Source organism: Streptomyces sp. NPDC002018, assembly GCF_042890865.1.
GTDB lineage: Bacteria > Actinomycetota > Actinomycetes > Streptomycetales > Streptomycetaceae > Streptomyces.
This window is the reverse complement of record NZ_JBIASO010000005.1, coordinates 1-115,343: the sequence shown is the minus strand read 5'-3', so window position 1 is coordinate 115,343 and position 115,343 is coordinate 1. Positions and strand designations below refer to the sequence as shown.

Genomic DNA, 115,343 nt, shown 5'->3' with positions numbered 1-115,343 from the left:
CCCGCGAGTTCGGCCGCCACCTGCGCGTCCGTCCGGAACCCCTCGACCGGCGTCCCGTCGAGGAGCCGGTTGAGCGCCATCATGAGATGGCTGGTCAGCATGCCCGCCGTGTCCTCGGTGACGGTGTGGCCCTCGGCGGTCAGGGCCTCCAGCTCGTCCTTGACGAACGCGGCGACCTCGGGCCTGACCTGGCCGCTCTCGTGGAACAGCGTGATGCGCAGGGCGAGCCGCTCGTCCATGGTGCTCCTTTCCTCCGGTGAGACGGTCCCGTCGGTGAAACGATCAGACAATAAACAGGATTTTGTATTTTGAGCCGCGACCGAAGACCCGCCGCGCTCCTTCCGGGGGCCGGTCTCCGTCGCGGCGGTCAGTATCAGTAGGAGGGCGCGCGTTCACCGTTCAGTACCTCGGACTGGTGGGTGGTGACGACGGACAGATCGAGGGACTCGCGTACGGCACCGAGCGCCTTCGCCCCCTCGGTCCTGCCGATGATCGCCGCGCGGGAGTTGCGCAGGGCCAGATCCCGGGTCACCTCGTCGTCGAGCGGCAGCACATCCACCCCCGGGCCGAGCCGGCCCTGCGCCTCGTCCAGGTTCCAGACGGTCGCGTCGGCCAGATCGTGCTCGAACAGCTCGCGGAGCTGCATGTACGAGGCCTCGACCCAGGTGATGTCGGCCCGCCCGGCGAACGCCCGCTCGGCCAGCATGCGCTGGTCCTCGGAGGCGTGGTCGACGGCCACGCGCAGCCCCGGCGTCCGCGGTGTGCAGCCATGACGCAGCAGCAGCCCGTGCGCCCCCACATAGGTGGCGGGGCCGAGATCCGCGACCAGCTCGACCGGATGCTCCTCGATCAGCCGGTCGGCGGCGAAGCGCGAGAGGACCACGAGATCGACCTTGCCTTCGAGCAGGGCGGTGGTACGGGCGCCGGCGCCCCGCATGAAGGTGATCGCGAAGGGGGCGCCCGCCTTCTCGAAGGCGGAGCGCAGTCCGGTGGCCAGTCCCTCGTAGCGGCGGGAGTACGGCAGTGGCATCGCCGCGAGCAGGGTGCCGAGCCCGGAGAGCCGCCACAGTATCGAGCGGTCGGAGCGGACGAGGAAGGTGCCGAGATGGCCCCGGGCCGTCGTCTCGATGGCCTGGGCGTTCTCCAGGAGCTGGAGCGCGGCCTGGACGGTTCCGTTTCCGACGCCCAGTTCCACGGCGAAGTCCCGTACGCGCGGCAGCCGCGTGTCCGGCTCGTGGTTGAGCAGCAGAACGGCGAGCTGCCGGGCCGCGAGGCCGTTACGGGTCAGAAAACGTTCGTCGAAGCCTGTCACGGAAGAGACAGTAAACAGGATTCTGGATAGTGACAAGGGTCCGCGGGTTCCCTTTCCGGAACGCGGGCCGGCCGGTCGCTCGGGCCGGATCGCCCAGCTCAGGGCCTCCAGCTCAGGGCCTACGGGCGATCAGATAGCGGAAGACGTTCGGCATCCACACCGTGCCGTCGCGCCGCAGATGCGGATGGAGCGCCTCGCTGATCTCCTTCTCCACCCGCTGCCGGTCCGTCGCCCGGATCGCCCCGTCGAACACCCCGGTCGACAGCAGCCCGCGCACCGCGCTCCCGGTGTCCGCGTAGCCGAACGGACAGGCCACCCGCCCCGAGCCGGCCGGCCGCAGCCCGGCCCGCGCCGCGACCTCCTCCAGATCGTCCCGGCGCGCGGGGCGCCGTGAGCCCTCGCGCAGCCGGTCCGCCTGCCGCCCCGCGGCCCGCAGTACGGCGTCCGTGGCACAGCGCTCCGGCGGCCCCCACCCGGCCAGCACCACCGGGGCGCCCCGCTCCGCCAGCGGTATCGCCGAGTCCAGGGCGGGCGCCAGCTCCCGTTCGTCCCCCGCCACGGTGCCGATCGGCTGGAAGGCGGTGATCAGGTCGTACGAGGGCCGGCCGGGCTCCGCGGCGTCGGTGATCCGGTCGGCGGGCAGCACCGCCCCGGTGGCAGCCGGCAGGCCCGTCCCGATGGCGGCAGGTCCGTCCTCACGGTCCCGTTCCCGCTCGGCGAGCAGTCGCTCCCTGGCCAGCGCCAGCCGCTCACGGTCGGAGTCGACACCGGTCACCCGCGCGCCCCGCGCGGCGGCGAGCAGCAGCGCGAGCCCGGAGCCGCAGCCCAGGCCCAGCATCCGCGTCCCGGCGCGGACCTCCAGCCGCTCGTAGACCGCTTCGTACAGCGGCACCAGCATCCGTTCCTGGATCTCGGCCCAGTCGCGGGCGCGTGCGCTCACGGCCGGGTGCGGGTCCGTGCCGACGGGCCCGCCCGCGACGGCCGCGCCGGGCGGACCTACGGGCGGAGGGGGCCGGTGCCGGTCGAGCGTAGGTGTCATGGATAGCGCCCCAATCCGCCGAGGTCGTCGGAGCCCTGTGTGGCCCGCTCCCGATGCACGCGCGCAGAAAACCCCCCGAATGCCAGGGAACTCCCCATCCGTGCCGGCGTCCAGTGGGTGAGGGGCAAAGCATCAGTGCCCCGGGCGTGCGCCCCCGCGCATATGGCTGGACCCCGGCGTCCGGCAGCCGTCGCCGCACGATCCGGGCAGGGCGAAGGCGCCAGTTCCGGCGCCCCGGGCGACCGATTTCCCCCGCCGGCACCAGGATCTGATCACCATTCTGATCACCATGCGGAGCCGGCCGGCACCGGTCCGGTACGCGGCACGGCGGTGGCCGGACGGCCGCCATGGTGGCGGAGGCGACCGGGGCCGGGCGTGTGTCCCCCGGGCGGTGCCGGGCCCCGCCGGGAAGGCCGCGCCGGCCGGTGCGGGGCGTCCGTACGGTGCCTGGCCGCCAGGGACGGGGCGGTGCCGGAATCGGAGGGCGCCCCGGGTACTGTCGCCGTCGTGGCCCGCGCCCACTGACCGCAGGAGCCGCCCCGACCGGCACCCCCCGCCCGCCCGCACACCCGCCCGGCGACCAGGGGAACGACCGGCAGACGTAGATCGTCTACGCGTCCCTGCGTACGTGGCGCTACGTACCACCTTGGGGCGAGCTGTGAGGCTTCTCCGCAGATCGACGCACCCGCCCTCGTCAGGACGCATCAATGGCAACTGACGGGTACGTGCAAATTATTTGGGATGCCCCGTAATGGAACCCGTGAGGGCTCAGGCTCGTTGTTCACGACGTGAGCACGACACCACCTGTTCTCGCCGCAGAGCTGGCGCAGGCGTGGGCCGACATTCAGCGGTCCCACCCCGAGCTGCCCGATCTTGCCGCGCCAGAGTCCCTGATCGGAGAGTCCTCGTCCGCCTGCGGCGCCGAACTCTCCTTCGAACGACTGCTTCATGAAGCGGTCCACGGCATCGCCGCGGCCAGAGGTGTCCGAGACACCTCCCGCGCGGGCCGCTATCACAACCGCCGATTCCTGGCGATCGCCGAGGAGATGGGCCTCGACCATCCCGAGGAGCCGCATCCCAGCAGCGGCTTCTCCCTGGTCTCGCTCAGCCCCGAGGCCAAGCGCCGATATCGCCCCACCATCGAGCGGCTCCAGCGCGCGCTGAAGGCGCACACGGTCGCGACGGCCGCCGACACCAAACGCAGCTTCCGCGGTCCGGCCGCGCGGCACGGCTCGTCCGGCGGCGGGGTGCGCGTCAAGGCCGTCTGCGACTGCGGCAGGAACGTACGGGTCGTCCCCTCGGTCCTCGCCCAGGCGCCGATCGTCTGCGGCGGCTGCGGGAAGCCGTTCCGTATCCCGGAAGTGGTGGGAGCCGCGAGCTGATCGCCGGGGGGAGCCGCGAGCCGGTCACCCGGCACCGGGACGGGACGTCGGGCCGCTGACGGGGGGGGCACGTCCCGGTGCGGGGGTGTGGCAGAATGGCCAGCTGTACTCGACAGTCGCACAGGACCCCTCTCTCCTCCGGCTGACGCGTCCATCGGGCGGATCGGGTACCGCAACCCCACGCGGCATCCCGTTGTGCCCAACCACGTCAAGACCAGGAGACACCACTCCAGTGGCAGTCAAGATCAAGCTGAAGCGTCTGGGCAAGATCCGTTCGCCTCACTACCGCATCATCGTCGCCGACTCCCGCACCCGCCGTGACGGCCGGGCCATCGAGGAGATCGGTCTGTACCACCCGGTGCAGAACCCCTCGCGCATCGAGGTCGACTCGGAGCGCGCGCGGTACTGGCTCTCCGTCGGCGCCCAGCCGACCGAGCCCGTTCTCGCGATCCTCAAGCTCACCGGTGACTGGCAGGCGCACAAGGGCCTCCCGGCCCCCGCGCCGCTGCTCCAGCCGGAGCCGAAGGCCGACAAGCGCGCCCTCTTCGAGGCCGCCGCGAAGGACGCCGGCGACGAGCCCAAGGGCGAGGCCATCACCCAGAAGGCCAAGAAGTCCGACAAGAAGGCCGACGAAGCCGAGTCCTCGGCCACCGCCGAGTCGACCGAGGCCTGAGCATGCTCGAGGAGGCTCTCGAGCACCTCGTGAAGGGCATCGTCGACAACCCGGACGACGTGCAGGTCGCCTCGCGCAACCTGCGCCGTGGCCGTGTGCTGGAGGTCCGGGTCCACCCCGACGACCTCGGCAAGGTGATCGGCCGCAACGGCCGCACCGCACGTGCTCTGCGGACTGTCGTGGGCGCCATCGGCGGCCGTGGCATCCGCGTCGACCTCGTCGATGTGGACCAGGTTCGCTGATAGAGCTGGAACACCGGCACGGGCCGGGGAAGGCCACCGCCTTCTCCGGCCTTCGCTGCTTTCCGCCGTCGCCGAGCCCCGTCGTCCCCGGGCTCCGTTGTCGCCTGTCGATGTCGAAACACCGCCGCGCGCGTGAAGGTGACGGCCCGGCGCGGTGGCCGTTCCACTGACCGTTTGCCGTCCCGCCGGAAAAGAAGGTGCCTGTAGTGCAGTTGGTGGTCGGGCGGGTGGGCCGCGCCCATGGGATCAAGGGCGAGGTCACCGTAGAGGTGCGTACGGACGAGCCGGAACTGCGGCTCGGCCCCGGCGCCGTCCTCGCCACGGACCCGGCCCCGGCCGGACCGCTGACGATCGAGTCGGGCCGGGTGCACAGCGGCAGGCTGCTGCTGCGCTTCGAGGGCGTACGGGACCGTACGGGCGCCGAGGCGCTGCGCAATGTCCTGCTGATCGCCGAGATCGATCCGGAGGAACTCCCCGAGGACCCGGAGGAGTTCTACGACCATCAGCTCATGGACCTGGATGTCGTCCTGGCCGACGGCACGGAGATCGGCAGGATCACCGAGATCTCCCATCTGCCCTCGCAGGACCTGTTCATCGTGGAACGGCCCGACGGCAGCGAGGTGATGATCCCGTTCGTCGAGGAGATCGTCACGGAGATCGATCTGGAGGAGCAGCGGGCCGTCATCGACCCGCCCCCCGGCCTGATCGACGACCGGGCGGACGTCGTCGACGGGCGGAGCGCGTCCGGTGGGGACGACGGCTGATGCGCCTCGACGTCGTCACGATCTTCCCCGAGTACCTGGAGCCGCTGAACGTCTCGCTGGTCGGCAAGGCCCGCGCGCGCGGCCGGCTCGATGTCCAGGTGCACGACCTGCGGGAGTGGACGTACGACCGGCACAACACGGTCGACGACACCCCCTACGGCGGCGGGCCCGGCATGGTCATGAAGACCGGCCCCTGGGGCGAGGCGCTGGACGAGGTCCTGGCCGACGGCTACGAGGCGGGGGCGCACGGACCGGTCCTGGTCGTCCCGACCCCCAGCGGACGCCCCTTCACCCAGGAACTGGCCGTGGAACTCTCCGAGCGGCCCTGGCTGCTCTTCGCGCCCGCGCGGTACGAGGGCATCGACCGCCGGGTCGTCGACGAGTACGCGACCCGGATACCGGTCGTCGAGGTGTCCATCGGCGACTATGTGCTCGCTGGCGGCGAGGCGGCCGTCCTGGTCATCACCGAGGCCGTCGCCCGGCTGCTGCCCGGGGTCCTGGGCAACGCCGAGTCGCACCGCGACGACTCCTTCGCCCCCGGGGAGATGGCCAATCTGCTGGAGGGCCCCGTCTACACCAAGCCGCCGGAGTGGCGCGGGCGCGGGATTCCGGACGTTCTGCTCAGCGGCCACCACGGCAGGATCGCGCGCTGGCGCCGGGACGAGGCGTTCCGCCGTACGGCGCTCAACCGGCCCGATCTGATCGAGCGCTGCGACCCCGCGGCCTTCGACAAGAAGGACCGCGAGACCCTCTCGATCCTGGGCTGGTCGCCGGAGCCCGGTGGCCGATTTTGGCGCAGGCCGGATGACATGGAAGAATAGGCCGCTGCCGTACGTCCGGTGTGCGCCCCTGCCACAGGGGGAACGACGCCCGCCCGACGCGAACGGCACCCCCGAACTCTCCTCTCGACATCCGCTGATGACCTGTGGCATCAGCGAGGAAGCAGACCCACATGTCCAGCCTGCTCGACACAGTCGACTCCTCGTCGCTCCGCAGCGACCTCCCCGCCTTCCGTCCCGGTGACACGGTGAACGTGCACGTACGCGTCATCGAGGGCAACCGCTCCCGTATCCAGCAGTTCAAGGGCGTGGTCATCCGCCGCCAGGGCTCCGGCGTCCGCGAGACCTTCACGGTCCGCAAGGTCTCCTTCTCCGTCGGTGTCGAGCGCACCTTCCCGGTCCACAGCCCGATCTTCGAGAAGATCGAGCTGGTGAGCCGCGGTGACGTCCGTCGCGCCAAGCTCTACTACCTGCGTGAGCTGCGCGGCAAGGCCGCCAAGATCAAGGAGAAGCGCGACAACTGAGTCGTGCCGACCGGGCCGGCGTTCGTCACGTCGCGCCCGGGTCCACAGGAGCGCCGGATAAGCTCTGGGCCCGATGGACACCGAAGCGGAACACACGGAGCGCGACCGCTCCTCCGGATCCCCCACGGGGACGGAGGAGCGGTCGCGCTCCGCGCGTTCTCCCGGAGACCCCGCCGATTCTCCCGGAGACCCCGCCGAGGCGGCCCCCGCCCGGCGGCTCCCGGGGCTCTCCTGGCGCGGCGCGGGACTGCTCGGCCTCGGCTGCGCGGTCACCGTCCTGCTCGTCAGCGCCTTCGTGGTGCAGCCCTTCCTGATCCCCAGTGGCTCGATGGAGCCCACCCTCCGGGTGGGGGACCGGGTGCTCGTCAACAAGGTGGCGTACCGTTTCGATGCCGAGCCGGAGCGCGGTGATGTGGTCGTCTTCGACGGCACCGGGTCCTTCGTCCAGGAGCCGCCGCGGGAGAACCCCGTCACCGGGCTGCTGCACGGGGCCGCCGCGGCCCTGGGGCTGGCCGAGCCCGCCGAGACCGATTTCGTCAAGCGCGTGATCGGGGTGGGAGGCGACCGGGTGGTCTGCTGCGACAAGGGGGGCAGGGTCGAGGTGAACGGCCGGGCGGTGGACGAGCGGTATCTCCACCCCGGGGACGCGCCCTCCCGGGTCCCCTTCGACATCGTCGTCCCCCAGGGCACCCTGTGGGTCATGGGCGACCACCGGAGCGATTCGCGCGACTCCCGGGACCATCTCGGCGAACCGGGCGGCGGCATGGTGCCCGTCGACAGGGTCATCGGCCGCGCGGACTGGATCGGCTGGCCACCGGGCCGCTGGTCCGGAGCGGACCGGACCGGTGCCTTCCGGGACGTGCGGACCCCGGACGGGGCCCATGGGTAAGCGCGGACGGTCCGCGGCCCACGGCTCGGACACCAGGCTCCCGACCGGCACCCGCCCCACCACGGGCCGGGCACTGCCGGGCCGCGCCGAGCGGCGCAAGCTCGCCCGAAGGGTCAAACGGCGGCGCCGCAGGTCCGCCGTGGCCGAGATACCGATCCTCATCACCGTGGCGCTGCTGATCGCGCTCGTCCTCAAGACCTTCCTGGTGCAGGCCTTCGTGATCCCCTCGGGGTCCATGGAGCAGACGATCAAGATCAGCGACCGCGTGCTGGTGGACAAACTGACACCCTGGTTCGGCTCCCGGCCCGAGCGCGGCGATGTCGTGGTCTTCAAGGACCCCGGCGGCTGGCTGGAGGACGAGCAGCCACCGCCGGACGACTCCCCGGTCGTCGTCAAGCAGGTCAAGCAGGCGCTGACCTTCATCGGACTGCTGCCGTCCGCGGACGAGCAGGATCTGATCAAGCGGGTCGTGGCGGTCGGCGGCGACACCGTCAAGTGCTGCGACCGGGACGGCAGGGTCTCCGTCAACGGCGTGCCGCTGAACGAGCCGTATCTGCACCCGAAGAACGTTCCCTCGGAGCTCCGCTTCGACGTCCGGGTGCCGGCGGGCCGTATCTTCGTGATGGGCGACCACCGGTCCAACTCGGCCGACTCGCGCTTCCATCTCGACGAGGGGTTCCGCGGCACGGTCTCCGAGGAGGAGGTCGTGGGACGGGCGGTCGTCATCGCCTGGCCGTTCGACCACTGGCGGGGACTGGAGGAGCGGGAGACATACGCTTCGGTCCCTGACGCGCGAGCCGCGCCGACGACGGCACGGGGGGCGTCGAATAGTGTGTCGTCCCAGGATCGCAACGGATTGATCCGGCTCCCGAGCCCTGCGGAACTCCCGCTCGTTATGGGAGTGGTGGGCCTGTCCCTTATCGGCGGCAGGCGATCGCTCCGCGCAATCGCACGGAGCAGTCGCACGGAGTGAGGAGTGGATGTGGGGGACGTGGCGGTCGGCGCACGATCCGGACACGATGATCCCGAGGAGGGACACGAGCAGCTCGCCGAGTCGCCCGAAATTGTGACGGACGATACGACGGAACGCGGGAACGGCAATCATGACGGCGCCGGGTCCGGAGCCGGGGACGGCGGATCCACGGAGATGCGGAAGCAGCGCTCCTTCTGGAAGGAACTGCCCCTGCTGATCGGTATCGCGCTGCTGCTGGCGCTGCTGATCAAGACCTTCCTGGTGCAGGCGTTCTCGATTCCCTCGGACTCGATGCAGGACACCCTCCAGCGGGGCGACCGCGTCCTGGTGGACAAGCTCACCCCGTGGTTCGGCTCCGAGCCCGACCGCGGTGAGGTCGTGGTCTTCCATGACCCGGGCGGCTGGCTGGAGGGCACCCCCACGCCCGAGACGAATGTGGTGCAGAACTTCCTGAGCTTCATCGGGCTGATGCCCTCCGCCGAGGAGAAGGACCTGATCAAGCGGGTCATCGCGGTCGGCGGCGACACGGTGGAGTGCCAGAAGGGCGGCAAGGTCCAGGTCAACGGACACCCGCTGAACGAGGAGGGGTACATCTACCCCGGCAACACCCCTTGTGACGACGAGCCGTTCGGGCCGATCAAGGTTCCCGAGGGCCGGATCTGGGTGATGGGCGACCACCGGCAGAACTCGCTGGACTCCCGCTACCACCAGGAGCTGCCCGGTCGCGGCACGGTCTCCACGGACGAGGTGGTCGGACGGGCGTTCGTCGTCGCCTGGCCGGTCAACCGCTGGTCCTTCCTGTCGGTGCCCGACACCTTCGACCAGTCGGGGCTCGGCACCGCCGCGGCGGCGGCCTCCGCGGCGGCTCCCGGGGCGCTCGGTCTCGCCGGGGCGCTCCCCCTGGTGCTCTGGCGCAGAAGGAGGCTGACCGCCGGGGGTACCGCCCGGTAGGGTGCCGTCCCGGATCGTCGCTCCCCGGGGATCGTTCCCCGGGGTCGCCGAGCGGTCCTTTCTCCGGAACGGGGGGAGTGCTGGGATGAGCGGAACAGGACGTACGGAGGCAGGACGTGCGCAGTCGCCCACCGGGGCGGCCCGTACGGCGGCGGAACGTACGCGGGACGGCCACGGCCGCCTCGGCAGTGTGCTGTCGGGGGTGGCCGTGGCCGTCGGCTCTGTGCTCTTCCTCGGCGGATTCGTCTGGGGAGCGGTGGAGTACCGGCCGTACACCGTGCCGACGAACTCGATGAGTCCCGCCGTGAAGGCGGGGGACCGGGTACTGGCCCAGCGGATATCGGGGGACGACGTACGCCGCGGTGATGTGGTGGTCTTCACCGACGCGGACTGGGGCGACCTGCCGATGCTGAAGCGCGTGGTGGGTGTGGGCGGCGACACGGTCGCCTGCTGCGACAAGGACGGCCGGCTGACCGTGAACGGCACCCCGGTCAGGGAACCGTATGTACGCGGGATGATCGGCGGGCGGGCGTCCAGCACGGACTTCGACGCGACGGTGCCCGAGGGCCAGCTCTTCCTGCTCGGGGACGAGCGCGGCGGCTCGCTGGACTCCCGTGTCCACCTCCAGGACCCGGGGCAGGGCTCCGTACCGCTCTCGTCGGTGGACGCCCGGGTCGACGCCGTGGTCTGGCCGTTCGGCGGTCCGGTCGCCCGGCCGGAGGGGTTCGCGGCGCTCCCGGGCGGGGTGTCGCAGGCAGGGCCGGTGCGGCTGGTGGCCGCGGCGATCGTGGGCGGGGCGCTGCTGATCCTTGGCGGTGCGGCGTACGGACCTCTCGCACAGCTCGCCCGGCGGCGGCCGGGCCCGCGACGGGCCCCCGGGGCCGGGGACGGGGTGTCCGCCGGTGTCCGCTGAGGGAGCGCTCCGCAAAGTGGCCCGGGTGGTGCTGCTCGACCCCCAGGACCGGATTCTGCTGCTGCACGGCTTCGAGCCGGCGGCCCCGCGGACGGACTGGTGGTTCACGCCCGGCGGCGGCCTGGAGGGGGACGAGACCCGGGAGGAGGCCGCGCTGCGTGAGCTGGGGGAGGAGACGGGGATCACACAGGTGGAGCTGGGGCCGATGCTGTGGCGCCGGACATGCTCCTTTTCGTTCGACGGGCGACGCTGGGACCAGGACGAGTGGTACTTCCTGGCACGTACGGCACAGACCGAGACCTCGTCCGACGGGCTGACGGAGCTGGAGCGTCGCAGCGTCGCGGGGCTGAGGTGGTGGACCTCCGCCGAACTGTCGGCCACGCGTGAGACGGTGTACCCGACCAGGCTCGCCGAGCTGCTGCGCACGCTGCTCGGTGAGGGTCCTCCGGGTGCGCCGGTGGTCCTCGCCTCCGAAATCGAGTAGGGGCGCGGGGCTCCGGAGCACAATGGGGGGACGTACGGCTGAAGGGGAACATGCCATGAGCGCCGAGGACCTCGAGAAGTACGAGACCGAGATGGAGCTGAAGCTCTACCGGGAGTACCGCGATGTCGTCGGTCTGTTCAAATATGTGATCGAGACCGAGCGACGTTTCTATCTCACCAATGATTATGAGATGCAGGTGCACTCGGTACAGGGTGAGGTCTTCTTCGAGGTCACAATGGCCGACGCCTGGGTCTGGGACATGTACAGGCCTGCCAGGTTCGTCAAGCAGGTACGCGTTCTGACGTTCAAGGACGTGAATATCGAGGAGCTGAACAAGAACGACCTCGAACTGCCCGGCGGCTGAAGGGTATGAGCCGGGCCGCCGGGTCCACCCGCGAGGGTGACGGGGTTGTCCACAACCGGTGAGTTGTCCACCAAGATCCACTTGTGGCGGGCGGTCGCGTCAGAGTCGGTGCCGGAGGTGGTGCCGAAATGAACGCGACGGGGGCACTGGGGCGGTACGGCGAGGAGCTGGCGGCACGCCGGCTGGCCGAGACGGGGATGACCCTGCTGGCCCGCAACTGGCGGTGCGGCAGGACGGGTGAGATCGACATCGTGGCCCGGGACAGCGATGCCCGGGGAGAGGACGTCCTGGTCGTCTGCGAGGTGAAGACCCGCAGGGCCGGTTCGTTCGAACATCCGATGGCCGCCGTGACCCGGGAGAAGGCGGACCGGCTGAGACGGCTCGCCGCCTGCTGGCTGGAGCGGTGCGGCGGCCCGCCGCCCGGCGGAGTCCGGATCGACCTGGTCGGCGTGGTGCTGCCCCGCCGCGGGGCACCCGAGATCGAGCACGCGCGGGGGGTGGCCTGATGGGGTTCGCGCGCGCGTGCTCGGTGGCCCTGGTGGGGGTCGAGGGTGTGGTGGTCGAGGTCCAGGCGGACCTGGAGCCGGGCGTGGCCGCGTTCACCCTGGTGGGGCTGCCGGACAAGAGCCTGGTGGAGAGCCGGGACCGGGTCAGGGCGGCGGTGGTGAACTCCGGCGCCGAGTGGCCGCAGAAGAAACTCACGGTCGGGCTGAGTCCCGCCTCCGTGCCGAAGGGCGGCAGCGGGTTCGATCTCGCCGTCGCGGCGGCGGTGCTCGGCGCGGCCGAGCGCGTCGACGCCCGTGCCATCGCCGACCTCGTGCTGATCGGGGAGCTGGGCCTCGACGGGCGGGTCAGACCCGTGCGCGGGGTGCTGCCGGCGGTGCTCGCGGCGGCCGAGGCCGGCTACCGCCAGGTGGTCGTGCCCGAGCAGACGGCGGGCGAGGCGTCCCTGGTGCCCGGGGTGTCGGTCCTCGGGGTGCGGAGCCTGCGGCAGCTCATCGCCGTACTGACCGACGAGCCGGTGCCCGAGGAGCCGCCGGACACCGTGGCGGGACGCCCGGACGCGATGACGGCCGGGCTGATGGTGCCGGGCGCGGGGGTCGGCACCGGGCCGGCCACCGGCACCGGGGGCGGGGAGCACCAGCCCGACCTGGCCGATGTGGCCGGTCAGACCCCGGCGCGCACCGCACTGGAGGTGGCCGCGGCGGGCGGCCACCATCTGCTGCTCCAGGGCCCGCCGGGAGCGGGCAAGACCATGCTGGCCGAGCGGCTGCCCGGGGTGCTGCCACCCCTCACCAGACAGGAGTCGCTGGAGGTCACGGCGGTGCACTCGGTGGCGGGCATCCTGCCGCCCGGCGAGCCGCTGGTCCGCACGGCGCCCTACTGCGCGCCCCACCACTCGGCCACCATGCAGTCCCTGGTCGGCGGCGGCAACGGACTCCCCCGGCCGGGAGCGGTGTCGCTGGCGCACCGGGGCGTCCTCTTCCTGGACGAGGCCCCCGAGTTCTCCGGCCGGGCGCTGGACGCGCTGCGGCAGCCGCTGGAGTCGGGGCATGTGGTGGTGGCGCGCAGCGCGGGAGTGGTGCGGCTCCCGGCCCGCTTCCTGATGATCCTCGCGGCCAATCCCTGTCCGTGCGGACGGCACACCCTCCAGGGCGCGGGCTGCGAGTGCCCGCCCTCGGTGATCCGCCGCTACCAGTCGCGGCTGTCCGGGCCGCTGCTGGACCGGGTCGATCTGCGGGTCGCCGTCCAGCCCGTCCACCGCGAGGACCTGATGGGACAGGGCGGCAGGGGAGAGTCCACGGCCGTGGTCGCGGCGCGGGTGCGGGAGGCAAGGGCCCGGTCGGCGGCCAGGCTGGCGGGGAGCCCCTGGGCGGTCAACAGCGAGGTGCCCGGCCATGAGCTGCGCACCCGCTGGCCGGCCGCCCCCGGTGCGCTGGCGGCGGCCGAACGGGACCTGGAGCGGGGACTGCTCACCGCGCGCGGTCTCGACCGGGTGCTGCGGGTGGCCTGGACGGTCGCGGATCTCGCCGGGCACGCCCGGCCGGAGGCCCACGATGTCGCGCTCGCGCTGGAGCTGCGCACGGGCATCGCGCGGGGCGCCGCCGTCGCGGCGGGAGGGAGGTCATGAGCCCGGAGGCGATCCCCGGGGAGCGGCTGGCGCGGGCGGCGCTCACCCGGGTGCTGGAGCCGGGGGACGAGCACGGCGGACGGTGGCTGCGGCAGTTCGGCGCCGCCGGGGTGCTGGCGCTGCTCCGCGAGCCCGACGCCGGACGCGGCCGGCTCACCGGGGTCGGGGACCAGCGGCTCGACGGCTACCGGGCACGGGCCGCGGCGGCCGAGCCCGAGCGTGATCTCGCGGCGGTCACCGCGCTCGGCGGGCGGTTCGTCTGTCCCGGCGACACCGAGTGGCCCACCCAGCTCGACGACCTGGGGGAGGCCAGGCCCATCGGGCTCTGGGTGCGGGGCCACCCCGATCTGCGGATCTGGTCGCTGCGCTCCGTCGCCGTGGTGGGTGCTCGGGCGTGTACCTCGTATGGGGCACATATGGCGGCGAGCCTCGGCTCGGGTCTGGCGGAGCGCGGCTGGGTGGTGACGTCCGGTGCCGCGTTCGGGGTGGACGGCGCGGCCCACCGGGGTGCGCTGGCGGCCGGCGGGGCGACCGTGGCCGTGCTGGCCTGCGGGGTGGATGTGGTCTATCCGCGTGGTCACACCGAGCTGATCGGACGGATCGCCGAACAGGGACTGGTCGTCGCCGAACTGGCCCCCGGCGACCATCCCACCCGCAGCAGATTCGTCCTCCGCAACCGGGTGATCGCCGCGCTCACCCGGGGCACGGTGGTGGTGGAGGCGGAGTACCGCAGCGGCTCCCTGGTCACCGCGCGCGACGCGCGGCGGCTCGGCCGCTTCATGATGGGCGTGCCGGGACCGGTCACCAGCGGGCTCTCGGCGGGAGTGCACGAACTGCTGCGCGACGAGGGGGTACTGGTCACGGACGCCGCCGAGGTGGCCGAGCTGATCGGTGACATCGGCGAGCTGGCACCGCCGCGCCGCGGCCCCGTACTCCCCAGGGATCTGCTCCGCCCGGCCGTCGCCCGGGTTCTGGAGGCGCTGCCGGCGCGGGGCACCGCCGCGGGGCCGGAGATCGCGCGGAATGCCGGGACGACCCCGGACGAGGCACTCGGCAGGTTGTACGAACTCCACTCCCTGGGCTTCGTCGAACGGGAGGGGGACGGCTGGCGGCTGACACCCCGGCGGAGTCCGCCGGCCACCACGCGGCGAGGCGGTACTTGACCTGGAGCATTCGGGTGAAAAGGTGAGAGCGATGATCCCTGCGACTCCACCGGCGGCGCCCGGCGGGCCGGCCCGAGCGGTGCCGGCGCCGGATCGAAGGTGTGGTCGAAGGCGGCCACCGGGGCGGGCGCGGTCGCCTGTTTCACGCGTGGAGTGACGCCCCAGTCACGCTACGCTCACCTGCATTCCGGCCCCAGACAGACATCCCCCGCACTTCACAGCAGAACGGCTCAGGCAACGCATGCCCCAGCACACCTCCGGGTCTGACCGCGCGGCAGCGCCCCCGGCTGCCCGGAGCGCCGTACGGCCCCCCGCGCCCACGTCCCTCGAAGAGCTGTGGCGGTCGTACAAGACCACGGGCGACGAGCGGCTGCGGGAGCAGCTGATCCTGCACTACTCACCCCTGGTGAAGTACGTCGCGGGGCGGGTCAGCGTGGGACTGCCGTCCAATGTCGAGCAGGCCGACTTCGTCTCCTCAGGGGTCTTCGGACTGATCGACGCGATCGAGAAGTTCGACATCGAGCGCTCCATCAAGTTCGAGACGTACGCGATCACCCGGATCCGTGGCGCGATGATCGACGAGCTCAGGGCCCTGGACTGGATCCCGCGCTCCGTGCGGCAGAAGGCCAGGGCGGTCGAGCGCGCCTACGCCACCCTGGAGGCTCAGCTCCGGCGTACGCCCTCCGAATCCGAGGTCGCCGCGGAGATGGGGATCGCGCTGGAGGAACTGCACGCCGTTTTCAGCCAGTTGTCCCTGGCGAACGTCGTGGCGCTGGAGGAGCTGCTGCATGTCGGCGGCGAGGGCGGCGACCGGCTCAGTCTGATGGACACCCTGGAGGACACCGCCGCCGACGACCCGGTGGAGGTCGCCGAGGACCGGGAACTGCGGCGGCTGCTGGCCCGCGCGATCAACACGCTCCCCGACCGGGAGAAGACCGTGGTCACGCTCTACTACTACGAGGGCCTCACGCTCGCCGAGATCGGCCATGTCCTCGGTGTGACCGAGAGCCGGGTCAGCCAGATCCACACGAAGTCCGTGCTGCAACTGCGGGCCAAGCTGGCCGACGTCGGACGCTGACGCTGTGCCGGAGGCGCCCCATCCGTAGAGTGGAGGCGTGCCCAGGATTCGAGCGGCCTCCGTGGCCGAGCACCGGACCATGCAACGCGGCGCCCTGTTGGACGCCGCGCGCTCCCTCCTGTCGGAAGGCGGCACGGACGCGCTGACCTTCCCCGCCCTCGCTGAGCGAACAGGTCTCGCCCGGTCCTCCGTCTACGAGTACTTCCGCTCGCGTGCCGCCGTCGTCGAGGAGCTGTGCGCCGTCGACTTCCCGGTCTGGGCGGCCGAGGTCGAGGCGGCGATGGCCGGGGAGAGCACGCCCGAGGCCAGGATCGAGGCCTATGTGCGCCGGCAGCTCGCACTGGTCGGCGACCGCAGGCACCGCGCCGTCGTCGCGATCTCCGCGAGTGAACTCGACGCGGGCGCCCGGGAGAAGATCCGCGCCGCGCACGGCGGTCTGATCGCCATGATCGTCGAAGCCCTGGCCGAACTCGGTCATGAGCAGCCCCGGCTCGCCGCGATGCTGGTCCAGGGTGTCGTGGACGCGGCGGTCCGCCGTATCGAACTCGGCGCGGCCGAGGCGCCACCGGAGATCGCGGAGGCGGCGGTGTCCATGGTGCTGCGCGGCGTACGGGGCTGAGCGCGCCGGCGCCGCCGCCCCTCCGGCGTCCGGCCCGCGCACTGTGCGTCCCCACGCTTCCCGGCGTGCCCGGCGGCGCCGCGCGCGGTGTGCCCAGGCCACCGGTGCCGGCAGGACGAGCGCGTAGAGACCGATGCCGTGCGCCGGGGACACGGCCGAGCGGGCAGGCGGGGGCGGCGCGGCCGTGGAGGAGGAGGGCTCGGGGACGCCGAGGACCGGCAGGAGCCGGGACGGGCCCCGGCGGAGCAGCTCCGGCGGCAGCAGGGAGAGCGGGTCCAGATAGACGGCGCCCCTGCGCAGCCCCCAGTGCAGACAGCCCGCGGAGCAGTGCGACAGGCCGTCGGCCAGGGTGGCCACCGGCTCGCCGGCGCTCACCTCGTCCCCCTCGGAGACCAGCGGTCCCACCGGTTCGTAGGTGATCCGCAGCGGCGGGGCGCCCGAGCCCGGCAGAGTGATCGCCAGCACTCCGCGCCCCGCCACCCGGCCCGCGAAGGAGACCCGGCCCCCGGCCGCGGCCCGTACCACCGCTCCCGGGGCCGCGGCGAGATCCACCCCACGGTGGCCCGGACCGTACGCGGACGCGGGCGGCTCCCAGCCGCGCAGCACCTCAGGCCGTGGCCCGACCGGCCAGGCCCGGCCGCCGTCCCTCCTGCCCCCGTCGTCCCCCCTGCCCCCGTCGTCCCGGCCGGACACTCCGGTGGCGGGGTGGCAGAACAGCGAGAGCACCAGCACCAGGGCGAACACCGGGGCAAGGGTGAGAACGGGAACGGAGAAGGCGAAGGGGACGGGAACGGAGAAGGGGACGGGCGCGGGAGTTCCGTGGCGCCGTGACAGCGCGCGGCCCGGGGAAAGCACTCCGATACGGACAGTGATCATGCCGCCCAGCGTGGCCCGGAGCGACGCGATCGCGCTGATCATGGCCCGGTTCTGTGGACAACCGAGCGGTTGTGGACAGCGCCGTCACCCGGGGGTGCGAAGGTCCCGTACACTTCATGTGGCGATCCGGGTCACCGGGTCGACTTCGCACGCCCCGCCATCGGCCCTCTTCGCGCCGATGTCAGCGCTTCTCGGTCCTCCGTGGCACAGCGCACCGGGACGTCAGGCGCGACCGCCGTCCGGCGGACGCGACAACCGAGTATCTCAAGGAGTACGGCCATGGCCGTCGTCACGATGCGGGAGCTGCTGGAGAGCGGCGTCCACTTCGGTCACCAGACCCGCCGTTGGAACCCGAAGATGAAGCGCTTCATCTTCACCGAGCGCAACGGCATCTACATCATCGACCTGCTCCAGTCGCTCTCGTACATCGACCGCGCCTACGAGTTCGTCAAGGAGACCGTCGCCCACGGCGGCTCCATCATGTTCGTCGGTACGAAGAAGCAGGCCCAGGAGGCCATCGCCGAGCAGGCGACGCGCGTCGGCATGCCCTACGTCAACCAGCGCTGGCTGGGCGGCATGCTCACCAACTTCTCCACCGTCTACAAGCGCCTCCAGCGTCTGAAGGAGCTGGAGCAGATCGACTTCGAGGATGTGGCCGCCTCCGGCCTCACCAAGAAGGAGCTGCTGGTCCTCTCCCGCGAGAAGGCCAAGCTGGAGAAGACCCTCGGTGGTATCCGCGAGATGCAGAAGGTGCCCAGCGCCGTCTGGATCGTCGACACCAAGAAGGAGCACATCGCCGTCGGTGAGGCGCGCAAGCTCCACATCCCGGTCGTCGCGATCCTCGACACCAACTGCGACCCCGACGAGGTCGACTACAAGATCCCGGGCAACGACGACGCGATCCGCTCCGTCACCCTGCTCACCCGCGTGATCGCCGACGCCGTCGCCGAGGGCCTCATCGCCCGTTCCGGCGTGGCCACCGGTGACTCCAAGCCGGGCGAGAAGGCCGCCGGCGAGCCCCTCGCCGAGTGGGAGCGCGACCTGCTCGAGGGCGAGAAGAAGGACGACGGCGAGAAGGCCGCCGAGGCCGCCAAGCCCGAGAGCGACGTGCAGACGTCCGCCGAGACGGAGAAGGTCGCCGACGCGGAGGCCGAGGCCGAGGTCCCGGCCGCGGACACCGAGCAGGCCTGACCCTCATCGGTTCGGCAGTTGACGGCGGGGGCCCGACGGCCCCCGCCGTTCACCCGTAGATCTTTCAGACCTTCGAGAGAGAATTACAGATCATGGCGAACTACACCGCCGCCGACGTCAAGAAGCTCCGTGAGCTCACGGGCGCCGGCATGATGGACTGCAAGAAGGCGCTGGACGAGGCCGACGGCAACGTCGACAGCGCCGTCGAGTTCCTCCGCGTCAAGGGCCAGAAGGGCGTCGCCAAGCGCGAGGGCCGTTCGGCCGAGAACGGCGCTGTCGTCTCCCTCATCTCCGAGGACAAGACCTCCGGCGTTCTGCTCGAGCTGAAGTGCGAGACGGACTTCGTCGCCAAGGGCGAGAAGTTCCAGAGCGTGGCCAACACGCTCGCCGCGCATGTCGCCGCGACCTCCCCGGCCGACCTGGAGGCGCTCCTCGCCTCCGAGATCGAGGCCGGCAAGACGGTCCAGGCGTATGTGGACGAGGCGAACGCCAACCTCGGCGAGAAGATCGTCCTGGACCGCTTCGCGCAGTTCACCGGCGGTTACGTGGCCGCCTACATGCACCGCACCATGCCCGACCTCCCGCCGCAGGTCGGTGTGCTGGTCGAGCTGGACAAGGAAGACGCCCAGGTCGCCAAGGACGTCGCGCAGCACATCGCCGCCTTCGCCCCGAAGTACCTCAACCGCGACGAGGTCCCGGCCGAGACGGTCGAGAACGAGCGCCGCGTCGCCGAGGCGACCTCGCGTGAGGAGGGCAAGCCCGAGGCCGCCCTCCCGAAGATCGTCGAGGGTCGCGTCAACGGCTTCTTCAAGGAGGTCGTCGTCCTGGAGCAGGCGTTCGCCAAGGACAACAAGAAGTCCGTCCAGAAGATCCTGGACGAGGCCGGTGTCAGCCTGAAGCGCTTCGCGCGCATCAAGGTCGGCATCTGAGTCTGTACGCGATCAACCGAAGACCCCGATAGGGTCTGAGGCAGTCGCCCGCGTACGCGCCGGGCGGCCGCAGATCTGACGAGGAGGCCATTGCCGCACTGGGAACCCGCGAGGACCCCGGCAATGGCCTTCTTCGTATGTGCACGAGGAGATCTCCATGGAACAGGCCGACAAAGCCGACAAGAGCGACGACGGCACGAAGCACGGCCGCTTCATGCTGAAGCTGTCCGGTGAGGCGTTCGCCGGCCGGGGAGCGCTCGGCGTCGACCCCGACGTCGTACACGCCATCGCCCGCGAGATCGCCGCCGTCGTCCGGGACGGCGCCCAGATCGCGGTCGTCATCGGCGGCGGCAACTTCTTCCGCGGCGCCGAACTCCAGCAGCGCGGGATGGACCGGGCGCGCTCCGACTACATGGGCATGCTCGGTACGGTGATGAACTGCCTGGCCCTCCAGGACTTCCTGGAGAAGGAAGGCATCGACTCCCGCGTCCAGACCGCCATCACCATGGGCCAGGTCGCGGAGCCGTACATCCCGCTGCGCGCCGTGCGCCACATGGAGAAGGGCCGTGTGGTCATCTTCGGCGCCGGAATGGGCATGCCGTACTTCTCCACCGACACCACCGCCGCCCAGCGCGCCCTGGAGATCGACGCCCAGGCCCTGCTGATGGGCAAGAACGGGGTGGACGGGGTGTACGACTCGGACCCCAAGACCAACCCGGACGCGGTCAAGTTCGACGCGCTGGAGTACAGCGAGGTGATCGCGGGTGATCTGCGCGTCGCCGACATGACCGCGATCACGCTGTGCCAGGACAACAAGCTGCCGATCCTTGTCTTCGAATTGCTGAAGGAAGGCAATATCGCGCGCGCGGTCAAGGGTGAGAAGATCGGCACGCTCGTGAGCGACCAGGGCACCCGGACCTGATCCGGGCCCGCCCCGTACGGGATGGACAGAGCCCTGCCGGTCGGACACCGTGCAGGAGAAGACGCGACGCAGGTTCCGCCGGCCCACGCGCACGCCGGGCCCACTCAAGACACGCAGGAGCAAGTGGTGATCGAAGAGACCCTCCTCGAGGCCGAGGAGAAGATGGAGAAGGCCGTCCTGGTCGCCAAAGACGACTTCGCCGCGATCCGCACAGGGCGGGCACATCCGGCGATGTTCAACAAGATCGTGGCGGACTACTACGGTGCCCTGACCCCGATCAACCAGCTCGCCTCGTTCGCCGTGCCCGAGGCGCGGATGGCCGTGGTGACCCCGTTCGACAAGAGCGCCCTGCGCAATATCGAGCAGGCGATCCGTGACTCGGACCTCGGCGTCAATCCGAGCAACGACGGCAACATCATCCGGGTGGTGTTCCCGGAGCTGACCCAGGACCGCCGCAAGGAGTTCATCAAGGTCGCCAAGACCAAGGCCGAGGACTCGAAGATCTCCATCCGCGCGGTACGCCGCAAGGCCAAGGAGACCATCGACAAGCTGGTCAAGGACGGCGAGGTCGGCGAGGACGAGGGCCGCCGCGCCGAGAAGGAGCTCGACGACACCACCGCGAAGTATGTCGCGCAGGTGGACGAGCTGCTCAAGCACAAGGAAGCCGAGCTGCTCGAGGTCTGATGAACGACTCTTCCCCGGGGGCCCCGCCGGCGGCCGGTCACCCCGGTCACACCGGTTACTGGGGACCGACCGACCACGGGGCCGCCCCGGCGGGTCCCGCATACGATGCGCTGGACGCACAGCAGACTCGGCCCATGCCCATCGTGCCCGACGGACCCGCTCACGGCGGCGACCAGGACGACGACCGGGGGGCTGCTCGGCCGGGCGGCCCTCTGTTCCGCGACGAGACTCCACAGGAGCCCATGGGAGCCCCTCCGCCACCGCCGCCGAAGAAGCGCGCGGGCCGTGATCTGCGCGCGGCCATAGGAGTGGGCCTCGGACTCGGCGCCGTCGTCGTGGCGTCGCTCTTCATCGTCAAGGCCGTGTTCGTCGGTGTCGTCGCGGTCGCGGTGGTCGTCGGGCTGTGGGAGCTGACGTCGCGGCTCGACGAGAAGAAGGGCATCAAGGCCCCGCTGGTGCCACTGGCCGTCGGCGGCGCCGCGATGGTCGTCGCCGGCTACGCGCGCGGCGCCGAGGGCGCCTGGGTCGCGATGGCCCTCACGGCGCTCGCGGTGCTGGTCTGGCGGATGACGCAACGGCCCGAGGGCTATCTCAAGGACGTCACCGCAGGGGTCTTCGCGGCGTTCTACGTACCGTTCCTGGCCACCTTCGTGACGATGATGCTCACGGCGGACGACGGCCCCCGACGGGTCCTGATGTTCCTGGTGCTCACGGTCGTCAGCGACACCGGCGCGTACGCGGTCGGCTGGCGGTTCGGTACGCACAAGCTCGCACCGCGCATCAGCCCCGGCAAGACCAGGGAGGGACTGGCCGGAGCGATCGTCTTCGCGATGGTGGCGGGCGCGCTCTGCATGGAGTTCCTGATCCGGGACGGGATCTGGTGGCAGGGGCTGCTGCTGGGGCTGGCGGTCGCCGCCAGTGCCACGCTCGGCGATCTCGGTGAGTCCATGATCAAGCGGGATCTCGGGATCAAGGACATGGGCACCCTGCTGCCCGGTCACGGCGGCATCATGGACCGGCTCGACTCCCTGCTGCCCACGGCGCCGGTGGTCTGGCTGCTGCTGGTGATCTTCGTGGGGACCTGACCGGGCACCCGGTGGCCGTCGGCCGCCGGTTCGCTCCACTCGGCCGGAACGTCTCCGACCAGGCCGGATACCGTACGGGGGTCCGTTGTCCACAGGGCAGCGGGCCCCCTGCCGTTCGTCTGCGACACTGGATCCACCATGCCTGTACCTGGAGAACTGACTTTTGTCGCGCCCCGCGGAGCCACGAAGCCCCCGCGGCATCTCGCCGACCTCACCCCCGCCGAGCGCCGCGAGGCCGTCGCTGCGATCGGCGAGAAGGCGTTCCGTGCGAACCAGCTTTCGCAGCACTACTTCGCGCGGCTCACCCACGATCCCGAGCAGTGGACGGACATCCCGGCCGCCGCGCGTCAGAGGCTCGCGGCGGAGCTGCTGCCCGATCTGATGTCGGTGGTGCGGCACATCTCCTGCGACGACGACACCACGCGCAAGACGCTCTGGCGGCTGCACGACGGCACTCTGGTCGAGTCCGTGCTGATGCGCTATCCGGACCGGGTGACGATGTGCATCTCGTCGCAGGCGGGCTGCGGGATGAACTGCCCGTTCTGCGCCACCGGACAGGCCGGTCTCGACCGCAATCTGTCCACCGCCGAGATCGTGCACCAGATCGTGGACGGGATGCGCGCCCTGCGCGACGGCGATGTGCCCGGCGGGCCCTCCCGGCTGTCGAACATCGTCTTCATGGGCATGGGCGAGCCGCTCGCCAACTACAAGCGGGTGGTCGGCGCGATCCGCCGGCTGACCGATCCCGAGCCCGACGGGCTGGGGCTGTCGCAGCGCGGGATCACGGTCTCCACGGTCGGTCTGGTGCCCGCGATGCTGCGCTTCGCCGACGAGGGCTTCAAGTGCCGGCTCGCGGTCTCGCTGCACGCGCCCGACGACGAGCTGCGCGACACCCTCGTCCCGGTCAACACACGCTGGAAGGTGCGGGAAGTGCTGGACGCGGCGTGGGAGTACGCCGAGAAGTCCGGCCGCCGGGTCTCCATCGAGTACGCCCTGATCCGTGACATCAACGACCAGGCCTGGCGCGGTGACCGGCTGGGCCGGCTGCTCAAGGGCAAGCGGGTGCACGTCAATCTGATCCCGCTCAACCCGACCCCGGGCTCGAAGTGGACGGCGTCGCGCCCCGAGGACGAGAAGGCCTTCGTGGAGGCGATCGCTTCCCACGGGGTGCCCGTGACCGTACGGGACACCCGGGGCCAGGAGATCGACGGAGCGTGCGGGCAGTTGGCCGCGTCGGAGCGGTAGTCCCACGGGCGCCCCGGTGGGCGGGCCGCGCGGTGAGGGGTGCCGTGCGGGATGGTGACCGTGGGGGAGACGGTCGTACGGGAAGCCACCTACGGAAGGCGAAGCCGGACCGAGCCCGGACATGAGGTACATGTAGCCTGGGCGCGAACGCATTGCATATGTTCCGACAGGGGAGCGCCACAGCGCTGAGAGTGTGGCACATGTCCGTGAGAGCGGGCAGCGGCCGCAGACCCTCTGAACCTCGCCCAGGTCATTCTGGGTAGGAAGTTCGGTCACCACTCGAGCTGTTGCGCCCTGCCCGCGGTCCGGTCCGTCCGGACCGCGGGCAGGGCCGCGTCTTCTCCTGGACATCCAGGAGGAAAATCAGTGAGCACCATCAGCGTCAGAAGGATGGCGGTCGCCGCGGTCGCCGCCGCGCTCGGTGTCTCGTCGCTCGCCGCCTGCGGCGGGTCCGACGACTCCGCGTCGTCCGGCGGCGGCGGTCAGGGCGGCAGCGGTACGTCGAAGACCGTCACCCTCGTCAGCCACGACTCGTTCAACGCCTCTCCCGCCGTGCTCAAGGAGTTCACGAAGCGGACCGGCTACACGGTCAAGGTGCTGAAGAGCGGGGACGCGGGCGAGGCCCTCAACAAGGAGATCCTCACCAAGGGTTCGCCCCAGGGCGATGTCTTCTTCGGTGTCGACAACACCCTGCTCTCCCGCGCCCTCGACAACGGCCTGTTCACGCCGTACGAGGCGAAGGGCCTCGACCGGGTCGAGGCGGCCACCCGGCTCGACCGGGACAAGAACCGGGTCACCCCGGTCGACACCGGCGATATCTGTGTCAACTACGACAAGAAGTACTTCGCGGACAAGAAGCTCGCGCCGCCGCGGTCCTTCGACGATCTGATCAAGCCGCGGTACCGCGATCTGCTGGTCACCGAGAACGCCGCGACCTCCTCGCCCGGCCTCGGCTTCCTGCTCGGCACGGCCGCGCGCTACGGCGACGACGGCTGGCAGGACTACTGGAAGAAGCTCAAGGACAACGGCGTCCAGGTCGTGGACAGCTGGGAGCAGGCCTACAACGAGAACTTCTCGGGCTCGGCCGGCGGCAGGAAGGCCAAGGCCGACCGCCCGCTCGTCGTCTCGTACGCCTCCAGCCCGCCCGCCGAGGTGCTGTACGCCGAGCCGCGGCCGAAGGAGGCCCCGACGGGGGTCTCCACCGGCACCTGCTTCCGGCAGATCGAGTTCGCCGGGCTGCTCACGGGCGCGAAGAACGAGGCGGGCGGCAAGGCCCTGCTGGACTTCCTGATCAGCACGGAGTTCCAGGCGGACATGCCGCTCACCATGTTCGTCAACCCGGTCGTCCAGGACGTCCCGCTGCCCGAACTGTTCACGCGGTTCGGCGCGACGGTCGACAAGCCGGAGACAATGGCGCCCGACAGGATCGCCGCCGGCCGCGAGCAGTGGATCCAGTCGTGGTCCTCCCTCGTGGTGAAGTAGCCCCGCACACCGGGGCCCGGGGACGGGCCGGGCGCGCGAACGCCGTCCGGCTCGCCCTCATGGCGGTGCCCGTCGCGTTCTTCGCGGTGTTCTTCGCCTATCCCGTGGCCTCGATCGTCGGCCGGGGGCTCACGGCCGACGGCGTCTGGCGCCCCGGCCGCGTCGGTGACGTACTGAGCCGTCCCGACATCCTCGACGTCCTGTGGTTCACCACCTGGCAGGCGCTCGCCTCCACCGCGCTCACCCTGCTGATCGCGCTGCCCGGGGCGTATGTCTTCGCGCGCTTCGACTTCCCCGGCAGACATCTGCTGCGCGCGGTGGTCACCGTGCCGTTCGTCCTGCCGACCGTGGTCGTCGGTACGGCCTTCCTGGCGCTGCTCGGGCGCGGCGGACTGCTCGACGAGCTGTGGGGCGTACGGCTCGACACCACCGTCTGGGCGATCCTTCTCGCCCATGTCTTCTTCAACTACGCCGTGGTCGTGCGGACCGTGGGCGGTCTGTGGGCCCAGCTCGACCCGCGCCAGGAGGAGGCCGCGCGGGTGCTGGGCGCGGGCCGCCTCGCGGCCTGGTGGCGGGTCACGCTGCCGGCCCTCGCCCCCGCCGTGGCCGCCGCCGCGCTGATGGTCTTCCTCTTCACCTTCACCTCCTTCGGCGTCGTCCAGATCCTGGGCGGCCCCGCCTACTCCACCCTGGAGGTGGAGATCTACCGCCAGACCGCGCAACTGCTCGATCTGTCCACCGCCGCCGTGCTGACCCTCGTGCAGTTCGCGGCGGTCGGCGGGGTGCTGGCGGTGCACGCCTGGACCGTACGCAGACGGGAGGGCGCGCTGCGGCTGGTCGACCCGGCGGGGACCGCGCGCCGGCCGCGCGGAGCCGGGCAGTGGACCCTGCTCGGCGGGGTGCTCACCACCGTGCTGCTGCTGGTCCTGCTGCCGCTGGGGGTGCTGGTCGAACGCTCCCTCGACGGCCCCGGCGGATACGGTTTCGGCTACTACCGGGCGCTCGCCTCGGTGGAGGCGAGCGGCGGGACCTTTCTCGTACCACCACTGGAAGCGGTGGGGAACTCCCTGTGGTACGCGCTGGTCGCGACGGCCGTCGCGCTGGTGGTGGGCGCTCTCGCGGCCGCCGCGCTCACCCGGCGCGCGGGCCGGCTCGTCCGGGGTTTCGACGCGCTGCTGATGCTGCCGCTCGGGGTCTCCGCCGTGACCGTCGGCTTCGGCTTCCTGATCACGCTCGACGAACCGCCGCTCGATCTGCGGGCCTCCTGGATTCTGGTGCCGCTCGCGCAGGCCCTGGTGGGCGTGCCCTTTGTCGTACGCACCATGCTGCCGGTGCTGCGGGCGGTGGACGGACGGCTGCGCGAGGCGGCGGCGGTCCTCGGGGCGTCCCCGTGGCGGGTCTGGCGGGAGGTGGATCTGCCGCTGGTACGGCGGGCGGCGCTGGTCGCGGCGGGTTTCGCGTTCGCCGTCTCGCTCGGTGAGTTCGGTGCGACGGTGTTCATCGCGCGCCCGGACCGGCCGACGCTCCCGGTGGCCGTGGCACGGCTGCTGGGGCGGCCCGGCGAACTCAACTACGGGCAGGCCATGGCCCTGTCCACCGTACTGATGGTGGTGTGCGCGGTGTCGCTGCTGGCGCTGGAACGTATCCGTACCGACCGCTCCGGGGAGTTCTGATGACACTGCTGACCCTGTCGGACATCACCGTGCGGTTCGGTGACCGTACGGCGCTCGACGCGGTCGGTCTGGAGATCGCCGAGCACGAGATCGTCTGTGTGCTGGGGCCGAGCGGAAGCGGCAAGTCGACACTGCTGCGGGTGGTGGCCGGGCTGACCGCACCGGACGGCGGGCGGGTGCTGCTGGACGGCGCCGACCAGGCGGGGGTGCCCGTGCACCGGCGCGGGGTAGGGCTGATGTTCCAGGACCATCAGCTCTTCCCGCAGCGGGACGTGGGCGGCAATGTCGCCTTCGGGCTGCGGATGCGCGGGGCCTCACGCGAGGAACGGGCCCACCGGGTGGCGGAGTTGCTCGATCTCGTCGGGCTGCCGGGCGCGCGGCGGCGGGCCGTCCCCGCGCTGTCCGGCGGTGAGCAGCAGCGGGTCGCGCTGGCGCGGGCGCTGGCACCGCGGCCACGGCTGCTGATGCTCGACGAGCCGCTCGGACAGCTCGACCGGAGTCTGCGGGAGCGGCTCGTGGTCGAACTGCGCGCTCTGTTCGGGCGGCTGGGGACGACGGTGCTGGCCGTCACCCATGACCAGGGCGAGGCGTTCGCGCTCGCCGACCGGGTCGTGGTGATGCGGGACGGACGCGTCGCCCAGACCGGCACCCCGGTGGAGGTCTGGCAGCGCCCCGCCTCGGCGTTCGTGGCGCGCTTCCTGGGTTTCGACAATGTCGTGGACGCCACGGTGCGCGGAGAGGCCGCCGACACGGTCTGGGGAAGGATCCCGGTGCCCGGGGGGTCGGCCCAGGGCGAGCGGTCGGTCCTGGTGAGGCCGGCCGGGGTACGGCTGGCCGGGCCCGCCGAGGGGCTGCGCTGCACGGTCGAGGCGCGTACGTTCCGGGGCAGCCGGGTCGCCGTGCTGCTGCGCCCCGACGCGTCCGCGGGCGGCGGGGGACCGGTGCTGGAGGCCGAGTGCGGGCTCCGGGACGCGCCCCGGGAGGGGGCGACGGTGGGTGTGGTCTTCGCCGTGGAGGACGTGGTGGTCCTGCCCGGCCGGGAGACGGCACGTCAGGGGAGACCGGCAGCGGCGGCGCCATGACGCGGCCGCGCCCGGCGCCGTGACGCACCCGCGCCGCGCGCGACGGCGGTTCCGTGGTCGCGCCGCGCGACGGGGGTTCCGCGGCCGGGGAGCCCGCGGGCTTTCCGGGTGCGGCGACCTCGTGTCGAGTAGCGTGGCTCCTCCGTGCCGGGATGGGCTGGAGCCACCCCCAGGGGACCGCTCCATCCGCTGAGGGGGGAAGGCATCGAACCGCAGGAGAGGGCCGTGGCCGAGGACGCGGCAGCCGCGGGCCCCGGCGGTGCGTCGCCGCCCGCGCGGATACCCGTACAGCCGGTACCGCCCACGCGGCAGCAGCAGCGCCGCCGGCCGAAAGAGCCCCCACGGCCCGTACGGCCCATGGAGCCGGAGCAGCCGGAGCAGCCGGAGCAGCCGGAACAGCCGGAGCAGCCGGAGCAGCCGGAGCAGCCGGAGCAGCCCGGACAGCGCGAACCACACCGGCGTGAACGGCTGGTGGCGTGGGTGGCCGGGCTGATACCCCCGGTGGCCGCCCTCGCGCTCGGACTGTGGGGCATCTCGCGCGAGGGCACCATGTGGCGCGACGAGTCCGTGACCTACCAGGTGGCGCACCGCGATCTCTCCGAGATCTGGCTGCTGCTGCGTCACGCCGACGCCGTACACGGCCTCTACTACCTGCTCATGCACGCTCTGTACGGCGTCTGGGAAGGCGGCCTGCTGACACTCCGTTTCCCCTCCGTGCTGTCCATAGCGGTGGCGGCGGGCTTTGTCGGGCTCCTCGGCCGCCGGCTGGCGGGGGTGCGGGCGGGAGTCCTCAGCGGTCTGGTCTTCGCCGTGGTGCCGGACATCCAGATGTACGCGCAGGAAGGGCGCTCCTACGCGATGGTGTGCGCGCTCGTCGCGTGCTCCACCTGGCTTCTGGTCCGGTCGCTCGACACGCCGTCCAGGGCGTCCTGGACGCTCTACTCACTGCTGACCCTGACGGCGGTCTGGCTGCACGAGTTCGCGGTCCTCGCCCTGTTCGCCCACGGTGTGACGGTCGCTCTCGGCCGCCCCGCGCCGAGGACCGGACGGGCCTGGGGCATCGCCGCCGCGCTCGCGGTCGCCGGATCCCTTCCCCTGATCCTCTTCAGCACGGGGCAGTCCGCGCAGGTCTCCTGGATCGGCTGGCCGAAGCCGGGGGAGTGGGGGGAGATCGCGGGATGGGCCCTGGCCGCCCTGGTCTGCGCCCGGTATCCGCGCACGGGACGGAGGAACGGCGCCGTGGTGCGGCTGGCACTGCCCCTGGCCCTGCTGCCGACCGCCGTGCTGCTCCTCGGTTCCCTGTACGCGTCCATGTACGTCGACCGGTATGTGCTCTTCACCCAGGTGGGGATCGCCCTGCTGCTCGGTACGTCGCTGGACCGGCTGGCGCGCCTGATGCCGCGCGGGAAGGTGGACCGGCCGACCGCCACGGCCGCCGGGCATCTGGCCGCCGCCCGGGTCGCCGCCGTGGCCGGACTGACCGTCGTCGTGGCGCTCGCGCTCGTCCCGGTCAGCCTGCATCTGCGCACCCCCGAGAGCCGCAAGGACGATCTGACGGCGATAGCGAAGGCGGTCCAGGACGTCTCCGACAGCGGGGACGGGGTGGTCTTCACCCCGGCGCGGCGCCGTGAGTGGAAGCTCTCCCACCGTGGTCCGTTCGACGCCCTGGACGATCTGGCGCTCAGGGAGAGCCCGGCGGCCTCGGGCTCCCTCCAGGGCGAGGAGATGTCCCCCGCGCGGATCCGTGCCCGGATGCTGTCCACACCGCGCATCGTGGTGCTGAGCGATCCCCCGGGACAGCCGGAGGACGCCGTGGCGCGGGAAGCGGTGAAGCGCGCGGTGCTCCGTACGTACTTCCACGTGTGCTCGCGGGAACAGGTCCGGGGAGCGCGGGTGACGCTCTACGCCAGATCGGACCGGGCGTGTGACACCGGCGAGGAACGACCGGGGGAGCAGCCCCGTGGGACGACCCCGAAGAAGGACGAGTGACCACGGCGCGGAAGCGGGAACGAGAACGGGGCCGGGGAGTCGTTCCCCGGCCCCGTTCTCGTTCCCGTGCCCGGCTGTTCCTGCGGGGCCGGGGCGGGAGCCGTGCCGTTCGTCGGCTTCCCCGCGGCGTCAAGCCGTCAGCGGGACCGCGGCCAGAGCCGCCACCACCCAGGTCAGCGGGGCGAAGACCGCCACGATCGCGGTCGCCCGTACCGCCGCCGCCGTACGCAGGAGCGTGGCCTGTGCGCCCAGTTGGTGCAGGGTCGTGGTGGTCGGGACCCGGGTCTGCCGGGTTTCCAGGGCTGCCGTCAGCAGGGTGGCCACCGCGCAGCCGATGACCAGGGTCGCGCCGAGGCTGGTGAGCGGGCCGAAGGGGCGTTCGTCGCCGGGACCGTACAGGGAGTTGGCGGCGAACACACCCGAGAGCACCGCGCACAGCACGCCCAGCGGCCGGCCGATCCCCCGGGCCTCGGCCATCAGGGTGCGGCCCGCCAGCAGACGGATCGCACCGGGGCGCAGGGTCTGGAGCAGCCGGCCGCAGAGATGGGTGATGCCGGGACCGGCCAGGGCCAGTCCGACGGCCGTCAGCGACCAGCCCGCCAGGACACCGGCCGAGCTGCCGTCGAAGCGGCCCGGCAGCGGCGGCGTGGAGCCACCGCCGCCCCGGCTGGCGTAGGTCTCGATCGCCAGGCCCGCCGCGGTGAGGGCGACCCCCCACGGCAGTCCGGCCGGTGTGGGCGCCGGGTCCGTGCCCTCGGCCCGCCGGGCGACCGCGCGGGTGTGCTGCCGCATCACCAGTCCGGTCGCCGCCGTCGCGAACGTCGGCAGCAGCGCCAGCAGGGTCAGCACCGCCGCCAGCGGGAGCGGCTGGTTCGTGGCGAGGAGATCGGCCCCCTTGCCGTCGAAGGGCATCCCGGTCAGATCGCCCCTCAGATGCAGGAACAGCAGCAGCGCCACCGCGCTCCCCAGGGAGCAGGAGATGGCGGTCGAGGTGGCGGCGAGGGTGGTGAGCCGGGCCGGGCCGAGACCCACGGCCGACAGTCCGGTACGCGGCCGGGTGCCGGGATCGGTACGGGCCACCGCGACCGCGAACTGCACGGTCGCCGCCAGCGGGATCAGACACCAGAGCAGTCGTGCCAGGGACCCGGCCGGGTGGCTCATCGCCCAGCCCAGGGTGCACAGCAGCAGAAATCCGACCCCGGCGGACGCGGCGACGACCAGCAGCCGGCGCAGCAGGGCCAGGGGATGGGCACCACGGCCTAGACGGAGAGCGAGCACGCGGCCTGACCTTCCGCCTCGGAGGGGCCAAGGGAGTCGACCCGGCACCCGTCGACCAGGGAGACCGTGCGGTCGGCGAGCGCCGCGACCTCCTCGTCCAGGGTGGCCAGGACGACCGTGATGTTGTGGGAGCGGGCCGCGGTGGTCAGCGTACGGATCACCTGGGCCCGGTCCGTACGGTGCAGGGGCGCCGTCGGCTCGTCGGCGAAGAGCACCGAGGGGGCGGTGACCAGGGCGCGGGCGACCGCGATCCGCTGCCGCTGGGACTGGAGCATCGCGTACGGGCGCCTACGGGCACAGGCATCGATGTCGAGCCGCTCCAGCCACTCCATCGCGGCGGCCTTGGCGGCCCGGTGCGGGGCGCCGCGCAGCAGCAGCGGCAGCGCCGCGTTCTCCCAGCCGCTCAGCTCGGGCACCAGCGAGGGTTCGGGGTCGATCCAGCTGAAGCGGTCCCTGCGCAGCCGCTCGCGCAGCACCGCGCTCATGGTGTGGACAGGCGAGCCGTTGAACCAGACCTCGCCCTCCTGCGGGACGAGCTGACCCGACAGACAGCGCAGCAGAGTCGTTTTGCCGCTGCCGCGCGGGCCGTACACGGCGAGGATCTCGCCCTCGCGCACGCCGAGCGAGACACCGTCGAGCGCCGGCGATCCGTTGTGGGAGAAGTTCAGGGAACGCGCCCAGAGCACGTCGTTGTCCGGCGGGGCCACCATGGCTTACACCTCGGTTCTGATCGGACTTACCTCCGCCGTCCGGGGGAACGAAGGCGGCGACGATCGGTCACAGGGCACGCTAGGTATTCGGCACCGGGTGAGCGGGCAGCACACGGCCCGGGTGCCGCCCTTCTCACTCGAAGGGCGGCACCCGGGCCGTCATGCGGGTGGTCCGGTGCGCCGGGGCCCGGTGCACCGGAGTGCCGGAGGGGGTTCACACCTCCGCCGGGGCGTGACGCACGCGCCTCAGAGCTTGGTCCACGCCTCCGTCAGCACCGACCGCAGGATCCCCTCTATCTCGTCGAAGGTCGACCGGTCGGAGATCAGCGGCGGCGCGAGCTGGACGACCGGGTCGCCCCGGTCGTCGGCGCGGCAGTACAGCCCGTTGTCGTACAGCTCCTTGGAGAGGAATCCGTACAGGACGCGCTCGGTCTCCTCGTCGGTGAACGTCTCCTTGGTGGCCTTGTCCTTCACCAGCTCGATGCCGTAGAAGAAGCCGTTGCCGCGCACATCGCCGACGATCGGCAGATCGTGCAGCTTCTTCAGGGTGTCGAAGAAGACGCCCTCGTTGTCGAGGACATGTTGGTTGAGGCCCTCGCGCTCGAAGATGTCGAGGTTGGCGAGGCCGACCGCGGCGGAGACCGGGTGGCCGCCGAAGGTGTAGCCGTGCAGGAAGGTGTTGTCCCCCTGGTAGAACGGCTCGGCCAGCCGGTCGGAGACGATGCAGGCGCCGATCGGGGAGTAGCCGGACGTCATGCCCTTGGCGCAGGTGATCATGTCCGGTACGTAGTCGAACTTGTCGCACGCGAACATCGTGCCGAGCCGGCCGAACGCGCAGATGACCTCGTCGGAGACGAGCAGCACGTCGTACTGGTCGCAGATCTCGCGCACCCGCCGGAAGTACCCGGGGGGCGGCGGGAAGCAGCCGCCCGCGTTCTGCACCGGCTCCAGGAAGACCGCCGCGACCGTCTCGGGCCCCTCGAAGAGGATCTGCTGCTCGATCTGGTCGGCGGCCCAGCGGCCGAAGGCCTCGGGGTCGTCGCCATGGATCGGCGCGCGGTAGATATTGGTGTTCGGCACCTTGTGCGCGCCCGGGACGAGCGGCTCGAACGGTGCCTTCAGGGCCGGCAGACCGGTGATGGAGAGGGCTCCCTGCGGCGTGCCGTGGTAGGCGACGGCGCGTGAGATCACCTTGTACTTGGTCGGCTTGCCGGTCAGCTTGAAGTACTGCTTGGCGAGCTTCCAGGCGGTCTCGACCGCCTCGCCGCCACCGGTGGTGAAGAAGACCTTGTTGAGATCGCCCGGCGCGTAGTGGGCCAGCCGCTCGGCCAGTTCGACCGCCTTCGGGTGGGCGTAGGACCACACCGGGAAGAACGCCAGTTCCTGACCCTGCTTGTAGGCGGTCTCGGCCAGCTCGTGGCGGCCGTGGCCGGCGTTCACCACGAACAGCCCGGAGAGGCCGTCGAGGTAGCGCTTGCCCCGGTCGTCGTAGATGTAGGTGCCCTCGCCCCGCACGATGGTGGGCACGGGCGCGTTCTCGTAGGACGACATGCGGGTGAAGTGCATCCACAGGTGGTCGTACGCGGTTTTGGAGAGGTCCTTGCTCACGGCTATCGGGTTCCCCACATATAGGTCTGCTTCTTCAGCTTCAGATAGACGAAGCTCTCGGTGGAGCGCACGCCGGGGAGCGCGCGGATCCTTCTGTTGATCACTTCCAGCAGATGGTCGTCGTCCTCGCAGACGATCTCCACCATGAGATCGAACGAGCCCGCGGTCATCACCACGTACTCGCACTCGTCCATGGCGGTCAGGGCGTCGGCGACCGTCTCCATGTCGCCCTCGACATTGATCCCGACCATCGCCTGCCGCCGGAAGCCCACGGTGAGCGGGTCGGTCACGGCGACGATCTGCATCACGCCCTGGTCGAGCAGCTTCTGCACGCGCTGACGCACGGCCGCCTCGGAGAGACCGACGGCCTTGCCGATCGCCGCGTACGGCCGCCGTCCGTCCTCCTGGAGCTGCTCGATGATGGCGAGGGAGACGGCGTCGATCGTCGACGACGATCCGTTCCCGGTCCTGGAACCGGACCCGGAGTCTGTCCTGGAGTCTGCGCTACGACTGGCCACGCGCCTCACTGTGCACTGCGACTCGTCTGTCCCGCAACCCTCTATCGATGATATTCGTTGTTGAAGGGCCGTTATCTCACCGAATCCGAAGTTCTCGGGGGGTTGGCCTGTCGAAAGCGTCGGCCGACGGACTAGGGTTGAGGTGTCTCACCCACCGGACATCCGACCACGAGGAGGGGTGGCAGTGACCACCGAGCCGCGCCGGCTGCGCAACTACATCAACGGGGAGTTCCGGGACGCCGCCGACGGGCGGACCATCGACGTGGTCGATCCGGCCACGGGCGAGGTGTACGCCACCTCCCCGCTCTCGGGACCGGCCGATGTCGACGCCGCCATGGAGGCGGCCGCGGCCGCCTTCCCCGGCTGGCGCGACACCACCCCGGCCGAGCGCCAGAAGGTACTGCTGAAGATCGCGGACGCCATCGAGGAGCGCGCCGAGGAACTGATCGCCGTCGAGTCCAGGAACACCGGCAAGCCCCTCGAACTGACCCGTACCGAAGAGATCCCGCCGATGGTGGACCAGATCCGCTTCTTCGCGGGCGCGGCCCGGATGCTCGAAGGCCGCTCGGCCGGCGAGTACATGGAGGGCTTCACCTCGATCGTCCGCCGGGAGCCAGTCGGGGTCTGCGCCCAGGTCGCGCCCTGGAACTACCCGATGATGATGGCGGTGTGGAAGTTCGCGCCGGCCCTCGCGGCGGGCAACACCGTGGTGCTGAAGCCGTCGGACACCACCCCGGCCTCGACGCTGCTGCTGGCGGAGATCATCGGCGCGCTCGCGCCCAAGGGCGTCTTCAACGTGATCTGCGGCGACCGCGACAGCGGCCGGGCGATGGTCGAGCACCCGGTTCCGGCGATGGCCTCCATCACCGGTTCCGTACGGGCCGGTATGCAGGTCGCGGAGTCCGCGGCCAAGGACATCAAGCGGGTCCATCTCGAACTGGGCGGCAAGGCACCGGTCGTGGTCTTCGAGGACCTCGACAGCGCGGCCATCGAGAAGGCCGCCCAGGACATCGCGGTGGCGGGCTACTTCAACGCGGGCCAGGACTGTACGGCCGCCACCAGGGTCCTGGTGCAGGAGTCCGTCCACGACGAGTTCGTCGCGGCGCTGGCGAAGGCCGCTGCCGAGACGAAGACGGGCGCGGCGGACGACGAGGACGTGCTGTACGGCCCCCTCAACAGCGCCAGCCAGCTCCAGCAGGTCTCCGGCTTCGTCGAGCGGCTGCCCGCGCACGCCAAGGTCCAGGCGGGCGGCCACCAGGTGGGCGACAAGGGCTACTTCTACGCGCCGACCGTGGTCTCCGGGCTGAAGCAGGACGACGAGATCATCCAGAACGAGGTCTTCGGCCCGGTCATCACCGTCCAGTCCTTCACGGACGAGGCACAGGCGCTCCAGTACGCGAACGGTGTCGAGTACGCGCTCGCCTCCTCCGTGTGGACCAAGGACCACGCGCGCGCGATGCGGATGTCGAAGGCGCTGGACTTCGGCTGTGTGTGGATCAACACCCATATCCCGCTGGTCGCGGAGATGCCGCACGGCGGGTTCAAGAAGTCCGGCTACGGCAAGGACCTCTCCGCGTACGGCTTCGAGGACTACACCCGCATCAAGCATGTGATGACCTCGCTCGACGCCTGAGAGGGGCCCGCACGGCCGGTGCCTGGACCGGCCCGGCACACGGCCGACGCCTGAGAACGGCCCGGCCCACGGCGCCCGCGGGCGGGGCGGGCGGCGGACACCCCGTCCGCCGCCCGCCCCGCCGGTACGACGGCGGCGGGATCCCGCTCCGGGCCGTGGGTCAGCGGGAGCGGAACCGGGCGGCGGCTCCCGGCCGTACGGGCCGCGGGGCGCCCGGTGCGGTCACGAGGGCGGACAGCACATCGATGCGATTGGTGGTGATCGAGTCGGCGCCCCGGGCGATCAGCGCGCGCATACTGCGCCGGGTGTCGGCCGTCCAGGCCGAGACCAGCAGTCCGTCGCGGTGGTCGCGGTCGGCCAGCTCCCGGCTGACCAGTCCGAAGCGGTAGTTGAGCCAGCGCGGCCGGACCGCGGCGAGCAGCACGGGCCGGGGCGGGGCGAGCGTGGTCCACGTCAGCGCGATCTCGGCGCCCGCGTCCGCGGCCCGGACGGCGAGCATCGTGCGCGCGCCCGCGCAGTAGTACACGCGCTCGCGGGCCCCGCACTCACGCACCGTCCCGACGACCGTCCGTACCGACTCCTCCGTGGCCCCGGGGAGATCGATCATGATCCGGGCCCCGTCCACCGCTGTGAGCGCCTCCCGCAGGGACGGCACCCCGCCGTCGGTCAGCTCGTCCAGCTCCGGGCGCGTCAGCTCCGCGAGCGGCCGGTCGTGGCCCCAGAGCCGGTCGAGCGTGGAGTCGTGCAGCAGGACGGGCACACCGTCCCGGGTGAGCCGCACATCCATCTCGACGGCGTCCGCCCCCCGCGCCAGCGCGGACCGTACCGAGGGGAGGGTGTTCTCACGGACCCGGTAGGGATCGCCGCGGTGGGCCACGGCGATCACGGTGCGCGCGGCTGTCTCGCGGTCGCCGGACACCGTCGTTACCGCGCGAGCCACTTGGCGGTGTACGTGTCGATCTCCGTGGCCAGGCGCTCCTTGCCCGGCGCGTCGAGGAAGGACGCCTCGACCCCGTTCTTCGCCAGATCGGCGAGTCCCCGCTCGTCCAGACCGAGCAGCCGGGCCGCGACCGCGTACTCCTGGTTGAGGTCCGTGCCGAACATCGGCGGGTCGTCGCTGTTGACCGTCACCAGCACACCGGCGGCGACCATCGCCTTGATCGGGTGCTCGTCGAGATCGGCGACCGCGCGCGTCGCGATGTTGGAGGTGGGGCACACCTCCAGCGGGATGCGGTGCGTGGCGAGATAGGCGAGCAGCTCCGGGTCCTGGACGGCGCTGGTGCCGTGCCCGATGCGCTCCGCGCGCAGATCGCGCAGCGCGTCCCAGACGGTCTCGGGCCCGGTCGTCTCCCCGGCGTGCGGTACGGAGTGGAGCCCGGCGTCGATGGCGCGGTCGAAGTACGGCTTGAACTGGGGCCGGGGCACGCCGATCTCGGGGCCGCCCAGCCCGAAGGCGATCAGACCCTCGGGGCGCAGGTCGACGGCGAGCCGGGCGGTCTCCTCCGCCGCCTTCAGCCCGGCCTCGCCGGGGATGTCGAAGCACCAGCGCAGCACCACACCCAGCTCGCTCTCGGCGGCCTTCCTGGCGTCCTCGATGGCCTCCATGAAGGCCACCTCGGGAATGTCGCGGCTGGTCGAGCTGAACGGTGTGATGGTCAGCTCGGCGTAGCGGATGTTCTGCCGGGCCATGTCACGGGCGACCTCGAAGGTCAGCAGCCGGACGTCCTCGGGCGTACGGATCAGATCGACGACGGAGAGATAGACGTCGATGAAGTGGGCGAAGTCGGTGAAGGTGAAGTACTCGACGAGCGCCTGGGGGTCGGCGGGCACCTTGGAGTCCGGGTGCCGGGCGGCCAGCTCGGCCACGATGCGGGGTGAGGCGGAGCCGACATGGTGGACATGCAGTTCGGCCTTGGGCAGCCCCGCGATGAAGGGGCGCAGATCGGTCATCGGGGATCCTCCGGAGGGTGGCGCGGACGCCGGTGGTACGGCTGGTGCGGCGGCCCGCGGGGGCGGGGGTTGCCCGCCCCCTGCCCGGGGCAGCTCGGGTCAGGGATCATCGTAGGCCGGGCCGGTTCCGCGTACGGCGGAGGCCGTAGCATGACGGAATTACGATGGGGGAGGCCCATGTCTGACAAGAGCGAGCAGCCGTCCGGCGGCTACGAGCCGAGTGATCCCTGGGCTCCGCCGGAGCACAGGGTGCCGCTGGACAAGCCGGCGGCGCACCAGGAACCCCGGCCGCCGCAGGGCGGTGGCGTGCACGACCAGCCTACGGTCATCGGGATACCCGGCGGCGAGCCCGGCACCGGGGCCGTACCGCCGCCGCCGACCGCCCCGGGCGGACCGGCCCAGCCGGCTCCCGGCCCCTACGGCTACCCGGGCGCACAGCCCCCGACCGCGCCGGGCGCCCAGCAGCCCGCGGACCCGTACGGCACCACACCGGGGTACGGCTACCCCGCCGCCGGGTATCCCGCCGCCGGGTATCCGGGGTACGGCACGACCGGCTGGCAGCCGGGCCCGTCGAACGGCATGGGGATCACCGCCCTGGTGCTCGGCATCATCTCCGTGGTCGCCTTCTGCCTCTGGGGCCTCGGTGTCGTCATCGGTGTCCTCGCGCTGATCTTCGGAATCATCGGGCGCCGCAAGGTCCGGCGGGGAGAGGCGACCAACGGCGGGATGGCGCTCGCGGGCATCATCCTCGGCTCGATCGGCGCCCTGATCAGTGCCGCGTTCGTCGGCTTCCTGATCTGGGCCATCGCCAACGAGGACAGCCTGGACACGACGGACACGGATCCGTTCGCCACGTCCCTCGTGGTCGGCGCCGACCGCTGAGTCCGCCGGGTCGGCCCGCTTCACGCCGCCCTGAGGCGCCCGCGCGCCTCCATCAGCGCGAACCCCAGCAGATTGAGCCCGCGCCAGCGTCCGGGGTCCTGGGCGCGCTCGTCGTCCGAGGCCAGTCCGATGCCCCAGATACGGTCCATCGGGCTGGCCTCGACGAGTATCCGCTCGCCCGTGCCCAGCAGGAACGCGCGCAGCCCGGCATCCTGTCCGAACTTGTGGACATTGCCCCGCACCACGATCTCGAAGCGCTCGCGCTCCCACACGGCCCCGTCGAAGTCACTCACCAGCCGCCCCGCCTTCTTGGCGAGCGCCGGACTCGCCGCGCCGACGGCCGCGCGCGCGGCCTCCTCGTCCCCGAAGAGCCGGGCCTTGCCCGCCATCATCCAGTGCTCGGCCGTCGCGTACTCCACTCCGTCGACCGTGAAGGGCGAGGGCCACCACTGGCTGAGACAGCTCGCGCCCAGCGTGCCGTCCCGCCGCGGGGTGTGCCCCCAGAAGTGCAGAAACCGCAGTGTCTCGCCGCGCTCCGCCCGCTCGACCAGCCCGGCCGCCGTGCGGACCCCGTTCCCCCCGTGCTTCACCATGCACGCGATTCTGGCAGCCGCCACTGACATTCCGTACGCCTCCGAGCACACTGACGCGACACATGGTCGACCGATTCCGTCGCGTAACCAAAAGGCAACAACGGAATCCCTTGTTGAGGAGCACGTGCTCTGTCAGGATCGGCACTCAATTGAAGCCGGAACGACGACTGGACCCACGGAGAGCGTCATGAGCAACCGCTTCCAGGTGCGGGACCGCTTCGCGGACGGCGCGCACTTCATCGGCGGGCGGACGCGGTCCGGTACGTCGGGGCGTACGCACGCCGTCGTGAACCCGGCGACGGGCGAAGAGATCCTCACCTACGAACTGGCCGGTCCGGCCGATGTCGACGACGCCGTCGCCGCCGCGCGCGAGGCCTTCCCCGGCTGGGCGGGCGCCACCCCCGGGGCGCGCTCCGACGCCCTCCACCGCTTCGCCGGGGTCCTCGCGGAACAGGCCGAGGATCTCGCGTACGCCGAATCGCTCCAGTGCGGCAAGCCGATCAGACTGTCCACCGAGTTCGACGTACCGGGCACCGTCGACAACACCGCGTTCTTCGCGGGGGCCGCCCGCCGTCTCGAAGGTGTCTCGGCCGGCGAGTACAGCGGCGACCACACCTCCTACGTACGCCGCGAACCGATCGGTGTCGTCGGCTCCGTCGCGCCCTGGAACTATCCGCTCCAGATGGCCGCCTGGAAGATCCTCCCGGCCGTCGCCGCGGGCAACACCATCGTGCTGAAGCCCGCCGAGATCACCCCCCTGACCTCGCTGATGTTCGCTCGGGCCGCCCAGCGGGCCGGGATCCCCGACGGTGTGATCAATATCGTCACCGGCGCCGGTCCCGACGCCGGTGAGCATCTCGTGGGCCACCCCGATGTCGTGATGACGTCCTTCACCGGCTCCACCGCCGTCGGACGGCGCGTCGCCGAGATCGCCACCGCCACCGTCAAACGGCTCCATCTGGAACTCGGCGGCAAGGCCCCCTTCCTCGTCTTCGACGACGCGGACCTGGAGGCGGCGGTCCACGGCGCGGTCGCCGGAGCGCTGATCAACGGCGGCCAGGACTGCACGGCCGCCACCCGCGCCTATGTCCAGCGCCCGCTGTACGACGCCTTCGTCGCGGGGGTCGCCGCGCTGATGGAGACCGTACGGCTGGGCGATCCCCTCGACCCGGCCACCGATCTCGGCCCGCTGATCTCGCACGCCCACCGGGACCGCGTGGCCGGCTTCGTCGAGCGGGCCCGCGGCCATGCCCGGGTCGTCACCGGCGGCGAGGCGCCCGGAGGCGAACTGAAGGAGGGCGCGTACTACCGTCCCACGCTGGTCGTGGACGCCGCCCAGGACAGCGAGATCGTCCAGTCCGAGATCTTCGGACCGGTCCTCGTCGTGGTGCCCTTCGACTCCGACGACGAGGGCATCCGCCTCGCCAACGACACCCCGTACGGCCTCGCCGCCTCCGCCTGGAGCCGCGACGTCTACCGCACCGGGCGCGCGACCCGGGAGATCAAGGCCGGCTGTGTCTGGGTCAACGACCACATCCCGATCATCAGCGAGATGCCCCACGGCGGCTACAAGGCCAGCGGGTTCGGCAAGGACATGTCGGCGTACTCCTTCGAGGAGTACACCCAGATCAAGCACGTGATGTACGACAACACGGCGGTGGCCAGGAAGGACTGGCACCGCACGATCTTCGGTGACCGCTGTTGAACCGTGTCCGGTCCGGCCGGTCCTCTCACCCACCCGAAAGGGCACAGCGCATGGAGCAGTACGAGCCCGAGCGTCTCTCCCCGGCCCAACTGGCCGCCGTGCGGCGCAGTATGACCAGCGGCCGGGGCGCGCTCACCCGCCGCTCGATGCTGCGGGCCACCGGTGTCGGCGCGCTCGCGATCGGCGGGCTCGCCGGTCTCGGCGGCTGCGGGATCCCGCCCGCGAAACGGGAGGGTGAGGGCCCCGCCTCCACCGACCACTCGGCGCGCGAGAAGCGGATCGTCTTCTCCAACTGGACCGAGTACATGGATGTCAGCGAGGACGAGAAGCACTACCCCACGCTGGACGCGTTCACCAGGCGCACCGGGATCGCGGTCAAGTACACGGCGGACATCAACGACAACGTCGAGTTCTTCGGCAAGATCCGGCCGCAGCTCGCGGCCGGCCAGGACACCGGCCGTGACCTCATATGCGTCACCGACTGGCTCGCCGCCCGGATCATCCGGCTCGGCTGGGCGCAGAAGCTCGACCCGTCGAACCTGCCGCACGCGTACGCGAACCTCTCCCAGCAGTTCCGCTCGCCCGACTGGGATCCGGGCCGCGCCTACAGCTATCCGTGGACCGGTATCCCCACCGTCATCGCCTACAACTCCCGGGCGACCGGCGGACGGAAGATCGAATCGGTCTCCCAGCTCCTGGACGATCCCCAGCTCAAGGGCCGGGTCGCCTTCCTCTCCGAGATGCGCGACACCGTCGGCATGACCCTGCTCGACCAGGGCAAGGACCCGGGCTCGTTCACCGACGACGACTTCGACGGCGCCATCGCCCGGCTCCAGAAAGCCGTCGACAGGAAGCAGATCCGCCGCTTCACCGGCAACGACTACACCGCCGACCTCGACAAGGGCGACATCGCCGCCTGTGTGGCCTGGGCCGGTGACATCGTCCAGCTCCAGAGCGACAACCCGGACGTCAGGTTCGCGATCCCCGAGAGCGGCTACATCATCTCCAGCGACAATCTGCTGGTCCCGGCCAAGGCACGGCACAAGACCAACGCCGAACGGCTCATCGACCACTACTACCAGCCGCCGATCGCCGCCCAGCTCGCCGCCTACATCAACTACGTCTGCCCGGTCGACGGGGTGCGCGCCGAACTCACCAAGATCGACAAGTCGATGGCCGACAACACGCTGATCCTCCCGGACGCGGCGATGGCCGCCTCCTCGCACGCCTTCCGCTCGCTGAGCGGCGAGGAAGAGACGGCGTACGAGGAGAAGTTCGCCAAGCTCATCGGCGCCTAGGGCCTCCCGTCCGGATCCTGCCGGACTCGCCTGATCCAGACGAAAGACTCAGCTCCGCGCCGGCCGTCCGCCCGTCCACCTCTCATCCCCGGGACCGTTACCCATGACAGAGACCGCATCCACCAGCCGGGGCGGCGGCGACGTCCGCCTCACCGGGATCAGCAAGACGTACGGCTCCTTCCACGCCGTCGAGCCGCTCGACCTGACCGTGCCCCAGGGCTCGTTCTTCGCCCTCCTCGGCGCGTCGGGCTGCGGCAAGACCACCACCCTGCGGATGATCGCCGGCCTGGAGGAACCGACCACCGGCACGGTCTTCCTCGGGGACACGGATGTCACGGGACTGCCGCCGTACAAGCGACCGGTCAACACCGTCTTCCAGAGCTACGCGCTCTTCCCGCACCTCGACATCCACGAGAACGTCGCCTTCGGTCTGCGCCGCCGCGGTGTCAAGTCCGTGCGCAAGCAGGTCGGCGAGATGCTCGACCTGGTCCAGCTCGGCGACTACGCCAAGCGCAAGCCGCACCAGCTCTCCGGTGGCCAGCAGCAGCGCGTCGCCGTCGCCCGCGCGCTGATCAACCACCCGCGGGTGCTGCTGCTCGACGAGCCGCTGGGCGCCCTCGACCTCAAGCTGCGCCGTCAGATGCAGCTCGAACTGAAGCGTATCCAGACCGAGGTCGGCATCACCTTCATCCATGTCACCCATGACCAGGAGGAGGCCATGACCATGGCCGACACGGTCGCGGTGATGAACGCAGGCCGGGTGGAGCAGCTCGGCAGCCCCGCCGATCTCTACGAGAACCCGGACACCACCTTCGTCGCCAACTTCCTCGGCACCTCCAATCTCATCGAGGCCGAGGTCGCCGGGACCAACGGCGGGGACGTGGTGGTCACGGCGGGCGGCGCCAAGCTGCGGCTGCCCTCGGACCGGTGCTCCGCGCCCACCACGGGCGGCGGCAGACTGCTGGTCGGCGTACGGCCCGAGAAGATATCCCTGGCCCACGCGGACGACGCCGGGACCATCCCCGAAGGACGCAACCGGGTCACCGGACGGATCGCCGACTCCAGCTTCATCGGCGTCTCCACGCAGTATGTGATCGACAGCCCGGTCGGCCCCGGGCTGGAGGTGTACGCGCAGAACATCGAGCGGGACGGCCGTCTCGGCCCCGGCGCCGAGGTCGTTCTGCACTGGAACCCGGCGCACAGCTTCGGCCTCGACGCGGCGCAGGACATCGACGCGGGCACCGGGACCGTGGCCGGGGAGGCCTCGTGACCACCACGCAAGCCCCTTCCGCGGCCACTCCGCCCACCCCGTCCGCCGCGGGGGCCGGACCGGCTCCGCGCAGGACCCCCACGCGCAGGCGGCTCGTCCCGTACTGGCTGCTGCTGCCCGGGATCCTCTGGCTGCTGGTCTTCTTCGCGCTGCCGATGGTCTACCAGGCCTCGACCTCCGTCCAGACCGGCTCGCTGGAGCGGGGCTTCGAGGTCACCTGGCACGTCGCGACCTACTGGGACGCCCTCCAGGAGTACTACCCGCAGTTCGTGCGCTCCCTGCTGTACGCGGGCACCGCCACCGTCCTCTGTCTGCTGCTCGGCTATCCGCTCGCGTACCTCATCGCCTTCAAGGCGGGCCGCTGGCGCAATCTGCTGCTGGTCCTGGTCATCGCGCCGTTCTTCACCAGCTTCCTGATCCGTACGCTCGCCTGGAAGACGATCCTCGCCGACGGCGGCACGGTCGTCGGCCTGCTGGACACCCTGCACGTACTCGATGTGACGAGCTGGCTCGGCTGGACCGAGGGCAACCGTGTGCTGGCCACGCCCATGGCGGTCGTCTGCGGTCTGACGTACAACTTCCTGCCGTTCATGATCCTGCCGCTCTACACCTCGCTGGAGCGCATCGACGGCCGGCTCCACGAGGCGGCGGGCGATCTCTACGCCCGGCCGCTGACCACCTTCCGCAAGGTGACGTTCCCGCTGTCCATGCCGGGTGTCGTCTCCGGCACGCTCCTCACCTTCATCCCGGCGAGCGGCGACTACGTCAACGCCGAACTGCTCGGCTCCACCGACACCAAGATGGTCGGCAGCGTCATCCAGACCCAGTTCCTGCGGGTCCTCGACTATCCGACGGCCGCCGCGCTCTCCTTCATCCTCATGGCGGTCGTCCTGCTGATGGTCACCGTCTATATCCGCCGAGCAGGGACGGAGGACCTGGTCTGATGGGCGTTCTGACGGATGTGACGCGCTGGATCCGGCGCAATCTGGTGATCATCGCCGGGCTGCTGACGCTGGGCTACATGATCGTCCCCAATCTCGTGGTGATGGTCTTCTCCTTCAACAAGCCCAAGGGCCGCTTCAACTACTCCTGGCAGCGCTTCTCGCTGGACGCCTGGAAGGACCCCTGCGGGGTCGCCGACCTCTGCGGCTCGCTGACCCTCTCGCTCCAGATCGCCGCCTGGGCGACGCTCGGCGCCACCGTGCTCGGCACGATGATCGCCTTCGCGCTGGTGCGCTACCGGTTCCGGGCGCGCGGCGCGGTCAACTCACTGATCTTCCTGCCGATGGCGATGCCCGAGGTGGTGATGGCCGCCTCGCTGCTGACGCTCTTCCTCAACCTGGGCGCGCGGCTCGGCTTCTGGACCGTGCTCATCGCCCACATCATGTTCTGCCTCAGCTTCGTGGTGACGGCCGTCAAGGCACGGGTCATGTCCATGGACCCGAGGCTGGAGGAGGCGGCACGCGATCTCTACGCGGGGCCCGTGCAGACCTTCGTACGGGTCACCCTGCCGATCGCCGCCCCCGGCATCGCGGCGGGCGCCCTGCTCGCCTTCGCGCTCTCTTTCGACGACTTCATCATCACCAACTTCAACGCCGGCTCGACCGTGACCTTCCCCATGTTCGTCTGGGGCTCGGCCCAGCGCGGTACGCCGGTGCAGATCAATGTCATCGGCACGGCGATGTTCGTCGTCGCCGTACTGATGGTGGTCGCCGGCCAGCTCGTCAGCAGCCGGCGCAGGAAGACCGCCACCGTGTGACCGCCCGGGGCACGCCCGTTCCGGGTGCCACGACCAGGTTCCGAAGGAGTTGGAAGACATGGCCCCAGGCGCCATGCGTACTGCCCTGACCTCACTCGCCGACGCGCGGCCGGTTCCGTACTGGCTGGACGACCCCGGCAGGCCCGGGGCACTGCCCGCCCTCACCGGCGACGAACACTGCGATCTGCTGGTCGTCGGCGGCGGCTACAGCGGACTGTGGACTGCGCTGCTCGCCAAGGAGCGCGACCCCGGCCGTGATGTCGTACTGATCGAGGGCCACGAGGCGGGCTGGGCCGCCTCGGGCCGCAACGGCGGCTTCTGCGCCGCCTCCCTCACCCACGGCTTCGCCAACGGACTCGCCCGCTGGCCGGACGAACTGCGCACGCTGGAGGAGCTGGGCGAGCGCAATCTCGACGGGATCGAGGCGACGGTCGCCCGCTACGGCATCGACTGCGCCTTCGAGCGCACCGGCGAGATCGATGTCGCCACCGAGCCGTACCAGCTCGACGAACTGCGCGCGCTGTACGAGGAGGCGACCGCGCTCGGCTTCACGGGACTCGAACTGCTCGACCGGGACGCCGTGCGGGCCGAGGTGGACTCGCCGACCTTCCTCGGCGGGCTGTGGGACCGGCGCGGGGTCGCCATGCTGCACCCCGCGCGACTGGCCTGGGGACTCAAGCGGGCCTGCCAGGAACTGGGGGTGCGGCTCTACGAGAACACCCGGGGCCTGGAACTGGCCCGGGTCCGCTCACGCGGCGGCATGGCCGTCCGCACCCCGTACGGCAGGGTCTTCGCACGGCGCGTCGCCCTCGGCACCAATGTCTTCCCGTCGCTGGTCAAGCGGATCCGTCCGTATACCGTCCCGGTCTACGACTACGCCCTGATGACCGAGCCGCTGACGGACGAGCAGCTCGGCGCCGTCGGCTGGAAGAACCGTCAGGGGCTGGGCGACAGCGCCAACCAGTTCCACTACTTCCGGATCACCCCCGACCACCGGATCCTGTGGGGCGGCTACGACGCGATCTACCCGTACGGCGGGCGGCTCAGCGCGGATCTCGACCACCGGCCCGAGACCTATCTCAAGCTGGCCACCCACTTCTTCGCCTGCTTCCCGCAGTTGGCGGGCGTGCGCTTCAGCCATGCCTGGGGCGGTGCGATCGACACCTGCTCGCGCTTCTCGGCCTTCTTCGGCACGGCGTACGACGGCCAGGTCGCGTATGCCGCCGGATACACCGGCCTCGGTGTCGGCGCCACCCGCTTCGGGGGCGAGGTGATGCTCGATCTGCTGGCGGGGGAGCGCACCGAGCGCACGGAGCTGGAGATGGTACGGAGCAAGCCCCTGCCGTTCCCGCCCGAGCCGGCCGCCTGGGCCGGGATCGGCCTCACCAAGTGGTCGCTGGCGCGCGCGGACGCCCGGGGCGGCCGGCGCAATGCCTGGCTGCGCACGATGGACCGGCTGGGGCTCGGCTTCGACAGCTGATGGCCCGGCCCGGCTCTGGCTCCGGCTCTGGCTCCGGCCCCGGCTCCGGCCCCGGCTCCGGCTCTGGCTCCGGCCCCGGCCTCGGCTCTGACTCCGGGCGGACGGGGACCGGTGCGGGGGCCGGACGCGGGGACACACTCCGCGTCCGGTGGTGCGTCTCGGGCGGTGTGAGTCAGATCACTGTCAAGTAGTCACCCGAACCCGCGTCATCCACCGGCACCCCCGGTGTCTCGCCTCCTGAGGACACACAGTCCAGCACTACGGAGGGGAGGCCGGGCGTATGACTGGTTCGGGGGCACAGGCCGCGGTGGAGTGGCTGGCATCGGTGGCACCGGATCCTGAGGCCTGCCGGTGGGAGTGGGAGCGCAGTCCGCTCGGGGTCGCTCTCCTGCCCGCCGGCCGGCGCTGGGACGTACTGATCCTGCCCGCCGATCTCGGCTATCCGACGCTCGACGTGCTGACCAGGCTCGTCGACCGTCCGGGACCGGTCCTCGCCGACTTCGGCGACTCCCGGATGGGCTTCTTCGTACCGCCGGGGACGGCCGCGCGCTGGCTCGGTACGGGTGTACGGGGCGCCGGCCACGGCACCTGGATCGTCGTCCCGTACCCGGGGCGGGCGACCGGCGGGATGCGCTGGCTGATACCGCCGGACGGCGAGGGCACCCTCACCGACCCGTCGCTGCTCGAACTCGCGATGCACGAGGCGGCGGCCGGAATGGCGGGCAGGCCCGGTCACGCACCGCTGTGGGACGAGGAGGCCGAGGGGACGTGGGGGGACGCCGCGGACTGGGGGGACAGCGGGAGCGGGAGCGGGGGCGCGGGCGAGAGCTGGGCCGACGACAGCGGCCCGGGGGACGGCCGGGGAATAGGGGACGGCCGGGGGACGGGGGACGGCCGGGGGACGGGGGGCAGCGCAGGCACGGGGGACGGCAGGGGCAGGGGGGACGGCGGGGAGTGACCGGGCGGGGGCGGAGCTGTCAGAGGTCTTGACCCGACAATTGGTCTGGACCATGCTGTGCGCGCTCCGCCACGTCAACTCCCCCCATGCCCGGAGGCATTGTGGAACGCACCAGACGTCCGGCCCTGTACCCCAGACTGGTGGCCGCCCTCGCGGCCGCCCTCCTCACCGCGGGCGGTCTTGTCGCCGCCGCGCAGACGGCGCGGGCCGCCGACGCGGACCTCGCCCGTAACGGAAACTTCGAGTCCGGCCTCAGCGGCTGGAGTTGCACGGCGGGCAGTGGCGCCGTCGTCGGCACACCCGTACATGGCGGCGGCGGTGCGCTCAAGGGCACCCCGGCGGGCAGCGACAACGCCAAGTGCTCCCAGTCGGTCGCGGTCCAGCCGAACTCCGCCTACACCCTGAGCGCCTGGGTCCAGGGCAGCTATGTCTATCTGGGCGCGTCCGGGACCGGTACCACCGATGTCTCGACCTGGACGCAGTCCGCGCCCGGCTGGCAGCGGCTCACCACCAGCTTCCGCACCGGACCGGGCACCAGTTCGGTGACCGTCTACACCCATGGCTGGTACGGCACCCCGGCCTACTACGCCGACGATCTCACCCTGGTGGGTCCCGGCGGCACCCCCGCCCAGCCCCCGGCCGTCCCCACCGGACTGAGGGCGGGAACGGTCACCTCCTCCTCCGTTGCCCTCTCCTGGTCCCCCGTCCAGGGGGCCACCGGCTACACCGTCCACCGGGGCGGCACCAGGGTCCTCGACGTCAGCGGCACCTCCGCGACCGTCACCGGGCTCAGCCCGTCCACGGCGTACAGCTTCCAGGTCGCCGCGACCAACACGGCCGGCACGTCGGCCCTCTCACCGGCCGTCAGTGCCACCACGTCCGCCTCCGGCGGCGGGGGCGGAGGCGGCGGCGGAAGCCTGCCCGCCCACGCCCTCGTCGGCTATCTGCACTCCAGCTTCGCCAACGGCTCCGGCTACACGCGGATGGCCGACGTACCCGACTCCTGGGACGTCATCAACCTCGCCTTCGGCGAGCCCACCTCGGTCACCTCCGGCGACATACGGTTCAGCCTCTGTCCGGCCGCCGAATGCCCGAACGTCGAGTCGGCCGCCGAGTTCAAGGCCGCCGTCAAGGCCAAGCAGGCCGCCGGCAAGAAGGTCCTGATCTCCATCGGCGGCGCCAACGGGCAGGTGCAGCTCGCCAGTACGGCCGCCCGTGACACCTTTGTCTCCTCGGTGTCCAGGATCATCGACGAGTACGGTCTGAACGGTCTCGACATCGACTTCGAGGGCCACTCGCTCTCGCTGAACACCGGGGACACCGACTTCCGCAACCCCACGACGCCGGTCATCGTCAATCTGATCTCAGCGATCAAGACCCTCAAGGCCAGGTACGGCCCGGACTTCATTCTGACGATGGCGCCCGAGACCTTCTTCGTACAGCTCGGGTACCAGTACTACGGATCCGGCCCCTGGGGCGGCCAGGACCCGCGCGCCGGGGCGTACCTCCCGGTGATCCACGCCCTCCGGGACGATCTCACCCTGCTCCATGTCCAGGACTACAACTCGGGCCCGATCATGGGGCTGGACAACCAGTACCACTCGATGGGCGGCGCCGACTTCCATATCGCCATGACCGACATGCTGCTCACCGGCTTCCCGGTGGCCGGTGACACCTCGAAGGTCTTCCCGGCGCTGCGCCCCGACCAGGTGGCCATCGGTCTCCCGGCCTCGACGCAGGCGGGCAACGGCCACACCTCGCCCGCCGAGGTCAACAAGGCGCTGAACTGCCTGACCAGGAAGACCGACTGCGGTTCCTACCAGACCCATGGCACCTGGCCCGCGCTGCGCGGACTGATGACCTGGTCGATCAACTGGGACCGCTTCAACCAGTGGGAGTTCTCCCGGAACTACGACGCGTACTTCGGCTGAGACCGGACGCCCTCCTGGGACCGGACGATCCCCGGCCGCGACCGGACGATTCCCGGCCGTGGGCGGATCATCCCCGACCGCGGCCGGGCGGGACGGCGTCGGACGGTCCCGGGCCGAGACGTGCCGGTCCGGCCGCGCGCAGTGCCCGCTCCAGAGCCAGCAGCAGCATCCCGCACAGGGCCAGGCTGCCGAGGACGTCCAGCGGCCAGTGGTAGCCCCGCAGGACGAGACCGATGCCCGTCGCCAGGGTGAGCAGGACGGCGACGGGCATCGGCCAGTTCCGCCGGGTGTACGGGGCGAGGAGCAGGGCCGCGCCGCCGTACGCCACCATCGCCGTCGCCGTGTGCCCGGAGGGGTAGTAGCCGGTCGCCCCGGTGAGCGGTCCCTGCCGGTCGGTCCAGATCTTGAGCGGTACGACCAGCGCGGGGACGGCGGCCATGGCGATCCCGGCCGCCAGGGCCCGCGCGCGCTGCCCGCGCCGTAGGGCGTGGCCGATCGCCACTGCCAGGACCGGCAGCGCCACCGGCATGGCGCCGAGGTCCGCGAGGAATTCCGTCAGAGGTGTGGGCCCTTGGCGGGCGAGTGCCCTGCCGACCCGCTCATCGGCGGCGCGCAGCGGCCCGTCCGAGGTGATCTGCCAGGTGAGAAGCGTGAAGAGGGCCGCGCACAGCGCGAGGAGCCAGAAGGAACGGAGAAACCGGAGGGCGCCGAAGAATCGGAGCAAACGGGTGATCCGGACAGCGCGGACGGCGTGGACGGCGCGGGAGAGAAAAGCCGGCCGCCCCGGAACAGGGGGGGTAGTTCCGGGGCGGCCGTCCGATTCGGTGTACCGCACGCCCCGGGGGGTTTGGGGCGGGCGGCCGTCCGATCGGCGAGGAGTTCCAGAGCCTGAATCTCCAGTGGTGTGCGCGAAGGCACGACCAAAGCGGGGCTGGGGATGCTCCGCTCCGGTGTCGCCCGCAGTCCCCTGCGAGCGGGGTGTTTCTCTCATCTGCGGAAACCGTACGGCAGGGCGGCGAGGACCGACAGCCGGAAACGGCTCCCGCCATCGCCCTCGCACACCTTCTTCACAGGCCCTCACCGATGGGTCGAAACGGCTCCTCACCGGCTTCGCATCGGTTCCGCGTGGGCTCCGCGTGGGCTCCGCGCCGTTTCCTCAGACGGCGGAGAACGCCTGCTCGATGATGTCCAGGCCCTCCCGCAACAGGTCCTCACCGATCACCAGGGGCGGCAGGAAGCGCAGCACATTGCCGTAGGTGCCACAGGTCAGGACCAGCAGCCCCGCCAGGTGGCAGGCCTTGGCGAGCGCGGCGGTCGCCTCGGGGTTCGGCTCCTTGGTGCCCCGGTCCTTCACCAGTTCGATCGCGATCATGGCGCCCCGGCCCCGGATGTCGCCGATGATGTCGTACTTCTCGCTCAGCGCGGAGAGACGGCCCTTCATGACGGTCTCGATGTGCCGCGCCTTGGACACGAGGTCCTGCTCCTTCATCGTCTCGATGGCGCCGAGCGCGGCGGCGCAGGCCACCGGGTTGCCGCCGTACGTACCGCCGAGACCGCCCGAGTGCGCGGCGTCCATGATCTCGGCGCGGCCGGTCACCGCGGCGAGCGGCAGACCGCCCGCGATGCCCTTGGCGGTGGTGATCAGATCGGGGACGACGCCCTCGTCCTCGCACGCGAACCATTGGCCGGTGCGGCAGAAGCCGGACTGGATCTCGTCCGCCACGAACACGATCCCGTTGTCCTGGGCGAACTTCGCCAGTGCCGGGAGGAAGCCCTTGGCGGGCTCGATGAAACCGCCTTCGCCGAGCAGCGGCTCGATGACGATCGCGGCGACGTTCTCGGCCCCGATCTGCTTGCTGATCTGGTCGATGGCCTGGGCGGACGCCTCCGGGCCGCAGTTCTCGGGGCCGGTCGGCCAGCGGTAGCCGTACGCGACGGGCACCCGGTAGATCTCCGGCGCGAACGGTCCGAAGCCGTTCTTGTACGGCATGTTCTTCGCCGTGAGCGCCATGGTGAGGTTCGTACGGCCGTGGTAGCCGTGGTCGAAGACCACGACCGCCTGGCGCCCGGTGTGGGAACGGGCGATCTTGACGGCGTTCTCGACGGCCTCCGCACCCGAGTTGAACAGCGCGGACTTCTTGGCGTGGTCACCCGGGGTCACCTCGGCGAGCCGTTCACAGACCTCGACGTACCCCTCGTACGGCGTGACCATGAAACAGGTGTGGGTGAACTCGGCGAGCTGGGCGGAGGCGCGGCGTACGACCGCCTCGGCGCTGGCGCCGACGGAGGTCACGGCGATACCGGAACCGAAGTCGATCAGCCGGTTGCCGTCCACGTCCTCGACGATCCCGCCGCCGGCACGGGCGGCGAAGACGGGCAGCACGGACCCCACACCGCCGGCGACGGCGGCGGTACGGCGGGCCTGCAACTCCTGCGACTTCGGCCCGGGGATGGCGGTGACGAGGCGGCGCTCCTGCGGGATGGCGGTCATGAGGGGCTCCTGGGGGGGTGTTCCGGGGGGTCTTTCTTCGCAGGCTAGGGGTGGCGGAGGGGTCGGGGCATGCGCCGTTCGGTAGTGGTGGAGGCGTGTCGTTGTCCGAGACGGACAGATAAACAGACGGACAGATGAGCGCGCGGAGAGAGGGATGGCGGGGCGGGCGGACAGACGGGGGGAGACGGGCGGGCGGACAGACGTCGGACGGAGAGGCGGCACGCCGGTCCGGTCGGGTGAAGGGCCCCAACGCCCGCCCGGACGTGGGACGGTGGGCCAGCCACGGAACGCGCGGCCGTGGCAATACATTGAGCGGGTACAGCAGGGCGGACGGCGGACTGCACAGGGGGCAGGGGTACCGATGGACACCGACGGCACGCACGACTCGCGGAGCACACGCGCCAACCCCGTGCCACGCCCGGCGGGGCCGCCTTCGCCGCCTCCCCTGCCGCCTCCGCCGTCGTCGGCGCCGTTCGAGACGACTCCGCCGCCCGCGCCCGGCCACGCGCCCGACGCGGGGCCGACGCTGCGGGAGTGGCTGCACGTACCGCGCACGGCGGACGCGCCGGGCACCTGGACCTATGGACACCGGCCGCGCCCCCCGGAGGAGCCGGAGCGCACCCCGCTGCGGCAGCTCGTCAGCGGAGCGCTGATCTCCCTGCTCGCGGGGCTGCTGCTGTGGTCGCTGCTGTGGAACGGCTACCTCGGCGGGTTCTGGCTCTGGCCCATGTATCTCCTCACCCCCGATTCCTGGTGGATCGGCACGCCCGAGGGGGCCACCGCCCAGAACATCTACAACGCCCTGGTCATCGGCGGCCTCCTCTTCGTCTTCGGCCGGCTCGGCCGCTGGCCCGAGCTGGCCCGGCGCGTCGTGGGCCGCGGTCCCGGGGCCGAGCCCGCCGCGGCCGTCCCCGCACACCCCGAACCCGAGGACGACCTCGCCGAGTGGCCCGAGCTGAGGGCGGCGGGCCTGGGGGAGATCGCCGCGCGCCTCGCGGCCGAGGTACGCGACGGGCGCATGAACGACGTCGACTACACCCGTATCCGCCGCGCCTGGCACTCCGTACGGGCCGATCCCTCGCGGCTCACGGCGTTCGCCGAGGCCGTGCGCGCAAAGGGCGCGGGCGCCTGCGTCCACCCCTCGGGCAAGCGCGACCTGCCCGTGCGCGCGGCCCGGCACGATCTGCTCGTACGGCAGGTCAGGATCGGTACAGTCCACGACGGGGAGCGGAACCCCTACCCCCGGCGGGGGACCGGTCTCGCGCTCGACCCCGTGCTGCTGGGGACCTCGCTGCTCGCCGTGGGGCCGCCCGGGGCGGGCAAGACGCACGCCCTCGTCCGGCCCGTCACCGAGTCCCTGGCGCTCCAGGCGCTCGCGGGCCAGGCCGCCGTGATCGTCGTCTGTGCCGCCGGCACCCAGCTCGGCCCCGACAGCGCCTATGACGTCGTGGTCCGGCTCGGCGATCCGGGATCGGTGTACGACCTCGATCTGTACGGGGGCACCACGGACCCGGACGAGGCCGCCGTCGTACTCGCCGAGGGCCTCGTCGGCGATCTGACCGACACCGACAGCCGACGGGCCACCACCGCGCTCGCCCAGCTTCTCGGTCCCTTCCGGGCCGCGCACGGCCGGCTGCCCGCCGTACCGGAGCTGCGTGAGCTGCTCGACGGCTCACCCACCGCCGTGGCCGCCCTGCGGGAGGCGCTCGACGCCGAGGGCCACCACGCGATGCGGCGTGAGCTGGACGCGCGCGAGCGGCAGTCGGGCGCGCACGGCGACCCGGGGCGTGCCCTCGCCGACCGGGTCGCGCTGCTCGACCGGCCCGCCTTCGCGGGCTTCTTCGACACCACCGGCAGGACCAGGCCGTTCTCGCTGCGCACCCTGGAGCATCCGCTGCGGGTCCGTATCGAGCTGCCCGAGCGCGGGCACGCCGAGGCCTCGCGGATGCTGGCCCGGCTGATACTGGCCCAGTTCACGGCCAACGCGGCGACCCGGCAGGACCGTTCCCTCTTCGCCTGCCTGGTCCTGGACGACGCCACCCGCACCCTCACCGCCGAGACCCTGCGGGGCGTCCAGCGGCTGCGGTCGGCGAACGCGGGCGCGGTGCTCACCCTGCGGACGCTCGACGATGTGCCCGAGGCGCTGCACACCGCGCTGCTCGGGGCCGTCGGCTGCCGGATGGCCTTCTCCGGGATCACCACCTGGGACGGCAAGCGCTTCGCCGAGGCGTGGGGCACGGAGTGGGTGGAGACCCGGGACGTCACCCAGCGGACGGTCTTCGCCGACCAGCCGCTGACCCGGGCCATTCACGCCTTCCGGAAGCTGGTCACCGGCAAGGCCGTGACCACGGACGCGGTGACCGTGCGCAAGGTCGAGCGGGAGCGGTGGTCGGCGTCGGAGCTGGCCCACTCGGTGCCGGCGGGGCACGCGGTGCTGTCGCTGCGGACGGTGGGGGGCGAGCACGCGCCCCCGCTGCTGGTGGATCTGCGGAACTGAGACCTCCGCCGGGGGGATCGTCCGCCGCCCGGCGGGAACGAATCATCCGGGCCGGTCAGCGTCATCCGGGCCGGTCATATGTGCGGACCGGCCGTCGCGCCCCGGTACAACCTGGCAGAATCGAGTCACACCGTTCATACGGGACGGAGTAGTCGTCCGCACAGGACGGAGCAGTCGTCCAGGGTGGCCGGTCATATGCCCGGCGCACTGCCCGTCCGCAGCCGAAGGCCCTACGGTTCCACCATGCCGCCCACCCTCGCCTCGCTCGTCCAGCATTCGGCGCTCAACCTCACCGTGCGCGCGGGGGAGGACCGGCTCCAGACGCCCGTGCGCTGGGTCCACGCCAGCGAGCTGGCCGACCCCGTCCCGTACATGGAGGGCGGCGAGCTCCTGCTCATCACCGCGACGACGCTGGACGCCGAGGACCCCGAGGCGATGCGCCGGTACGTACGGCGGCTGGTGGACGCCGGGGTCGTCGGTCTCGGGTTCGCCGTCGGTGTCAACTACGAGGACGTCCCCGACGCCCTGGTCGCCGCCGCCCGTGAGGCGGGGCTGCCCCTGCTGGGAGTGCCGCGCAGAACGCCGTTCCTCGCCATCAGCAAGGCCGTGTCGGCGGCGATCGCGGCCGACCAGTACCGCGCGGTGACGGAGGGATTCGAGGCACAGCGCGAACTGACCCGCGCCGCCCTCACCGAAGGGCCCGCGGGACTGCTGGCCCGGCTCGCGGTGTACGTGGACGGCTGGACCGCGCTGTACGACGCGTCGGGGGCGGTGGTCGCCGCCGCGCCCGAGTGGGCCACGCGGCGCGCCGCCCGGCTGTCCGCCGATGTGGAACGGCTGCGGGAGCGGGCCGCGCCCGCGAGCACGGTCCTCGGCGACCCGGCGGGCGCGAACGCCGACGACCGGGTGGAGCTCCAGTCCCTGGGCACGGGACGGCGCGTACGGGGCGCGCTCGCCGTCGGTACGGAGGCGGCGCTGGGCACGGCGGAGCGGTACGCGGTGCACTCGGCGATCGCCCTGCTGACGCTGACGACGGAGCGTTCGAGCGGTCTGCGGGCGGCGGAACAGCGGCTCGGCTCCGCGGTCCTGCGCATGCTGCTGTCCGGCCAGCCCGACCACGCGCGGGCGGTGGCGGGCGATCTGTACGGCGGTCTGCTCGACGCGCCGTTCCGGCTGCTGATCGCGGAGTCCCCGGAGAGCGCGGGCGGCGACGACCCGCTGCCCTCGGTCGCCGAGACGCTGGAGTCGGCCGCCGCACGGGCGAGGGAGGCGGTCCTGGCGGTCCCCGACGGTGAGGGGCCGCGGCTGGTGGTGCTCGCGGTGGACGGCGGGGCGGTGGTCACGGCGGCCGAGGAGTACGCCGCCCGGGAGGCGGAGGACGAGGGCGTCTTCATAGGCCTGTCAGCGCCGTCGGGCCCGATCGCCGCCGCGGGCGCGTACAAACAGGCCGAACAGGCGCTGTCGGTCGCCCGGCGCCGGGGCCGCGCGCTGGTCGAGCACGAGGAACTGGCGGCGGGCTCGATCCTTCCCCTGCTGGCGGACGACGCGGTCCGGGCCTTCGCGGACGGCATGCTCCGGGCGCTGTACGAACACGACACCAAGGGCCGGGGCGATCTGGTCGCCTCACTGCGCGCCTGGCTGTCCCGGCACGGCCAGTGGGACGCGGCGGCGGCCGATCTCGGCGTCCACCGCCATACGCTGCGCTACCGCATGCGCAGGGTCGAGGAGATCCTGGGGCGCTCGCTGGACGACCCGGACGTCCGGATGGAGCTGTGGCTGGCGCTGAAGACGACGACCCCGCCGGAGGCGGCCCGGCCACCGGAGTAGCGGGCGTCGGCGCCGAGCCCCGTCGCCCCCTCGCCCCGCTGCCCCTTCGCCTCGCCGCCCCTTCGCGTGTCGCCCGTTGCCCCCTCGCCCCGGGGTCGGCCCCGTCGTCCCGTCCCGGGCCGGCCCGTAGTTCCCTGGCGCGTCGCCCCGTCGTCCCGGTCGGCCGGCCGTCGCACCCGACAAAGCGGCGTACGTACCCACCCCTTCACTCCACCCCGGACAAGTCACCACCCGCCCCCGCACCCCTACCGTGGAGACAGGCGATCCCCGTACGGACGCCGCACCGCACCCCTCGCACGCACCCCGCACCCCCGCACCGCCACCCACGCGGACCACCACTCGGAAGGGCCCGGACTCGCAATGACTTCCACCCACGCCTTCTGGCTCGCCGGCCGCCAGGCCACCGGCGAGGAGACCCTCGACGTCACCTCTCCCTGGGACGGCCGGCTCGTCGGCACGGTCGCCGTGCCGACCGAGGCCCAGGTTGAGGAGGCCGTCGCCGCCGCGCACGCGGTCCTGGACGACTTCGCCGCGACCCCCGCGCATGTCCGCGCCGCCGCCCTCGACCATGTCTCCCGCAGGCTCGTCGAGCGCACCGAGGAGATCGCCCGGCTGATCTCCGCCGAGAACGGCAAGCCCCTCAAGTGGGCCCGCGGCGAGGTCGGCCGCGCCGTCTCCGTCTTCCGGTTCGCCGCCGAGGAGGCACGCAGGTTCAACGGCGGCGAGGCCCAGCGCCTCGACACCGACGCGGGCGGCGCCGGCCGGCTCGCGCTGACCCGCCGCTTCCCGCGCGGCGTGGTCCTCGGTATCGCGCCGTTCAACTTCCCGCTGAATCTCTGTGCGCACAAGATCGCCCCCGCCATCGCCGTCGGCGCGCCGATCATCCTCAAGCCCGCCCCGGCGACGCCCCTCTCCGGGCTTCTCCTCGGTGAGCTGCTCGCCGAGACCGATCTGCCGGCCGGGGCCTGGTCCGTCCTGCCCGTGCCGAACGACCGGATGCCCGCACTCGTCCAGGACGAGCGGCTCCCGGTGATCTCGTTCACCGGCTCCGACAAGGTCGGCTTCGCGATCATGGACTCCGTCCCGCGCAAGCACTGCACGCTCGAACTCGGCGGCAACGGCGCGGCCGTCGTCCTCGCCGACTACGCGAGCGACCAGGACCTGGACTGGGCGGCGACCAGGATCGCCACCTTCGCCAACTACCAGGGCGGCCAGTCCTGCATCTCCGTCCAGCGCGTCATCGCGGACGCCTCGGTGTACGAGCGGCTCGTGCCCAGGATCGTCGCGGCCGTCGAGGCCCAGGTCACCGGCGACCCCGCCGACGACACCACCGATGTGGGACCGCTCGTCAGCGAGGACGCCGCCAAGCGCGTCGAGTCCTGGGTCGACGAGGCGGTCCGGGGCGGCGCCCAGGTGCTCGCGGGCGGCAAGCGGGACGGCGCGAGCTATGCGCCCACCGTTCTCTCCGAGGTCCCCGCGGACGCCACGATCTCCTCCGAGGAGGTCTTCGGCCCCGTTCTGACCCTCCGTCGGGTCGAGGGCGAGACCGAGGCGTTCCACACGGTCAACGACTCCAAGTACGGCCTCCAGGCCGGGGTGTTCACTCATGACCTCCAGGCCGCGTTCCGCGCCCACCGCGCCCTTGAGGTGGGCGGAGTGATCATCGGTGACGTCCCCTCGTACCGCGCCGACCAGATGCCGTACGGCGGTGTCAAGCAGTCCGGCGTCGGCCGCGAGGGCGTGCGCTTCGCGATGGACGACTACACCTACGAGCGCGTCATGGTCTTCACAGGCCTCGCCCTCTAGAGGCGCCGATCACGGGATGCTCGGCACGACCGTGGCACGCGACGGCCGGAGTCTCACGCGAAGGCCGGAGTCCCACGCGACGGCCGGAGTCCGCTGTACGGGCTCCGGCCTTTCCCGTACCCCTCGTATCCCTCGCTCCTCGGCCCACGACTGGTGGGGGCGGCATTAATCGGGTAGATACGGACGAGTAGCACCAGCCGTACAACCCCCCATTGGACCCGACTCCGCGGCGAGGTGAGTTCCTCATGTCGGCCCCATTCGCACCCTCAGCAGCATCAGCCCCGCGGGAACCGCAGGGCAAGCCCAAGGTCACCGAGCGGGAGGCGCGCCAGGTCGCCGAGGCCGCCCGTGAGCAGGGCTGGCGCAAGCCGAGCTTCGCCAAGGAGATGTTCCTCGGCCGCTTCCGGCTCGATCTCATCCATCCGCATCCCGTGCCCGCCCCGGACGACGTCAGGCGCGGCGAGGAGTTCCTGGCGAGGCTCCGCGCGTTCTGCGAGACGGAGATCGACGGCGCGCTCATCGAGCGCGAGGCCCGTATCCCCGACCAGGTGATCAACAGGCTCAGGGAACTGGGCGCGCTCGGAATGAAGATCGACGTCAGGTACGGCGGTCTCGGCCTCACCCAGGTGTACTACAACAAGGCGCTCGCCCTGGTCGGCTCCGCGAGTCCCGCGATCGGCGCGCTGCTCTCCGCCCATCAGTCGATCGGCGTACCGCAGCCGCTCAAAATCTTCGGTACGCAGGAGCAGAAGGACACGTTCCTGCCGCGTCTGGCACGTACGGACATCTCGGCCTTCCTGCTCACCGAGCCGGACGTGGGCTCCGACCCCGCCCGGCTCGCGACGACGGCCGTGCCGGACGGCGACGCGTACGTCCTCGACGGCGTGAAGCTCTGGACGACCAACGGCGTCGTCGCCGATCTGCTGGTGGTGATGGCCCGGGTGCCCGCCTCCGAGGGCCACCGGGGCGGTATCACCGCGTTCGTCGTCGAGGCGGACTCCCCGGGCATCACGGTCGAGAACCGCAACGCCTTCATGGGCCTGCGCGGTCTGGAGAACGGTGTGACCCGCTTCCACCAGGTCCGGGTCCCCGCGGCGAACCGTATCGGCCCCGAGGGCGCCGGTCTCAAGATCGCCCTCACGACGCTCAACACCGGCCGGCTCTCACTGCCCGCGATGTGCGTGGGCGCCGGCAAGTGGTGTCTGAAGATCGCCCGGGAGTGGTCGGCGGCCCGTGAGCAGTGGGGCAGGCCGGTCGCCCGTCACGAGGCGGTGGGCGGGAAGATCTCCTTCATCGCCGCGACCACGTTCGCGCTGGAGGCCATGGTCGACCTGGCGTCCCAGATGGCCGACGAGGACCGCAACGACATCCGTATCGAGGCGGCCCTGGCCAAGCTGTACGGCTCGGAGATGGGCTGTCTGATGGCCGACGAGCTGGTCCAGATCCGCGGCGGACGGGGGTTCGAGACGGCGGAGTCCCTGGCGGCCCGCGGCGAACGCGCCGTACCCGCCGAGCAGATGCTCCGCGATCTGCGGATCAACCGGATCTTCGAGGGCTCCACGGAGATCATGCATCTGCTGATCGCCCGCGAGGCCGTCGACGCCCATCTCTCGGTGGCCGGCGACCTCATCGATCCGGACACGTCGCTCTCCGACAAGGCGAAGGCGGGCGCGCAGGCAGGGAAGTTCTATGCCCGCTGGCTGCCGAAGCTGGTCGCGGGACCGGGCCAGTTGCCGGGCTCGTACGGAGAGTTCCGCCACCCGGGCCACCCGGACCTGTCGCCGCATCTGCGCTACGCCGAGCGGGCCGCGCGCAGGCTCGCCCGCTCCACGTTCTACGCCATGTCGCGCTGGCAGGGCCGGATGGAGACCAAGCAGGGCTTCCTGGGCCGGATCGTCGACATCGGCGCGGAGCTGTTCGCGATGAGCGCGGCCTGTGTACGGGCCGAACTGCTGCGTACGAACGGGGACCACGGGCGCGAGGCCTACCAACTGGCCGACGCCTTCTGCCGGCAGGCCCGTGTCCGGGTCGAGGAACTCTTCACCCGGCTCTGGTCCAACACCGACGAACTCGACCGCAGGGTCGTGAACGGTGTTCTCGCAGGCCGGTACACCTGGCTGGAGGAGGGGATCGTCGACCCGAGCGGTGAGGGTCCCTGGATCGCCGACGCCACCCCGGGCCCGTCCAGCCGTCCCGACGTCCACCGCCGCATCCGCTGAGCCACCTGTCCGGCCGGCCCGCGCGCCTGTTCGCCGGTCCGCCCGACCCGACCCGGGCCGCGCCCTCCGAGGGCGCGGCCCGGGTCCGGTCCGTCCGGGTCCGGTCCGTCCGGGTCCGGTCCGTCCGGGTCCGGTCCGTCCGGGACAGGGAAACGGTCAGGCCTCAGTTGAACGGATCCAGCGTGATGTACGCCTGCTGGGGGTTGCCGTCGTGCACCAGGGACTCGTGGGCGCCGACGTCGTCGAAGGCGAACGCGTACGCCTTGCCGTCGGCCATCTGCGCGTGGATCTTCCGGGCGTAGTGGTTGGTCACCGCGTCCTGGTAGAAGTTCGCCGCGCTCGTGTCGGGCTGGTTGGGGTTGACCAGCAGGGTGGAGCGGTTGAAGCCCGCGCAGAGCGTGCGCGAGATCGGGCCGCGCACGAGGTCGTTGGGGGCGTCCAGCCGCTTGTAGCAGCCGAAGACGCTGTCCGCGTCGGGCTTCTGGAACGTGGTGACGACCGCTCCCGCGCTGTTGGTGAAGTTCATGACATTGCCCGAGACCCGGCCGAAGTACTTGGTGTTCGGCTGGTCCGTGAAGGGGGTCACCGTCAGTGTCGAGCTCGCGTACCTGCTCCACACGCGGTTGATGTAGTCGTCCATCACCGAGGCGGGCAGGAGTCCGGCCCCGACCCCGTGGCCGGGCGAGAGCGCGCGCAGGACGGTGCCGTCGGACCGCGTCTGGATCAGATTGGCCCAGCCGCCCGGCTGTCCCCTGAGGGCGGTGTAGAAGCCGTTGTAGCCGCCCGGCTTGAGATGGCCGGTGGACCTGGTGGTGCCGTCGGGACGCTTGACGCCGACGGCGTACGGAGCCGAGAACATGTCGACCTGGGTGCTGTTGATCCACAGCCCGGCGTCGTTGAGCGTGTACTCGGTCCAGTTGAAGAGGATGTTCCGGTTGGGGTCCGCCGGGTTCTGCACGGCGGGCTGCACCAGACCGCCCGTGGTCAGCCGGAAGTCGAGCTTCTGACCGTACGAGAAGTAGACCCGGCCGGAGAACTTGGGCATCCGGATCGTGAGCGACTGCCCGTTGGCGGGTCCGGCGATCGACGCGTCGGGCGCGGGGGTCGGCGGATTGCCCCCGGCGGGCCAGGCGTGGAACGTGCCGTTCGCGTCGGCCCAGCCCTGCTGGCCCGTCGTGAGGAGCGTGCCGAGGTTGTAGATGTGAACGGGGTCCGTGCGGCCGGAGTTGTTGGTGATCGTCAGGGGGATGGTCGCGGGGACCGCGGCCTCGGCGGGTGCCGCGGCCTCGGCCGGTGATCCGGGTGCCGCCGCCGTGAATCCCGTGGCGAGGATCACCGCGGCGGCCAGTGACGCGAGCAGCTTTCTTGGGCCCATCACGCTCTGCCTCCTGCGTTGTGGGGGTGGGGCTGAGAGCGCTCTCAGAATCGGGCCGCGGATAAGGCGTGTCAATGAGGGCGACCGACTCGCCCCGGAGCGCGCGCCCCGCCAAAGCCGCCACCGGTGACCAGATTTGATGAGGCGTCAGTTAAGGACAGCGGTCGGTGCCGGGCCCGGAACCCGTGACCTCGGCCGCCCCATGCAGCACAATCGGGCGTCGGGACGATCGACAGGGAGATCGACTCGGAGAGCGACTCACGAGGGGGACGTCATGGTCGGAGCCGGAGGACGGTGGGCCCGGCGGCCGCGGCGGTCGCGGCACGGGGCGGTGGCCCTGGCCGCCGCGCTCGTACTGGCCGGGGCGACCGCGTGCGGCGGTGACGGCGGTGACGGCGGCGGTGACGACGACGGCAAGGGCGCGCGTACTACCGGCCGCCCCTCGGCACCGGCCGGGGGCGGCGCTGCCACCGGCCCCGCGCCTCTGACCGGGGAACAGCTCACCGCGGCCTCCCTCACCGACGGCGAGCGGATCGGCGCGTACACCGTCTCCGACTACGCGCTCGGCGCTCCGCTCGGTGAGGATTACACCGCCGAACCCGCCGTCTGCCAGCCGCTGGTCAGCCTCGCCGCGGGCGCCACCGCGTTCGATCCCGCGGCCGAGGTGCACCGCAAGGTCGACATCCCGGACGAGATGCTCGGGCTGACCGTCTCCGTACAGCTCCGCTCGTACGCCGCCCAGGGCGCGACCGGCGTCATGAAGGCCCTGCGCGCGGCCGGGCGGGAGTGCGCGGACGGCTTCACCGAGGACCGGGCCCTGGCGCGGGCGAAGTATCTGGCGGTGGAACCGGCCGGGGCGCCGGACGTGGGGGACGAGGCCACGGCGTACCGCTTCACGATCCTCGATGTGAAGGGAGAGCTAAAGCTGTACGAATATCTGACCGTCGTACGGTCGGGTTCCACCACGCTCTCCTTCCGCGCCGAGATCACCGGGACCGAGGATGTCGGGGGAGTGCCCGACGAGATCGTCCGGGCCCAGTGGCAGACGTTCCGGTCCGCGGGAAAGACCGGGTGAGGGCCGGCGCGCGCCTCGCCCGCGCGCCCGCCGCACGTACCCCTGCCGCACCGGTGCCCCCGCACCGGTGCCCCCGCACCGGTGCCCCCGCACCGGTGCCCCCGCACCGGTGCCCCCGCACCGGTGCCCCCGCACCGGCGGCCCCGTGTGCGACGACTCAGGAAGAGGCCCCTGGAAGACGGCAGACGACCCCGGAGCGGGAGCGCGAAGTCCGCAAAGACCGGCGCATGGGGACACCCGTAGGGGCGCGCTGTCCAACCGGCGCACGGATGAGGCAAGAATGGGGGGCATGAGCGACAGCCCAGCCCCTCTCGCCGATCCGCACATCGCCTTCGACCCGACCGAAGGCCGCCGGGACATCGTCGTCCTCGGCTCCACCGGATCCATCGGCACCCAGGCCATCGACCTGGTCCTGCGCAATCCCGACCGCTTCCGGGTCACCGCGCTCTCCGCCGCCGGCGGGCGCCCGGCACTCCTCGCCGAGCAGGCGCGGCGGTTGCGGGTCCGCACCGTGGCGGTCGCGCGCGAGGACGCCGTGCCCGCGCTGCGGGAGGCGCTCGGGGCGCGGTACGGCACGGGCGAACCGCTCCCGGAGATCCTCGCGGGACCCGACGCCGCCACCGAGCTCGCGGCCTCCGACTGCCACACCGTCCTCAACGGCATCACCGGCTCCATCGGGCTCGCCCCCACCCTCGCCGCCCTCACCGCGGGCCGGACACTCGCACTCGCCAACAAGGAGTCGCTGATCGTCGGCGGCCCCCTGGTCAAGGCCGTGGCGAAGCCCGGCCAGATCATCCCCGTCGACTCCGAGCACGCCGCGCTCTTCCAGGCGCTGGCCTCGGGCACGCGCGCCGATGTGCGCAAGCTGGTCGTGACGGCCTCCGGCGGGCCCTTCCGCGGCCGTACGCGCGCCGAACTGGCCGGTGTCACCCCTGAGGACGCCCTCGCGCATCCGACCTGGGCCATGGGCCCGGTGATCACGATCAACTCGGCGACCCTCGTCAACAAGGGGCTCGAAGTGATCGAGGCACATCTGCTGTACGACATTCCCTTCGAACGCATTGAGGTGGTCGTCCACCCTCAGTCGTATGTCCACTCGATGGTGGAATTCAGCGACGGCTCGACCCTGGCCCAGGCGACCCCGCCCGATATGCGCGGGCCCATCGCCATCGGTCTCGGCTGGCCCGCACGGGTGCCCGACGCCGCGCCCGCCTTCGACTGGACCAAGGCCTCGGCCTGGGAGTTCTTCCCGCTCGACACGGAGGCCTTCCCCTCCGTGGGACTGGCCAGACACGTGGGGACCCTGGGCGGCACGGCTCCGGCGGTGTTCAATGCCGCGAACGAGGAGTGTGTCGACGCGTTCCTCGCCGGCCGGCTCCCGTTCAACGGCATCATGGACACGGTCACCGAGGTCGTCGGGGAACATGACACGGTGTACGGCGCGGAGCGCGGTCACTCCCGTACGGGAACCTCGCTCACGGTGGCGGACGTCCTGGAGGCGGAGACCTGGGCACGCGCCAGGGCCCGTGAGAAGGCGGCGGCATTGGCAGACAAACTGGCAGACACATTCGGCGAAGAACAGCCGGCGGAGGCTCGCGCATGACGATTCTGTTGACGGTCCTCGGCATTCTGGTCTTCGCCGCCGGTCTGCTCTTCTCCATCGCCTGGCATGAACTCGGCCATCTCTCCACGGCCAAGTTCTTCGGCATCCGCGTGCCCCAGTACATGGTCGGCTTCGGGCCGACGCTCTGGTCGCGGAAGAAGGGCGACACGGAGTACGGGATCAAGGCCATCCCGCTCGGCGGCTACATCCGCATGATCGGGATGTTCCCGCCCGGCCCCGACGGCCGGATCGAGGCGCGCTCCACCTCGCCGTGGCGCGGGATGATAGAGGACGCGCGGTCGGCGGCCTTCGAGGAACTGGGACCGGGCGACGAGAAGCGGCTGTTCTACACGCGCAAGCCGTGGAAGCGCGTGATCGTGATGTTCGCGGGCCCGTTCATGAATCTCGTCCTCGCCGCCGTGATCTTCATCGGTGTGGCGATGAGCTTCGGCTTCCAGACCCAGACCACGCAGGTCGCGGGCGTCCAGCAGTGCGTGATCCCGCAGAGCGAGAAGCGGGACACCTGCGAGAAGGGCGACGCGGTCTCGCCCGCCCGCGCGGCCGGACTCAAGGAGGGCGACAGGATCGTCGCCCTCAACGGGGAGCGCGTCGAGGACTGGGCCACGCTCTCCGGTCTCATCCGCGAGACCATCGGCCCGGCCACCATCACCGTCGAGCGTGACGGCGCCGAGCGCGAGCTGCGGGCCACGCTCGCCAGGAACCTGGTGGCCGCGAAGGACTCCGACGGCGAGATCATCCCGGGCGAGTACATCCCCGCCGGCTATCTCGGTTTCGCCGCGTCCACCGAGATCGTCCCGCTGTCCTTCCCCCAGTCCGTGGACCGGATGGGCACCATGATCGGGGACGGCGTCGAATCGATCGTCGCCCTGCCGTCCAAGATCCCCGACCTGTGGAGCGCGGCCTTCGGGGACGGCCCGCGCAAGGACGACTCACCGGTCGGTGTGGTCGGCGCGGCCCGGATCGGCGGCGAGGTGATGACGCTGGACATCCCCGCGCAGAACCAGATCGCGATGATGCTGTTCCTGCTCGCGGGCTTCAACCTCTCCCTGTTCCTCTTCAACATGCTGCCGCTGCTGCCCCTCGACGGCGGGCATATCGCGGGCGCGCTCTGGGAGTCCCTGCGGCGCAGGCTCGCGCGCCTGTTCAAGCGGCCCGATCCGGGTCCGTTCGATGTCGCGAAGCTGATGCCGTTCGCCTATGTCGTGGCGGGGATCTTCATCTGCTTCACGCTGCTCGTCCTGGTCGCCGACGTCTTCAATCCCGTCAAGATCTCCTGATCCGCCGATGTCCTGATCCGCCGGTGCCCTGAACCCGGATCCCCCGATTGCGCCCGTTTCCAGCGGCCGGACACCTTCTGTGTCCGGCCGCTTACCTTTGGGTGGAGTTTTCGCGGCGATGTGCCCAGGCGCCGTGCGGTGGCGTAATCTCGGGGGCCGGAGCCCGCCCATCTCGGGACCTTGATCCACACCTTGGGGTTGCACAGCAGATGACTGCAATTTCTCTCGGAATGCCGTCCGTTCCGACGAAGCTCGCCGACCGGAGAGTCAGCCGTCAGATCCAGGTCGGATCGGTCCCGGTCGGTGGGGACGCGCCGGTGTCGGTGCAGTCGATGACGACGACGCGTACGTCGGATGTGGGCGCGACGTTGCAGCAGATCGCGGAGCTGACGGCGTCGGGGTGTCAGATCGTGCGGGTGGCGTGTCCGACGCAGGATGACGCGGACGCGTTGGCGGTGATCGCGCGGAAGTCGCAGATTCCGGTGATCGCGGATATTCATTTTCAGCCGAAGTACGTGTTCGCGGCGATTGACGCGGGGTGTGCGGCGGTGCGGGTGAATCCGGGGAACATCAAGCAGTTCGACGACAAGGTGCGGGAGATCGCGCGGGCGGCGGGGGACGCGGGGACGCCGATCCGTATCGGGGTGAACGCGGGGTCGTTGGACGCGCGTCTGCTGCGCAAGTACGGCAAGGCGACGCCGGAGGCGCTGGTGGAGTCGGCGCTGTGGGAGGCGTCGTTGTTCGAGGAGCATGGTTTCCGGGACATCAAGATCTCGGTGAAGCACAACGATCCGGTGGTGATGGTCAATGCCTACCGGCAGTTGGCGGCTCAGTGTGACTATCCGCTGCACTTGGGTGTGACGGAGGCGGGTCCGGCGTTCCAGGGGACGATCAAGTCGGCTGTGGCGTTCGGGGCGTTGCTGAGCGAGGGCATCGGGGACACGATCCGGGTGTCGCTGTCGGCTCCGCCCGTGGAGGAGGTCAAGGTTGGTCTTCAGATCCTGGAGGCGCTGAATCTGAAGCAGCGTCGGCTGGAGATCGTGTCGTGTCCGTCGTGCGGTCGTGCGCAGGTGGATGTGTACCGGCTGGCGGACGAGGTGACCGCGGGGCTGGAGGGCATGGAGGTTCCGCTGCGCGTCGCGGTGATGGGCTGTGTGGTCAATGGTCCGGGTGAGGCGCGCGAGGCGGATCTGGGTGTGGCGTCGGGCAATGGCAAGGGGCAGATCTTTGTGAAGGGGCAGGTCGTCAAGACCGTGCCGGAGTCCAAGATCGTGGAGACCCTGATCGACGAGGCGATGAAGATCGCCGAGCAGATGGAGAAGGACGGCATCGCCTCGGGCGAGCCCCAGGTCTCGGTGAGCTGACGCGGATCCCGGCGCGGAAGGGCGGACCCCCGACGGCTCCCGCCGGACACTCCGGGCCGGCCGGTCCCGCTCTTCACCGGCCGCCCCCCGGCAGGGACGCCCCTCGCTCCTCGTTTCTTCTTCCTTCTCCTTCTCCGGTTCTTCCTGCGGCTTCCTTCCCGCCCGTCCCCTGACCTACCGGGGTCCCGCGGCCACCGCCCCCAGGGCATCGGCCGCGGGACCTTCCGCTGCGTGCGGCATGCCACGGACCCGCCAGGTACAGTGCGGAGATCAGCAGACCGTATGGTGAGGCACCCTCGTGTTGACGCAGACCACCACTCGGGTCCTCGAACCCGGCGAACTCGGCGCCGCGCTCGCCATTCTGGAGAGCGAACCCGTCGCCAACGCCTTCGTGACCTCACGGGTACAGGCCGCGGGGCTCGACCCCTGGCGCCTCGGCGGTGAGATGTGGGGCTGGTACGCGGACGGGCGGCTGCGCTCGCTCTGCTACTCCGGCGCCAATCTCGTCCCGATCTGCGCCGGCCCCGAGGCCGTACGCGCCTTCGCCGACCGCGCCCGCAGAACCGGCCGCCGCTGCTCCTCGATCGTCGGCCCCGCCGAGGCCACCGCCCAGCTCTGGCGGCTGCTGGAGCCCAGTTGGGGACCCGCCCGCGAGGTCCGTGCCCATCAGCCACTGATGGTGACGGAGGAGATCCCCGCCGTGGTCGCACCCGATCCCTTCGTACGCCGGATCCGCAAGGACGAGCTGGAAGTGATCATGCCCGCCTGTGTTGCCATGTTCACCGAGGAGGTCGGGGTCTCCCCCCTCGCGGGCGACGGCGGACTGCTCTACCAGGCACGGGTGGCCGAACTGGTGGGCGCGGGACGGTCGTTCGCCCGTATCGACGACGGCAGGGTCATCTTCAAGGCCGAGATCGGCGCCGCGACCAATCAGGCCTGCCAGATCCAGGGCGTCTGGGTCGATCCCGACTACCGGGGCCGGGGCCTGTCCGAATCGGGCATGGCGGCGGTCGTACGGTACGCGCTGGCCGATGTCGCCCCCGTCGTCAGCCTGTACGTGAACGACTACAACGCCCCTGCCCGCGCCGCCTATCGGCGCGTGGGCTTCCGTGAGGTGGGCGCCTTCATGAGCGTGCTCTTCTGAAAGTAGGGTTCGCCCATGCTGAGCATCCCCGGGGGAACTCCCCGGATTCCCGACGTACAGGTAGCGCCGGTCGATCTCGCCTCACGCGTCGACGAGGCCCTCGCCGTGCAGGCTCTCGCCTTCGGGCTCAGCGAGGACGAGATCGGGGTACGCCGCCATATCGTGCTCCGGCATCTCATGTACCCCGGGTGCCGTGCCTACGGCGCGACCACCGGCTCCGGCCGGCTCGTCGGATTCGTGTACGGCCTGCCGAACGAGCGGGGCCACTGGTGGTCCACCGTCGTCGAGCCGTATCTGCGCGCCACCGCCTCCGAGGGCTGGCTCGACGACTCCTTCGTGATCACCGAACTGCATGTCCATCCCGAGTTCCAGGCCCGGGGCATCGGCCGCGCGCTGATCACCACCATCACGGACGCCGCCACCCAGCCCAAGTCGATCCTGTCGGCCATCGACATCGAGAGTCCGGCCCGCCGCCTCTACCGCTCGCTCGGGTACGAGGACCTCGCCCGTCAGGTCCACTTCCCCAGCGCGCCCAAGCCGTACGCCGTGATGGGCGCCCCGCTGCCGCTGCTGAGACCGGCCGGCGGCGACAACTGATTTCCGCCTGCCGGTGCGCCCCGGCTAACCTCCAGGCATCACCCGAGAGAACGCAGAACGCAGAACGCCAGGAGTGTTCCCCATGTCCCAGGTCCAGCGCATGTCCCGTTTGATGGTCAAGACACTGCGCGACGACCCGGCGGACGCCGAGACCCTCAGCCACAAGCTGCTCGTCCGCGCGGGGTACGTCCGCCGTACGTCCGCCGGCATCTGGAGCTGGCTGCCGCTGGGCAAGAAGGTCCTCGACAACATCTCCCGCGTCGTCCGCGAGGAGATGGACGCGATCGGCGCGCAGGAGGTGCTGCTGCCCGCGCTGCTGCCCAGGGAGCCGTACGAGGCGAGCGGCAGGTGGGAGGAGTACGGCGATCTGCTGTTCCGTCTCAAGGACCGCAAGGGCGCCGACTATCTGCTGGGCCCCACGCACGAGGAGATCTTCACCCAGGTCGTCAAGGACCAGTGCACGTCCTACAAGGACCTGCCCGTGATGCTCTACCAGATCCAGACGAAGTACCGCGACGAGGCACGGCCCCGCTCCGGTGTGCTGCGCGGCCGTGAGTTCCAGATGAAGGACTCGTACTCCTTCGACACCACGGACGAGGGACTGGCCGAGTCGTACGCGCTGCACCGCGCCGCGTACCAGAAGATCTTCGACAGGCTCGGCCTCGACTTCCGGATCGTCTCGGCGGTCTCCGGCGCGATGGGCGGCTCCGCCTCCGAGGAGTTCCTGGCCCCCGCCGCCGCGGGTGAGGACACGTTCGTCGACTGCCCGGCCTGCGACTACGCGGCCAACACCGAAGCGGTCACCTTCGCCGCCCCCGCGCCCGTGACGGGCGAGCACGGCCCGGTCGAGGAGCTGGACACCCCCGACACCCCGACCATCGAGACGCTCGCCGCGTTCCTCGGGGTGCCGGCCTCCGCGACCCTGAAGAACCTGCTCGTCAAGGTCGACGGCGAGATCACCGCCGTCGGTGTCCCCGGCGACCGCGAGGTGGACCTCGGCAAGCTGGGCGAGCATCTCGCGCCGGCCGTGGTGGAGCTGGTGACGGCCGAGGACTTCGAGGAGCGGCCCGATCTCGTACGCGGCTATGTCGGTCCCCAGGGCCTCAAGATCCGCTATATCGCGGACCCGCGCGTCGCGCCCGGCACCGCCTGGATCACCGGCGCCAACAAGCCCGGCACCCACGCGCGCGAGGTCGTCTGCGGACGGGACTTCGAGGTCGACGACTACCTGGACGTGGTCGTCGTCGAGGAGGGCGACCCCTGCCCCGTGTGCGGTACGGGCCTCAAGCTCGACCGCGCGATCGAGATCGGTCATATCTTCCAGCTCGGCCGCAAGTACGCCGACACCTTCCAGCTCGATGTGCTGGGCCAGCAGGGCAAGCCGGTGCGCGTGACCATGGGCTCGTACGGCATCGGCGTCTCGCGCGCCGTGGCCGCGCTGGCCGAGCAGACGGCCGACGAGCAGGGCCTGTGCTGGCCCCGGGAGATCGCCCCGGCGGACGTCCATGTCGTGGCGGCCGGCAAGGCGCTCCAGACCGAGCTGGCCCTGGAGGTCTCGGAGAAGCTCTCCGAGGCCGGGCTGCGCGTGCTGGTGGACGAGCGGCCCGGTGTCTCCCCGGGCGTCAAGTTCACCGACGCCGAGCTGATCGGCGTACCGCACATCCTGGTGGCGGGCCGCCGTTCCGCCGAGGGCGTCCTGGAGCTGAAGGACCGCCGTACCGGCGAGCGCGAGGAGCTGACGGCCGAGGAGGCCGTCGCCCGCCTCACCGCCTGACGCGCGGGCCGCCCCGGGGCTCCGGCCCCGGGGTTCCGCCCCGGACACCGGTCCTCCCTCGCGGGACGGACTCCGTTCCTCCGCGCCCGTACGGCGTCACCGCTCTTGCGGACCCGTCCCGCGTCACGGCCCTTCCGAGCCCGTCCGCGTCACAGCCAGCCCGCGAACTCCAGCAGGAGTTCCGCGCTCCGGCGGCGGCCCGCCCTCAGCGTTCTGACCCCCGACTCCACCGCGCGGAACAGGGTCCAGCCCCGCAGCCGGTCACGGTCCACCTCCAGCGAGTCGGCCAGCCTGTGCACCCGACGGCGGGCCGACGACGCGCCGGAGGAGGCCGCCACCAGATCCTCCACCCGGTCCCGGACCAGCCGCGCCAGATCGTAGGCGCGCTCCCCGACCAGGGGCTCGGGACCGACCGCCAGCCAGGGGGCCCGCTCACCCGCGAGCACCTTGCCCTGGCCGAAGGCGCCGTGCAGCAGCAGGGTCTCCGCCGAGGAGGCGCAGAGTCCGTCACGGGCCGCCAGCGCGGCCGAGACGAGCGGGGCGAGGCCCTCGTCGTCACTCGCGCGCAGCGCTCCCGCCTCCCGCGCGGTCCGCTCGGCCACCGTCTCGAAGCCATGGCCCACGGGCGGTTCGACCCAGAGCCGCCGTACCGTGCCCGCCGCTTCCAGCAGCGCCTTCGCCTCGGGCAGGGAGCGCAGCGAGATCTCCGGCTGAAGACGCTCCAGCAGCAGCGCGCTGTCGGCGGTGCCCGCCGCGTCGAGCGGTTCGACCGCGCCCCAGCCCTTCCAGTGCGTCAGCGCGGCCCGCTCCAGCGAGGGAGCCGCGGGGGGCGGGGCGATCTTGAGCGTCGCGGGGGAGCCGTCGGGCCGCCGTACGAGCACCACCAGTCCGCTCCGGCCGCCCGGTGCCACCACCCGCTCGACCTCCAGCGCGCGTGCGGCGACCGCCTCCCCGGCGAGGGCGGGCAGCCGGTTCAGCCACTCGGCGGCGGCCGGACCGCCGTACTGCTCACCGAGGGCGCGCACCAGACGCTGCGGCGGTTCGAAACCCATACGTGCGTCGTTCCCCTTCGAGGCTCACGGGGCTCACACCCGCTCGGCGAGCCCAGGAAAGGCTACGCCCGAGCCGCGCCAGCGCACCGCGCGTACCGCGGCCTCCCGCAGCGCGCCCGCCGCCTCCCGCCGTAACGGGCCCTCGGCGGCCCGCACGAGATCGGAGTAGACACCCGCGATCCGGTCCTCCAGCTCGGCGGCGAGCCGTACGGCGGCGGCCGCGTCCGGCACCGCGAACGGCAGGGCGTACGCGGGCTCCGCCACGGCCGGCTTCCCGCCGAGGTCGCGCACGGTCCGCGCGAGCGCGTCACGACGGGCCCGGTGCGCGGTGTACGCGGCGTCTGCCTCGCCCCGGCGGCCGCCCTCGACCCGGCCGCCGACGACTCCGTACCCGTAGACGGCGGCGTGCTCCGCCGCGAGTGCGGCCTGCGCGGCCTCCAGCGCACCGGTGCTCACGAGCGTGATCCTTCCGTCAGCAGATACGCGTGGGCGGCGCTCGCCGCCGCGAGCGAGGCCAGCAGCCTGGCCAGCTCCGGGGGCGCCTCCATCAGGGCGGCGGTGTGCGCGTCGGCGGTACGGCGCTCGGCCGTGGCCAGCGCCCTGAGCGCCTGCGCCGGATCGTCGGCGACGGCGGGCAGGACCGGCGGCCTCGGCCCGGGGGAGGCGCTGGAGGAGGCGTCGGAAGAGGGGGAGGGGGAGGCCGGGGCGGAGGGCGCGGGGCTCACCGGCCCACGTGGAGTCGGCGCCAGCGCCTCCACCTGCCGGGCGACCGCCGTCCGCAGCGGAGTCAGCAGCTCGTCCTCGTCCGGGTGGCGCGCCAGCACGGCGTCGTAGCGGCCGAGCAGCTCACGGCTGGTGGCGGCGGAGCGCCGGCGCAGCGCGCTCTCGGCCCGCGCGGCGGACGTCCGGCCCCCGGACGTCCGGTCGTCGGCGGAATCGGAGGTGCAGCCGGTCAGCAGACCGGCCGCCGTGGCTCCCGCGACCATGAGCGCATGCCTCCGTGTCGTCCCCGTGCGCCCCACGCGTCTCTCCTCGGACCTCGCGATGATCACCGCAGGCGAGCGTACCCGCGGGTCATCCGCGGGTGGACGGCAACACCCCTTCGGACCGGATACCCTTTGATCTGACACACGACGATCCCACAACAGCACACGCGGCCGAGGAGTCACCCGGATGAGCACCACCCAGAGCGAAAGGCTGCGCGGACTGCTGGAACCGCTCGTCAGCGCGAAGGACCTGGATCTGGAGGAGATCGAGGTGTCCCGGGCAGGCAGGCGTCGTGTGCTGAGAGTCGTGGTCGATTCGGACGAGGGCGTGGACCTCGACGAGTGTGCCGAGCTGAGCCGCTCCATCTCCGACAGGCTCGACGAGACCGACGCGATGGGCGAGGACGAGTACCAGCTCGAAGTCACGTCCCCCGGCGCCGAGCGCCCCCTGACCGAACACCGTCACTATCTGCGCGCCGTCGGCCGGCTGGCCAGATTCCATCTGCACGAGGACGGCGAACTGGTGGCGCGCATCCTCACCGTGGACGACGAGGGTCTCGGCGTCGAGGTGCCGGGCGTGAAGGGGCGCAAGCCCACCGCCCGCCGTGTCGAGTTCGCGTCGATCGCCAGGGCGCGCGTGGAGATCGAGTTCAGCCGCAAGGACAAGAAGGAAGAGGAGGCGTAGCCGTGGACATCGATGTGAAGCTCCTGAAGGGCTTGGCACAAGAGAAGGAGATCCCCTTCGATCTGCTGGTCGAGGCGATCGAATCCGCCCTCCTCATCGCCTACCACCGCACCGAGGGCAGCCGCCGCCACGCGCGGGCCGTCCTGAGCCGGGACAACGGGCATGTCACGGTCTGGGCCAAGGAGGACCCCGCCGAGCTGGAGGACGGGCAGGAGCCCAAGGAGTTCGACGACACCCCGTCGGACTTCGGCCGGATCGCCGCGACCACCGCGCGCCAGGTCATCCAGCAGCGGCTGCGCGACGCCGAGAACGACGTCACCTTCGGCGAGTACGCGCGCCGGGAGGGCGATGTCGTCGCCGGTCTGGTGCAGCAGGGCAAGGACCCCAAGAACGTCCTCGTCAAGCTGGACGACAAGCTGGAGGCCATCCTTCCGGTGCAGGAACAGGTGCCGGGCGAGGAGTACACGCACGGACTGCGGCTGCGCACCTATGTGGTGCGGGTGGCGAAGGGCGTGCGCGGGCCCTCGGTGACGCTCTCCCGTACGCACCCCAATCTGGTGAAGAAGCTCTTCGCGCTGGAGGTCCCGGAGATCGCGGACGGCTCGGTCGAGATCGCCGCGATCGCCCGCGAGGCGGGCCACCGCACCAAGATCGCCGTACGGTCGACCCGCTCCGGCCTCAACGCCAAGGGCGCCTGCATCGGCCCGATGGGCGGACGGGTCCGCAATGTCATGGCCGAACTGCTCGGCGAGAAGATCGACATCGTCGACTGGTCGGACGATCCGGCCGAGATGGTGGCCAACGCGCTCTCCCCGGCCCGGGTCAGCAAGGTCGAGGTCGTGGATCTCGGCGCCCGTTCCGCGCGGGTGACCGTGCCCGACTACCAGCTCTCGCTGGCGATCGGCAAAGAGGGCCAGAACGCCCGGCTCGCCGCCCGGCTCACCGGCTGGCGGATCGACATCCGCCCGGACACGGAGCAGCCGGAGGGCGAGGACCGTGACCGCGGCGGCGAGGGTGACCGCGGTGACGACCGCGGGCGCGGTGGAGACCGTGACCGCGGCGGCGACCGCGAGCGCGAGCGGCGCTGACCCCTCGCCGTGCCGGGCCCGCGTCCGTCGGGAATGATCTACGGAGGGGTCCCGTCGCGCCGTGCGACGGGCTCCCGCCGGGAGCCGGCACGATCTTCGGAGCTGTCACGCGTTCGAGTCCTGCCCCGAAGGGGTGAGGCCGGCGCGGGGAGGTAGACTTGAGCATGTCTGGCCGGACGAGCGCCCGCGCCTGCCCTGAGCGAACCTGCGTGGGGTGCCGGGAGCGAGCGGCCAAGAACGATCTGCTGCGCATCGTGGTGGTCGGGACACAGTGTGTCCCCGATCGACGCGGTACGCTGCCCGGCCGGGGTGCGTATGTGCACCCCGCCTTGCACTGTCTCGATCTGGCGGTCCGCCGCCGGGCGTTCCCCAGGGCCTTCCGGTTCCAGGGTCCGCTCGACAGCGCGGAAGTACGCCGGGCCGTCGAGCCGGTCACGGTGCAGGCGGCACCACTGTAGGAAGAAGTACGGCACGGAACCCCGTGCGGTTCAGGTACCTCGCGAGTTGGAAGTAGGTCGAGATTGCGATGAGCACTCGATGAGTACGCGATGAGTACGCCCATGAAGTAGCGACGGTCCGGCGGTAACCCGGACCTAAAAGGAGCGAAGTGGCTAAGGTCCGGGTATACGAACTCGCCAAGGAGTTCGGCGTGGAGAGCAAGGTCGTCATGGCCAAGCTCCAAGAACTCGGTGAATTCGTCCGTTCGGCGTCGTCGACGATCGAGGCGCCGGTTGTACGCAAGCTGACCGACGCTTTGCAGGGGCCCGGCGGCAACGCCGGCAGGACCACTGCGAAGCCCGGGGCGCCGCGCAAGGCGACCCCCGCCAGGCCGGCCGCGCCGGCCGCCCCCGCCGCACCGGCCGCGTCATCGGCTGGGTCTTCCGCCCAGACGGCGCGTCCCGCAGCACCCAAGCCCGGTGTCCCGGCTCCCAAGCCGGCCGTCGCCGAGGCACCCAGGAGCACTCCCACCGCGCCGAGCCCCGGACCGCGTCCGGCGCCGGCCCCCCGGCCCGCCCCGGCCGCGCCGAAGCCGGCGCCCGCGGCTCCGGCCGTCCCCGAGTTCACCGCGCCCCCGTCGGCCCCGGCCGCCGGTCCCCGGCCCGGTGCCACTCCCGGACCGCGTCCGTCCTCCCGTCCTGGCAGCGACCAGCGCGACCAGCGTGACCAGCGCCAGGGCGGCGACCGTGACCAGCGTCAGGGCGACCAGCGGCAGGGCGGTCGCTCCGGCGGCGCGCGCCCCGGCCAGGCCCCGCGTCCCGGTGCCCGTCCGGCCGGACCGCGTCCCGGCAACAACCCCTTCACCTCCGGCGGTTCCACCGGCATGGCGCGCCCGCAGGCGCCCCGTCCCGGCGGCGCCCCGCGTCCCGGCGGCCCCGGTGCCCCCGGTGGCCCGCGTCCGCAGGGCTCCGGCCAGGGCGGTCCCCGTCCGCAGGGCGGACCCGGCGGACAGACCGGACGTCCCAGCCCCGGTGGTATGCCCCGTCCGCAGGCCCCCCGTTCCGCGGGCGGTCCCGGCGGTGGCCCCGGCGGCAACCGTCCCAACCCGGGCATGATGCCCCAGCGTCCTGCGGCCGGTCCGCGTCCCGGCGGTGGCCCCGGCGGTGGCCGTGGTCCCGGCGGTGCGGGTCGTCCCGGCGGCGGCGCCGGCGGCGGCGGTCGTCCCGGTGGCGGCGGCGGCTTCGCCGGTCGTCCCGGCGGCGGTGGCGGCGGCGGTGGCTTCGCCGGCCGTCCCGGCGGTGGCGGCGGTGGCGGCGCTCCGGGCCGTCCCGGTGGCGGTGGCTTCGGTGGCGGCGGTGGCCGTCCCGGCTTCGGCGGACGTCCGGGTGGTCCCGGTGGCCGTGGTGGCACACAGGGCGCGTTCGGCCGTCCCGGCGGGCCCGCCCGTCGTGGCCGCAAGTCGAAGCGGCAGAGGCGCCAGGAGTACGAGGCCATGCAGGCCCCGTCGGTCGGCGGTGTGATGCTGCCTCGCGGCAACGGACAGATCGTCCGCCTGTCGCGCGGTGCCTCGCTCACCGACTTCGCGGAGAAGATCAACGCCAACCCGGCGTCGCTCGTCGCCGTGATGATGAACCTCGGCGAGATGGTCACGGCCACGCAGTCGGTCTCCGACGAGACGCTCCAGCTCCTCGCCGACGAGATGAACTACATCGTCGAGATCGTCAGCCCGGAGGAGGAGGACCGCGAGCTGCTCGAGTCCTTCGACATCGAGTTCGGCGAGGACGAGGGCGGCGAGGAACTCCTCGTGTCCCGTCCGCCGGTCGTGACCGTCATGGGTCACGTCGACCACGGTAAGACCAGGCTGCTGGACGCGATCCGCAAGACGAACGTCGTCGCGGGCGAGGCCGGCGGCATCACCCAGCACATCGGTGCCTACCAGGTGGCCACCGACGTCAACGGTGAAGAGCGCAGGATCACCTTCATCGACACCCCGGGCCACGAGGCGTTCACCGCCATGCGTGCCCGTGGTGCGAAGTCCACCGACATCGCGATCCTGGTGGTCGCGGCCAACGACGGTGTGATGCCGCAGACGATCGAGGCGCTGAACCACGCCAAGGCGGCCGACGTGCCGATCGTGGTCGCGGTCAACAAGATCGATGTCGAGGGTGCCGACCCGACCAAGGTGCGCGGTCAGCTCACCGAGTTCGGTCTGGTGGCCGAGGAGTACGGCGGCGACACCATGTTCGTCGACATCTCCGCCAAGCAGGGTCTGAACATCGACAGCCTGCTGGAGGCCGTGGTCCTGACCGCGGACGCCTCGCTCGACCTGCGGGCCAACCCGGAGCAGGACGCGCAGGGCATCGCGATCGAGGCCCACCTCGACCGCGGCCGCGGCGCCGTCGCCACCGTGCTCGTCCAGCGCGGCACGCTGCGCGTCGGTGACACGATGGTCGCCGGTGACGCGTACGGCCGGGTCCGGGCCATGCTCGACGACAACGGCAACAACGTCGACGAGGCGACTCCCTCGACGCCCGTCCTGGTCCTGGGTCTCACCAATGTCCCGGGTGCCGGTGACAACTTCCTGGTGGTCGACGAGGACCGTACGGCCCGCCAGATCGCCGAGAAGCGTGCCGCCCGTGAGCGGAACGCGGCCTTCGCCCGCAGGGGCGTCCGGTTCTCCCTGGAGAACCTGGACGAGGCCCTCAAGGCCGGTCTCGTGCAGGAACTCAACCTCATCATCAAGGGCGACGCGTCCGGTTCGGTGGAGGCCCTCGAGTCCTCGCTGCTCCAGCTCGACGTCGGCGAAGAGGTGGACATCCGGGTCCTGCACCGCGGTGTGGGTGCGGTCACCGAGTCGGACATCGACCTGGCCATGGGCTCCGACGCCATCGTGATCGGCTTCAACGTGCGCGCCGCCGGGCGTGCCGCGCAGATGGCCGAGCGCGAGGGTGTGGACGTCCGGTACTACTCGGTCATCTACCAGGCGATCGAGGAGATCGAGTCCGCCCTCAAGGGCATGCTCAAGCCGGAGTACGAAGAGGTCGAGCTGGGCACGGCGGAGATCCGCGAGGTCTTCCGCTCGTCCAAGCTGGGCAACATCGCGGGTGTTCTCATCCGCTCCGGCGAGGTCAGGCGCAACACCAAGGCCCGGCTCATCCGCGACGGCAAGGTGGTCGCGGAGGACCTCAACATCCAGGGTCTGCGCCGCTTCAAGGACGATGTCACCGAGATCCGCGAGGGCTTCGAGGGCGGTATCAACCTCGGAAACTTCAACGACATCAAGATCGACGATGTCATCGCCACCTACGAGATGCGCGAGAAGCCGCGCGGCTGACGCGTGGTGCGGTCCAGGGCACTGCCTTGGACCGCCGAGGTCGGGGCCGGTCGACGGGACGAATTTCCGTCGATCGGCCCCGGCCGTTGCGTGTACGGTTCTTGTGCCCCTGCCAAGCGCTGGCAGGGCACCGAACCCGTACCGGCGGGACATCCGGACAGGCATGCATGTGGGGACGCTGTCCTTCGATCTGCTCCTCGGCGACGTACGGTCGTTGAAGGAGAAACGCTCCGTCGTCCGGCCGATCGTCGCCGAGCTCCAGCGGAAATTCGCGGTGAGCGCGGCCGAGACCGGCGCTCAGGACCTCCATCGCAGGGCCGAGATCGGTCTGGCGGTGGTGTCCGGTGACTGGGGCCATCTCACGGACGTGCTCGACCGGTGCGAACGCCTGGTCGCCGGGCATCCCGAGGTGGAACTGCTGTCGGCGAGACGGCGGCTGTACGGCGACGAAGACTGACAGACGAAGACTGACCAGTAGACAAGAAAACCCAGAAGGAAGAGTGACGGACCGGTGACCGACAACGCGCGGGCCCGCAAGCTGGCCGATCGCATCCAGGTCGTGGTCGCGGAGACCCTGGACCGGCGTATCAAGGACCCGCGACTGGGCTTCGTGACCATCACGGACGCCCGCGTCACCGGCGACCTGCGGGAGGCCACGGTCTTCTACACGGTCTACGGCGACGACGAGGAGCGCGCGGCCTCCGCGGCGGCCCTGGAGAGCGCCAAGGGCGTCCTGCGTTCCGAGGTGGGCCGCCAGACCGGCGTCCGCTTCACACCGACGCTGGCATTCGTCCCCGACGCCCTGCCGGACAACGCGCGCACCATCGAGGACCTCCTCGACCGGGCCCGCGCCAAGGACGCCGAGGTGCGGGAGGTGTCCACCGGCAAGACCTACGCGGCCGGGGCAGACCCGTACCGCAAGGCCGACGACGCCGACGGGGCAGCCGGGGACGGCACGGACGGCGCGGCCGGGGACAGCACGGACGGCGCCGCCGCGGAATGACTCAGCAGAACAAGACGCCCGACGGCCTGGTCATCGTGGACAAGCCGTCGGGCTTCACTTCGCACGACGTCGTCGCCAAGATGCGCGGGATCGCCGGCACCCGGCGGGTCGGCCACGCCGGCACCCTCGACCCCATGGCGACGGGCGTTCTCGTCCTCGGTGTGGAGCGGGCCACGAAACTGCTCGGGCATCTCGCGCTGACCGAGAAGGAGTACCTCGGCACGATCCGGCTGGGGCAGAACACCGTGACCGACGACGCGGAGGGCGAGATCATCTCGTCCGCCGACGCGTCCCTGGTCGCGCGTGACGCCATCGACAGCGGGATCGCGGCCCTGACCGGCGCGATCATGCAGGTGCCCTCCAAGGTCAGCGCCATCAAGATCGACGGCAAGCGGTCCTACGCCCGGGTGCGCGGCGGGGAGGAGTTCGAGATCCCGGCCCGTCCCGTGACCGTCTCCTCGTTCCGGCTCTACGACGTCCGCGAGGCCGTCGCGGACGACGGCACCCCGGTCCTGGACCTGGTCGTCTCCGTCGTCTGCTCGTCCGGTACGTATATCCGTGCCCTGGCCCGTGATCTCGGTGCCGGGCTCGGGGTCGGCGGCCATCTCACCGCCCTGCGCAGGACCCGGGTGGGCCCGTACGCGTTGGACTCGGCGAGAACGCTGGACGAGCTCCAGCGGGAGCTGACCGTCATGCCGGTCGCCGAGGCCGCCGCCGCCGCGTTCCCCCGCTGGGACGTGGACGGCAGACGGGCCGGGCTGCTGCTCAACGGCGTACGGCTGGAGATGCCGGCGTTCACCTCCGCGCCGGTCGCCGCGTTCGGTCCCGAGGGGCGCTTCCTGGCGCTGGTCGAGGAACAGCACGGCAAGGCCAAGAGCCTCGCCGTCTTCGGCTGAGACCGCAGCACCGCGACCGCGCCGGCCGCGACCGGTCCCACCGTGGAGCCGGGCAGGCACGCCTGCCCGGCTCCACGGCCCCCCTCCGAGAGGGATCTGTCCATCCCGGGCCCCTCACTCACCCCTGCGGGCGGGCGCTCGGGGGGAGAGCGGGAGCACTGGGGGGCGCGTTCGTACCGGAACCCCTCCCGGACCCCGGTGGCCGATGCGTGCCACGGGGGGCGGGCATGGCAGTCTTAGCATTGCGTGACTGGAAATGACGTACATGGGTTCGGGCGAGGAGCGGTCTCAGTGCAGCGCTGGCGTGGCTTGGAGGACATTCCCCAGGACTGGGGGCGCAGCGTCGTCACCATCGGCTCCTACGACGGGGTGCACCGCGGACACCAGCTCATCATCGGCCGGGCCGTGGAGCGGGCGCGGGAGCTGGGCGTGCCGTCGGTCGTCGTCACCTTCGACCCGCACCCCAGCGAGGTCGTACGGCCCGGCAGCCATCCGCCCCTGCTCGCCCCGCACCACCGCCGCGCCGAGCTGATGGCGGAGCTGGGGGTGGACGCGCTGCTGATCCTGCCGTTCACCGTCGAGTTCTCCAAGCTGTCGCCGGGCGACTTCATCGTGAAGGTCCTGGTCGACAAGTTGCACGCCCGCGCGGTGATCGAGGGCCCGAACTTCCGCTTCGGCCACAAGGCGGCCGGGAACGTCGGCGTACTGGCCGATCTGGGGCCGACCTACGACTACGAGGTCGAGGTCATCGATCTGCGGGTGACCGGCGAGGCGGGCGGCGGCGAGCCGTTCTCGTCCACCCTCACCCGCCGTCTGGTCGCCGAGGGTGATGTCGCGGGCGCCGGGGAGATCCTCGGCAGGCCGCACCGGGTCGAGGGCGTGGTGGTGCGCGGCGCGCAGCGCGGACGCGAACTCGGTTACCCCACGGCCAATGTGGAGACCCTGCCGCACACCGCGATCCCGGCCGACGGGGTGTACGCGGGCTGGCTCACGGCGGACGGTGAGCGGATGCCGGCGGCGATCTCGGTCGGTACGAACCCGCAGTTCGAGGGGACGGAGCGCACGGTCGAGGCCTATGCGATCGACCGGGTGGGGCTGGATCTCTACGGGCTCCATGTGACCGTCGACTTCCTCTCGTACGTCCGGGGGCAGCGGAAGTTCGAGTCGGTCGAGGCGCTGCTCGAAGCGATCGCCGACGACGTCAAGCGCTCACGGGCGCTCACGGAGGAGTACGACGCCCGTCAGGGCGTGTAGGGCGTTGTCGCGCGGGTCCCGCGCGCGGGTCCCGGCCGGACACGGTCTCCCATCGGGTCGGACACGGCCTCCCGCCGGGCCGGAGACGCCCCAGGGGTCCGGTGGAGATCCGTCCGCTCACATCGCCGTCGCCCAGTGGCACGCGACCTGCGCGGACGCTCCGCCCGTCAGCACCGGCGGTGACTCCGTGCGGCACCGCTCGTCGACCCCGGCCCGCGCGGCCTCGCCCGAGGCGAGCACCTGGCACCGGGCGTGGAAGCGGCAGCCGCCCGGGACACGGGACGGGTCCGGCGGCTCGCCCGCGAGGACGACCGGTGGCTGTCCCGACTCCGGCAGTACGGACAACAGCGCCCGCGTATAAGGATGCTGAGGCGCCGTCAGTACGTCCTCCACGGGACCCGTCTCCACGATCCGGCCCAGATACATCACCGCCACCCGGTCCGCGATGTTCCACGCCAGCCCCAGATCGTGGGTCACCACCAGCGCGGACAGCCCGAGTTCGGCGCGGAGCGACAGCAGGAGCGCGAGGATCTCGCCCCGTACGGACGCGTCCAGGGAGGCCACCGGCTCGTCGGCGACGATGAGTTCGGGTTCGAGGACGAGCGCGCCCGCGATGACGACCCGCTGCCGCTGGCCCCCGGACAGCTCGTGCGGATAGCGCGCGAAGAACCGCTCGGGCGGCCGGAGCCCGGCCCGGGACAGCGCCTCGGCCACGGCTTCGCGCTCATCGCCCCGGTACCGGTGGATCCGGAGCCCCTCGGCCACCGCGTCGTACACCGTATGGCGGGGATTGAGCGAGCCGCTCGGGTCCTGGAGCACGAGCTGGACGCGCTTGCGGTACGCCTTGAGGGCGCGGGAACCGTACTCCAGGGGCTCCCCGGCGAAGGTGACCCGCCCTCGCGTGGGCGGCACCAGACCGAGCAGGGTCCGCGCCAGGGTGGTCTTGCCGCAGCCGGACTCACCGACCAGCGCGACGATCTCCCCCGCGCCGATGTCGAGATCGACCCCGTCGACGGCACGGGCGGGCGGCGCGCCACGCCGCCCGGGGAAGGTGACACGCAGTGCGGCGGCCGACAGCAGAGGGCCCGGGGCCGGGTCCGGGGACGCCGAAGGGGCGGCGGTCACGGGAGTGCTCGTCATGAGTGGCTCCGTCGTCATGGGTGGCTGAGAGACGGCCGGGCCACGGCCGTACGGGGACAGGCGCGCGGCGAGAGGGCCTGAGGGGGGAGCGCCTGAGGGGGGAGCGCCTGAGGGGGAGGGCCCGCGGCGAGGGCCGGCGGCGAGCGGGCTCACCGTGGACGGGCTTCACCGCGGTCGCTCCGCCACGGCGACCTCCGGATCCACCCGTACACACGCCGCGCTCCGGCCGGGACCGGCGGCCCGCAGCGGCTGGTCCTCCCGTACGCAGATGTCCAGCGCGACCGGGCAGCGCGGATGGAACGTACAGCCGGAGGGCAGCGCCGAGGGGTCCGGGGGATCACCGGGCAGCCCGCGCGGGGCACGCCGGGACGCGGGATCCCCGACGCGCGGGAAGGCGGCGGACAGCGCCCGGCCGTAGGGGTGTCGGGCCGCGTCGTAGACCTCCCGCGCCGGACCCTCCTCGACGATCCGGCCCGCGTACATCACGGCGAGCCGGTCACAGGTGTCCGAGAGCACCGCCAGATCATGGCTGATCATCAGCAGACCGATGTCCTGCTCCGCGACGAGCCGTTCGATCAGCCGCAGGATCTGCGCCTGGATCATCACATCGAGCGCGGTGGTCGGCTCGTCCGCGACGATCAGCCGTGGATCGCAGGCGAGCGCCATCGCGATCATCACCCGCTGGCGCTGTCCGCCGGACAGCTCGTGGGGATAGGCGTCCGCGCGCGCGGCGGGCAGCCCGACCTGTTCCAGCAGCTCGGCGGCGCGCGCACGGCCGGCCGCCGGGGTGGCGCGCCGGTGCAGCAGCACGGGCTCGGCGATCTGGTCCCCGATCCGGTGCACCGCGTTGAGCGAGTGCATCGCGCCCTGGAAGACGATCGACGCTCCCGCCCACCGTACGGCGCGCAGCCGGCCCCACCTCATGGTGCGGATGTCCTCGCCGTCGAGCAGGATCTCTCCGGTCAGCCGCGCCGACGACGGCAGCAGCCGGAGCAGGGCCAGTGCCAGGGTGGACTTGCCGCAGCCCGACTCCCCGGCGACACCGAGCTTCTGTCCCGGCGCGAGGGTCAGGTCGACGCCCCGTACGGCGGGCACGGCCGAGGCCCCCGAACCGTAGGTCACGGACAGATTCCTGATCTCCAGCAGGTTCGCCGCGCCGTGCGCGTCCTTCGTGGCGTCTTTCGTGGCGTCCTTCGTGCCGGATGTACCGGACGTGTCAGACGTGTCAGTCGTGTCAGATGTGCCGGACGAGTCCGTCAACGGGCCACCCCCAGCTTCGGGTTGAGTACGGACTCGACCGCACGGCCGCAGAGCGTGAACGCGAGCGCGACGAACGCGATCGCGACTCCGGGCGGCGCCAGATACCACCAGTGCCCGGAGGAGACCGCGCCCGCCTCCCGCGCGTCCTGGAGCATGCCGCCCCAGGAGACGATGGTCGGGTCGCCGAGACCGAGGAAGGCGAGTGTCGCCTCGGTGAGGATCGCGCTGGAGATACCGAGCGTGGTCTGCGCGAGCACCAGCGGCATCACATTGGGCAGCACATGGCGCGTCATGATGTGGCCGTGTCCGCCGCCCAGTGCCCGCGCGCGCTCGATGTACGGACGCGACTCGACGGCGATGGTCTGGGCGCGTACCAGCCGTGCCGTCGTCGGCCAGCTCGTGACACCGATCGCCACGACCACCGTCCAGATGGACCGGGACATGACCGTGGCCAGCACGATCGCCAGGACCAGCGTGGGCATCACCAGGAACCAGTCGGTGACGCGCATGGTCACCGTCGCCGCCCAGCCGCCGTAGTGGCCCGCGAGGACGCCGACGAGCGTACCGATGGCCACCGACAGCGCGGCGGCCAGCAGCCCGACGGTCAGCGAGATCCGGGCGCCCCAGATCAGCAGCCCCAGCAGCGGCCGTCCGAACTGGTCCGTACCGAGCGGGAACCGGCCGCTCGGCGCCTCCAGCGCCTTGCCCGGCGCCCGGGTCACGCTCTGCACATCGCCGCCGACGAGCAGCGGCGCCGCCAGGGCGATCAGCGCGACGAGCGCGAGCCCGGCGAGCCCGAGGAGCCCGGCGCGATGCGTACGGTAGTGCTGCCAGAAGCGGATCACCGAAGCCCGTCTGCGGGCCCACGCGAACGACGACGCGGAACCGGGAGCTGACCCGGAGGCGGACCCGGAAGCAGCGGCGGAAGCGGGGCCGGAGGCGGGGCCGGAGGCGGCGGCGGACGGTGGCGTGGAGGGTGACGGTGGCGTGGAGGGTGACGGTGACGGGGACGGCTCCTCCGGCACGGGCGGGGGAGCCGACGGGTTCGCGGAGGTCATCGGCCCACCCGGGGATCGAGCAGCGGATAGAGCAGATCGGCGAGCAGGTTCATCACGATCATCGCGCCCGCGAAGACCAGGAACAGCCCCTGGACCAGCGGCAGATCGGGCACGCTCAGCCCCTGGTAGAAGAGCCCGCCCAGACCCGGCCAGGAGAACACCGTCTCCACCAGGATCGAACCCCCCGCCACATGGCCCAGATTGATGAAGACCATCGTGACGGTGGGGAGCAGGGCATTGGGCACCGCGTGCCGGCGTCGTACGAGGTCGTCCCGCAGCCCCTTCGCCCGCGCGGTCGTCAGATAGTCGCTGCCCATCTCGTCCAGCAGCGAGGAGCGCATCACCAGCAGCGTCTGCGCGTACCCCACCGCGACCAGCGTGATCACCGGCAGCACCATATGGTGCGCCACATCGAGGACCAGCGCGAAGCCGGTGGTGCCGCCCGACTCCATCCCGCCGGTGGGGAACAGCCCGGGGACCGGACCGATGCCCACCGAGAACACGATGATCAGCAGCAGACCGAGCCAGAACGACGGTACGGACCAGAGGGTCAGGGCCACGCCCGTGTTCAGCCGGTCGCCGGGACCGCCGTGGTGCCAGGCGGAACGGGTGCCGAGCCAGAGGCCGAGCGCCGAGTAGACCACCACGGCGACCCCCGTGAGCAGCAGCGTCGCGGGCAGCTTCGCCGCGATCAGCTCACCGACCGGCGCGTGGAACTGGTACGAGGTGCCGAGATCACCGGTCAGCGCCCTGGCGCAGTAGTCGGTGAACTGCTGCCACAGCGGCAGATCCAGTCCGAACTGCCGTCGCAGCGTCTCCAGTTGGGCGGCGGATGTCGGCGCCCCATGGGTCATGGCCTTGACCGGGTCACCGGGGATGATCCGGAACAGGAAGAAGCTGGTGACCAGGACGGCGAGCAGCGAGACGACCGCGCCGCCCAGCTTGCCCGCCACATAGAGCGGATACGCGGTCCTGGTGCCGGTGCCGGTGCGTGCGCGGTCCGCCGGGTCGGGCGGCCCGGTCCGCACCGGGCCGTCGACGGGGTCCCGCATTACCCCGGGGGTGCTTGCGGCGCTCATGGGTTATTCACGGTCTTCCGCGGTGGAACGGCGCCGCATCGCGACGAAGAGCCCGAGGGCGGCGGCGACCACCGCGGCGGCCCCGATCCCGATCACCACGGCGGTCGAGGAGGATCCACCGGATCCACCGGACCCGCCGCCGTCACCGGCCGGCACCGCGGACCACCAGCTCCAGTAACCGTCCTGGCCCCAGAGGTTGCCGGCGGCCTCCGGCATCGTCGTGATCGACTTGATCTGGTCCGTACGGTACGCCTCGACCGCGTTCGGGTACGCCATGACGTTCATGTACCCGGTGTCGTAGAGCCTCGACTCCATCCGCTTGACCAGGGCCGCGCGCTTGGCGGGGTCGTACTCCGCCGCCTGCTGGGCGTAGAGCGCGTCGTACTCCTTGTCGCAGATGAAGTTGTCGGTGGCGCCGCTGTCCTCGGGGGTGGCGGGGAGGGCGCCGCACGTGTGGATGGAGAGGACGAAGTCGGGATCGGGGTTGACGGACCAGCCGTCGAAGGCCAGATCGTAGTCGCCCGCGAGCCAGGGGTCGGAGACATTGTCGAGGCACTCGACCTTCAGCCCGATGCCGAGCCGGCCCCACCACTCCTGGAGATACTTGCCGATGGCCTTGTCGTTCGGGTCGGTGGCATGGCAGAGGATGCGGAAGTCCAGCGGCCTGCCGTCCTTGCCCACACGCTTGCCGCTCGCGTTCATCCGGTAGCCGGCCCGGTCCAGGGTGCCGGCCGCCGCGGCCGGGTCGTACGCGATCCTCTGCTTCTCGGAGGGCTGCCAGAAGTAGGTGCCGAAGCGGGGCGGGATATAGCCCTGGCCCTCGACCGCGTGGCCCTGGAAGACCCGGTCGATGATGCTCTCGCGGTCGACGGCCTGGAAGAGGGCCCTGCGCACCGCCGGGTCCAGCAGTGCGGGATGGCCGTTGCCGAACCTCTTGCCGTCCTTCGACCGGGCGCCGGGGTTGGTGGCGAGCGCGTAGAAGCGGCGGCCCGGCGCGTCATTGACCTTGATGTTGTCGGTGTTCCCCAGCGCCGCCGCCTGGGCCGGGGTGAGGTTGGAGACGAAGGACACCTCGCCCTTCCGGAGCGCGGCGACGGCCGCGTCCCCGTCCTTGTAGTACTTGAGGAGCAGTTCGTCGAACTTGGGCGCACCGCGCCAGAAGTCCTTGTTGGGCTTCAGCCGGACGAACTGGTCGACCTTGTAGTCCGTGACGATGAACGGGCCGTTGCCGACGATCGGGAACCGCTTGTCGTTGTTGAACTTCGAGAAGTCCCCGACCTTCTCCCAGATGTGCTTGGGCACGATCGGCACATCGAGGGCCGTCATGGTGGCCTGGGGCTTCTTCAGTTCGATGACGAGGGTCCTCGGGTCCGGCGCCGTGACCCGTGCGAAGTTCGCGGTGAAGCTGCCGTTGGCCGTGGCGGCGTTCTCGTCCGTCATCATCGTGGTGAAGGTCCAGGCGGCGTCCTCGGCCGTCGCCGGCCGGCCGTCCGACCACTTCGAGTTGTCGCGGATGGTGTAGGTCCAGGTCAGCTTGTCCGCGGAGGCCTTCCACGCGGTGGCGAAGCCGGGGACCGTACGGGCGTCCTTGACGTCGTAGTTGGTCAGATATTCGTAGGTCAGCCGGTGGATGCTCGTGCTGACGAGCCGCTGGGCCAGGAACGGGCTGAGTGAGTCGACGCTCTGGCTGACCGCGACGGTGAGGACCTTCTTGCCGTCGTCGGCCGCCCGCGCCGTCTGAGGTGCCGGGAGCAGCGGCTGAACGGGGACCACGCTTCCGGCCACGAGTGCGGCGGACACGGCGGCGGAGGCGGCCAGCAGGCGGAGGCGGGGACGGGGGCGTGGCCGGACGGGCTGCCGCGGTGTCCGCGGCGGAACGCTATGGACCATGGGACGGTGACCTCGTGTCATCACTCGCGCGGAGAAGCCGGGTTGAATCGGGGTTCGCCAATCGGTGAAGGGAGGTTTATCAGCGTGCGTCGGTCGCGTCAACGGCTCCCCAAACCCCGTGTGGGCTGCGGGAATGCGCCGAGGGCCCGCTCCGTGAAGACGGCGCGGACCCTCATTGGTATCGACCTCTGATGCCTTACTGCTGAGGCGCTGGCGGTGACTGCGGGGGCTGCTGCCCCGGCCATCCGCCGGGCGGGACGGGACCCTGGAGATCGGGCTGGTCCTGCGGCGGCTGTGGCTGATGCCCGCCATACGGTCCGGGCAGGGCCGGCTGTCCGGGATGACCGGGCTGCCCCGGCTGAACCGGCTGTCCGGGCTGTCCCGGCGGGGTGGTCTGGCCGGGCGGGAGCTGTGGCGGGAGCTGGCCGGGCGGAGGACCGGCCGGGCTCGCGGGGGACTGCGCCTGGGACGGCGGCGACTGCTGCCAGCCCTGCTGCACACCGGCGTAGGGCCCCGCTCCCGGCTGCTGCTGCGGATAGCCGTACTGCGGGGGCTGCGGGGCATGTCCCTGCTGGGGGTACTGCTGCGGATACTGCTGGGGCGGGTACGGCTGGTACGGCTGTCCCTGCGGCGGCTGTCCCTGCACGGGCTGTCCCTGCATGGGCTGCCCGTGCACAGGCTGTCCCTGCACGGGCGGCTGTCCGTACGGGGGCTGTCCCTGGACCGGTCCGCCCTGCACCGGCCCGCCCTGGACCGGTCCGCCCTGCACCGGCTGCCCGGGACCCGGCATCGGCGGCACGAGATGCGGCGGCGGATTGCCGTCCGCGGTCCACAGCCCCTGGGCCTGCTGAGCCCGCGCGAAGTCCTCCGCGACCATCGCCGACAGATGGAAGTAGGCCTCACGCGTCTTGGGACGCATCATGTCGAGGTCCACCTCGGCACCGGCCGCGAGATGCTCGTCGAACGGCACCACGATCACTCCGCGGCAGCGGGTCTGGAAGTGCTGCACGATGTCATCGACCTTGATCATCTTTCCGGTCTCCCGCACCCCGGAGATGACCGTGAGGGAGCGCTGCACCAGATCCGCGTACCCGTGCGCGGACAGCCAGTCGAGCGTCGTCGAGGCACTGCTCGCCCCGTCCACGGACGGGGTCGAGATGATGATCAACTGATCGGCGAGATCGAGCACTCCGCGCATCGCGCTGTAGAGCAGCCCCGTGCCCGAGTCGGTGAGGATGATCGGGTACTGCTTGCCGAGGACCTCGATCGCGCGCCGGTAGTCCTCGTCGTTGAACGAGGTGGAGACGGCCGGGTCCACATCGTTGGCGATGATCTCCAGACCGGAGGGTGCCTGCGAGGTGAACCGGCGGATGTCCATATAGCTGTGGAGATACGGGATCGCCTGGACCAGATCACGGATGGTCGCCCCGGTCTCGCGCCGCACACGGCGGCCGAGCGTACCGGCGTCCGGGTTGGCGTCGATCGCCAGGATCTTGTCCTGCCGCTCGGTGGCCAGGGTCGCTCCCAGCGCGGTGGTCGTCGTGGTCTTGCCGACACCGCCCTTGAGACTGATCACCGCGATCCGGTAGCAGGAGAGCACCGGCGTACGGATCAGCTCCAGCTTGCGGCGGTACTCGTTCTCCGCGGCCTTCCCGCCGATCCTGAAGCGCGAACCGGCGGACGGATTGCGGCTGCTCTTCGGCTTCTGCTTGTTGTTGCGCAGCAGACGGTCGGAGGACAGCTCGACGGCGGCCGTGTAGCCGAGCGGCGCGCCGGGGACCGAGCGCTCGCGGTGGTCGTGCGCGACGGGTGAGGGCCAGGCGGCACCGGCGCGGGGATCCGCGACGGGTGCGTGATGACCGGGCTGCTGCTGGGGGTACTGCGGCTGCTGCGGGTGCTGCGCGGGCTGCGCCTGGTACGGCGGCTGGGGCGGGGAGGCCTGCTGCTGCGGAGCCTGCTGGGCCGGGAGATTCGGCGACGCGGGCACCGGCGGATGGGGCGTCGGAGCGGGCGGGGGTACGGGAGTCTGCGCGCCCGGACCGCCCTGCTGGGCGGGGTACGCCTGTGGGCCCGCGGGCCCGGACTGCTCCTGGTGCCCCTGCTGGGGGAAGCCGTAACCACTCTGCTGCGCCGAGGGCCCTGCGCCGTACGGCCCCGGCTGCCCCGGCTGTCCCTGCTGGTGCGGGAAGCCGTAACCGGCGGGCGGGACAGGGGCGTCGGGAGCCGGAACGGCGGGCGGCAGCGCGGCGGGAGGTGTCGGTGCGACCGGCCCGTGCTGCTGGGGGTGGCCCTGCTGGGGGAAGCCGTAACCGCCCTGGGCGGGCTGCGGCGCCCACGGATTCGGGCTCTGGGGCTGCTGAGGGTTCTGGGGCTGCTGCTGGGGCTGGTACGGCTGCTGGTGTGACTGGGGCTGCTGCTGCGGGGCGGTCCGGTCGGCGGCCCGTGCCGCCACGGGCCACTGCGGCGCCGACGCAGGCGCGGCCGGCTGGAAGGCGGGCGGCAGCGGCGGCAGCGCGGAGTCCTGGGGCGCGGGCGGCTGAAGGGACCAGGACTGGGCCGACCCGGACGCCGGGGGAGCGTCCTGGGGTTCGTCGGACGGTACGGCGTCCTCGGCGTCCTGAGCCGGTACGGCGTCCTGGGGCGCGGTGTCCCCGACGGCGTCCGCGGGCACGGAGTCGGACGGTCCGTCGGTGCCCTCTCCCGAGTCCGCGTTCACGTCCGCGTCTGCGTCTGCGCCTGCGTCCGTGTCCGCGTCTGTGTCCTCGGCCCGGCCGGCAGCTTCGCCGGCCGGATCGGAGTCCTCGTCCGTGCCGTCCGTACGGTCCGCGCCGTCCACGGAGTGCGTGCCGTCCACGGAGTGCGTGCCGTCCACCTGGTCCGGAGCGGCGGGCTCCGCGGTCGGCGCGGCCTCGGCCTCCGGCGGACCGGCCGGTGTGTCCCCGCCCCGGTCCTCGTCGTCCCGTGCCGCTGCTGCCGCCGCTGCCGGATCCGGGGCCGGGGCCGTACCGTCACGGTCGGCCGCCGCCTCGGGCCCGGCGGGCCCGGCGGAGCTGTCGCCGTCGGCCGCGTCGGCCACCGCCGGTACCGCCGGAGGAATCCGGCTCCCCGCGTCGGCCCCGGTGCTGTCGTCGGCTTCGCCTACGGCTTCCCCGGCTCCGGCTTCGGCCCCGGTCTCGCCGTCCGCTGCCGTCCGCTGGTCGCCGTCACTCTTCGCGGCGTCCCGCTCGGCGATCTCCCGCTTGAGCGCGGCGGGGGAGAACCGCATGGTCGCCCCGCTCTCCACATCGCCGCCGCCGAACGGCTCCGACGCACCCGGCGCGGAGTCGGGCGCGGCCGTGACCGGCGGGGCGGGATCGGGCACCGGAGCCGGCGGCGCGGGAGGAGGCGCGGGCGCCCAGTTCGGCTCGAAGCCACTGCCCGCCGGCAGCCCCGGCACGGCGACGGGCGCACCGTCGGGCGGCGGGGGCGGGTTCGTGAACGCGGACGCGCCCGGGGCGCCACCACCGGACGTGTCCCCCGGCGCGTTCTGCGTGTACCAGGCGGGAGGGGTGTAGTCGATGGTGAACTCACCCGTCATCTCGGGCTCCGCGTCGGACTGATCGTCCACGGGAGGCCGGTTCCAGCCTCCGCGGATCTCGTCCCGATCGCCGTTCACTTTGCCTCCTGGTGTGGTCGAGCACCCTTGTGCCGTGGTGGGCGGGGCGTCCGCATCTGTCCGTCCGGTCCGCCCGGCTCTTCCTCAGGGGGCCAGCCCGCCCGCAGGTTCTCTACTCCCGCGCCCACTCCCACCCTAATCGCCAACGGCACGGGTACGTCAGGCCGGTTCCGCCCGTCGGCGGCCGCCGTGTCCGTCATGCCCCGGCCCCAAGTGAACAGGCCGGGGCGGTGCGGGGGAGCGGAGTACGGCCAAATCCGCATATCTCCCTACGAGATCCTGGCAGAATCCCCACCGGGCGGGCGTACGGGGCCGGTTCGGCCCCTCTCAGTCCATCCGGCGGGCGCTACCCAACAATCCGGTCTCGGCGTCCGTCGCCTGAACCATCACGAACTGTCGGTCCCGTGGCGTGCACCACAGCGTGACCCCGTCGGCCAGGGTGGACAGCGCCTCCGTCTCGGCCCGCGGCAGACTCATGATGCGGCCGATCTGCGCGGCCTCGTCCGGCGACACCCGCTGGATACCGACGAGCCCAGACTTCTCCATCAGCCGCGGCGCGACCGGACTGAGATAGGGCAGCAGGGTCATCACCGACTGCCAGGGGGCCGACACCACCCGGCCGCGCGGCGGACGCATCCCGCAGTCCCGCACCACGACCACCGGACTGCCGGCCGAGGCCCCCTGCGGCGGCACCCGTCCGACATCGTGCAGCGTCACACACGGCTGACCGCCGCCCGCCGCCTGCGCGAGCGCCGTCCAGGCCTGCGCCCGGCCCGTCTCGACGGCGATCCGCGCGCCCGTCGCCGCCGCGCGGAGCACCAGCACCTGCGCCGTCCACAGACCGCCGATCAACGTGATGTCGTACGGCGTGGGCCGGTTGATCCCGAGCACCGCGGGTCTGTTCGCCGGGTCGACGCCGACCACCATGCCGTCGTCGCCGACCGGCAGGGCGAACGCCTCCAACTGCTCCGCCGAGAGGGCATGGCGCTCACGCCGGGGCCCGAGCAGACCGAAACCGACCCGGGGCCTGCCGCCGCTCCCGGCCGCCCGCCGCGCGGCGGGCGGGGCCGACGGGGCGGCGTGTGACGGCACGGACATCAGCGGGTACCCCCGAGCGGCAGAGTGGCGAGCATCGCGGGAAGCTGCTCACGGTCCAGACGCACCAGCCCGGTCTTCACCCCGCGGGCCGCGCGCTCCAGTTCATGACGGGCGGTCACCAGCTCCTCGTCGCTGCGCCCGGTGATCCGTATGTGCCCGCCGACCGTCACCCCCTGCCGCTCACCGCGCCCCAGGGTGAGGCTGAACGTGGTGGCCAGGGCCGGGATCGAGGTCAGCAGCGCGACGAGCTGCGGCATCGAGGCACCGCCGCCGCCCAACTGCGGCCAGCGGCCCACCCAGTACGTCGTGTGCCTGCGGTCGTCACAGCGCCAGGTGCGCGAGGTCTCCTGGGTGCGCCGGCCCGGTGTGTCGGTACGGCCCGCCTGGGCGATGGCCAGCGGATTGGCGCAGGAGGAGATGGCGACGGCCGCGGTCAGCTCCTGCTCCGTCAGCACCGTCGCGCGGAACCCGGCGCCGGTCAGCCGGCTCGCAAGCTGGTCGGCCGCCCGCACCACACACTTCTGCGCCCCCGTCAGACCCCCGCCCCGCGCGGTCACCGCTTCCGGGCACAGCTCGGGGTCGAGCTTGAGCGCGATCCAGGTGATCCGGATCGCGGGCGATCCGGTCTGTGCCTGGAGCGGCGCGTAGTTGCGCGCGGCCACCGACTGCTCCGGCAGATGCGGGGCCGGGGCGGGCTGGGTGTGCTGGACGATCTGCGCCGACTCCAGCCGGATGCCGTCGACGTCGAGCACGTCCCGTACGAGCGAGACGGGCAGCGGCCGGGCCGACCGGTCGGGGCGCAGCGCCGTGGCCTCCGACTCGATCTGGAGCACCGCCGTCAGGAACGTACCGTCGCCGATCATCCCGACCGGGCGCCGGTCACGGTCGCTGTACGTGTAGGTGCGCAGCGCCGGATCGCACTCGACGGCGGGCGCCAGGCCCGGTTCCGTACCGGCGGGGAGCACCAGCGAGGCGGCCCTGCGCCTGCGCGCCCGCAGCGCGACGACGGTCGACAGCCACTCGGGCAGCGAGCGCCGGTGTCTGCGCACCACCGCCAGCAGCACCAGCAGCGCGGCGATCACCCCGGCCGGCACCAGCATCAGCGCGTCGATCACCGAGGCCACCAGCAGCAGCGCCGCGGCCACCTCGATCAGGACGAGTTGTTGCATTCGGAACGGACCGACATGCCCGCGCGCCCTCGGTCCGGGGGCCGCCGGAGCCCGGGAGTCGGCAGCGGCCGGAGCGGTCGCGGCGGGCCGCGTCTGCGTCGCGGAAGCCATGATGGAGAAACCCCCCAGATTGTCCCGATCACCCTGGCCGGCCAGGGTGTTGACGGTTGAACGAGCCTACCCGCCCCACATTCACGCCCGGCCTACAGGCATAGTAGGGGGCCGGTCCGACAGTCAGGCAGGGCCCGGGGGACACGCCGACTCGCTCCGCCCCTGGGCGAAGACCGCGCCTTTTTCACCGATGGGGACTCATGGCATCACGGCGGGACGAGCTGAACGCGTACACCTTCGCGAAGAAGCGTACGGTGGCCGCATTTCTCCAACCTTCGCCCACCGGTACGGAGGAGGGAGCCCCCAGACCGCTGCGCGCCGTGGTTCCGGGCCTGATCGTCGGGGCGCTCATCCTGGCCGGGTTCGGCGCCTGGGGCATGTTCAAGCCGTCCGCTCCCAAGGACTGGGCCAGGCCGAACACCCATGTGATCGTCGGCAAGGACTCCACCACCCGCTATGTCGTGCTGAACACCCCCGGCAAGAGCGAGAAGAACGAGACCCTGCTCCACCCCGTGCTCAATCTGGCCTCGGCCCGGCTGCTCCTCACCCCGCAGCAGGGCAAGGTCATCCAGGTGCCGGACAAGATCCTGGACGCGGGCCGGCCGCCGCGCGGCCCGGTCCTCGGCATCCCCTACGCCCCCGACCGGCTGCCCTCCGACACGGAGGCCGCGAAGGCCAAGCGCTGGGCCGTCTGCGAGCAGCCGGGCGGCGGCGACGGCGGCAGCGTCCAGAAGGCCGCGTTCATCCTCGCGGAACGCGACTTCTCCAGGACCGAGGGCAAGCGACGGCTGACCGGCGGTCAGGTGCTCTACGTCCAGGGCCAGAAGGACACGGCGCGCTTCCTGGTGGACGCGGGCGGCACCAAGTACCAGATCCGTGAGACGGCCAGTGACCATCTCACCCGCGCGCTCGTCGGCAGCCGCGCCCCGCAGCCCGTCACCGACGACTGGCTCGCCACCCTGCACACCGGCAGCCCCGTCGAGTTCCCCGAGATCACCGACCCGGTCTCCGCCGACGCGGGGGTCGGCGGAGGCCTGACCGCCGCGCAGGACCGCGTCGGTATGGTCCTGCTCGCCCAGACCGGCGCGGGGGCGCAGCACTATGTCGTCCTGCCGGGAAGGATCCAGCCGGTCACGGCCTTCACCGCCTGGCTGCTGATCAACTCCCCGCAGACCGACGACCTCGACATGGCCGGGCGGGCCGTGACCGTGGACGCCGCGTCGTTCACCCCCGAGTCCGAGTTCTTCGGCGCCCGGTACCGCTGGCCCGAGCAGAAGGCCTCCCAGGTCAACGCCGTCGGCGGCGAGGGCGCCCGCGACACGGTGTGCAGTGTGCTGCGCAAGGTCGACGACCGGGGCGCCACCGCCCTGTCCACCTGGGCCGGCCCCTCGTACCCCGCCGACATCACCGCCGGCGGCACCAGCACCTATGTCACTCCCGGCAGCGGCCTGCTCTACACCCAGGTCCAGGGGCGGCAGACCCGCCCCGACGGCTCGCTCTTCCTGGTGACCGACACCGGACTGCGCTACGCGGTCCAGGCGAACGGCGACAGCGACGCGGCCCGCTCCGACATCGGCACCGGCGGGCGGAGCGAGGAGCAGGACGGCAGGCCCGAGCCCAGCCAGGCACAGATCCGGCTCGGCTACGAGAAGGTCACCCCGAGCCCGGTCCCCATCGCCTGGTCGGAGTTCCTGTCCAAGGGCCCGCGGCTCGACACCAACAGCGCCCGTCAGCCCCAGGGCTCATGAGGGGAACACGACCGATGCCGTACGCGCGCCGGAAGACGGCCCTGCTGACCGCCGCCATGGCCCTCACCGGCCTGGCGGCCGTGCCCCCGGCCGGCCACGCCGCCGAACGGCCCGGGAACCTCCGTACCGACGGCAGCGGCGAGTGCGCCTTCCCGATGAAGAAGCAGATCGCGGGCACCCCCTGGGCCCTCCAGCGGGTGATCCTCGACGAGCTGTGGGCGGACACCAGGGGCAAGGGGGTGCGGGTGGCCGTCATCGACACCGGCGTCGACAACGCCAACCCCCAGCTCAAGGAGGCCGTCGACACCGGCGCGGGCACGGAGCTGCTGGCCAAGGAGATGAAGAAGGGCTCACCGGCCGACGGCACGGACGACCGGGTCGGCCACGGCACCAAGGTCGCGGGGATCATCGCCGCGCGCCCCCGCGCGGGCACCGGCTTCGTGGGGCTCGCCCCCGAGGCCACGATCATCCCGATCCGCCAGAACGACGAGCGCAACAGCGGCGACCAGTCGACCATGGCGGACGCGATCGAGCACGCCATCGCCGAGAAGGCCGATGTCATCAACATCTCCCAGGACACCACCAAGCCCCTCGGCCCCGGCTCCGCCCTCGGCCGGGCCGTGGCGGCGGCCGTCGCCGAGGAGATCGTCGTCGTCGCCTCCGCGGGCAACGACGGCCTCGACGGGCGGCAGAAGAACACCTATCCGGCGGCCTTCGACGGGGTCCTCGCCGTCGCCTCCTCCGACCGCAACAACGAGCGCGCCGCCTTCTCCCAGTCCGGGGAGTTCGTGGGAGTGGCCGCCCCGGGCGTCGACATGGTCTCGACCGTCCCCGGCAACGGCCAGTGCGTCGACAACGGCACCAGCTTCTCGGCCCCCTATGTCGCCGGGGTCGCCGCCCTGCTGCGCGCCAAGCACCCCGACTGGAAGGCGCACCAGATCATCGCCCAGATCGAGCAGACCGCCGAGCGCAGCATCAACGGCCATGACGCGTTCGTCGGATGGGGTGTGGTCGACCCGGTCCGCGCGCTGAACGAGGACGACCGCGTGCCCGAGTCCCCCCGCCCCGACCCGGGACCGCCCCGCCCGCCCGCTCCCGAGCCCGCGCATCTGGCCATGTCGGAGACCGCCCAGGAGCGCACCGAGCGCCACGCGACCTACGCCCTCGGGATCGCGGCGGTGCTGGTCGCGGTCGTCGCGGGTACGGCCACGGTCGTCCGTGACAGCCGGGCCAAGGCGGCCCGCCTGGCCGCCCGTGCCTCAACTACCCATAACTGACTTTGCAGTTGGAACTGCCGTACCGAATGGCTAAAGTGATCGGCGGGATTGTGCGGGTGACCGCCGGTTCCACACGGGGGCGGCATCGAGGTGCTTCCCGTCCATCGCGCACATCTTTGTGACGCATCGCAGGAAGACAGGAAGAAGGGGCAGGATGTCGAAAGACCTGAATGTGACCAGTGGAGATCAAATTGATCTCGCCAACAAGATCCAGGGCTTCCACGACGAGCTGCAAGCGCGTATCACCTCCCTCAACGGCGTGGTGGACCGCATCCAGGCGGGCTGGCAGGGCGCGGCCAGCAAGGAGTACGACCGTGTGCAGAACGATCTGAACCAGCGCCTGCGGAACATGCGCGTCGAACTGGTCAAGCTCGAAGAGATCATGCGGATGAGCGCCGACGGTTTCACCCAGCAGGAAGAGGAGCGCATCGCGTCCTTCCGGCGGATGGACGACACCTCCCAGGGCCAGAGCTCCATTCTCGGGATGGCCTGACCCGCCGTCCGCCACCTCCCGCCGCATTCCGTCTTGAGGAGCATGACATGACCACTGCCGTCAATTACGACACCGTGACCCAGGCGGCCGGGGACGTCCGGCTGACCGCCACTCAGCTCAACCAGGAACTCGAAGACCTGATGGCCAAGGTCAGGGCCGTCGCCGAGAACTGGGACGGTGAGGCCAAGATCGCCTACCGCGAGAGCCAGGACCGCCTCACCCGTGACATGTCCGGTATGAACCAGGACCTCGCCCGTCTCGCCCAGTTGCTCGACGAGTCGGTCATCGGCTACCAGGACACCGACCGCGGCAACGCGGCCCGCTTCCGTATGCAGATGGGCTGATCCCGCACCCGAACCGAAGGGGGTGTCCGCCGCGCGGACACCCCCTTCGCCGTTCCGTGCGCACCCGCCGCACGAGACCCTTCGCCGTACGCGCTACTTGAGGTCGAACTCCCCGTCGCGCGCGCCCAGGACGAACGCGTCCCACTCCGCCTTCGTGTACCGCAGCACCGTCTCCGGATCCTGCGACGACCGCATCGCGACCGCACCTTCCGGCAGATAGGCGATCTCCACCCGCTCCTCGTCCGGGGTCGTCCCGGGTGCGCCGAGCCACTCCACGCCGGAGATGTCCAGGGCGTACAGCTCTTCCTTCTGACGTTCCTTGTCCGTCGCGTCGGCCATCGTGCGATCCCTCCCGGGGTATTGCGAGCGAGCTACGGACTCAGCCTAGTGTCGCGAAGGGGTGCGGACGGGGCAGTTCACCACGCCCGCCTCCGGCCGCCCCGCCTCCCCGCCGCCCGTCTCCCGCCTCCCCGCAGTCCGTCTCCCGCTTTCCCGCGGTCCCGTCTCCCGTCTCCCGTCTCCCGCCGCTCGTCCGGTCCGTTCCGCCTGCCCGTCCGGCCGGCGCGGCTCAGCGTTCCGGCAGCCATCCCACCTGCACCAGGGGCGCGCCCCGCTTGCGGGAGACGAAGGTGCCCCGGCCCGGAGGCATCGGCCGGGCCCTGACATTGCCGAGGATGTCGCCCTCGCCCGGATCACCCGAGAGGATCAGGCCCTGGGCGCCCAGCTCCTTCATCCGCTGCATGAACGGCTCGTACATCGCCCGCGAGGCCCCCGCCGCGTTGCGCGCGACGATGAACCGGATACCGACGTCACGCGCGAACGGAAGATGCTCCACCAGACCGGCCAGCGGATTGCCGGAGTTGGTCGCGACCAGTTCGTAGTCGTCGATGAACACGAAGAGCTGCGGACCGTTCCACCAGCTACGGTCGCGGAGCTGCTGCGGGGTGATGTCCGGCTTCGGCGCCCGCTTCTCCATCACCGTGCCGATGGCGTTCATGTGCATCTGCATGGCGGACGCCATCGGCGCGTACTCCAGCAGATGCGAGGACGGCACGGCCTCCAGCATCGAACGGCGGTAGTCACCGACCACGATCCGCGCCTGCTCCGGGGTGTACCGCTCGGAGATCCGCTGGGCGATCAGCCGCAGCAGCGCCGTCTTCCCGGACTCGCTCTCACCGAAGATCATGAAGAACGGGTCGGTCTCGAAGTCGATGAACACCGGCTCCAGATTGGTCTCGTCGATACCGATCGCGATGCCGTGCTGCGGGAACTCGAAGCCCTTGGGAAGCTGTTCGACGGGCAGCTTGCGCGGCAGGAGCCGTACGGTCGGTGCCGCGGGCCCCGTCCAGCCCTCCTTCACCGCGCGCACGAACGCGCTCTGGCCCTCGGAGAGATCCCCGGCGCCGCTCACCCCGTCGGTCCGCGGCAGCGCCGTCATGAAGTGCAGCTTCTCGGGCACCTGGCCCCGGCCGGGCACCCCCGTCGGGACGTTCGCCGCGACCTTGCGGTCGAACTCCGAGTCCATGACATCGCCGAGCCGCAGCTCCAGCCGGCCGAGCATCTGGTCCTTGAGCGCCGCGCGCACCTCCATGTAGCGCGCCGCGGTGACCACGACATGGACGCCGTAGCCGAGACCGCGCGCCGCGATGTCGGAGATGACCGGCTCCAGCATGTCGTAGTCGTTCTTGAAACCGCCCCAGCCGTCGATGACCAGGAAGACATCGCCCCAGGCCTCGCCGGGCAGTTCACCCGCCGCGCGCCTGCGCCGGTAGGTCGCGATGGAGTCCACACCGTGCGAACGGAAGAACTCCTCGCGCCGGTTGAGCACCCCCAGCACCTCCGCGACCGTACGCCGGACCCGCTCGGGATCCAGCCGGGACGCGACCCCGCCGACATGCGGCAGACCGGCCAGCGAGGCCAGCCCGCCACCACCGAAGTCCAGTCCGTAGAACTGCACTTCGTGCGGGGTGTGGGTGAGGGCGAACGCCGCGATCAGCGTCCGCATCAGCGTCGACTTGCCGGACTGCGGACCCCCCACGACGAGCATGTGACCGGCCGCGCCGGAGAAGTCCCGGTAGAGCACCTCACGGCGCTGCTCGAAGGGCTTGTCGATCAGACCGAGCGGCACGGTGAGACCGCCGGGACGGGTGTACTCCGTCGCGTTCAGCCCACGGTCCGCGGTGACCGCGATGCCGGGCAGCAACTGGTCCAGCGTCGGCGCCTCGTCCAGCGGCGGCAGCCACACCTGGTGCGCCGGCACCCCCTGCCCGTCCAGCCTGCGCACGATCACATCGAGCACCGTGTCCGCCAGCGCGTCGTCCTCCGAGGTCGTCGGCGCGAGCGCCGCCGCCGGGTCCGGCGCCGCGTACACCACCGGCACCGGCGTGGCCGTGAAGAGCGCGGGCCGCCGCTCGACATGGAGCTGCCCCACCGAGAGATCGGGGCCCCCGGTGCGGTACGTACCCGAGACGTACGCCGCCTTGAAGCGGGTCATCTCGTCCGTACCGAACTTGAGATAGCCGGAGCCGGGCACCGAGGGCAGGTGGTACGCGTCCGGCACCCCCAGCGCCGTGCGCGACTCGGCCGCCGAGAACGTCCGCAGACCGATCCGGTACGAGAGATAGGTGTCGAGCCCGCGCAGCTTGCCCTCCTCCAGCCGCTGCGAGGCGAGCAGCAGATGCACACCCAGGGAACGGCCGATCCGGCCGATCTGGATGAACATGTCGATGAAGTCCGGCTTGGCGGTGAGCAGTTCGGAGAACTCGTCGATCACCAGCACGAGCGAGGCCAGCGGCTCCAGCGCGGCGCCCGCCGCCCGCGCCTTCTCGTAGTCATGGATGTTGGCGTAGTTGCCCGCCGAGCGCAGCAGCTCCTGCCGGCGCTGGAGTTCCCCGCGGATCGCGTCACCCATGCGGTCCACCAGGGTCAGATCGTCCGCCAGGTTGGTGATGACCGCAGCCACGTGCGGCATCTGCGACATCCCGGCGAAGGTCGCCCCGCCCTTGAAGTCCGCCAGGACGAAGTTCAGCGTCTCCGAGGAATGGGTGACGGCGAGCCCGAGCACCAGGGTGCGCAGCAGCTCCGACTTGCCGGAACCGGTCGCGCCGACACAGAGCCCGTGCGGCCCCATGCCCTCCTGCGCGGCCTCCTTGAGGTCCAGCATCACCGGCTGGCCGTCCTCGCCGACACCGATCGGCACCCGCAGCCGCTCCGCCGTCGACCGGGGCCGCCAGGTACGGGCCACATCGACCGCCGCCGCGTCACCCAGATTGAGCAGATCCGTGAAGTCCAGATTGGCGAGCAGCGGTTCGTCCTCGTCGCCGCCGCCCGTCCGCAGCGGGGCGAGCTGCCGCGCCAGCGCCTCGGCGGCCGCCAGCGAGATCCCGTCCGGCACCCCCTCGTACGCCAGACCGCCGCCCGACTCCAGCCGCAGCCGCCCCGGCCGCACCACCACGGACAGACCGCCGCGCGGCTCGTCCAGCTCCCCGGACACGACCTCCACGATCGTCACGCCCTGAAGCCCCTCGGCCGCCGCGAACAGCGAGTCCGGCGGCACGATCCCGCCGTCGAGCACCACCACCACATGCGGCTGGTCCAGCACCGGCTGGCTGTCCCGGCCGAACCGGGGACGCCCGTCCAGCCTGCTGCGCAGAAGCCGCTCCAGCTCCCCGAGATCATCGCCGAACAGCCGCTTCGTACCGGCCCCGTCGATCTGTCCCGGCACCTGCGTGTGCGGCAGCCACTTCGTCCAGTCCCAGCGCGCGACCGCCCCGGGCGCCGCCACCACCGCGACCATCACGTCCTCGGGCGAGTGCAGCGTCACCAGCTGGGCGACCAGCGCACGCGCCGCCGCGTGCGCCGACTCCGGTTCACCGGAGACCGTCACATGGTAGAAAGCGCGCATCGACACGGCCATCGGCAGCCCGTCCAGCGAGCCGTGCACCGCGAGGAACCGCTGCATCGCCCCCGCGCACAGCGGCTCCAGCTCATCGACCGGAGCCGTGTCGGGCGCGATCAGCGGAGTGGAGAGCTGCTGCGCCCCGAGCCCGATCCTGAGCTGCCCGAAGTCCCCGTCGCCGACCCGCCGTTCCCATATCCGTGAGCCCTCGGCCACCACCGACCAGAGCTGTTCGGGCGAAGGGTGCAGATAGAGCTGCGCGTCGCGCTGCGACCGCGCCGTCCTGCGGACCGTACGCCGTGTCTGCGCCAGGTACTTGAGGTAGTCGCGCCGGACATCGGCAATTTGCCCCTGCGTACCCCGGCGGAATCTGACGATCTGCGCGACGACCATCGCCAGCGTCGAGAACAGCATCAGAACGCCCATGATCCGCATGAACGGAGGCGCCTGCGGCGAGAAGAAGAAGACCACCGACGAGCCCATGCCGAGCACCGGCAGGACCTGCATCAGCATGCCCTCCTGCTGCCCGCGAGGCAGTTCGGGCGGGGCCTCCAGGGCCAGCGCATCCGTGGGCACTTCCGGCGGAAGGGACCGTGGTGGGCGTTTGACGACGATCTGGCTCACCGGCGCATCAATCCCTCAAGACGGACGGGCAGTTCCGTACCGGCGCCCCCGTGGCGACGGTCTCCCTCCGCGCGACGGCGATCCTACTTGCAGCCCTCCGCGGACGGTCCCGGTAGGGTGGCGCGCGCATCGTGCGCAACCGCGAATCAGGGGGACAGACACGTGACTACGACCGCAGCGACCGGCTTCTGCCGCGTCACCGTCGTGGCGCCGGACAGCAGGATCGATGTCGCGCTCCCGGAGGACATCCCCGTCGCCGACATCCATCCGGAGATCCTGAGGCTGACCGGCCAGACCCAGACGGCGGGCACCCCCACCGGATACCACCTGGTCCGCCGCGACGGCACCGTCCTCGAGGGCGCCCGCACCCTGGTCGCGCAGCGGGTGCTCGACGGTGAGGTCCTCAGCCTGCGTCCCTTCGCGGAGTCCCTGCCGCCCGCGGTCTTCGACGACGTCTCGGACGCCGTCGCCTCCGCCGTGCGGCGCGACCGTCATCTCTGGAGCGACGACCTGCTGCGCTCCGCCGGTCTCGTCGGCGGGGTCCTGCTGCTCGTCCTCATGGGCTTCGTTCTCTGGTTCGCCGATCCCGTCCGCCACGACATGCACAGCATCCCCGGTGTCATCGCGGGCGCGGCCGGTCTGCTGCTGACCGCCTTCGCCGGGGTACGGGCCCGGGTCTACGCGGACCGCGCCACCGCCGTCGCGCTCGGACTCGGCGCCCTGCCCCTGCTGCTGATCGGCGGCTCCGGGATCATCGGCCCCGACGCGGGACAGGGCCCGGGACGGCTCCAGTTCCTGCTCGGCTGTGTGACCGTACTGATCGCGTCCGTCGCCCTCGTCGCACTCACCCCGAGCGGTGACGCCCCCTTCGTCGCCGCGACCTTCCTGGCCACCGTCGGCACCCTCGGGACCTTCGTGATGATCCTCACCGAGGCGTCGGCCACCGGGACCGCCGCCGTCTGCGCCCCGGTCGCCATCGGGATCGTCGCCTTCCTGCCCGGCCTCTCCGCCCGCTTCGCCCGGCTGCCCATCGGCTACGCCTCACCCCGCGGCGCGGCGGGCGGCGAGTACGGCGACGACGCCCTCGCCGACCCGAACGCCGTCCCCGACGCCGCACCCGTCGACGCCGAGCGCATCGCCGCGCAGGCCCGCCGCGGCCACGAGATGCTGCTCGGCCTGGTCGGCGGCTGCGCCGCGGTCGTCGTCGGCGCGGCGGCGGTGCTCGGCTTCTCGGACACCGTCTGGGGCCAGTTCCTCGCGCTCGCGGCCGGCCTCGCGATGCTGCTGCGCGCCCGGCTCTTCCGCTACACCTCGCAGGTCACCTGTGTGCTGGCCGCGGGCATCTCGGCGGTCGCGCTGCTGGTCCTCGGTCTCTCCCTGAACCCGCCGGCCGACCTGGTCAGGGAACTCCTGGTGTACGGGGACCGGGGCGCCCTCGACATCCGTACGATCTGGCTCACCGCGAGCGTCGCCGCGGGCGCCGCCCTGATCACCGCGATCGGCCTGATCATCCCGCACAAGGGCCTCTCGCCCTTCTGGGGCCGGCTCCTCGATCTCGCCGAGGGCGCGGTACTGCTCTCGCTGGTGCCGCTCTGCCTCGCCGTCCTCGACGTCTTCACCGCGGCCCGCGCCCTCACGAGCTAGCCGCCGACGGGGACGGGGACGGGGCAGGAACGCACCCGGGCCCCGGCCCCGGCCCCGGGTCCGGGGCGGTGTCCGGGGGCCGGGCGAGCGGGCGCTCAGGGACTGGTACCCTGTGTGACGACCGTCTGTGTACGTGACCCCGGAGCATCGGCTCCACGGTCCACGTCCAGCGGATTCCGCCTCCCGAGTAACGGAAGCTCCCCAGAGTATTCGACCTGGGGCACTCGGTGGCCACGAAGACCCACGAGGAGTACGCGTGTCGCTCGACGCCGCTACGAAGAAGCAGATCATGACCGAGTTCGGCACCAAGGAAGGTGACACCGGCTCCCCCGAGGTCCAGGTCGCCATGCTGTCGCGCCGGATCTCGGACCTGACCGAGCACCTCAAGACCCACAAGCACGACCACCACTCCCGTCGTGGCCTGCTGATCCTGGTCGGCCAGCGCCGCCGGCTGCTGCAGTACCTGGCCAAGAAGGACATCCAGCGTTTCCGTACGCTGGTCGACCGCCTCGGCATCCGTCGTGGTGCGGCCGGCGGTGCCAAGTAAGACACCGTGAAGGGAGCGGTTCCCACCACCCGGGGACCGCTCCCTTTGCCGTATGTACGGGGCGGTGCGGCCCCCGGCCCGGGACGACCGGAATGTCGTCCCGCGGCGAAGCTCAGTAATCTGGACGCACACGCACAACTGAAGAGGAGAAGCGATCTCCGCCGCCGCCGGTCCTCGGTAGTGGCGCCCGGACAGACGCGCGGCCCATGCCGCGGCCCCGGGTGCTTCGATCGAAGACCGGCCCGCACCGAGGAGCGCTTCTCCGCCACGTCCCCTGCCACACGGGCACCGGACGAAGACGAGGAGAAATCACTAGTGGAGAACGAGACCCACTACGCCGAGGCCGTCATCGACAACGGAACCTTCGGCACCCGCACCATCCGCTTCGAGACGGGCCGGCTGGCCCGTCAGGCCGCCGGCTCCGCCGTGGCCTACCTGGACGACGACACCATGGTGCTGTCGGCCACCACCGCCTCCAAGAAGCCCAAGGACCAGCTCGACTTCTTCCCCCTCACGGTGGACGTCGAGGAGCGGATGTACGCGGCCGGCAAGATCCCCGGCTCCTTCTTCCGCCGCGAGGGCCGTCCCTCCGAGGACGCGATCCTCACCTGCCGGCTGATCGACCGCCCGCTGCGCCCGTCCTTCAAGAAGGGCCTGCGCAACGAGATCCAGGTCGTCGAGACGATCATGGCGCTCAACCCCGACCACCTCTACGACGTGGTCGCGATCAACGCCGCCTCCTGCTCCACGCAGCTCGCGGGCCTGCCCTTCTCCGGCCCCATCGGCGGCACCCGGGTCGCCCTGATCAAGGGCCAGTGGGTCGCGTTCCCGACGCACACCGAGCTGGAGGACGCCGTCTTCGACATGGTCGTCGCGGGCCGTGTGCTGGACGATGGCGATGTCGCGATCATGATGGTCGAGGCCGAGGCCACCGAGAAGACCATCCAGCTCGTCAAGGACGGCGCCGAGGCTCCCACCGAGGAGATCGTCGCCGCCGGTCTCGAAGCCGCGAAGCCCTTCATCAAGGTCCTCTGCAAGGCGCAGTCGGACCTCGCCGCCAAGGCCGCCAAGCCCACCGGCGAGTTCCCGATCTTCCTCGACTACGAGGACGACATCCTGGAGGCGCTCAGCTCGGCCGTCAGGTCCGAGCTGGCCCAGGCGCTCACCATCGCGGGCAAGCAGGAGCGCGAGGCCGAGCTGGACCGCGTCAAGGTCCTCGCCGGCGAGAAGCTGCTCCCGCAGTTCGAGGGCCGCGAGAAGGAGATCTCCGCCGCCTACCGCTCGCTGACCAAGACCCTGGTCCGTGAGCGCGTCATCAAGGACAAGGTCCGTATCGACGGCCGTGGCGTCACGGACATCCGTACGCTCGCCGCCGAGGTCGAGGCCATCCCGCGCGTGCACGGTTCCGCGCTGTTCGAGCGGGGCGAGACCCAGATCCTGGGCGTCACCACGCTGAACATGCTCCGGATGGAGCAGCAGCTCGACACGCTCTCCCCGGTCACGCGCAAGCGCTACATGCACAACTACAACTTCCCGCCGTACTCCACCGGTGAGACCGGCCGGGTCGGTTCGCCGAAGCGCCGCGAGATCGGCCACGGCGCCCTGGCCGAGCGCGCGCTCGTGCCGGTGCTGCCGACGCGCGAGGAGTTCCCGTACGCCATCCGCCAGGTCTCCGAGGCGCTGAGCTCCAACGGCTCGACGTCCATGGGCTCGGTCTGCGCCTCCACCATGTCGCTGCTGAACGCCGGTGTGCCCCTCAAGGCCCCCGTCGCCGGTATCGCCATGGGTCTGATCTCCCAGGAGATCGACGGCGAGACCCACTACGTCACCCTCACCGACATCCTCGGTGCGGAGGACGCCTTCGGCGACATGGACTTCAAGGTCGCCGGTACGAAGACCTTCGTGACCGCGCTCCAGCTCGACACCAAGCTCGACGGCATCCCCGCCTCGGTCCTGGCCGCCGCGCTGAAGCAGGCCCGTGACGCCCGCCTCCACATCCTCGATGTGATGAACGAGGCCATCGACGTCCCGGACGAGATGTCCCCGAACGCCCCGCGGATCATCACCGTCAAGATCCCGGTGGACAAGATCGGTGAGGTCATCGGCCCCAAGGGCAAGATGATCAACCAGATCCAGGAGGACACCGGCGCCGACATCACGATCGAGGACGACGGCACCATCTACATCGGTGCCGCCGACGGACCGGCCGCCGAGGCCGCCCGCGCCACGATCAACGGCATCGCCAACCCGACCATGCCGGAGGTCGGCGAGCGCTACCTGGGCACGGTCGTCAAGACGACCACCTTCGGCGCGTTCGTGTCGCTGCTCCCGGGCAAGGACGGACTGCTGCACATCTCGCAGATCCGCAAGCTCGCCGGCGGCAAGCGCGTGGAGAACGTCGAGGACGTCCTCGGTGTCGGCCAGAAGGTCCAGGTCGAGATCGCCGAGATCGACCAGCGCGGCAAGCTCTCCCTGATCCCCGTGATCGAGGGCGAAGAGGCCGCGGACTCCGAAGAGGCGAAGGACGACGCGACCAAGTGACGGCCGGCTTCCAGGCGACGGCCCGCACCTCCTCGGAGGCGCGGGCCGTCGCCCGTACCCAAACCCTGCTCACGGGGGAGAACGGCATCGGCACGGTCCGCCGTACGACGCTCCCCGGCGGTCTGCGCATCGTCACCGAAACCCTGCCCTCGGTCCGCTCGGCGACCTTCGGCATCTGGGTGCAGGTCGGCTCCCGTGACGAGACGCCCGCCCTCAACGGCGCCACCCACTATCTGGAACACCTCCTCTTCAAGGGCACGAGCCGGCGCAGCGCCCTCGACATCTCCTCCGCCATCGACGCGGTCGGCGGCGAGATGAACGCCTTCACGGCGAAGGAGTACACCTGCTACTACGCGCGGGTGCTCGACACCGATCTGCCGCTGGCCATCGATGTCGTCTGCGACATGCTCACCGGATCGCTCATCGAGGCCGCCGACGTCGACGCCGAGCGCGGTGTCGTCCTCGAAGAGATCGCCATGACCGAGGACGACCCGGGCGACTGTGTGCACGATCTCTTCGCGCACACCATGTTCGGGGACAGCCCCCTCGGCCGGCCGGTCCTCGGCACCGTCGACACCATCAACGCCCTGGACCGCGACCGGATCGCCCGCTTCTACAAGAAGCACTACGACCCGAGGCATCTCGTCGTCGCCGCCGCGGGCAATGTCGACCACGCCACGGTGGTGCGCCAGGTCCGCAAGGCCTTCGACCGGGCCGGCGCGCTGTCCCGTACGGACGCCACTCCTGTCGCGCCCCGTGAGGGCAGCCGCACCGTGCGCACCGCGGGCCGGGTCGATCTGCTCAACCGCAAGACCGAGCAGGCCCATGTGGTCCTCGGGATGCCGGGGCTGGCCCGTACCGACGAGCGCCGCTGGGCCCTCGGCGTACTGAACACCGCCCTCGGCGGCGGGATGAGCTCCCGGCTCTTCCAGGAGGTACGGGAGAAGCGCGGCCTCGCCTACAGCGTGTACTCGTACACCTCGGGGTTCGCGGACTGCGGGCTCTTCGGGGTGTACGCGGGCTGCCGGCCCAGCCAGGTCCACGACGTGCTGAAGATCTGCCGTGACGAACTCGACCGGGTCTCCGCCGAGGGGCTCAGCGACGAGGAGATCCAGCGCGCCGTCGGCCAGCTCTCCGGCTCCACCGTCCTCGGTCTGGAGGACACCGGCGCGCTGATGAACCGCATCGGCAAGAGCGAACTCTGCTGGGGCGAGCAGATGTCGGTCGACGAGATGCTGGCCCGGATATCCGCGGTCACCCCGGACGAGGTGAGCGCGGTGGCCCGCGATGTACTGGGACACCGTCCCTCGCTGTCGGTCATAGGCCCGCTGAAGGACAAGCAGGCGGCCCGTCTCGACGAAGCCGTCTCCTGACCGGGCGGGCGACCCGGAGCCGTACCCGGGCCGAAGCCGTAAGCCGAAGCCGAAGCCGTAAGGAAGCAGAGCAATGAGCAAGCTGCGTGTGGCCGTTCTCGGTGCCAGGGGCCGTATCGGCTCCGAGGCCGTACGGGCCGTCGAGGCCGCGGACGATCTGGAACTGGTCGCGGCCCTCGACCGGGACGACAAGCTGGAGACCCTGCTGGAGTCCGGTGCCCAGGTCGTGGTGGAACTGACCACCCCCGCCTCGGTCATGGGCAACCTCGACTTCTGCGTACGCCATGGCATCCACGCGGTCGTCGGCACCACCGGCTGGACCGACGAGCGGCTCGCCCAGCTCGGCACCTCGCTCGCCGCCGCCCCGGAGACCGGTGTGCTGATCGCGCCCAACTTCTCCATCGGCGCGGTCCTCACCATGAAGTTCTCCGAGACGGCGGCGCGCTGGTTCGAGTCGGTCGAGGTCATCGAGCTGCACCACCCGAACAAGGTCGACGCGCCCTCCGGCACCGCCCGGCGCACCGCCCAGCTCATCGCCGAGGCACGCACGGAGGCGGGTCTCGCCCCGCAGCCCGACGCCACGGTCACCGCGCTGGACGGCGCGCGCGGCGCGGACGTCGACGGGGTGCCGGTGCACTCCGTACGGCTGCGCGGTCTGCTGGCCCATCAGGAGGTCATCCTCGGCGGCGAGGGGGAGACCCTCACCATCCGCCACGACTCCCTGCACCACAGCAGCTTCATGCCGGGCATCCTGCTCGGTGTGCGCCGTGTGGTCTCCACCCCCGGGCTCACTCACGGCCTGGAACACTTCCTCGACCTGGGCTGACCCCCGTGCGAGCGAAGATCACCTACTGCCTCACGGCCGCCGTCCTCGTCGTGTACTTCGTCCTGGTCGGCAGCCGCGGTGTCCTGCTGATCGAGCAGGGCACCGCGCTCACCGTGGCCCTCGGCGTCTGCGTGCTGGTCCTGCCGGCCATCGGTGTCTGGTTCCTCTGGAAGAACACCCAGTTCATCAGCCGGGCCAACCGGCTCGCGGCGGAGCTGGACGCCGAGGGCGGTCTGCCGGTGGACCAACTGGTCCGTACGGCCGGCGGCCGGATCGACCGGGAGTCCGCCGACGCCGTCTTCGCCGAGCGCCGGGCCGAGACGGAGGACTCGCCCGACGACTGGCGCTGCTGGTTCCGGCTCGCCGTCGCCTATCACGACGCCCGGGACACCCCGCGCGCCCGCAAGGCGATGCAGCGCGCCATCGCCCTCCACGACGGCAAGCCGGTCCGGGCCTGAACCGGCCGCAGCCGAACCGCCTCCGGTCGTGCCGGAGATACGTACGGCCCGCGGATACGGAGAGCGGGGCCCTGCCTCTTCGGCAGGGCCCCGCTCGGCCGTCCTACGGACTCCACGTCCTACGGGCTCCATGAGCCGTCCATGGCCTCGGGACGTCCCCCGGGGGACACGGTGACGTCCCAGGACCCTGGTGGTGTCAGGGGCGTTGTCAGGGGCGGCGGTACTCGTCCCCCCAGGCCTCGACCGTGTCGGCCGCCCGGTCGAAGGCCTCGGTCCGCGCCAGGAAGTCCCCGTTGTGGTCGGTCAGCAGCGGCAGGGCTTCACCCTTGCGGCGTACGACGACGAGCGCCTGGCCCTGCACGGTGCGCGGCAGCCCGAGCCAGCGCACCGGCTGCTGGACCGTCCGCACGGCGGTGATCTGGTCCCACGCCACGGTCGTGGTCAGCAGCAGGCCCACCCGCCGCACTCCGTGCCGGCTCACCCACGCCCCCACCCGCAGCAGCCGCAGCGCGACGGCGATCATCACCGCGGCGACACCCAGACATACCGCGGCACCCGGCAGGGCGCCGGCGAAGGCGGTGACCATCCCCGCCAGCAGAACGAAGGAGGCGAGCAGCAGAAGCAGCGCCGCCCCCACCACCCGCCAGGGTCCGGGGCGGTACGGACGCCGCCAATGATCATGATCGTCGAACGGCAGCGCGACATCCTCGGTGGTCGCGTCAAAAGCCCGGTCGGCCGTCAGGAAGGGCAGGGGCACGACTGATCCTCACTCACAAGCACGCTCGATTGCTGTGCCCGGTGAGGCTATCGATCGCACACCGCACCGGACCACCCCAGGGGGGCCGGACGAGTCAGCGCCCCTGGGACGCCTCCGAGTGCTGCGTATGGGCCGGAGCCCGCGGCGGCTCCATCGCGGGCAGCCCGAAGAGCAGGGATCCAGCGAATCCGGCGACGAGCGTCAGCCCGATCAGCGTACGGCTCACCACCTGCGACGCCCCGGCCCGCTGCCGGGGAGGGGGCGCGACGTTACTGCGGAAACGGTCGGCCTCGGCGACGAACGCGAAGGGGACGGCCTCTCGCCGGCGGAACATGGAAGAACGCTCCTCGGGTGCTCGTGACGGACGCTGCTCATGGGGTGGTTGTTACCGGGTAGGACGCTCGCGAACGTCATTCGGTGCCCGGATTCCCCGAATTGACCAAAGAAAGCCACCCCTGGCGGCCCTCGTCCTGGCGATCAGGGCCGCCCCGTAGAGTGGGCGCCGCCCTGAGCGACGCGAATGGAAGGACCCCTGCCGGTGAGCGACACCCCCGCCGACACCCCCGCGGAGACGGAGCCGAGTTTCCGCGGCGATGTCACCGTCGAGCTGCTGAAGCACTCCGCCAGCGACACCGATGTGCTGTGGGCCGCGCGTGTCTCCACGGCGGGAGAGCAGTCCCTCGAAGAGGTGTCGAAGGATCCCGAGCGCTCCAAGGGGCTCATCAACTTCCTGATGCGGGACCGCCACGGCAGCCCCTTCGAGCACAACTCGATGACCTTCTTCATCAGCGCCCCGATCTTCGTCTTCCGCGAGTTCATGCGGCACCGCGTGGGCTGGTGCGTCGCGGGGGACACCGAGATCACCCTGGAGAGCGAATCCGGGACCCTGCGCCGCAGGACCATCGCCGAGCTGCACCGTCTGTGGCACCTCGACGCCGAGGACCGTCTGCCGCACTCGGCCGGCGGAGTCACCTGGCACGCCGGAGCGGGCCGCTGGGCGGCGCGGGTCCACGCCGCAGGTACGGACCACTACCTCGGGCTGTACGAGAACAGGGAAGCCGCCGAGTCCGCGGTCGTGGAGTTCCGCGAGCGGCACCCCGGCACCCGGCTCCCCAAGCTGGAACCGGTCCGCCGTACCCAGGTCCGCTGCTACGACGAGGACACCCTGACCGCACGGCGGGCGCGCGTCGTCGATGTCTTCGAGTCCGGCGTCAAGCCGCTGATCAGGATCGTCACCGCCACCGGGCGGGAGCTGCGCGCCACGGTGGACCACGCCGTGCTGACCCCGGACGGCTGGCGCAAGGCCGGCGAGCTGGCGGTGGGCGACGCGGTGCTGGCCGAAGCCACCGGGGCAGACCCCTCCCCGGCACCTATCCCGCCCGGTCTGCACCGCGGGATCGGCGTGTGGGCGGCGGCACGGCGCGAGCACCTGATCAAGGAGACCGACTCCTGCCATGTCTGCGGCGGGGAGTTCCCGCGCGCCGGACTCGCCCTCGACCATGTGATCCCGGTGACGAGCGATCTCACCCGGGCCCTGGACGAGAGCAATCTGGCCCCGGTGTGTGAGGAGTGCCACGTACGCGGGAGCGCCGAGGAGCGTGCGTCCGCCCCCGACGCCGCCGGGACGGCCGTCGCCCGGCCCGACACGATCGTCTCCATCGCCGACGACGGCGAGGAGATGACCTACGACCTGTCCGTCGAGGGCCCCTGGCACAACTTCCTCGCCAACGGCATCGTCGTGCACAACTCGTACAACGAGGAGTCGGGCCGCTACCGCAACCTCCAGCCGGTCTTCTACGTCCCGGCCGAGGACCGCAAGCTCGTCCAGCAGGGCAGGCCCGGCAAGTACGAATTCGTGCCGGGCAGCCCCGCCCAGCAGGAGCTCACCGAGCGCGCGATGCGGGACTCCTACGTCCAGGCCTACGAGGCGTACCGGCGGATGCTGGCCGAGGGCGTGGCCCGCGAGGTCGCCCGTGCGGTCCTGCCGGTCGGACTGTTCTCGTCGATGTACGCGACCTGCAACGCGCGCTCGCTGATGCACTTCCTCGGCCTGCGCACCCAGCACGAACAGGCGAAGGTCCCGTCCTTCCCGCAGCGGGAGATCGAGATGGTCGGACAGCGGATGGAGGAGCACTGGGCCACGCTCATGCCCCTCACCCACGCGGCCTTCAACGCCAACGGCCGTATCGCCCCCTAGGGTCTTTCGTCCACCACGGGGCCCCGCTCCCCGCTGCGGACGGACGCTCTCCGCTCCGGACGGATCGAAACGAAAGACCTGCCCGGACCGGGCCGGGGGCGGGTGAGCACAGATGTACGGCCGGTCGAGCAAAGCGCCCGGATTGCGGCGTTTCGAGAAGTTCATCTAGGCTGATCAAACGGACCCGGCACTGCTTGAACCCCCGAGCAGGCAGTGCCGGGCTCCTCTTGTCCCGTCCCCCAAGGGGACACGGTGAGCTGAGCAGCGAGTAGCGTGTTACCCATGGCTCCGATCTCCACTCCGCAGACCCCCTTCGGGCGGGTCCTCACCGCCATGGTCACGCCCTTCACGGCGGACGGCGCACTCGACCTCGACGGTGCCCAGCGGCTCGCCGTCCATCTCGTGGACGCGGGCAACGACGGCCTGATCCTGAACGGCACCACCGGTGAGTCGCCGACCACCAGCGACGCGGAGAAAGACCAGCTCGTACGGGCCGTCCTGGAAGCGGTCGGAGACCGGGCCCATGTCGTCGCGGGCGTCGGCACGAACGACACCCGCCACAGCCTGGAGCTGGCCCGCGCGGCCGAGCGCGCCGGAGCGCACGGCCTGCTCGCCGTGACGCCGTACTACAACAAGCCGCCGCAGGAAGGTCTCTTCCGGCACTTCACCGCGATCGCCGACGCCACGGGGCTCCCGGTGATGCTCTACGACATCCCGGGCCGCAGCGGCGTCCCCATCGACACCGAGACGATCGTCCGTCTCGCCCAGCACCCGCGCATCGTCGCCAACAAGGACGCCAAGGGCGATCTCGGCCGCGCGAGCTGGGCCATCGCCCAGTCCGGCCTGGCCTGGTACTCCGGCGACGACATGCTCAACCTGCCGCTGCTCTCGGTCGGCGCGGTCGGCTTCGTCTCCGTCGTCGGCCATGTGGTCACCCCGGAGCTGCGTGAGCTGCTCGACGCCCACCTCACCGGCGATGTCCACAAGGCCACCGAGATCCACCAGAAGCTGCTTCCGGTCTTCATCGGCATGTTCAGGACGCAGGGCGTCATCACGACCAAGGCCGCGCTCACGCTCCAGAAGCTGCCCGCGGGACCGCTGCGCCTCCCGCTCGTCGAGCTGTCGCCCCAGGAAACCGAGCAGCTCAAGATCGATCTCGTGGCCGGCGGGGTACAGCTCTAATCATCGACTTCACAACTGAATACGCGAAGACAACAGACCCATCGACAAACCGACGAGTCGGTCAACACAGACAACAGCAAGTGCACGAATGTCATGCGCGCCACGTGCCTCAGCGGTACGTGGCGTGTGTGGTGAGGAGAGTCTTTTGAGTCATCCGCATCCTGAACTCGGTGCCCCGCCGAAGCTTCCCAAGAACGGCCTGCGCGTCACCCCGCTCGGCGGCCTTGGTGAGATCGGCCGCAACATGACGGTCTTCGAGTACAACGGCCGTCTGCTCATCGTCGACTGCGGCGTGCTCTTCCCGGAGGAGGAACAGCCCGGCATCGACCTGATCCTGCCGGACTTCACCACCATCCGGGACCGCCTCGACGACATCGACGGCATCGTGCTCACGCACGGCCACGAGGACCACATCGGCGGCGTCCCGTATCTGCTCCGGCTGAAGGCGGACATCCCGCTGATCGGCTCGAAGCTGACCCTCGCGCTGATCGAGGCGAAGCTCCAGGAGCACCGCATCCGCCCGTACACCCTTGAGGTCGCCGAGGGTCACCGCGAGCGCATCGGTCCCTTCGACTGTGAGTTCGTCGCGGTCAACCACTCCATCCCGGACGCCCTGGCGGTCGCCATCCGCACCCCCGCGGGCATGGCCGTCCACACCGGCGACTTCAAGATGGACCAGCTTCCGCTGGACCGCAGGCTCACCGATCTGCCCACCTTCGCCAAGCTCGGCGAGGAGGGCATCGACCTGCTGCTGGCCGACTCCACCAATGCCGAGGTCCCGGGCTTCGTCCCGCCCGAGCGGGACATCTCGAACGTCCTGCGGCAGGTGTTCGGCAGCGCGCAGAAGCGCATCATCGTGGCCAGCTTCGCCAGCCACGTCCATCGCATCCAGCAGATCCTGGACGCCGCCCACGAACACGGCCGCCGGGTCGCCTTCGTCGGCCGCTCGATGGTCCGCAACATGGGCATCGCACGGGATCTCGGCTATCTCAGGGTCCCGGCGGGCCTGGTCGTGGACGTCAAGACGCTCGACGACCTGCCCGAGCACGAGATCGTGCTCGTCTGCACCGGCTCCCAGGGCGAACCGATGGCCGCGCTCTCCCGTATGGCCAACCGCGACCACCAGATCCGTATCGTCCAGGGCGACACGGTGATCCTGGCGTCGTCGCTCATCCCGGGCAACGAGAACGCGGTCTACCGCGTGATCAACGGTCTGACCAGGTGGGGCGCCCACGTTGTTCACAAGGGCAACGCCAAGGTGCATGTCTCCGGCCATGCCTCGGCCGGCGAGCTGTTGTACTTCTACAACATCTGCAAGCCCAAGAACCTGATGCCCGTCCACGGGGAGTGGCGCCATCTGCGCGCCAACGCCGAACTGGGCGCGCTGACGGGGGTCCCCAAGGACCACATCGTCATCGCCGAGGACGGCGTGGTCGTCGACCTCGTCGACGGCAGGGCCAGGATCGTGGGCAAGGTCCAGGCCGGCTATGTCTATGTCGACGGGCTCTCGGTCGGCGATGTCACCGAGACCTCGCTCAAGGACCGCCGCATTCTCGGCGACGAGGGCATCATCTCGGTCTTCGTGGTGGTCGACTCCACCACCGGCAAGGTCGTCGGCGGTCCGCACTTCCACGCGCGGGGCTCCGGTATCGAGGACGCGGCGTTCAGCGCGGTGCTCCCCAAGGTCGAAGAGGCGATCGCCAGGTCCGCCCAGGACGGCGTCGCGGAACCGCACCAGCTCCAGCAGCTCGTGCGGCGCACGGTGGGCAAGTGGGTCTCCGACACCTACCGCAGGCGCCCGATGATCCTCCCCGTCGTGGTCGAGGTCTGACGCAGGCAACTGCCGTCCGGTGGCCGACATCTGACGCCGCCTACGGGAGCGGAGGGCCTCGATTTGCATCGACGCCCTCCGCTCCAGTACGTTTACGGCTCCACCTCAGGGGGAAGCCGGGCAAAAGAAGCGTCCGGGGCCCTCCGGGTGGAGGGAAAACCGACTCGGATAACTCTGGTAAAGTCGGAGACGCAAGACAGCAAGACGGAAAAAGAGCAAGACAAGTAAAATAGCAGGACCGAAGGGAAGCCCGGAGGAAAGCCCGCGAGGGTGAGTACAAAGGAAGCGTCCGTTCCTTGAGAACTCAACAGCGTGCCAAAAGTCAA

Annotated in this window: 95 protein-coding genes, 4 pseudogenes and 1 riboswitch (1 of these 100 running past the window's edge); of the genes and pseudogenes, 70 read left to right on the top strand and 29 right to left on the bottom strand. The window is 71.3% G+C overall.

All coding sequences use genetic code 11. The features are described from left to right. The 3 genes from ACFYYH_RS10050 to ACFYYH_RS10040 all read right to left on the bottom strand — a co-directional run. Positions 1–239, bottom strand: the 5' portion of a protein-coding gene (locus ACFYYH_RS10050; RefSeq protein WP_388548877.1) for a transcriptional antiterminator. It extends 139 nt beyond the left edge of the window; only the first 239 of its 378 coding nucleotides appear in the window; its start codon is at positions 237–239; its stop codon lies off the left edge, out of view. 134 nt (positions 240–373) lie between these two features. After that, positions 374–1,312 carry a GntR family transcriptional regulator YhfZ gene (gene yhfZ / locus ACFYYH_RS10045; RefSeq protein ID WP_388548351.1) on the bottom strand — a complete coding sequence of 313 codons (939 nt, stop codon included), beginning with the start codon at positions 1,310–1,312 and terminating at the stop codon, positions 374–376. A gap of 112 nt (positions 1,313–1,424) precedes the next feature. Beyond that, complete coding sequence (locus ACFYYH_RS10040; RefSeq protein ID WP_388548874.1) at positions 1,425–2,210, bottom strand: methyltransferase domain-containing protein; 786 nt, start codon at positions 2,208–2,210, stop codon at positions 1,425–1,427. 929 nt (positions 2,211–3,139) lie between these two features. Here ACFYYH_RS10040 and ACFYYH_RS10035 point away from each other — a divergent pair. The 17 genes and pseudogenes from ACFYYH_RS10035 (at position 3,140) to ACFYYH_RS09955 (ending at position 16,280) form a co-directional block, all read left to right on the top strand. Beyond that, on the top strand, positions 3,140–3,733 hold the full coding sequence (locus tag ACFYYH_RS10035) for a hypothetical protein (protein ID WP_066950741.1): 594 nt from the start codon (positions 3,140–3,142) through the stop codon (positions 3,731–3,733). Between the two features lie 232 nt (positions 3,734–3,965). After that, positions 3,966–4,406, top strand: a complete 441-nt coding sequence (gene rpsP / locus ACFYYH_RS10030; protein ID WP_388548348.1) for a 30S ribosomal protein S16 — start codon at positions 3,966–3,968, stop codon at positions 4,404–4,406. Between the two features lie 2 nt (positions 4,407–4,408). Then, positions 4,409–4,648 carry an RNA-binding protein gene (locus ACFYYH_RS10025; RefSeq protein WP_005311361.1) on the top strand — a complete coding sequence of 80 codons (240 nt, stop codon included), beginning with the start codon at positions 4,409–4,411 and terminating at the stop codon, positions 4,646–4,648. 206 nt (positions 4,649–4,854) lie between these two features. After that, the gene (gene rimM, locus ACFYYH_RS10020; RefSeq protein ID WP_388548345.1) at positions 4,855–5,412 is read left to right on the top strand and encodes a ribosome maturation factor RimM; all 558 of its coding nucleotides are present in this window, start codon (positions 4,855–4,857) and stop codon (positions 5,410–5,412) included. Further along, on the top strand, positions 5,412–6,233 hold the full coding sequence (gene trmD / locus ACFYYH_RS10015) for a tRNA (guanosine(37)-N1)-methyltransferase TrmD (protein WP_388548342.1): 822 nt from the start codon (positions 5,412–5,414) through the stop codon (positions 6,231–6,233). Before rimM ends, trmD begins: the two co-directional genes overlap by 1 nt. Positions 6,234–6,364: 131 nt before the next feature. After that, positions 6,365–6,715 (top strand): 50S ribosomal protein L19, encoded by a 351-nt coding sequence (gene rplS / locus ACFYYH_RS10010; protein WP_388548340.1) that lies wholly within the window; start codon positions 6,365–6,367, stop codon positions 6,713–6,715. A gap of 73 nt (positions 6,716–6,788) precedes the next feature. Next, on the top strand, positions 6,789–7,604 hold the full coding sequence (gene lepB, locus ACFYYH_RS10005; protein WP_388548337.1) for a signal peptidase I: 816 nt from the start codon (positions 6,789–6,791) through the stop codon (positions 7,602–7,604). Beyond that, positions 7,597–8,627, top strand: a pseudogene (gene lepB, locus ACFYYH_RS10000) (signal peptidase I). Before lepB (ACFYYH_RS10005) ends, lepB (ACFYYH_RS10000) begins: the two are co-directional and overlap by 8 nt. Further along, on the top strand, positions 8,596–9,528 hold the full coding sequence (gene lepB / locus ACFYYH_RS09995; protein WP_388548872.1) for a signal peptidase I: 933 nt from the start codon (positions 8,596–8,598) through the stop codon (positions 9,526–9,528). The pseudogene lepB (ACFYYH_RS10000) and the gene lepB (ACFYYH_RS09995) overlap by 32 nt, the downstream one beginning before the upstream one ends. 85 nt (positions 9,529–9,613) lie before the next feature. After that, positions 9,614–10,441 carry a signal peptidase I gene (lepB, locus tag ACFYYH_RS09990; RefSeq protein WP_388548335.1) on the top strand — a complete coding sequence of 276 codons (828 nt, stop codon included), beginning with the start codon at positions 9,614–9,616 and terminating at the stop codon, positions 10,439–10,441. After that, entirely contained in the window at positions 10,431–10,925 is a 495-nt protein-coding gene (locus tag ACFYYH_RS09985; RefSeq protein ID WP_388548332.1) for an NUDIX hydrolase, read from the top strand. The genes lepB (ACFYYH_RS09990) and ACFYYH_RS09985 overlap by 11 nt, the downstream gene beginning before the upstream one ends. Positions 10,926–10,980: 55 nt before the next feature. Next, complete coding sequence (locus ACFYYH_RS09980; RefSeq protein ID WP_388548329.1) at positions 10,981–11,289, top strand: DUF2469 domain-containing protein; 309 nt, start codon at positions 10,981–10,983, stop codon at positions 11,287–11,289. A gap of 128 nt (positions 11,290–11,417) precedes the next feature. Next, positions 11,418–11,795, top strand: a complete 378-nt coding sequence (locus ACFYYH_RS09975) for a YraN family protein (protein ID WP_388548326.1) — start codon at positions 11,418–11,420, stop codon at positions 11,793–11,795. Continuing rightward, a complete protein-coding gene (locus tag ACFYYH_RS09970) occupies positions 11,795–13,420 on the top strand; it encodes a YifB family Mg chelatase-like AAA ATPase (protein WP_388548323.1) in 1,626 nt (541 codons plus the stop codon). Before ACFYYH_RS09975 ends, ACFYYH_RS09970 begins: the two co-directional genes overlap by 1 nt. Further along, positions 13,417–14,583: a DNA-processing protein DprA gene (gene dprA / locus ACFYYH_RS09965; RefSeq protein WP_388548321.1), complete on the top strand. Its 1,167-nt coding sequence runs from the start codon at positions 13,417–13,419 to the stop codon at positions 14,581–14,583. Before ACFYYH_RS09970 ends, dprA begins: the two co-directional genes overlap by 4 nt. A 241-nt stretch (positions 14,584–14,824) precedes the next feature. Next, on the top strand, positions 14,825–15,661 hold the full coding sequence (gene whiG, locus ACFYYH_RS09960; RefSeq protein ID WP_388548319.1) for an RNA polymerase sigma factor WhiG: 837 nt from the start codon (positions 14,825–14,827) through the stop codon (positions 15,659–15,661). Between the two features lie 79 nt (positions 15,662–15,740). Next, positions 15,741–16,280, top strand: a complete 540-nt coding sequence (locus ACFYYH_RS09955) for a TetR/AcrR family transcriptional regulator (RefSeq protein ID WP_388548870.1) — start codon at positions 15,741–15,743, stop codon at positions 16,278–16,280. Between the two features lie 330 nt (positions 16,281–16,610). On the opposite strand, the pseudogene ACFYYH_RS09950 reads toward ACFYYH_RS09955, so the two are convergent. Then, positions 16,611–17,156 (bottom strand): annotated as a pseudogene (locus ACFYYH_RS09950) (peptidoglycan DD-metalloendopeptidase family protein); the annotation flags it as partial. 279 nt (positions 17,157–17,435) lie between these two features. Here ACFYYH_RS09950 and rpsB point away from each other — a divergent pair. From rpsB to ACFYYH_RS09900, 10 genes are all read left to right on the top strand, one after another. Continuing rightward, complete coding sequence (rpsB, locus tag ACFYYH_RS09945) at positions 17,436–18,347, top strand: 30S ribosomal protein S2 (RefSeq protein WP_388548317.1); 912 nt, start codon at positions 17,436–17,438, stop codon at positions 18,345–18,347. 92 nt (positions 18,348–18,439) lie between these two features. After that, complete coding sequence (tsf, locus tag ACFYYH_RS09940; RefSeq protein ID WP_388548314.1) at positions 18,440–19,276, top strand: translation elongation factor Ts; 837 nt, start codon at positions 18,440–18,442, stop codon at positions 19,274–19,276. 157 nt (positions 19,277–19,433) lie between these two features. After that, positions 19,434–20,198 (top strand): UMP kinase, encoded by a 765-nt coding sequence (gene pyrH / locus ACFYYH_RS09935; RefSeq protein ID WP_046499667.1) that lies wholly within the window; start codon positions 19,434–19,436, stop codon positions 20,196–20,198. A gap of 126 nt (positions 20,199–20,324) precedes the next feature. Continuing rightward, positions 20,325–20,882 (top strand): ribosome recycling factor, encoded by a 558-nt coding sequence (gene frr, locus ACFYYH_RS09930; protein WP_046499668.1) that lies wholly within the window; start codon positions 20,325–20,327, stop codon positions 20,880–20,882. Next, the gene (locus tag ACFYYH_RS09925) at positions 20,882–21,967 is read left to right on the top strand and encodes a phosphatidate cytidylyltransferase (protein WP_388548312.1); all 1,086 of its coding nucleotides are present in this window, start codon (positions 20,882–20,884) and stop codon (positions 21,965–21,967) included. Before frr ends, ACFYYH_RS09925 begins: the two co-directional genes overlap by 1 nt. A gap of 138 nt (positions 21,968–22,105) precedes the next feature. Beyond that, positions 22,106–23,212, top strand: a complete 1,107-nt coding sequence (gene rlmN / locus ACFYYH_RS09920; RefSeq protein ID WP_388548309.1) for a 23S rRNA (adenine(2503)-C(2))-methyltransferase RlmN — start codon at positions 22,106–22,108, stop codon at positions 23,210–23,212. A 158-nt stretch (positions 23,213–23,370) separates the two neighbouring features. Continuing rightward, positions 23,371–23,496: riboswitch (TPP riboswitch) on the top strand. 106 nt (positions 23,497–23,602) lie between these two features. Further along, positions 23,603–24,694, top strand: coding sequence for a thiamine ABC transporter substrate binding subunit (locus ACFYYH_RS09915; RefSeq protein ID WP_388548867.1), 1,092 nt, complete (start codon positions 23,603–23,605; stop codon positions 24,692–24,694). Positions 24,695–24,753: 59 nt separating this feature from the next. Next, a complete protein-coding gene (locus tag ACFYYH_RS09910; RefSeq protein ID WP_388548307.1) occupies positions 24,754–26,367 on the top strand; it encodes an ABC transporter permease in 1,614 nt (537 codons plus the stop codon). After that, complete coding sequence (locus ACFYYH_RS09905; RefSeq protein ID WP_388548305.1) at positions 26,367–27,449, top strand: ABC transporter ATP-binding protein; 1,083 nt, start codon at positions 26,367–26,369, stop codon at positions 27,447–27,449. Before ACFYYH_RS09910 ends, ACFYYH_RS09905 begins: the two co-directional genes overlap by 1 nt. Before the next feature lie 225 nt (positions 27,450–27,674). Further along, positions 27,675–29,438 carry a hypothetical protein gene (locus ACFYYH_RS09900; RefSeq protein ID WP_388548304.1) on the top strand — a complete coding sequence of 588 codons (1,764 nt, stop codon included), beginning with the start codon at positions 27,675–27,677 and terminating at the stop codon, positions 29,436–29,438. Positions 29,439–29,567: 129 nt separating this feature from the next. On the opposite strand, the gene ACFYYH_RS09895 is transcribed toward ACFYYH_RS09900, so the two are convergent. From ACFYYH_RS09895 to ACFYYH_RS09880, 4 genes are all read right to left on the bottom strand, one after another. Beyond that, complete coding sequence (locus tag ACFYYH_RS09895; RefSeq protein WP_388548303.1) at positions 29,568–30,716, bottom strand: hypothetical protein; 1,149 nt, start codon at positions 30,714–30,716, stop codon at positions 29,568–29,570. Further along, positions 30,698–31,426, bottom strand: a complete 729-nt coding sequence (locus ACFYYH_RS09890; RefSeq protein WP_388548300.1) for an ABC transporter ATP-binding protein — start codon at positions 31,424–31,426, stop codon at positions 30,698–30,700. The genes ACFYYH_RS09895 and ACFYYH_RS09890 overlap by 19 nt, the downstream gene beginning before the upstream one ends. A gap of 246 nt (positions 31,427–31,672) precedes the next feature. Then, positions 31,673–33,052 (bottom strand): aspartate aminotransferase family protein, encoded by a 1,380-nt coding sequence (locus ACFYYH_RS09885; protein ID WP_388548297.1) that lies wholly within the window; start codon positions 33,050–33,052, stop codon positions 31,673–31,675. Then, on the bottom strand, positions 33,037–33,552 hold the full coding sequence (locus ACFYYH_RS09880) for an Lrp/AsnC family transcriptional regulator (protein ID WP_388548294.1): 516 nt from the start codon (positions 33,550–33,552) through the stop codon (positions 33,037–33,039). Before ACFYYH_RS09880 ends, ACFYYH_RS09885 begins: the two co-directional genes overlap by 16 nt. Positions 33,553–33,736: 184 nt before the next feature. Here ACFYYH_RS09880 and ACFYYH_RS09875 point away from each other — a divergent pair, with 184 nt between their 5' ends. Beyond that, positions 33,737–35,185: a gamma-aminobutyraldehyde dehydrogenase gene (locus ACFYYH_RS09875; protein ID WP_388548291.1), complete on the top strand. Its 1,449-nt coding sequence runs from the start codon at positions 33,737–33,739 to the stop codon at positions 35,183–35,185. 160 nt (positions 35,186–35,345) lie between these two features. Here the strand turns inward: ACFYYH_RS09875 and ACFYYH_RS09870 are convergent, their stop codons facing one another. Then, the gene (locus ACFYYH_RS09870; RefSeq protein WP_388548288.1) at positions 35,346–36,104 is read right to left on the bottom strand and encodes a glycerophosphodiester phosphodiesterase; all 759 of its coding nucleotides are present in this window, start codon (positions 36,102–36,104) and stop codon (positions 35,346–35,348) included. A 5-nt stretch (positions 36,105–36,109) separates the two neighbouring features. Further along, complete coding sequence (locus tag ACFYYH_RS09865; RefSeq protein ID WP_388548286.1) at positions 36,110–37,135, bottom strand: adenosine deaminase; 1,026 nt, start codon at positions 37,133–37,135, stop codon at positions 36,110–36,112. A 177-nt stretch (positions 37,136–37,312) separates the two neighbouring features. Here ACFYYH_RS09865 and ACFYYH_RS09860 point away from each other — a divergent pair, with 177 nt between their 5' ends. Continuing rightward, positions 37,313–38,017 carry a DUF4190 domain-containing protein gene (locus ACFYYH_RS09860; RefSeq protein ID WP_388548283.1) on the top strand — a complete coding sequence of 235 codons (705 nt, stop codon included), beginning with the start codon at positions 37,313–37,315 and terminating at the stop codon, positions 38,015–38,017. Positions 38,018–38,037: 20 nt separating this feature from the next. Here ACFYYH_RS09860 and ACFYYH_RS09855 read toward each other — a convergent pair whose 3' ends face one another. Further along, positions 38,038–38,610 (bottom strand): NADAR family protein, encoded by a 573-nt coding sequence (locus ACFYYH_RS09855; RefSeq protein ID WP_388548281.1) that lies wholly within the window; start codon positions 38,608–38,610, stop codon positions 38,038–38,040. A 187-nt stretch (positions 38,611–38,797) separates the two neighbouring features. On the opposite strand from ACFYYH_RS09855, the gene ACFYYH_RS09850 reads away from it, so the two are divergent. The 8 genes and pseudogenes from ACFYYH_RS09850 to ACFYYH_RS09815 all read left to right on the top strand — a co-directional run bounded on the left by ACFYYH_RS09850 (position 38,798) and on the right by ACFYYH_RS09815 (position 49,011). After that, complete coding sequence (locus ACFYYH_RS09850) at positions 38,798–40,315, top strand: gamma-aminobutyraldehyde dehydrogenase (protein WP_388548278.1); 1,518 nt, start codon at positions 38,798–38,800, stop codon at positions 40,313–40,315. 50 nt (positions 40,316–40,365) lie between these two features. Beyond that, a complete protein-coding gene (locus ACFYYH_RS09845) occupies positions 40,366–41,613 on the top strand; it encodes a PotD/PotF family extracellular solute-binding protein (RefSeq protein WP_388548275.1) in 1,248 nt (415 codons plus the stop codon). Positions 41,614–41,716: 103 nt separating this feature from the next. Beyond that, positions 41,717–42,883, top strand: coding sequence for an ABC transporter ATP-binding protein (locus ACFYYH_RS09840; RefSeq protein ID WP_388548272.1), 1,167 nt, complete (start codon positions 41,717–41,719; stop codon positions 42,881–42,883). Next, entirely contained in the window at positions 42,880–43,827 is a 948-nt protein-coding gene (locus ACFYYH_RS09835; RefSeq protein WP_388548270.1) for an ABC transporter permease, read from the top strand. The genes ACFYYH_RS09840 and ACFYYH_RS09835 overlap by 4 nt, the downstream gene beginning before the upstream one ends. Then, positions 43,827–44,642, top strand: a complete 816-nt coding sequence (locus ACFYYH_RS09830; protein WP_388548267.1) for an ABC transporter permease — start codon at positions 43,827–43,829, stop codon at positions 44,640–44,642. Before ACFYYH_RS09835 ends, ACFYYH_RS09830 begins: the two co-directional genes overlap by 1 nt. A 58-nt stretch (positions 44,643–44,700) precedes the next feature. Beyond that, complete coding sequence (locus ACFYYH_RS09825) at positions 44,701–46,122, top strand: NAD(P)/FAD-dependent oxidoreductase (RefSeq protein WP_388548264.1); 1,422 nt, start codon at positions 44,701–44,703, stop codon at positions 46,120–46,122. A 280-nt stretch (positions 46,123–46,402) separates the two neighbouring features. Continuing rightward, positions 46,403–46,843: pseudogene (locus ACFYYH_RS09820) on the top strand (hypothetical protein); the annotation flags it as partial. 323 nt (positions 46,844–47,166) lie between these two features. Next, positions 47,167–49,011 carry a chitinase gene (locus ACFYYH_RS09815; protein ID WP_388548261.1) on the top strand — a complete coding sequence of 615 codons (1,845 nt, stop codon included), beginning with the start codon at positions 47,167–47,169 and terminating at the stop codon, positions 49,009–49,011. Positions 49,012–49,078: 67 nt separating this feature from the next. Here the strand turns inward: ACFYYH_RS09815 and ACFYYH_RS09810 are convergent, their stop codons facing one another. Beyond that, the gene (locus ACFYYH_RS09810) at positions 49,079–50,002 is read right to left on the bottom strand and encodes a phosphatase PAP2 family protein (protein ID WP_388548258.1); all 924 of its coding nucleotides are present in this window, start codon (positions 50,000–50,002) and stop codon (positions 49,079–49,081) included. 165 nt (positions 50,003–50,167) lie between these two features. Then, positions 50,168–51,502 carry a 4-aminobutyrate--2-oxoglutarate transaminase gene (gabT, locus tag ACFYYH_RS09805; RefSeq protein ID WP_388548255.1) on the bottom strand — a complete coding sequence of 445 codons (1,335 nt, stop codon included), beginning with the start codon at positions 51,500–51,502 and terminating at the stop codon, positions 50,168–50,170. A 361-nt stretch (positions 51,503–51,863) separates the two neighbouring features. Here gabT and ACFYYH_RS09800 point away from each other — a divergent pair, with 361 nt between their 5' ends. From ACFYYH_RS09800 to ACFYYH_RS09785, 4 genes are all read left to right on the top strand, one after another. Then, positions 51,864–53,999: an ATP-binding protein gene (locus tag ACFYYH_RS09800; RefSeq protein WP_388548252.1), complete on the top strand. Its 2,136-nt coding sequence runs from the start codon at positions 51,864–51,866 to the stop codon at positions 53,997–53,999. 243 nt (positions 54,000–54,242) lie between these two features. Continuing rightward, complete coding sequence (locus tag ACFYYH_RS09795; protein WP_388548250.1) at positions 54,243–55,826, top strand: PucR family transcriptional regulator; 1,584 nt, start codon at positions 54,243–54,245, stop codon at positions 55,824–55,826. Positions 55,827–56,186: 360 nt separating this feature from the next. Further along, a complete protein-coding gene (locus tag ACFYYH_RS09790; protein WP_388548247.1) occupies positions 56,187–57,632 on the top strand; it encodes an aldehyde dehydrogenase family protein in 1,446 nt (481 codons plus the stop codon). 245 nt (positions 57,633–57,877) lie between these two features. Next, positions 57,878–59,851: an acyl-CoA dehydrogenase family protein gene (locus ACFYYH_RS09785; RefSeq protein ID WP_388548244.1), complete on the top strand. Its 1,974-nt coding sequence runs from the start codon at positions 57,878–57,880 to the stop codon at positions 59,849–59,851. Positions 59,852–60,014: 163 nt separating this feature from the next. Here the strand turns inward: ACFYYH_RS09785 and ACFYYH_RS09780 are convergent, their stop codons facing one another. After that, a complete protein-coding gene (locus ACFYYH_RS09780; protein WP_388548242.1) occupies positions 60,015–61,226 on the bottom strand; it encodes a glycoside hydrolase family 64 protein in 1,212 nt (403 codons plus the stop codon). Between the two features lie 274 nt (positions 61,227–61,500). On the opposite strand from ACFYYH_RS09780, the gene ACFYYH_RS09775 reads away from it, so the two are divergent. The 7 genes from ACFYYH_RS09775 (at position 61,501) to ACFYYH_RS09745 (ending at position 70,081) form a co-directional block, all read left to right on the top strand. Continuing rightward, on the top strand, positions 61,501–62,301 hold the full coding sequence (locus ACFYYH_RS09775; RefSeq protein ID WP_388548240.1) for a hypothetical protein: 801 nt from the start codon (positions 61,501–61,503) through the stop codon (positions 62,299–62,301). A 289-nt stretch (positions 62,302–62,590) separates the two neighbouring features. Next, positions 62,591–63,904 carry a 1-deoxy-D-xylulose-5-phosphate reductoisomerase gene (gene dxr / locus ACFYYH_RS09770; RefSeq protein ID WP_388548237.1) on the top strand — a complete coding sequence of 438 codons (1,314 nt, stop codon included), beginning with the start codon at positions 62,591–62,593 and terminating at the stop codon, positions 63,902–63,904. Then, positions 63,901–65,202 carry a M50 family metallopeptidase gene (locus tag ACFYYH_RS09765; protein WP_388548234.1) on the top strand — a complete coding sequence of 434 codons (1,302 nt, stop codon included), beginning with the start codon at positions 63,901–63,903 and terminating at the stop codon, positions 65,200–65,202. The genes dxr and ACFYYH_RS09765 overlap by 4 nt, the downstream gene beginning before the upstream one ends. A 209-nt stretch (positions 65,203–65,411) precedes the next feature. Continuing rightward, complete coding sequence (gene ispG / locus ACFYYH_RS09760) at positions 65,412–66,566, top strand: flavodoxin-dependent (E)-4-hydroxy-3-methylbut-2-enyl-diphosphate synthase (protein ID WP_388548865.1); 1,155 nt, start codon at positions 65,412–65,414, stop codon at positions 66,564–66,566. Between the two features lie 298 nt (positions 66,567–66,864). Continuing rightward, complete coding sequence (locus ACFYYH_RS09755) at positions 66,865–67,710, top strand: GNAT family N-acetyltransferase (protein ID WP_388548231.1); 846 nt, start codon at positions 66,865–66,867, stop codon at positions 67,708–67,710. Between the two features lie 15 nt (positions 67,711–67,725). Beyond that, entirely contained in the window at positions 67,726–68,307 is a 582-nt protein-coding gene (locus ACFYYH_RS09750; RefSeq protein ID WP_388548228.1) for a GNAT family N-acetyltransferase, read from the top strand. Positions 68,308–68,389: 82 nt separating this feature from the next. Further along, positions 68,390–70,081: a proline--tRNA ligase gene (locus ACFYYH_RS09745; protein ID WP_388548224.1), complete on the top strand. Its 1,692-nt coding sequence runs from the start codon at positions 68,390–68,392 to the stop codon at positions 70,079–70,081. 149 nt (positions 70,082–70,230) lie between these two features. Here the strand turns inward: ACFYYH_RS09745 and ACFYYH_RS09740 are convergent, their stop codons facing one another. Genes ACFYYH_RS09740 through ACFYYH_RS09730 form a run of 3 tightly spaced genes read right to left on the bottom strand, consistent with a single transcriptional unit; the run spans position 70,231 to position 72,119 of the window. Then, positions 70,231–71,133, bottom strand: a complete 903-nt coding sequence (locus ACFYYH_RS09740; RefSeq protein WP_388548222.1) for an aminoglycoside phosphotransferase family protein — start codon at positions 71,131–71,133, stop codon at positions 70,231–70,233. Positions 71,134–71,166: 33 nt separating this feature from the next. Further along, entirely contained in the window at positions 71,167–71,589 is a 423-nt protein-coding gene (locus tag ACFYYH_RS09735) for a DUF4439 domain-containing protein (RefSeq protein ID WP_388548220.1), read from the bottom strand. After that, the gene (locus ACFYYH_RS09730) at positions 71,586–72,119 is read right to left on the bottom strand and encodes a hypothetical protein (protein ID WP_388548217.1); all 534 of its coding nucleotides are present in this window, start codon (positions 72,117–72,119) and stop codon (positions 71,586–71,588) included. Before ACFYYH_RS09730 ends, ACFYYH_RS09735 begins: the two co-directional genes overlap by 4 nt. 187 nt (positions 72,120–72,306) lie before the next feature. Between ACFYYH_RS09730 and rimP the strand changes: the two genes are divergently transcribed. The 8 genes from rimP (at position 72,307) to ACFYYH_RS09690 (ending at position 80,817) form a co-directional block, all read left to right on the top strand. Then, positions 72,307–72,804, top strand: a complete 498-nt coding sequence (gene rimP / locus ACFYYH_RS09725) for a ribosome maturation factor RimP (RefSeq protein ID WP_388548215.1) — start codon at positions 72,307–72,309, stop codon at positions 72,802–72,804. A 2-nt stretch (positions 72,805–72,806) separates the two neighbouring features. Next, the gene (gene nusA / locus ACFYYH_RS09720) at positions 72,807–73,892 is read left to right on the top strand and encodes a transcription termination factor NusA (protein WP_388548212.1); all 1,086 of its coding nucleotides are present in this window, start codon (positions 72,807–72,809) and stop codon (positions 73,890–73,892) included. A gap of 164 nt (positions 73,893–74,056) precedes the next feature. Further along, positions 74,057–74,350: a YlxR family protein gene (locus ACFYYH_RS09715; RefSeq protein WP_388548210.1), complete on the top strand. Its 294-nt coding sequence runs from the start codon at positions 74,057–74,059 to the stop codon at positions 74,348–74,350. Between the two features lie 149 nt (positions 74,351–74,499). After that, positions 74,500–77,664 carry a translation initiation factor IF-2 gene (infB, locus tag ACFYYH_RS09710; RefSeq protein WP_388548207.1) on the top strand — a complete coding sequence of 1,055 codons (3,165 nt, stop codon included), beginning with the start codon at positions 74,500–74,502 and terminating at the stop codon, positions 77,662–77,664. A 163-nt stretch (positions 77,665–77,827) separates the two neighbouring features. Beyond that, on the top strand, positions 77,828–78,121 hold the full coding sequence (locus ACFYYH_RS09705) for a DUF503 domain-containing protein (RefSeq protein WP_388548204.1): 294 nt from the start codon (positions 77,828–77,830) through the stop codon (positions 78,119–78,121). 54 nt (positions 78,122–78,175) lie between these two features. Then, complete coding sequence (gene rbfA, locus ACFYYH_RS09700) at positions 78,176–78,667, top strand: 30S ribosome-binding factor RbfA (RefSeq protein WP_388548200.1); 492 nt, start codon at positions 78,176–78,178, stop codon at positions 78,665–78,667. Further along, on the top strand, positions 78,664–79,563 hold the full coding sequence (truB, locus tag ACFYYH_RS09695) for a tRNA pseudouridine(55) synthase TruB (protein ID WP_388548197.1): 900 nt from the start codon (positions 78,664–78,666) through the stop codon (positions 79,561–79,563). Before rbfA ends, truB begins: the two co-directional genes overlap by 4 nt. Before the next feature lie 291 nt (positions 79,564–79,854). Continuing rightward, complete coding sequence (locus ACFYYH_RS09690; RefSeq protein WP_388548194.1) at positions 79,855–80,817, top strand: bifunctional riboflavin kinase/FAD synthetase; 963 nt, start codon at positions 79,855–79,857, stop codon at positions 80,815–80,817. A gap of 117 nt (positions 80,818–80,934) precedes the next feature. On the opposite strand, the gene ACFYYH_RS09685 is transcribed toward ACFYYH_RS09690, so the two are convergent. The 8 genes from ACFYYH_RS09685 to eccE all read right to left on the bottom strand — a co-directional run bounded on the left by ACFYYH_RS09685 (position 80,935) and on the right by eccE (position 93,277). After that, complete coding sequence (locus tag ACFYYH_RS09685; protein ID WP_388548193.1) at positions 80,935–81,957, bottom strand: ABC transporter ATP-binding protein; 1,023 nt, start codon at positions 81,955–81,957, stop codon at positions 80,935–80,937. A 165-nt stretch (positions 81,958–82,122) separates the two neighbouring features. Then, a complete protein-coding gene (locus tag ACFYYH_RS09680) occupies positions 82,123–83,103 on the bottom strand; it encodes an ABC transporter ATP-binding protein (RefSeq protein WP_388548863.1) in 981 nt (326 codons plus the stop codon). 110 nt (positions 83,104–83,213) lie between these two features. Next, positions 83,214–84,062, bottom strand: a complete 849-nt coding sequence (locus ACFYYH_RS09675) for an ABC transporter permease (RefSeq protein WP_388548190.1) — start codon at positions 84,060–84,062, stop codon at positions 83,214–83,216. Between the two features lie 209 nt (positions 84,063–84,271). Continuing rightward, positions 84,272–85,354 (bottom strand): ABC transporter permease, encoded by a 1,083-nt coding sequence (locus ACFYYH_RS09670; protein ID WP_388548187.1) that lies wholly within the window; start codon positions 85,352–85,354, stop codon positions 84,272–84,274. 3 nt (positions 85,355–85,357) lie between these two features. Then, entirely contained in the window at positions 85,358–87,244 is a 1,887-nt protein-coding gene (locus tag ACFYYH_RS09665) for an ABC transporter substrate-binding protein (RefSeq protein ID WP_388548186.1), read from the bottom strand. A gap of 196 nt (positions 87,245–87,440) precedes the next feature. Then, a complete protein-coding gene (locus ACFYYH_RS09660; protein WP_388548183.1) occupies positions 87,441–90,899 on the bottom strand; it encodes an SCO5717 family growth-regulating ATPase in 3,459 nt (1,152 codons plus the stop codon). A 327-nt stretch (positions 90,900–91,226) separates the two neighbouring features. After that, positions 91,227–91,997 carry a hypothetical protein gene (locus ACFYYH_RS09655; protein ID WP_388548181.1) on the bottom strand — a complete coding sequence of 257 codons (771 nt, stop codon included), beginning with the start codon at positions 91,995–91,997 and terminating at the stop codon, positions 91,227–91,229. Then, positions 91,997–93,277: a type VII secretion protein EccE gene (gene eccE / locus ACFYYH_RS09650; RefSeq protein ID WP_388548179.1), complete on the bottom strand. Its 1,281-nt coding sequence runs from the start codon at positions 93,275–93,277 to the stop codon at positions 91,997–91,999. The genes ACFYYH_RS09655 and eccE overlap by 1 nt, the downstream gene beginning before the upstream one ends. A 200-nt stretch (positions 93,278–93,477) precedes the next feature. Between eccE and eccB the strand changes: the two genes are divergently transcribed. The 4 genes from eccB (at position 93,478) to ACFYYH_RS09630 (ending at position 97,139) form a co-directional block, all read left to right on the top strand. Continuing rightward, a complete protein-coding gene (gene eccB / locus ACFYYH_RS09645; RefSeq protein ID WP_388548177.1) occupies positions 93,478–95,025 on the top strand; it encodes a type VII secretion protein EccB in 1,548 nt (515 codons plus the stop codon). Positions 95,026–95,039: 14 nt separating this feature from the next. After that, entirely contained in the window at positions 95,040–96,302 is a 1,263-nt protein-coding gene (gene mycP, locus ACFYYH_RS09640; RefSeq protein WP_388548175.1) for a type VII secretion-associated serine protease mycosin, read from the top strand. Positions 96,303–96,456: 154 nt separating this feature from the next. Continuing rightward, entirely contained in the window at positions 96,457–96,795 is a 339-nt protein-coding gene (locus ACFYYH_RS09635; protein ID WP_388548172.1) for a WXG100 family type VII secretion target, read from the top strand. A 47-nt stretch (positions 96,796–96,842) separates the two neighbouring features. After that, positions 96,843–97,139 carry a WXG100 family type VII secretion target gene (locus ACFYYH_RS09630; protein ID WP_388548169.1) on the top strand — a complete coding sequence of 99 codons (297 nt, stop codon included), beginning with the start codon at positions 96,843–96,845 and terminating at the stop codon, positions 97,137–97,139. A gap of 93 nt (positions 97,140–97,232) precedes the next feature. Here ACFYYH_RS09630 and ACFYYH_RS09625 read toward each other — a convergent pair whose 3' ends face one another. Continuing rightward, a complete protein-coding gene (locus tag ACFYYH_RS09625; protein ID WP_388548167.1) occupies positions 97,233–97,478 on the bottom strand; it encodes a DUF397 domain-containing protein in 246 nt (81 codons plus the stop codon). 229 nt (positions 97,479–97,707) lie between these two features. Continuing rightward, positions 97,708–101,661, bottom strand: a complete 3,954-nt coding sequence (gene eccCa, locus ACFYYH_RS09620; RefSeq protein ID WP_388548165.1) for a type VII secretion protein EccCa — start codon at positions 101,659–101,661, stop codon at positions 97,708–97,710. A gap of 162 nt (positions 101,662–101,823) precedes the next feature. Between eccCa and eccD the strand changes: the two genes are divergently transcribed. The 6 genes from eccD to ACFYYH_RS09590 all read left to right on the top strand — a co-directional run bounded on the left by eccD (position 101,824) and on the right by ACFYYH_RS09590 (position 109,050). Beyond that, positions 101,824–103,305, top strand: coding sequence for a type VII secretion integral membrane protein EccD (gene eccD, locus ACFYYH_RS09615; protein ID WP_388548162.1), 1,482 nt, complete (start codon positions 101,824–101,826; stop codon positions 103,303–103,305). Positions 103,306–103,561: 256 nt separating this feature from the next. Then, on the top strand, positions 103,562–103,852 hold the full coding sequence (gene rpsO, locus ACFYYH_RS09610; protein WP_030351649.1) for a 30S ribosomal protein S15: 291 nt from the start codon (positions 103,562–103,564) through the stop codon (positions 103,850–103,852). A gap of 315 nt (positions 103,853–104,167) precedes the next feature. Further along, a complete protein-coding gene (locus ACFYYH_RS09605) occupies positions 104,168–106,393 on the top strand; it encodes a polyribonucleotide nucleotidyltransferase (protein ID WP_388548159.1) in 2,226 nt (741 codons plus the stop codon). Then, positions 106,390–107,766, top strand: a complete 1,377-nt coding sequence (locus ACFYYH_RS09600) for a M16 family metallopeptidase (protein WP_388548155.1) — start codon at positions 106,390–106,392, stop codon at positions 107,764–107,766. The genes ACFYYH_RS09605 and ACFYYH_RS09600 overlap by 4 nt, the downstream gene beginning before the upstream one ends. A gap of 73 nt (positions 107,767–107,839) precedes the next feature. Then, positions 107,840–108,592 carry a 4-hydroxy-tetrahydrodipicolinate reductase gene (gene dapB, locus ACFYYH_RS09595; RefSeq protein ID WP_388548152.1) on the top strand — a complete coding sequence of 251 codons (753 nt, stop codon included), beginning with the start codon at positions 107,840–107,842 and terminating at the stop codon, positions 108,590–108,592. A 5-nt stretch (positions 108,593–108,597) separates the two neighbouring features. Then, positions 108,598–109,050, top strand: a complete 453-nt coding sequence (locus ACFYYH_RS09590) for a hypothetical protein (RefSeq protein ID WP_388548149.1) — start codon at positions 108,598–108,600, stop codon at positions 109,048–109,050. A gap of 208 nt (positions 109,051–109,258) precedes the next feature. Here the strand turns inward: ACFYYH_RS09590 and ACFYYH_RS09585 are convergent, their stop codons facing one another. Both ACFYYH_RS09585 and ACFYYH_RS09580 read right to left on the bottom strand, forming a co-directional pair. After that, complete coding sequence (locus ACFYYH_RS09585) at positions 109,259–109,807, bottom strand: hypothetical protein (RefSeq protein WP_388548146.1); 549 nt, start codon at positions 109,805–109,807, stop codon at positions 109,259–109,261. A gap of 94 nt (positions 109,808–109,901) precedes the next feature. Then, positions 109,902–110,141: a hypothetical protein gene (locus ACFYYH_RS09580; protein ID WP_388548143.1), complete on the bottom strand. Its 240-nt coding sequence runs from the start codon at positions 110,139–110,141 to the stop codon at positions 109,902–109,904. Positions 110,142–110,345: 204 nt separating this feature from the next. Between ACFYYH_RS09580 and ACFYYH_RS09575 the strand changes: the two are divergent. From ACFYYH_RS09575 to ACFYYH_RS09560, 4 genes and pseudogenes are all read left to right on the top strand, one after another. Next, positions 110,346–110,753, top strand: a pseudogene (locus tag ACFYYH_RS09575) (FAD-dependent thymidylate synthase); the annotation flags it as partial. A gap of 129 nt (positions 110,754–110,882) precedes the next feature. Continuing rightward, on the top strand, positions 110,883–112,004 hold the full coding sequence (gene thyX / locus ACFYYH_RS09570) for an FAD-dependent thymidylate synthase (protein ID WP_388548860.1): 1,122 nt from the start codon (positions 110,883–110,885) through the stop codon (positions 112,002–112,004). Between the two features lie 282 nt (positions 112,005–112,286). Further along, positions 112,287–113,186 carry a 4-hydroxy-tetrahydrodipicolinate synthase gene (dapA, locus tag ACFYYH_RS09565; protein ID WP_388548141.1) on the top strand — a complete coding sequence of 300 codons (900 nt, stop codon included), beginning with the start codon at positions 112,287–112,289 and terminating at the stop codon, positions 113,184–113,186. A gap of 145 nt (positions 113,187–113,331) precedes the next feature. Then, positions 113,332–115,017, top strand: coding sequence for a ribonuclease J (locus tag ACFYYH_RS09560; RefSeq protein ID WP_388548139.1), 1,686 nt, complete (start codon positions 113,332–113,334; stop codon positions 115,015–115,017). Positions 115,018–115,343 lie beyond the last annotated feature (326 nt).

Coding starts and splice junctions, on each gene's coding strand:
- ACFYYH_RS10040 (WP_388548874.1), bottom strand. CDS start 2,210: ATGCTGGTGCCGCTGTACGAAGCGGTCTACGAGCGGCTGGAGGTCCGC.
- ACFYYH_RS10025 (WP_005311361.1), top strand. CDS start 4,409: ATGCTCGAGGAGGCTCTCGAGCACCTCGTGAAGGGCATCGTCGACAAC.
- trmD (WP_388548342.1), top strand. CDS start 5,412: ATGCGCCTCGACGTCGTCACGATCTTCCCCGAGTACCTGGAGCCGCTG.
- rplS (WP_388548340.1), top strand. CDS start 6,365: ATGTCCAGCCTGCTCGACACAGTCGACTCCTCGTCGCTCCGCAGCGAC.
- lepB (WP_388548337.1), top strand. CDS start 6,789: ATGGACACCGAAGCGGAACACACGGAGCGCGACCGCTCCTCCGGATCC.
- lepB (WP_388548335.1), top strand. CDS start 9,614: ATGAGCGGAACAGGACGTACGGAGGCAGGACGTGCGCAGTCGCCCACC.
- ACFYYH_RS09980 (WP_388548329.1), top strand. CDS start 10,981: ATGAGCGCCGAGGACCTCGAGAAGTACGAGACCGAGATGGAGCTGAAG.
- ACFYYH_RS09975 (WP_388548326.1), top strand. CDS start 11,418: ATGAACGCGACGGGGGCACTGGGGCGGTACGGCGAGGAGCTGGCGGCA.
- ACFYYH_RS09970 (WP_388548323.1), top strand. CDS start 11,795: ATGGGGTTCGCGCGCGCGTGCTCGGTGGCCCTGGTGGGGGTCGAGGGT.
- dprA (WP_388548321.1), top strand. CDS start 13,417: ATGAGCCCGGAGGCGATCCCCGGGGAGCGGCTGGCGCGGGCGGCGCTC.
- whiG (WP_388548319.1), top strand. CDS start 14,825: ATGCCCCAGCACACCTCCGGGTCTGACCGCGCGGCAGCGCCCCCGGCT.
- ACFYYH_RS09955 (WP_388548870.1), top strand. CDS start 15,741: ATGCAACGCGGCGCCCTGTTGGACGCCGCGCGCTCCCTCCTGTCGGAA.
- rpsB (WP_388548317.1), top strand. CDS start 17,436: ATGGCCGTCGTCACGATGCGGGAGCTGCTGGAGAGCGGCGTCCACTTC.
- tsf (WP_388548314.1), top strand. CDS start 18,440: ATGGCGAACTACACCGCCGCCGACGTCAAGAAGCTCCGTGAGCTCACG.
- pyrH (WP_046499667.1), top strand. CDS start 19,434: ATGGAACAGGCCGACAAAGCCGACAAGAGCGACGACGGCACGAAGCAC.
- ACFYYH_RS09925 (WP_388548312.1), top strand. CDS start 20,882: ATGAACGACTCTTCCCCGGGGGCCCCGCCGGCGGCCGGTCACCCCGGT.
- rlmN (WP_388548309.1), top strand. CDS start 22,106: ATGCCTGTACCTGGAGAACTGACTTTTGTCGCGCCCCGCGGAGCCACG.
- ACFYYH_RS09915 (WP_388548867.1), top strand. CDS start 23,603: ATGGCGGTCGCCGCGGTCGCCGCCGCGCTCGGTGTCTCGTCGCTCGCC.
- ACFYYH_RS09910 (WP_388548307.1), top strand. CDS start 24,754: ATGGCGGTGCCCGTCGCGTTCTTCGCGGTGTTCTTCGCCTATCCCGTG.
- ACFYYH_RS09905 (WP_388548305.1), top strand. CDS start 26,367: ATGACACTGCTGACCCTGTCGGACATCACCGTGCGGTTCGGTGACCGT.
- ACFYYH_RS09890 (WP_388548300.1), bottom strand. CDS start 31,426: ATGGTGGCCCCGCCGGACAACGACGTGCTCTGGGCGCGTTCCCTGAAC.
- ACFYYH_RS09865 (WP_388548286.1), bottom strand. CDS start 37,135: ATGACCGATCTGCGCCCCTTCATCGCGGGGCTGCCCAAGGCCGAACTG.
- ACFYYH_RS09860 (WP_388548283.1), top strand. CDS start 37,313: ATGTCTGACAAGAGCGAGCAGCCGTCCGGCGGCTACGAGCCGAGTGAT.
- ACFYYH_RS09855 (WP_388548281.1), bottom strand. CDS start 38,610: ATGGTGAAGCACGGGGGGAACGGGGTCCGCACGGCGGCCGGGCTGGTC.
- ACFYYH_RS09850 (WP_388548278.1), top strand. CDS start 38,798: ATGAGCAACCGCTTCCAGGTGCGGGACCGCTTCGCGGACGGCGCGCAC.
- ACFYYH_RS09845 (WP_388548275.1), top strand. CDS start 40,366: ATGGAGCAGTACGAGCCCGAGCGTCTCTCCCCGGCCCAACTGGCCGCC.
- ACFYYH_RS09840 (WP_388548272.1), top strand. CDS start 41,717: ATGACAGAGACCGCATCCACCAGCCGGGGCGGCGGCGACGTCCGCCTC.
- ACFYYH_RS09830 (WP_388548267.1), top strand. CDS start 43,827: ATGGGCGTTCTGACGGATGTGACGCGCTGGATCCGGCGCAATCTGGTG.
- ACFYYH_RS09825 (WP_388548264.1), top strand. CDS start 44,701: ATGGCCCCAGGCGCCATGCGTACTGCCCTGACCTCACTCGCCGACGCG.
- ACFYYH_RS09815 (WP_388548261.1), top strand. CDS start 47,167: ATGCCCGGAGGCATTGTGGAACGCACCAGACGTCCGGCCCTGTACCCC.
- ACFYYH_RS09810 (WP_388548258.1), bottom strand. CDS start 50,002: ATGAGAGAAACACCCCGCTCGCAGGGGACTGCGGGCGACACCGGAGCG.
- gabT (WP_388548255.1), bottom strand. CDS start 51,502: ATGACCGCCATCCCGCAGGAGCGCCGCCTCGTCACCGCCATCCCCGGG.
- ACFYYH_RS09800 (WP_388548252.1), top strand. CDS start 51,864: ATGGACACCGACGGCACGCACGACTCGCGGAGCACACGCGCCAACCCC.
- ACFYYH_RS09795 (WP_388548250.1), top strand. CDS start 54,243: ATGCCGCCCACCCTCGCCTCGCTCGTCCAGCATTCGGCGCTCAACCTC.
- ACFYYH_RS09790 (WP_388548247.1), top strand. CDS start 56,187: ATGACTTCCACCCACGCCTTCTGGCTCGCCGGCCGCCAGGCCACCGGC.
- ACFYYH_RS09785 (WP_388548244.1), top strand. CDS start 57,878: ATGTCGGCCCCATTCGCACCCTCAGCAGCATCAGCCCCGCGGGAACCG.
- ACFYYH_RS09780 (WP_388548242.1), bottom strand. CDS start 61,226: ATGGGCCCAAGAAAGCTGCTCGCGTCACTGGCCGCCGCGGTGATCCTC.
- ACFYYH_RS09775 (WP_388548240.1), top strand. CDS start 61,501: ATGGTCGGAGCCGGAGGACGGTGGGCCCGGCGGCCGCGGCGGTCGCGG.
- dxr (WP_388548237.1), top strand. CDS start 62,591: ATGAGCGACAGCCCAGCCCCTCTCGCCGATCCGCACATCGCCTTCGAC.
- ACFYYH_RS09765 (WP_388548234.1), top strand. CDS start 63,901: ATGACGATTCTGTTGACGGTCCTCGGCATTCTGGTCTTCGCCGCCGGT.
- ispG (WP_388548865.1), top strand. CDS start 65,412: ATGACTGCAATTTCTCTCGGAATGCCGTCCGTTCCGACGAAGCTCGCC.
- ACFYYH_RS09750 (WP_388548228.1), top strand. CDS start 67,726: ATGCTGAGCATCCCCGGGGGAACTCCCCGGATTCCCGACGTACAGGTA.
- ACFYYH_RS09745 (WP_388548224.1), top strand. CDS start 68,390: ATGTCCCAGGTCCAGCGCATGTCCCGTTTGATGGTCAAGACACTGCGC.
- ACFYYH_RS09740 (WP_388548222.1), bottom strand. CDS start 71,133: ATGGGTTTCGAACCGCCGCAGCGTCTGGTGCGCGCCCTCGGTGAGCAG.
- ACFYYH_RS09730 (WP_388548217.1), bottom strand. CDS start 72,119: ATGGTCGCGGGAGCCACGGCGGCCGGTCTGCTGACCGGCTGCACCTCC.
- rimP (WP_388548215.1), top strand. CDS start 72,307: ATGAGCACCACCCAGAGCGAAAGGCTGCGCGGACTGCTGGAACCGCTC.
- ACFYYH_RS09715 (WP_388548210.1), top strand. CDS start 74,057: ATGTCTGGCCGGACGAGCGCCCGCGCCTGCCCTGAGCGAACCTGCGTG.
- ACFYYH_RS09705 (WP_388548204.1), top strand. CDS start 77,828: ATGCATGTGGGGACGCTGTCCTTCGATCTGCTCCTCGGCGACGTACGG.
- truB (WP_388548197.1), top strand. CDS start 78,664: ATGACTCAGCAGAACAAGACGCCCGACGGCCTGGTCATCGTGGACAAG.
- ACFYYH_RS09685 (WP_388548193.1), bottom strand. CDS start 81,957: ATGACGAGCACTCCCGTGACCGCCGCCCCTTCGGCGTCCCCGGACCCG.
- ACFYYH_RS09670 (WP_388548187.1), bottom strand. CDS start 85,354: ATGAGCGCCGCAAGCACCCCCGGGGTAATGCGGGACCCCGTCGACGGC.
- ACFYYH_RS09665 (WP_388548186.1), bottom strand. CDS start 87,244: ATGGTCCATAGCGTTCCGCCGCGGACACCGCGGCAGCCCGTCCGGCCA.
- ACFYYH_RS09655 (WP_388548181.1), bottom strand. CDS start 91,997: ATGTCCGTGCCGTCACACGCCGCCCCGTCGGCCCCGCCCGCCGCGCGG.
- eccE (WP_388548179.1), bottom strand. CDS start 93,277: ATGGCTTCCGCGACGCAGACGCGGCCCGCCGCGACCGCTCCGGCCGCT.
- eccB (WP_388548177.1), top strand. CDS start 93,478: ATGGCATCACGGCGGGACGAGCTGAACGCGTACACCTTCGCGAAGAAG.
- mycP (WP_388548175.1), top strand. CDS start 95,040: ATGCCGTACGCGCGCCGGAAGACGGCCCTGCTGACCGCCGCCATGGCC.
- ACFYYH_RS09635 (WP_388548172.1), top strand. CDS start 96,457: ATGTCGAAAGACCTGAATGTGACCAGTGGAGATCAAATTGATCTCGCC.
- ACFYYH_RS09630 (WP_388548169.1), top strand. CDS start 96,843: ATGACCACTGCCGTCAATTACGACACCGTGACCCAGGCGGCCGGGGAC.
- ACFYYH_RS09625 (WP_388548167.1), bottom strand. CDS start 97,478: ATGGCCGACGCGACGGACAAGGAACGTCAGAAGGAAGAGCTGTACGCC.
- dapB (WP_388548152.1), top strand. CDS start 107,840: ATGAGCAAGCTGCGTGTGGCCGTTCTCGGTGCCAGGGGCCGTATCGGC.
- ACFYYH_RS09580 (WP_388548143.1), bottom strand. CDS start 110,141: ATGTTCCGCCGGCGAGAGGCCGTCCCCTTCGCGTTCGTCGCCGAGGCC.
- dapA (WP_388548141.1), top strand. CDS start 112,287: ATGGCTCCGATCTCCACTCCGCAGACCCCCTTCGGGCGGGTCCTCACC.